Source organism: Campylobacter ureolyticus, assembly GCF_027277485.1.
In the GTDB taxonomy this organism is placed as follows: Bacteria; Campylobacterota; Campylobacteria; order Campylobacterales; family Campylobacteraceae; genus Campylobacter_B; species Campylobacter_B ureolyticus_B.
The window spans coordinates 1-114,205 of the sequence record NZ_JAPXGQ010000007.1; the positions used below are offsets into that span (position 1 = coordinate 1).

Annotated in this window: 133 protein-coding genes (1 of these 133 cut by a window edge); 32 read left to right on the plus strand and 101 right to left on the minus strand. The window is 28.9% G+C overall.

Translation table 11 applies throughout. The annotated features are described in order from the left end of the window. Nucleotides 1–295 precede the first annotated feature (295 nt). Nucleotides 296–853 carry a Fe-S-containing hydro-lyase gene (locus O6B72_RS04780; protein ID WP_258299223.1) on the minus strand — a complete coding sequence of 186 codons (558 nt, stop codon included), beginning with the start codon at nt 851–853 and terminating at the stop codon, nt 296–298. A 9-nt stretch (nt 854–862) separates the two neighbouring features. Next, the gene (locus tag O6B72_RS04785) at nt 863–1,708 is read right to left on the minus strand and encodes a fumarate hydratase (RefSeq protein ID WP_269492381.1); all 846 of its coding nucleotides are present in this window, start codon (nt 1,706–1,708) and stop codon (nt 863–865) included. Nucleotides 1,709–1,853: 145 nt separating this feature from the next. Here O6B72_RS04785 and O6B72_RS04790 point away from each other — a divergent pair, with 145 nt between their 5' ends. Further along, nucleotides 1,854–3,242, plus strand: coding sequence for an anaerobic C4-dicarboxylate transporter (locus O6B72_RS04790; RefSeq protein ID WP_269492383.1), 1,389 nt, complete (start codon nt 1,854–1,856; stop codon nt 3,240–3,242). Nucleotides 3,243–3,376: 134 nt separating this feature from the next. Here the strand turns inward: O6B72_RS04790 and O6B72_RS04795 are convergent, their stop codons facing one another. The 11 genes from O6B72_RS04795 to nspC form a co-directional block, all read right to left on the minus strand. Continuing rightward, entirely contained in the window at nt 3,377–5,035 is a 1,659-nt protein-coding gene (locus O6B72_RS04795) for a YdgA family protein (RefSeq protein ID WP_269492384.1), read from the minus strand. A gap of 75 nt (nt 5,036–5,110) precedes the next feature. After that, nucleotides 5,111–6,130 carry a selenide, water dikinase SelD gene (gene selD / locus O6B72_RS04800; RefSeq protein WP_101636907.1) on the minus strand — a complete coding sequence of 340 codons (1,020 nt, stop codon included), beginning with the start codon at nt 6,128–6,130 and terminating at the stop codon, nt 5,111–5,113. After that, a complete protein-coding gene (gene yedF, locus O6B72_RS04805; protein ID WP_024961516.1) occupies nt 6,127–6,723 on the minus strand; it encodes a sulfurtransferase-like selenium metabolism protein YedF in 597 nt (198 codons plus the stop codon). Before yedF ends, selD begins: the two co-directional genes overlap by 4 nt. A 73-nt stretch (nt 6,724–6,796) precedes the next feature. Continuing rightward, nucleotides 6,797–7,510 carry a winged helix-turn-helix domain-containing protein gene (locus O6B72_RS04810; RefSeq protein ID WP_156847738.1) on the minus strand — a complete coding sequence of 238 codons (714 nt, stop codon included), beginning with the start codon at nt 7,508–7,510 and terminating at the stop codon, nt 6,797–6,799. A gap of 6 nt (nt 7,511–7,516) precedes the next feature. Continuing rightward, nucleotides 7,517–8,305 (minus strand): formate dehydrogenase accessory sulfurtransferase FdhD, encoded by a 789-nt coding sequence (gene fdhD, locus O6B72_RS04815; protein ID WP_156847737.1) that lies wholly within the window; start codon nt 8,303–8,305, stop codon nt 7,517–7,519. Beyond that, nucleotides 8,306–9,268 (minus strand): formate dehydrogenase subunit gamma, encoded by a 963-nt coding sequence (locus tag O6B72_RS04820; RefSeq protein ID WP_269492386.1) that lies wholly within the window; start codon nt 9,266–9,268, stop codon nt 8,306–8,308. A 74-nt stretch (nt 9,269–9,342) separates the two neighbouring features. Next, on the minus strand, nt 9,343–9,951 hold the full coding sequence (gene fdh3B, locus O6B72_RS04825) for a formate dehydrogenase FDH3 subunit beta (protein ID WP_024961519.1): 609 nt from the start codon (nt 9,949–9,951) through the stop codon (nt 9,343–9,345). A 10-nt stretch (nt 9,952–9,961) separates the two neighbouring features. Further along, the gene (locus O6B72_RS04830) at nt 9,962–12,769 is read right to left on the minus strand and encodes a formate dehydrogenase subunit alpha (RefSeq protein WP_244078439.1); all 2,808 of its coding nucleotides are present in this window, start codon (nt 12,767–12,769) and stop codon (nt 9,962–9,964) included. A 13-nt stretch (nt 12,770–12,782) separates the two neighbouring features. Then, on the minus strand, nt 12,783–12,968 hold the full coding sequence (locus O6B72_RS04835) for a twin-arginine translocation signal domain-containing protein (RefSeq protein ID WP_269479627.1): 186 nt from the start codon (nt 12,966–12,968) through the stop codon (nt 12,783–12,785). Beyond that, entirely contained in the window at nt 12,958–13,659 is a 702-nt protein-coding gene (locus O6B72_RS04840) for a TorD/DmsD family molecular chaperone (RefSeq protein WP_269490070.1), read from the minus strand. The genes O6B72_RS04835 and O6B72_RS04840 overlap by 11 nt, the downstream gene beginning before the upstream one ends. A 323-nt stretch (nt 13,660–13,982) precedes the next feature. Beyond that, complete coding sequence (gene nspC, locus O6B72_RS04845) at nt 13,983–15,137, minus strand: carboxynorspermidine decarboxylase (RefSeq protein ID WP_269492388.1); 1,155 nt, start codon at nt 15,135–15,137, stop codon at nt 13,983–13,985. A 93-nt stretch (nt 15,138–15,230) separates the two neighbouring features. On the opposite strand from nspC, the gene O6B72_RS04850 reads away from it, so the two are divergent. The 4 genes from O6B72_RS04850 to O6B72_RS04865 are packed head-to-tail and all read left to right on the plus strand — an operon-like array spanning nt 15,231 to nt 17,738. Further along, a complete protein-coding gene (locus O6B72_RS04850) occupies nt 15,231–15,452 on the plus strand; it encodes a MoaD/ThiS family protein (RefSeq protein ID WP_114675158.1) in 222 nt (73 codons plus the stop codon). A 24-nt stretch (nt 15,453–15,476) separates the two neighbouring features. Then, nucleotides 15,477–15,923 carry a molybdopterin synthase catalytic subunit gene (locus tag O6B72_RS04855; protein ID WP_269492389.1) on the plus strand — a complete coding sequence of 149 codons (447 nt, stop codon included), beginning with the start codon at nt 15,477–15,479 and terminating at the stop codon, nt 15,921–15,923. 1 nt (nt 15,924) lies between these two features. Then, on the plus strand, nt 15,925–17,124 hold the full coding sequence (locus tag O6B72_RS04860; protein WP_269492391.1) for a molybdopterin molybdotransferase MoeA: 1,200 nt from the start codon (nt 15,925–15,927) through the stop codon (nt 17,122–17,124). Further along, the gene (locus O6B72_RS04865) at nt 17,124–17,738 is read left to right on the plus strand and encodes a CPBP family intramembrane glutamic endopeptidase (protein ID WP_114675155.1); all 615 of its coding nucleotides are present in this window, start codon (nt 17,124–17,126) and stop codon (nt 17,736–17,738) included. The genes O6B72_RS04860 and O6B72_RS04865 overlap by 1 nt, the downstream gene beginning before the upstream one ends. Before the next feature lie 36 nt (nt 17,739–17,774). Here the strand turns inward: O6B72_RS04865 and O6B72_RS04870 are convergent, their stop codons facing one another. Both O6B72_RS04870 and O6B72_RS04875 read right to left on the minus strand, forming a co-directional pair. Further along, nucleotides 17,775–18,923 carry an aminoacetone oxidase family FAD-binding enzyme gene (locus tag O6B72_RS04870; protein WP_269492392.1) on the minus strand — a complete coding sequence of 383 codons (1,149 nt, stop codon included), beginning with the start codon at nt 18,921–18,923 and terminating at the stop codon, nt 17,775–17,777. Next, nucleotides 18,913–19,884 (minus strand): tetratricopeptide repeat protein, encoded by a 972-nt coding sequence (locus O6B72_RS04875; RefSeq protein WP_269492394.1) that lies wholly within the window; start codon nt 19,882–19,884, stop codon nt 18,913–18,915. The genes O6B72_RS04870 and O6B72_RS04875 overlap by 11 nt, the downstream gene beginning before the upstream one ends. Nucleotides 19,885–19,980: 96 nt before the next feature. On the opposite strand from O6B72_RS04875, the gene O6B72_RS04880 reads away from it, so the two are divergent. Further along, complete coding sequence (locus tag O6B72_RS04880; RefSeq protein WP_024961530.1) at nt 19,981–20,166, plus strand: YgaP family membrane protein; 186 nt, start codon at nt 19,981–19,983, stop codon at nt 20,164–20,166. A 10-nt stretch (nt 20,167–20,176) separates the two neighbouring features. On the opposite strand, the gene crcB is transcribed toward O6B72_RS04880, so the two are convergent. The 3 genes from crcB to O6B72_RS04895 are packed head-to-tail and all read right to left on the minus strand — an operon-like array spanning nt 20,177 to nt 22,519. Next, the gene (gene crcB, locus O6B72_RS04885; RefSeq protein WP_258298674.1) at nt 20,177–20,533 is read right to left on the minus strand and encodes a fluoride efflux transporter CrcB; all 357 of its coding nucleotides are present in this window, start codon (nt 20,531–20,533) and stop codon (nt 20,177–20,179) included. A gap of 2 nt (nt 20,534–20,535) precedes the next feature. After that, a complete protein-coding gene (locus O6B72_RS04890; protein WP_269492395.1) occupies nt 20,536–21,210 on the minus strand; it encodes a lysophospholipid acyltransferase family protein in 675 nt (224 codons plus the stop codon). Between the two features lies 1 nt (nt 21,211). Next, nucleotides 21,212–22,519 carry an MFS transporter gene (locus tag O6B72_RS04895; protein WP_269492397.1) on the minus strand — a complete coding sequence of 436 codons (1,308 nt, stop codon included), beginning with the start codon at nt 22,517–22,519 and terminating at the stop codon, nt 21,212–21,214. A 103-nt stretch (nt 22,520–22,622) separates the two neighbouring features. Between O6B72_RS04895 and rdgB the strand changes: the two genes are divergently transcribed. The 15 genes from rdgB to O6B72_RS04970 all read left to right on the plus strand — a co-directional run bounded on the left by rdgB (nt 22,623) and on the right by O6B72_RS04970 (nt 33,604). After that, entirely contained in the window at nt 22,623–23,231 is a 609-nt protein-coding gene (gene rdgB, locus O6B72_RS04900) for an RdgB/HAM1 family non-canonical purine NTP pyrophosphatase (RefSeq protein ID WP_114675152.1), read from the plus strand. Between the two features lie 91 nt (nt 23,232–23,322). Continuing rightward, nucleotides 23,323–23,970 carry an amino acid ABC transporter permease gene (locus O6B72_RS04905; RefSeq protein WP_034907721.1) on the plus strand — a complete coding sequence of 216 codons (648 nt, stop codon included), beginning with the start codon at nt 23,323–23,325 and terminating at the stop codon, nt 23,968–23,970. Then, nucleotides 23,963–24,619 (plus strand): amino acid ABC transporter permease, encoded by a 657-nt coding sequence (locus O6B72_RS04910; protein ID WP_269492398.1) that lies wholly within the window; start codon nt 23,963–23,965, stop codon nt 24,617–24,619. The genes O6B72_RS04905 and O6B72_RS04910 overlap by 8 nt, the downstream gene beginning before the upstream one ends. Then, complete coding sequence (locus O6B72_RS04915; protein ID WP_269492399.1) at nt 24,619–24,918, plus strand: hypothetical protein; 300 nt, start codon at nt 24,619–24,621, stop codon at nt 24,916–24,918. The genes O6B72_RS04910 and O6B72_RS04915 overlap by 1 nt, the downstream gene beginning before the upstream one ends. A gap of 2 nt (nt 24,919–24,920) precedes the next feature. Continuing rightward, nucleotides 24,921–25,658, plus strand: a complete 738-nt coding sequence (locus tag O6B72_RS04920) for an amino acid ABC transporter ATP-binding protein (RefSeq protein WP_114675150.1) — start codon at nt 24,921–24,923, stop codon at nt 25,656–25,658. Next, on the plus strand, nt 25,659–26,198 hold the full coding sequence (locus O6B72_RS04925; RefSeq protein ID WP_269492400.1) for a hypothetical protein: 540 nt from the start codon (nt 25,659–25,661) through the stop codon (nt 26,196–26,198). A 132-nt stretch (nt 26,199–26,330) separates the two neighbouring features. After that, entirely contained in the window at nt 26,331–27,863 is a 1,533-nt protein-coding gene (locus O6B72_RS04930) for an ABC transporter substrate-binding protein (protein ID WP_269492401.1), read from the plus strand. Next, nucleotides 27,860–28,804, plus strand: a complete 945-nt coding sequence (locus O6B72_RS04935) for an ABC transporter permease (RefSeq protein ID WP_024961539.1) — start codon at nt 27,860–27,862, stop codon at nt 28,802–28,804. Before O6B72_RS04930 ends, O6B72_RS04935 begins: the two co-directional genes overlap by 4 nt. Then, nucleotides 28,794–29,573, plus strand: coding sequence for an ABC transporter permease (locus tag O6B72_RS04940; RefSeq protein ID WP_269492402.1), 780 nt, complete (start codon nt 28,794–28,796; stop codon nt 29,571–29,573). The genes O6B72_RS04935 and O6B72_RS04940 overlap by 11 nt, the downstream gene beginning before the upstream one ends. Then, nucleotides 29,570–30,241 carry an ATP-binding cassette domain-containing protein gene (locus O6B72_RS04945; protein WP_034965144.1) on the plus strand — a complete coding sequence of 224 codons (672 nt, stop codon included), beginning with the start codon at nt 29,570–29,572 and terminating at the stop codon, nt 30,239–30,241. The genes O6B72_RS04940 and O6B72_RS04945 overlap by 4 nt, the downstream gene beginning before the upstream one ends. Continuing rightward, nucleotides 30,234–30,938 carry an ATP-binding cassette domain-containing protein gene (locus O6B72_RS04950; protein ID WP_269492404.1) on the plus strand — a complete coding sequence of 235 codons (705 nt, stop codon included), beginning with the start codon at nt 30,234–30,236 and terminating at the stop codon, nt 30,936–30,938. Before O6B72_RS04945 ends, O6B72_RS04950 begins: the two co-directional genes overlap by 8 nt. 66 nt (nt 30,939–31,004) lie before the next feature. Then, on the plus strand, nt 31,005–31,667 hold the full coding sequence (locus O6B72_RS04955; protein WP_269488507.1) for a CsgG/HfaB family protein: 663 nt from the start codon (nt 31,005–31,007) through the stop codon (nt 31,665–31,667). After that, nucleotides 31,667–32,026 carry a DUF4810 domain-containing protein gene (locus O6B72_RS04960; RefSeq protein WP_269485704.1) on the plus strand — a complete coding sequence of 120 codons (360 nt, stop codon included), beginning with the start codon at nt 31,667–31,669 and terminating at the stop codon, nt 32,024–32,026. Before O6B72_RS04955 ends, O6B72_RS04960 begins: the two co-directional genes overlap by 1 nt. Beyond that, nucleotides 32,016–32,681, plus strand: a complete 666-nt coding sequence (locus O6B72_RS04965) for a DUF799 domain-containing protein (protein ID WP_269492405.1) — start codon at nt 32,016–32,018, stop codon at nt 32,679–32,681. The genes O6B72_RS04960 and O6B72_RS04965 overlap by 11 nt, the downstream gene beginning before the upstream one ends. A 125-nt stretch (nt 32,682–32,806) precedes the next feature. After that, the gene (locus O6B72_RS04970; protein ID WP_024961545.1) at nt 32,807–33,604 is read left to right on the plus strand and encodes a cysteine ABC transporter substrate-binding protein; all 798 of its coding nucleotides are present in this window, start codon (nt 32,807–32,809) and stop codon (nt 33,602–33,604) included. Nucleotides 33,605–33,644: 40 nt separating this feature from the next. Here O6B72_RS04970 and gltS read toward each other — a convergent pair whose 3' ends face one another. The 15 genes from gltS to yajC all read right to left on the minus strand — a co-directional run bounded on the left by gltS (nt 33,645) and on the right by yajC (nt 49,396). Continuing rightward, nucleotides 33,645–34,949, minus strand: a complete 1,305-nt coding sequence (gene gltS, locus O6B72_RS04975) for a sodium/glutamate symporter (protein WP_269492406.1) — start codon at nt 34,947–34,949, stop codon at nt 33,645–33,647. A gap of 184 nt (nt 34,950–35,133) precedes the next feature. Further along, nucleotides 35,134–35,976, minus strand: a complete 843-nt coding sequence (locus O6B72_RS04980; RefSeq protein ID WP_269492408.1) for a hypothetical protein — start codon at nt 35,974–35,976, stop codon at nt 35,134–35,136. A gap of 154 nt (nt 35,977–36,130) precedes the next feature. Next, the gene (locus O6B72_RS04985; protein WP_269492409.1) at nt 36,131–36,787 is read right to left on the minus strand and encodes a 3-methyladenine DNA glycosylase; all 657 of its coding nucleotides are present in this window, start codon (nt 36,785–36,787) and stop codon (nt 36,131–36,133) included. A 6-nt stretch (nt 36,788–36,793) separates the two neighbouring features. Further along, a complete protein-coding gene (locus O6B72_RS04990) occupies nt 36,794–37,543 on the minus strand; it encodes an ATP-binding protein (protein WP_269492461.1) in 750 nt (249 codons plus the stop codon). A gap of 58 nt (nt 37,544–37,601) precedes the next feature. Beyond that, nucleotides 37,602–38,015 carry a type II toxin-antitoxin system death-on-curing family toxin gene (locus O6B72_RS04995; protein WP_269492410.1) on the minus strand — a complete coding sequence of 138 codons (414 nt, stop codon included), beginning with the start codon at nt 38,013–38,015 and terminating at the stop codon, nt 37,602–37,604. Then, nucleotides 38,016–38,225, minus strand: a complete 210-nt coding sequence (locus tag O6B72_RS05000) for a hypothetical protein (protein ID WP_258298691.1) — start codon at nt 38,223–38,225, stop codon at nt 38,016–38,018. A gap of 15 nt (nt 38,226–38,240) precedes the next feature. Further along, nucleotides 38,241–41,201, minus strand: a complete 2,961-nt coding sequence (mfd, locus tag O6B72_RS05005; protein ID WP_269492411.1) for a transcription-repair coupling factor — start codon at nt 41,199–41,201, stop codon at nt 38,241–38,243. After that, entirely contained in the window at nt 41,202–42,020 is an 819-nt protein-coding gene (locus O6B72_RS05010; RefSeq protein WP_101636517.1) for a M23 family metallopeptidase, read from the minus strand. Further along, nucleotides 41,995–43,152, minus strand: a complete 1,158-nt coding sequence (locus O6B72_RS05015) for a Mur ligase family protein (protein WP_269492412.1) — start codon at nt 43,150–43,152, stop codon at nt 41,995–41,997. Before O6B72_RS05015 ends, O6B72_RS05010 begins: the two co-directional genes overlap by 26 nt. Before the next feature lie 16 nt (nt 43,153–43,168). Continuing rightward, on the minus strand, nt 43,169–43,717 hold the full coding sequence (gene lptE, locus O6B72_RS05020; RefSeq protein ID WP_269482719.1) for an LPS assembly lipoprotein LptE: 549 nt from the start codon (nt 43,715–43,717) through the stop codon (nt 43,169–43,171). Then, the gene (leuS, locus tag O6B72_RS05025) at nt 43,714–46,161 is read right to left on the minus strand and encodes a leucine--tRNA ligase (protein ID WP_269492413.1); all 2,448 of its coding nucleotides are present in this window, start codon (nt 46,159–46,161) and stop codon (nt 43,714–43,716) included. The genes lptE and leuS overlap by 4 nt, the downstream gene beginning before the upstream one ends. Before the next feature lie 8 nt (nt 46,162–46,169). After that, nucleotides 46,170–46,508 (minus strand): DUF6394 family protein, encoded by a 339-nt coding sequence (locus tag O6B72_RS05030; RefSeq protein ID WP_016645914.1) that lies wholly within the window; start codon nt 46,506–46,508, stop codon nt 46,170–46,172. A 9-nt stretch (nt 46,509–46,517) separates the two neighbouring features. Next, on the minus strand, nt 46,518–47,489 hold the full coding sequence (gene secF / locus O6B72_RS05035; protein ID WP_156847702.1) for a protein translocase subunit SecF: 972 nt from the start codon (nt 47,487–47,489) through the stop codon (nt 46,518–46,520). Beyond that, nucleotides 47,476–49,074: a protein translocase subunit SecD gene (gene secD, locus O6B72_RS05040; RefSeq protein ID WP_101636512.1), complete on the minus strand. Its 1,599-nt coding sequence runs from the start codon at nt 49,072–49,074 to the stop codon at nt 47,476–47,478. Before secD ends, secF begins: the two co-directional genes overlap by 14 nt. Continuing rightward, nucleotides 49,067–49,396, minus strand: coding sequence for a preprotein translocase subunit YajC (yajC, locus tag O6B72_RS05045; protein WP_101636511.1), 330 nt, complete (start codon nt 49,394–49,396; stop codon nt 49,067–49,069). The genes secD and yajC overlap by 8 nt, the downstream gene beginning before the upstream one ends. Nucleotides 49,397–49,407: 11 nt before the next feature. On the opposite strand from yajC, the gene O6B72_RS05050 reads away from it, so the two are divergent. Then, entirely contained in the window at nt 49,408–50,709 is a 1,302-nt protein-coding gene (locus O6B72_RS05050; protein ID WP_257876471.1) for an apolipoprotein N-acyltransferase, read from the plus strand. Here the strand turns inward: O6B72_RS05050 and O6B72_RS05055 are convergent. Further along, complete coding sequence (locus O6B72_RS05055) at nt 50,699–51,616, minus strand: DMT family transporter (RefSeq protein WP_101636509.1); 918 nt, start codon at nt 51,614–51,616, stop codon at nt 50,699–50,701. The two genes, O6B72_RS05050 and O6B72_RS05055, sit on opposite strands and share 11 nt — an antisense overlap. A gap of 131 nt (nt 51,617–51,747) precedes the next feature. On the opposite strand from O6B72_RS05055, the gene O6B72_RS05060 reads away from it, so the two are divergent. The 4 genes from O6B72_RS05060 (at nt 51,748) to acpS (ending at nt 54,807) form a co-directional block, all read left to right on the plus strand. Further along, on the plus strand, nt 51,748–52,125 hold the full coding sequence (locus tag O6B72_RS05060; RefSeq protein ID WP_101636508.1) for an ArsR/SmtB family transcription factor: 378 nt from the start codon (nt 51,748–51,750) through the stop codon (nt 52,123–52,125). Between the two features lie 17 nt (nt 52,126–52,142). Continuing rightward, entirely contained in the window at nt 52,143–52,358 is a 216-nt protein-coding gene (locus O6B72_RS05065; protein ID WP_101636507.1) for a heavy-metal-associated domain-containing protein, read from the plus strand. 1 nt (nt 52,359) lies between these two features. Continuing rightward, nucleotides 52,360–54,189: a heavy metal translocating P-type ATPase gene (locus O6B72_RS05070; RefSeq protein WP_180753794.1), complete on the plus strand. Its 1,830-nt coding sequence runs from the start codon at nt 52,360–52,362 to the stop codon at nt 54,187–54,189. 267 nt (nt 54,190–54,456) lie between these two features. Continuing rightward, the gene (gene acpS / locus O6B72_RS05075; RefSeq protein WP_101636506.1) at nt 54,457–54,807 is read left to right on the plus strand and encodes a holo-ACP synthase; all 351 of its coding nucleotides are present in this window, start codon (nt 54,457–54,459) and stop codon (nt 54,805–54,807) included. A gap of 9 nt (nt 54,808–54,816) precedes the next feature. On the opposite strand, the gene O6B72_RS05080 is transcribed toward acpS, so the two are convergent. The 38 genes from O6B72_RS05080 to pdxS form a co-directional block, all read right to left on the minus strand. Beyond that, complete coding sequence (locus O6B72_RS05080; protein WP_016645924.1) at nt 54,817–55,029, minus strand: hypothetical protein; 213 nt, start codon at nt 55,027–55,029, stop codon at nt 54,817–54,819. A gap of 98 nt (nt 55,030–55,127) precedes the next feature. Then, the gene (locus O6B72_RS05085; protein ID WP_219350593.1) at nt 55,128–55,394 is read right to left on the minus strand and encodes a flavodoxin; all 267 of its coding nucleotides are present in this window, start codon (nt 55,392–55,394) and stop codon (nt 55,128–55,130) included. Next, nucleotides 55,339–55,593: a flavodoxin gene (locus O6B72_RS05090; protein ID WP_219350592.1), complete on the minus strand. Its 255-nt coding sequence runs from the start codon at nt 55,591–55,593 to the stop codon at nt 55,339–55,341. Before O6B72_RS05090 ends, O6B72_RS05085 begins: the two co-directional genes overlap by 56 nt. Nucleotides 55,594–55,654: 61 nt before the next feature. Beyond that, on the minus strand, nt 55,655–55,888 hold the full coding sequence (locus O6B72_RS05095) for a hypothetical protein (protein ID WP_257876470.1): 234 nt from the start codon (nt 55,886–55,888) through the stop codon (nt 55,655–55,657). Continuing rightward, entirely contained in the window at nt 55,863–55,997 is a 135-nt protein-coding gene (locus O6B72_RS05100; RefSeq protein ID WP_257876469.1) for a hypothetical protein, read from the minus strand. The genes O6B72_RS05095 and O6B72_RS05100 overlap by 26 nt, the downstream gene beginning before the upstream one ends. Before the next feature lie 54 nt (nt 55,998–56,051). After that, nucleotides 56,052–58,145: a heavy metal translocating P-type ATPase gene (locus O6B72_RS05105; protein ID WP_180753793.1), complete on the minus strand. Its 2,094-nt coding sequence runs from the start codon at nt 58,143–58,145 to the stop codon at nt 56,052–56,054. After that, nucleotides 58,114–58,446 carry a hypothetical protein gene (locus O6B72_RS05110; protein WP_101636503.1) on the minus strand — a complete coding sequence of 111 codons (333 nt, stop codon included), beginning with the start codon at nt 58,444–58,446 and terminating at the stop codon, nt 58,114–58,116. Before O6B72_RS05110 ends, O6B72_RS05105 begins: the two co-directional genes overlap by 32 nt. Nucleotides 58,447–58,449: 3 nt before the next feature. After that, a complete protein-coding gene (locus O6B72_RS05115; RefSeq protein WP_101636502.1) occupies nt 58,450–58,740 on the minus strand; it encodes a hypothetical protein in 291 nt (96 codons plus the stop codon). A gap of 17 nt (nt 58,741–58,757) precedes the next feature. Then, nucleotides 58,758–59,099, minus strand: coding sequence for a hypothetical protein (locus O6B72_RS05120; protein WP_101636501.1), 342 nt, complete (start codon nt 59,097–59,099; stop codon nt 58,758–58,760). Nucleotides 59,100–59,118: 19 nt separating this feature from the next. Further along, nucleotides 59,119–59,757 (minus strand): ferritin family protein, encoded by a 639-nt coding sequence (locus O6B72_RS05125; protein WP_101636500.1) that lies wholly within the window; start codon nt 59,755–59,757, stop codon nt 59,119–59,121. Beyond that, nucleotides 59,754–60,092 carry a hypothetical protein gene (locus O6B72_RS05130; RefSeq protein ID WP_018712338.1) on the minus strand — a complete coding sequence of 113 codons (339 nt, stop codon included), beginning with the start codon at nt 60,090–60,092 and terminating at the stop codon, nt 59,754–59,756. Before O6B72_RS05130 ends, O6B72_RS05125 begins: the two co-directional genes overlap by 4 nt. Before the next feature lie 78 nt (nt 60,093–60,170). Then, a complete protein-coding gene (locus O6B72_RS05135; RefSeq protein WP_101636499.1) occupies nt 60,171–62,297 on the minus strand; it encodes a heavy metal translocating P-type ATPase in 2,127 nt (708 codons plus the stop codon). Beyond that, complete coding sequence (locus O6B72_RS05140) at nt 62,282–62,710, minus strand: Fur family transcriptional regulator (protein ID WP_101636498.1); 429 nt, start codon at nt 62,708–62,710, stop codon at nt 62,282–62,284. Before O6B72_RS05140 ends, O6B72_RS05135 begins: the two co-directional genes overlap by 16 nt. A 271-nt stretch (nt 62,711–62,981) precedes the next feature. Continuing rightward, the gene (locus O6B72_RS05145) at nt 62,982–63,962 is read right to left on the minus strand and encodes a putative transporter (protein WP_101636497.1); all 981 of its coding nucleotides are present in this window, start codon (nt 63,960–63,962) and stop codon (nt 62,982–62,984) included. Between the two features lie 66 nt (nt 63,963–64,028). Beyond that, complete coding sequence (locus O6B72_RS05150; protein WP_101636496.1) at nt 64,029–65,306, minus strand: hemolysin family protein; 1,278 nt, start codon at nt 65,304–65,306, stop codon at nt 64,029–64,031. 104 nt (nt 65,307–65,410) lie between these two features. Then, nucleotides 65,411–66,931 carry a BatD family protein gene (locus O6B72_RS05155; RefSeq protein WP_101636495.1) on the minus strand — a complete coding sequence of 507 codons (1,521 nt, stop codon included), beginning with the start codon at nt 66,929–66,931 and terminating at the stop codon, nt 65,411–65,413. Next, the gene (locus O6B72_RS05160; protein ID WP_101636494.1) at nt 66,915–67,925 is read right to left on the minus strand and encodes a tetratricopeptide repeat protein; all 1,011 of its coding nucleotides are present in this window, start codon (nt 67,923–67,925) and stop codon (nt 66,915–66,917) included. The genes O6B72_RS05155 and O6B72_RS05160 overlap by 17 nt, the downstream gene beginning before the upstream one ends. Then, complete coding sequence (locus O6B72_RS05165) at nt 67,922–68,866, minus strand: vWA domain-containing protein (RefSeq protein WP_269492415.1); 945 nt, start codon at nt 68,864–68,866, stop codon at nt 67,922–67,924. The genes O6B72_RS05160 and O6B72_RS05165 overlap by 4 nt, the downstream gene beginning before the upstream one ends. Further along, nucleotides 68,859–69,749 (minus strand): vWA domain-containing protein, encoded by an 891-nt coding sequence (locus O6B72_RS05170; protein ID WP_269488535.1) that lies wholly within the window; start codon nt 69,747–69,749, stop codon nt 68,859–68,861. The genes O6B72_RS05165 and O6B72_RS05170 overlap by 8 nt, the downstream gene beginning before the upstream one ends. After that, nucleotides 69,746–70,162: a hypothetical protein gene (locus tag O6B72_RS05175; RefSeq protein WP_050333879.1), complete on the minus strand. Its 417-nt coding sequence runs from the start codon at nt 70,160–70,162 to the stop codon at nt 69,746–69,748. Before O6B72_RS05175 ends, O6B72_RS05170 begins: the two co-directional genes overlap by 4 nt. A gap of 1 nt (nt 70,163) precedes the next feature. After that, on the minus strand, nt 70,164–70,988 hold the full coding sequence (locus O6B72_RS05180; protein ID WP_050333876.1) for a DUF58 domain-containing protein: 825 nt from the start codon (nt 70,986–70,988) through the stop codon (nt 70,164–70,166). A gap of 4 nt (nt 70,989–70,992) precedes the next feature. Next, a complete protein-coding gene (locus tag O6B72_RS05185; RefSeq protein ID WP_269492416.1) occupies nt 70,993–71,934 on the minus strand; it encodes an AAA family ATPase in 942 nt (313 codons plus the stop codon). An 82-nt stretch (nt 71,935–72,016) separates the two neighbouring features. Continuing rightward, nucleotides 72,017–72,349, minus strand: coding sequence for a cupin domain-containing protein (locus tag O6B72_RS05190; RefSeq protein ID WP_101636489.1), 333 nt, complete (start codon nt 72,347–72,349; stop codon nt 72,017–72,019). Nucleotides 72,350–72,448: 99 nt separating this feature from the next. Further along, the gene (rplS, locus tag O6B72_RS05195) at nt 72,449–72,805 is read right to left on the minus strand and encodes a 50S ribosomal protein L19 (protein ID WP_024961588.1); all 357 of its coding nucleotides are present in this window, start codon (nt 72,803–72,805) and stop codon (nt 72,449–72,451) included. Next, the gene (trmD, locus tag O6B72_RS05200) at nt 72,795–73,481 is read right to left on the minus strand and encodes a tRNA (guanosine(37)-N1)-methyltransferase TrmD (RefSeq protein ID WP_269492417.1); all 687 of its coding nucleotides are present in this window, start codon (nt 73,479–73,481) and stop codon (nt 72,795–72,797) included. The genes rplS and trmD overlap by 11 nt, the downstream gene beginning before the upstream one ends. Continuing rightward, a complete protein-coding gene (gene rimM, locus O6B72_RS05205; RefSeq protein WP_269492418.1) occupies nt 73,478–74,005 on the minus strand; it encodes a ribosome maturation factor RimM in 528 nt (175 codons plus the stop codon). Before rimM ends, trmD begins: the two co-directional genes overlap by 4 nt. A gap of 5 nt (nt 74,006–74,010) precedes the next feature. Continuing rightward, nucleotides 74,011–74,256, minus strand: coding sequence for a KH domain-containing protein (locus tag O6B72_RS05210; protein ID WP_101636486.1), 246 nt, complete (start codon nt 74,254–74,256; stop codon nt 74,011–74,013). Nucleotides 74,257–74,264: 8 nt separating this feature from the next. Further along, nucleotides 74,265–74,492: a 30S ribosomal protein S16 gene (gene rpsP / locus O6B72_RS05215; RefSeq protein ID WP_018712360.1), complete on the minus strand. Its 228-nt coding sequence runs from the start codon at nt 74,490–74,492 to the stop codon at nt 74,265–74,267. A gap of 79 nt (nt 74,493–74,571) precedes the next feature. Next, a complete protein-coding gene (ffh, locus tag O6B72_RS05220; RefSeq protein WP_101636485.1) occupies nt 74,572–75,909 on the minus strand; it encodes a signal recognition particle protein in 1,338 nt (445 codons plus the stop codon). Nucleotides 75,910–75,969: 60 nt separating this feature from the next. Next, the gene (locus O6B72_RS05225; RefSeq protein WP_269492419.1) at nt 75,970–76,743 is read right to left on the minus strand and encodes a pseudouridine synthase family protein; all 774 of its coding nucleotides are present in this window, start codon (nt 76,741–76,743) and stop codon (nt 75,970–75,972) included. Next, on the minus strand, nt 76,733–77,881 hold the full coding sequence (gene waaA, locus O6B72_RS05230) for a lipid IV(A) 3-deoxy-D-manno-octulosonic acid transferase (protein WP_269492420.1): 1,149 nt from the start codon (nt 77,879–77,881) through the stop codon (nt 76,733–76,735). Before waaA ends, O6B72_RS05225 begins: the two co-directional genes overlap by 11 nt. Then, a complete protein-coding gene (locus O6B72_RS05235; RefSeq protein ID WP_050333852.1) occupies nt 77,881–78,600 on the minus strand; it encodes a zinc ribbon domain-containing protein in 720 nt (239 codons plus the stop codon). Before O6B72_RS05235 ends, waaA begins: the two co-directional genes overlap by 1 nt. A gap of 11 nt (nt 78,601–78,611) precedes the next feature. Continuing rightward, a complete protein-coding gene (locus O6B72_RS05240) occupies nt 78,612–79,334 on the minus strand; it encodes a Nif3-like dinuclear metal center hexameric protein (protein ID WP_101636482.1) in 723 nt (240 codons plus the stop codon). Beyond that, nucleotides 79,321–80,223, minus strand: a complete 903-nt coding sequence (gene glyQ / locus O6B72_RS05245) for a glycine--tRNA ligase subunit alpha (RefSeq protein ID WP_269479560.1) — start codon at nt 80,221–80,223, stop codon at nt 79,321–79,323. Before glyQ ends, O6B72_RS05240 begins: the two co-directional genes overlap by 14 nt. Then, nucleotides 80,220–80,726, minus strand: coding sequence for a 5-(carboxyamino)imidazole ribonucleotide mutase (gene purE / locus O6B72_RS05250; protein WP_101636480.1), 507 nt, complete (start codon nt 80,724–80,726; stop codon nt 80,220–80,222). The genes glyQ and purE overlap by 4 nt, the downstream gene beginning before the upstream one ends. Nucleotides 80,727–80,744: 18 nt before the next feature. After that, entirely contained in the window at nt 80,745–82,001 is a 1,257-nt protein-coding gene (locus tag O6B72_RS05255) for a peptidase U32 family protein (RefSeq protein WP_269492421.1), read from the minus strand. Between the two features lie 68 nt (nt 82,002–82,069). Further along, a complete protein-coding gene (locus O6B72_RS05260) occupies nt 82,070–82,699 on the minus strand; it encodes a hypothetical protein (protein WP_269492423.1) in 630 nt (209 codons plus the stop codon). Between the two features lie 67 nt (nt 82,700–82,766). After that, entirely contained in the window at nt 82,767–83,648 is an 882-nt protein-coding gene (pdxS, locus tag O6B72_RS05265; protein WP_101636477.1) for a pyridoxal 5'-phosphate synthase lyase subunit PdxS, read from the minus strand. 103 nt (nt 83,649–83,751) lie between these two features. On the opposite strand from pdxS, the gene pdxR reads away from it, so the two are divergent. The 4 genes from pdxR (at nt 83,752) to O6B72_RS05285 (ending at nt 88,101) form a co-directional block, all read left to right on the plus strand. Continuing rightward, nucleotides 83,752–85,104, plus strand: a complete 1,353-nt coding sequence (gene pdxR, locus O6B72_RS05270; RefSeq protein WP_101636476.1) for a MocR-like pyridoxine biosynthesis transcription factor PdxR — start codon at nt 83,752–83,754, stop codon at nt 85,102–85,104. 107 nt (nt 85,105–85,211) lie between these two features. Further along, nucleotides 85,212–86,639, plus strand: a complete 1,428-nt coding sequence (gene glnA, locus O6B72_RS05275) for a type I glutamate--ammonia ligase (RefSeq protein ID WP_101636475.1) — start codon at nt 85,212–85,214, stop codon at nt 86,637–86,639. Nucleotides 86,640–86,688: 49 nt separating this feature from the next. Continuing rightward, on the plus strand, nt 86,689–87,276 hold the full coding sequence (bioD, locus tag O6B72_RS05280; protein ID WP_269492424.1) for a dethiobiotin synthase: 588 nt from the start codon (nt 86,689–86,691) through the stop codon (nt 87,274–87,276). A 63-nt stretch (nt 87,277–87,339) separates the two neighbouring features. Then, complete coding sequence (locus O6B72_RS05285; RefSeq protein ID WP_269492425.1) at nt 87,340–88,101, plus strand: replication initiation protein; 762 nt, start codon at nt 87,340–87,342, stop codon at nt 88,099–88,101. A 23-nt stretch (nt 88,102–88,124) separates the two neighbouring features. On the opposite strand, the gene O6B72_RS05290 is transcribed toward O6B72_RS05285, so the two are convergent. The 21 genes from O6B72_RS05290 to O6B72_RS05390 form a co-directional block, all read right to left on the minus strand. Beyond that, nucleotides 88,125–88,685, minus strand: a complete 561-nt coding sequence (locus O6B72_RS05290; protein WP_269492426.1) for a hypothetical protein — start codon at nt 88,683–88,685, stop codon at nt 88,125–88,127. A gap of 151 nt (nt 88,686–88,836) precedes the next feature. Further along, nucleotides 88,837–89,493, minus strand: a complete 657-nt coding sequence (locus O6B72_RS05295; RefSeq protein ID WP_024961629.1) for an AAA family ATPase — start codon at nt 89,491–89,493, stop codon at nt 88,837–88,839. 562 nt (nt 89,494–90,055) lie between these two features. Further along, on the minus strand, nt 90,056–90,304 hold the full coding sequence (locus tag O6B72_RS05300; protein WP_269492428.1) for a hypothetical protein: 249 nt from the start codon (nt 90,302–90,304) through the stop codon (nt 90,056–90,058). Nucleotides 90,305–90,435: 131 nt separating this feature from the next. Continuing rightward, nucleotides 90,436–91,440, minus strand: a complete 1,005-nt coding sequence (locus O6B72_RS05305; RefSeq protein ID WP_269492429.1) for an adenine-specific methyltransferase EcoRI family protein — start codon at nt 91,438–91,440, stop codon at nt 90,436–90,438. 15 nt (nt 91,441–91,455) lie between these two features. Beyond that, entirely contained in the window at nt 91,456–93,411 is a 1,956-nt protein-coding gene (locus tag O6B72_RS05310) for a type IA DNA topoisomerase (RefSeq protein WP_269492430.1), read from the minus strand. After that, complete coding sequence (locus O6B72_RS05315) at nt 93,411–93,776, minus strand: hypothetical protein (RefSeq protein ID WP_269492431.1); 366 nt, start codon at nt 93,774–93,776, stop codon at nt 93,411–93,413. The genes O6B72_RS05310 and O6B72_RS05315 overlap by 1 nt, the downstream gene beginning before the upstream one ends. 17 nt (nt 93,777–93,793) lie before the next feature. Beyond that, entirely contained in the window at nt 93,794–94,000 is a 207-nt protein-coding gene (locus O6B72_RS05320) for a hypothetical protein (protein WP_269492433.1), read from the minus strand. 21 nt (nt 94,001–94,021) lie between these two features. After that, nucleotides 94,022–95,197, minus strand: coding sequence for a type IV secretion system protein (locus tag O6B72_RS05325; protein ID WP_269492434.1), 1,176 nt, complete (start codon nt 95,195–95,197; stop codon nt 94,022–94,024). Nucleotides 95,198–95,199: 2 nt separating this feature from the next. Beyond that, entirely contained in the window at nt 95,200–95,481 is a 282-nt protein-coding gene (locus O6B72_RS05330) for a hypothetical protein (protein ID WP_269492435.1), read from the minus strand. 57 nt (nt 95,482–95,538) lie between these two features. After that, nucleotides 95,539–96,372, minus strand: coding sequence for an ArdC-like ssDNA-binding domain-containing protein (locus tag O6B72_RS05335; RefSeq protein WP_269492436.1), 834 nt, complete (start codon nt 96,370–96,372; stop codon nt 95,539–95,541). 41 nt (nt 96,373–96,413) lie between these two features. Continuing rightward, a complete protein-coding gene (locus O6B72_RS05340; protein WP_269492437.1) occupies nt 96,414–96,608 on the minus strand; it encodes a hypothetical protein in 195 nt (64 codons plus the stop codon). A 187-nt stretch (nt 96,609–96,795) separates the two neighbouring features. Continuing rightward, nucleotides 96,796–98,715: a type IV secretory system conjugative DNA transfer family protein gene (locus O6B72_RS05345; protein WP_269492438.1), complete on the minus strand. Its 1,920-nt coding sequence runs from the start codon at nt 98,713–98,715 to the stop codon at nt 96,796–96,798. Further along, nucleotides 98,696–99,112 (minus strand): plasmid mobilization relaxosome protein MobC, encoded by a 417-nt coding sequence (mobC, locus tag O6B72_RS05350; RefSeq protein WP_024962954.1) that lies wholly within the window; start codon nt 99,110–99,112, stop codon nt 98,696–98,698. The genes O6B72_RS05345 and mobC overlap by 20 nt, the downstream gene beginning before the upstream one ends. Then, nucleotides 99,109–100,053: an ATPase, T2SS/T4P/T4SS family gene (locus O6B72_RS05355; protein WP_269492440.1), complete on the minus strand. Its 945-nt coding sequence runs from the start codon at nt 100,051–100,053 to the stop codon at nt 99,109–99,111. Before O6B72_RS05355 ends, mobC begins: the two co-directional genes overlap by 4 nt. After that, nucleotides 100,046–100,258, minus strand: coding sequence for a hypothetical protein (locus O6B72_RS05360; protein ID WP_025803834.1), 213 nt, complete (start codon nt 100,256–100,258; stop codon nt 100,046–100,048). The genes O6B72_RS05355 and O6B72_RS05360 overlap by 8 nt, the downstream gene beginning before the upstream one ends. A 22-nt stretch (nt 100,259–100,280) precedes the next feature. Continuing rightward, on the minus strand, nt 100,281–101,411 hold the full coding sequence (locus O6B72_RS05365; protein ID WP_269492441.1) for a DNA type IV secretion system protein ComB10: 1,131 nt from the start codon (nt 101,409–101,411) through the stop codon (nt 100,281–100,283). Then, nucleotides 101,412–102,647 (minus strand): TrbG/VirB9 family P-type conjugative transfer protein, encoded by a 1,236-nt coding sequence (locus O6B72_RS05370; protein WP_269492442.1) that lies wholly within the window; start codon nt 102,645–102,647, stop codon nt 101,412–101,414. Beyond that, nucleotides 102,644–103,291 carry a VirB8 family type IV secretion system protein gene (locus O6B72_RS05375; RefSeq protein ID WP_269492444.1) on the minus strand — a complete coding sequence of 216 codons (648 nt, stop codon included), beginning with the start codon at nt 103,289–103,291 and terminating at the stop codon, nt 102,644–102,646. Before O6B72_RS05375 ends, O6B72_RS05370 begins: the two co-directional genes overlap by 4 nt. A gap of 138 nt (nt 103,292–103,429) precedes the next feature. Then, nucleotides 103,430–105,913 carry a VirB4 family type IV secretion/conjugal transfer ATPase gene (locus O6B72_RS05380; protein WP_269492445.1) on the minus strand — a complete coding sequence of 828 codons (2,484 nt, stop codon included), beginning with the start codon at nt 105,911–105,913 and terminating at the stop codon, nt 103,430–103,432. Nucleotides 105,914–105,921: 8 nt separating this feature from the next. Further along, complete coding sequence (locus tag O6B72_RS05385; RefSeq protein WP_269492446.1) at nt 105,922–106,164, minus strand: hypothetical protein; 243 nt, start codon at nt 106,162–106,164, stop codon at nt 105,922–105,924. Nucleotides 106,165–106,175: 11 nt separating this feature from the next. Next, nucleotides 106,176–106,493 carry a hypothetical protein gene (locus O6B72_RS05390; RefSeq protein WP_269492447.1) on the minus strand — a complete coding sequence of 106 codons (318 nt, stop codon included), beginning with the start codon at nt 106,491–106,493 and terminating at the stop codon, nt 106,176–106,178. A 615-nt stretch (nt 106,494–107,108) separates the two neighbouring features. Here O6B72_RS05390 and O6B72_RS05395 point away from each other — a divergent pair. Next, nucleotides 107,109–108,464: a relaxase/mobilization nuclease domain-containing protein gene (locus tag O6B72_RS05395; RefSeq protein ID WP_269492449.1), complete on the plus strand. Its 1,356-nt coding sequence runs from the start codon at nt 107,109–107,111 to the stop codon at nt 108,462–108,464. Further along, nucleotides 108,430–108,732, plus strand: a complete 303-nt coding sequence (locus O6B72_RS05400) for a hypothetical protein (RefSeq protein ID WP_269492450.1) — start codon at nt 108,430–108,432, stop codon at nt 108,730–108,732. Before O6B72_RS05395 ends, O6B72_RS05400 begins: the two co-directional genes overlap by 35 nt. 12 nt (nt 108,733–108,744) lie before the next feature. Here the strand turns inward: O6B72_RS05400 and O6B72_RS05405 are convergent, their stop codons facing one another. The 8 genes from O6B72_RS05405 to O6B72_RS05440 all read right to left on the minus strand — a co-directional run. Continuing rightward, the gene (locus O6B72_RS05405; RefSeq protein ID WP_269492452.1) at nt 108,745–109,302 is read right to left on the minus strand and encodes a HepT-like ribonuclease domain-containing protein; all 558 of its coding nucleotides are present in this window, start codon (nt 109,300–109,302) and stop codon (nt 108,745–108,747) included. Next, on the minus strand, nt 109,295–109,615 hold the full coding sequence (locus O6B72_RS05410; protein ID WP_269492453.1) for a nucleotidyltransferase family protein: 321 nt from the start codon (nt 109,613–109,615) through the stop codon (nt 109,295–109,297). Before O6B72_RS05410 ends, O6B72_RS05405 begins: the two co-directional genes overlap by 8 nt. Before the next feature lie 22 nt (nt 109,616–109,637). Beyond that, nucleotides 109,638–110,066, minus strand: a complete 429-nt coding sequence (locus O6B72_RS05415; protein ID WP_269492455.1) for a hypothetical protein — start codon at nt 110,064–110,066, stop codon at nt 109,638–109,640. A gap of 637 nt (nt 110,067–110,703) precedes the next feature. Next, nucleotides 110,704–110,985, minus strand: coding sequence for a hypothetical protein (locus O6B72_RS05420; RefSeq protein ID WP_269492456.1), 282 nt, complete (start codon nt 110,983–110,985; stop codon nt 110,704–110,706). A 121-nt stretch (nt 110,986–111,106) separates the two neighbouring features. Further along, the gene (locus O6B72_RS05425; protein ID WP_269492457.1) at nt 111,107–112,933 is read right to left on the minus strand and encodes a DUF3991 and toprim domain-containing protein; all 1,827 of its coding nucleotides are present in this window, start codon (nt 112,931–112,933) and stop codon (nt 111,107–111,109) included. A 3-nt stretch (nt 112,934–112,936) separates the two neighbouring features. Continuing rightward, entirely contained in the window at nt 112,937–113,290 is a 354-nt protein-coding gene (locus O6B72_RS05430) for a hypothetical protein (protein ID WP_065844265.1), read from the minus strand. Between the two features lies 1 nt (nt 113,291). After that, the gene (locus O6B72_RS05435) at nt 113,292–113,996 is read right to left on the minus strand and encodes a TrbM/KikA/MpfK family conjugal transfer protein (RefSeq protein ID WP_244079015.1); all 705 of its coding nucleotides are present in this window, start codon (nt 113,994–113,996) and stop codon (nt 113,292–113,294) included. Further along, nucleotides 113,993–114,205: the 3' portion of a hypothetical protein gene (locus O6B72_RS05440; protein ID WP_269492458.1), read on the minus strand. Its footprint extends 24 nt past the window's final position; only the last 213 of its 237 coding nucleotides appear in the window; the start codon falls outside the window, past its right edge; the stop codon is at nt 113,993–113,995. The genes O6B72_RS05435 and O6B72_RS05440 overlap by 4 nt, the downstream gene beginning before the upstream one ends.

Here is a 114,205-nt window from a genome sequence, read left to right on the forward strand (position 1 = left end):
AAGAACTGTTTAAACAACTCGTTTAAGAGGTCTTTCGTAAAACGGAAATGAAATTATACAAACATAAAGCTTAAAGTTTCATTAAAGTGGGAGAAAATGTTGGAAGAAATTTGGGGGAGATGAAAAAATAGAGTTAGAAATTATGGAAATTGATTAAAATCTATAAAATTGTTAAGTTCTGACCTTTTTTAAATTTGATTTTTGTAAAATAGTAGCATTAGTTTAAATAAAATAGATGTAGTTTTAAATTTTAAGCAAAGTTATAAATTTGGGCCAAATTTGACCCAAATTTGATTTAAATTTTCTTATATGGTGCTTGACCTGCTTTGTAAAAGTCATTTCCTTCACAGTCTATTGCAACAATTGCTGGAAAATCAACAACCTCAAGTCTTGCAATAGCTTCAGGACCTAAATCTTCATAGGCTAAAACTTCATATTTTTTAATACTTTTGCTTATCAACGCTCCAGTGCCACCAATTGCTACCATATAAACAACACAATTTTTTTTCATACTTTCGACTACTTCTTTGCTCCTATAGCCCTTTCCTATCATGGCATTTACACCAAGATCAAGTATTGTTGGAGTGTATTTATCCATTCTACCACTTGTTGTTGGACCAGCTGATCCTATAGCATCTCCTGGGCGTGCTGGAGATGGCCCTACATAATAAATGGTTTGATTTTTAAGATTTACAGGTAATTTTTCTCCATTTTTCAAAGCCTCGGTTAAAGCTTTATGTGCCGCATCTCTTGCTGCTATTATAGTACCAGTTATCAAAACCATATCTCCGGCTTTTAAAGTTTTTACGACATCTTTAGTTAGAGGTGAAGTTATTTTTTTAGCATCTGACATTTTATCTCCTTAAAATTCAAAATCAGCATGTCTTGCAGCGTGACAATTTATATTAATAGCTACTGGAAGTCCTGCTATGTGGGTTGGATACCACTCTACATTTACTTTAACAGCTGTTTTGGTTCCGCCAAGCCCTTGCGGTCCAACGCCTGTTTTGTTGGCTAACTCTAAAAGCTCATCTTCAAGCTTTGCATATCTTGAATCTTCATTTTTGCTATCCACATCTCTTGCAGCTGCATATTTTGCCATTAAGGCTGCCTTTTCCATAGTGCCACCAACTCCAACACCAATTACCAAAGGAGGACAGGCATTTGGTCCAGCAAGCTCAACAGCTTCTAAAAATACCTTTTTAACTCCTTCAAGTCCATCAGCTGGAACCAACATCTTTAACATGCTCTTATTTTCACTTCCAAAGCCTTTTGGTGCAAGCCTTACTTTAAAAATATCACCTTTTACAATTCTTGTGTGTATTACTGCAGGAGTATTATTTTTGGTATTTTTACGCTCATAGATTGGATCATTTACAACTGATTTTCTAAGATAATTTTCTGTATATCCCTTGGCAACACCTTCATTTATGGCATCTTCTATATAGCCACCTTCTATTCTTACATCTTGTCCAATCTCAACAAATACAACGCTCATTCCTGTATCTTGACACAATGGAATACCAGTTGTCTCAGCTATATCGGCATTTTCTAAAATTGTGCCTATTATACTCTTGCCAAGTGGTGATTTCTCATCTTCTTTTGCTTTTTTAAAAGCTTGTTTTAGGTCCGGTGTTACGACACAACAAGCCTGCTTGCAAAGTTTTGCAATGTTTTCTACTATATCTTTATAATGAATTATTTTCATATTTTTACCTTTTAAAAATTATAAATTCTGCTTATTATACATATATTTGTTTTAATAAAGGTTTAAGAAATTTGCAATATATAAACTTTTCTTAATAGTTCAATTAGTATAATTTTAAATTATTTCACTCTAAAAAGGAGTACTCATGGATTTTTTAATGAATCTAAGTGATAGCACTCAGTTTTTTATACAGCTTTTAATAGTTTTGATCTGTCTTTTCTATGGAGCTAAAAAAGGCGGAGTTGCTCTTGGTATGCTAGGAGGCATAGGACTTATAGTTTTAGTTTATGGTTTTGGGGTAGCCCCTGGAAAACCAGCAATTTCTGTAATGCTTACTATCTTAGCAGTTGTTGTTGCAAGCGCTACACTTCAAGCAAGTGGTGGTCTTGATGTTATGCTTCAAATAGCTGAAAGAATTCTTCGCAAAAATCCAAAATATGTAAGTATTTTGGCACCTTTTGTAACCTGCACATTGACTGTTCTTTGTGGAACGGGACATGTTGTTTATACAGTTTTGCCAATCATTTATGACATTGCTATTAAAAACGGCATTAGACCAGAAAGACCAATGGCTGCAAGCACTATCGCATGCCAAATGGGTATCATAGCAAGTCCAGTTTCTGTTGCTGTTGTAACTTTGACTGCTTTTATGCTTGACTCATCTCACCCACTAGCAAGTTTCGATGGCTATACAGACTTACTTAAAATAACAATTCCAGCAACCTACATAGGCGTTTTAGCTGTTGGTATATTTAGTATGTTTAGAGGAAAAGATCTTGATAAAGATCCAATTTTTCAAGAAAAGCTAAAAAATCCTGAATTTAAAAACTATGTCTATGGAGACAACGCTACACTTTTAGATCAAAAACTATCAAAAACAAAATGGATGGCAATGTGGATATTTTTAACCGCTATAGCTATAGTTGCGATAGTTGGATATTTTAGCGAGCTTCGCCCTGCCTTTACAAATGCAAAAGGTGTTTTAAAACCTATGAGCATGACCGATACTATTCAGATTTTTATGCTTCTTGCAGGTTCAGTTATCTTAATATTTTGTAAAGTTGATGCAAGCAAAATAAGCAAAAATGACATTTTTAGATCAGGCATGGTAGCAATGGTTGCAGTTTTTGGAATATCTTGGATGGCTGATACTATGTTTGCAAGTCATATGTCTATGTTGAAAGAAACCTTAGGAGCCGTAGTTATGGAGCATCCTTGGACATATGCAGTTATGCTTTTGTTAATTTCTAAATTTGTAAACTCACAAGCAGCTGCACTTAGTGCTTTTGTTCCACTTGCTATAAGTATAGATGTTCCACTTGGAGTTATAATAGCTTTTGCACCGGCTTGCTATGGATACTATATACTTCCAACTTATCCAAGCGATCTTGCAGCTATTCAGTTTGATAGAAGTGAAACTACTCATATTGGCAAATTTGTTATAAATCATAGCTTTATAATCCCAGGTCTGATTGGAGTTATCACATCTTCTATCTTTGGCTATATTTTTGCTAGCATGTTTGGATATCTGTAATTTTAATCCCCTAAATTTTGGGGGTTAAATAATATAGTAGTTTTGCTTATGCCGACAATCACAAAAACTCTATATTGATAACTATAAACCACTACAAAAGATAAACAAAACTTAAAAAACTTTTCTACGCAAGTTTAATAGAACTCATACCCGATTTCTTTAGTAAGATCATACTCTTTTATAAGCTCTTTTACCTCATCTAATTTATAAAAATCAATGCAAGTTTCATCATCTTTATCATCGCCTCTTGAAACTTCTAAAATACTATTATCTTTTGTAGAAATTTTTATACATTTCTTACCTTTAACTTTTAAAAATGCTTGTAAGTTTGAAATTTCATCAACTTTAACATTTGTCATATATGAAATTTCAACTGCAAATTTAGCCTGGGATGTATAAAAGGCAGCAATATCAAAAACTAAAGTTTTTAAATTTAAAACACTTTGCTTAAAGTCATCTTCATCTACTTCTAGCGAGCCAAGTGGAAAACCCAAAAAAAGCCCCATTAAACTAACATTGTCATTTACGATAATATCGAGTTTTGATTTATCATAAACAAAGTTAGTTACAAAACTATCTTTTTCATCTTTTAAAATTCCACTGGCCACGATAGCATCTTTAAACATCTCTTCTTTTGTCATTAAATCATCAAAAAATAGCTCAAAATATTTCTTAGATACTTTTAAATCGCCATTTAAAAAAGCATAATTTAAAATATTCAAAAGCTTGCTTTCATCAAAATTTTCAAGTCCAGCTTTTAAATTTAAATTAAAATTTTTACCGTCGCTATCATTAAAGCCGAAATTATTTACTGAAATTTTAGGATTTTGTGCTAAAAACTCAAGCCCAAATTTTTCTATTTCATCATCTCTTAATTTTGTAAAATCAGCTTTTAAAACCTCATCTATAAAACTTTTACCGATATTTTCAAGCGTGATGTTATATCCAAATTTATCAACTGGCAAACGCTCATCATTAAATTTTATCTGGATTCCATTTGCATTTAAAATAGAATTAAACTCAAATTTTTTAGTATTATTATCATTTATTTTATCTTCTTGAGATATGTTTGCTACAAAAAAATCAAAATCATCAAATTTTATTTTTAAATTTTTAATAGAACTATTTGAGTTTGAATTTGCTATGTGGGTTAGAATTTCATTTATATCAAATGGTTTATCATAGTTGTATTCAAAAAACAGTTCATCATAACTTGCATAAATTTCATCTGTATTAAGACTAGAGCCTTTTTGAGTAAGAGTTAAAGATTTTAAAAGATTTTTTTTAAAATTCATATTTAAAACAAACTCACTTGCATGAATTTTTCCATCATCATCTTTAAAATTTATCTCATTTAAAATAAATTTTCCATTATGCAAAGAGTTTTTATCACCTTTAAGTGTAAATTTCAAAAACTTTGTTGAATTAAAAAGTTTTTTAATTTCATCTTGATAACTAAGCGCTTCCATTGTCCCACTAGCTTCATATCCTTTGATTAAATTTAAAACTGAATTTTGAATATCAACTTTAATCCTTATAATAAAATCATCATCAAAGATATTTAAAAACTCTTTATTTAAAAACTCTTTTGTATAGTTTATATCACTTACAATATGTAAAATCCCTGCTTCTTTTGTATAAGAGTGCTTAACATCTAATTCTTTTGGCATATTCATGTTAAAGCTACTTATATATTCATTAGCTATTTTATCTGTTGTTTTTGAACTTACTATCCAAAAAACACCTGCCAAAACTAAAATTATAAATAAAATCGCTACTAATACTTTTTTCATAATATATCCTTTTTTTCGTAGCTTAATTATATTTTATTTTAAATAAAAAGCATATAAATTTAAAAATTTTATTAATTAAATATATATATCAAACTCTTTTTTAGGGACTGTTTCACCAATGATTTGAGAGTTTTCATAACCTGCGTTTTTTAAATTTGTTAAAGCTATCTTTGCATCTTTTTTACAAACTGCTATCAAAAGTCCACCACTTGTTTGTGGATCGCAAAGCACTATATCAGGCTTGATATTTGTAAATTTCTTGGCAAATTCTAAATTTCTATAAGCCCCACCAGGAATTAAACCTAAATTTGCACACTTTATGGCTTCGTTTAAAATAGGAATTTTATCTTTATAAAATGAAATGGAAATTTCATCGTTAAGCATTTCACTTGCATGTCCTAAAAGTCCAAAACCAGTAACATCGGTACAAGCATTTACTTTTAAGCCTTTTAGGGCATTTAGAGCATAAAAATTTAGCTGAGTCATGTGAAAAATACCCTCTTTTATCTCATCTAAATTTAACATATCGCCTTTAATTGCAGTGCTTAAAATACCCATTCCAAGAGGCTTAGTTAAGATTAGCAAATCTCCTATTTTAGAGGTATTGTTGCTCCAAAATTTATTTGGATGGACCTTGCCAGTAACACTTAAGCCATAATACATCTCAGGTGTCTCTATACTATGTCCACCAACAATCTCTGCACCGCATTCAATAACTTTGCTCTTTCCGCCAGCTAAAATTTCAGCTAAAATTTCACTTGAAAAATGACAACTATCAAAACCTACTATATTTAGTGCATTTAGTGGCTTTGCTCCCATAGCAAAAATATCACTTAAAGAATTCGCAGCTGCAATCTCGCCAAAAACAAATGGATCATCAACAACAGGCGTTATAAAATCAAGCGTTTGGACAATGGCTATATCATCTGTTAGTTTAAAAACACTCGCATCTTCATTATTCGTCGTATTTGATAGTAAAAACTTGCTTTTTTCCACTATGCCCTCTAAACTTTTGTTAAGACCCGCCGGGTCTATTTTAGCGGCTCAACCAGCAGCTTTTACAAATTTTGTCAAATTAAAATTTCTATATTTCAAAGCTTTATCACTTCAAATTCGCTTAACATTTGCATTACCTCATAGGCATTTGTAATCTCGCCGATGCTTAACTTATCAACTAATTTATAAGCCTCAAGACAACTTCCACAACTATAAATTTTAATTCCATTTTCTTCTAGTTTTTTAAGAACTTGATAGCTAACATGTGATCTATCTGTAGTCATAAAAACAGCATTATTTACACAAATTATAGCAACTGGCTTATTGTCTAAATTTAAAATAGCACCTAAAAATTTGCTTAATAAATTTTTACCAACCTCGCCACTTCCAGTTCTATCTTCGTTTAAAAATATAACTTTTTTTCTCTTTTGGGGTGAAATTTCACAGTTATAACCATCTGTTGATGTTGAAATTAGATTTTTTGTTTTTATAGTCTTTATCAAAGTTTCGCCATTTTTTTCACTTATTTCACAGCTAAGCTCATTTGTGTTTAAAAATCTTTTAATATTTTCTCTTGGAGGAATGCTATTTACTAAAATTTCTAAACTTTCACCTATTTTAAGACTTTCTAACGCCTCTTTTGTTTTTATTAAAGGAGCTGGACACTCTAAATTTTTACAATCAATTTTCATAATTTTTCCTTTTTATATAAAGTTTTCTTTGAACTCAAAGCTAAGGTTAATTATATCAAATCTTTGTTAAGTTTTATTTATTTAAAAAAAGCTCTTTAAATCTTTTATTAGAAAATTCCTCTATATCTGCTTGTAGTTGCTTATAAGCTTTCATAAGTTCATGAGCTTTTGGTTTTAGCGAAGTTCCTGCTCCTTTTCCACCACCTGGTTTTGTCTCAAAAAGCTCATTGTCAAAGTTTTTTTCTAAAATTTTCAGATGATTCCAACATTTTTTATAATTCATATCTAATAATTCTGCAGCTTTTTTTATGCTACCAGTTTGATCAATAACATCTAAAACCTCGGTTTTACCCTTACCAAACAGAAGCTCTCCATCACTATTTTCTATCCAAATTTTAGTTTTTACAACCACTTTTTTTCCTTTCTTTTCTTTAAAACAACCTAATTTACAATATTTAACATCTATTTTATGACTTTTTAAAACACCTCTTATAGCCTTAAATCCTTTTGTTTGTTTAGCTATATTTCTTGCTTCCATGCAGTTAATTCTATTTTTTTCATCTAAAAAAGGTTTGATTTTTAAGAAGATATCTATATCATCTTTTTGAGTATCATGTTTAAATTTACCAAATTGCCCAAGCTCACAATTAGAAATTTTTATACCCATTTCATCGGCTTTTTTTCCAACTTCTAATATATCAATATCTAGCTCTTTGGCTATTTTAAAAGCAGCTGCACAGCTTAACTTTTTATCTTCATTTGCTAATTTTAGAATAAACTCTTCCATAAATTTTTAAATTATCCTTTTTTCAAAACTATAAATATTCATAGAGTTTCCTCTTGCAAAACCACAAAGTGTAAGATCAAATTTTCTAGCCAACACTACTCCTAGATATGTGGCAGCAGTTCTAGAAACAAGAAGTGGGATTTTATGCATTATAGCCTTTGCAACCATTTCTGAACTTAATCTTCCACTTACCATTAAAAATGAATTTTCTAAATTTGCTTTATTTAAAATAGCTTTGCCAACGGCCTTATCTATAGTATTATGCTGAGCTATATCTTCACTTATATAAAACTCACTATCATTTATAAAAAGTTTTGCAGTATGAACACAGCCTGTTTTTTCATATAAATCGCACTCTGTATAAAAAGTACTCATTCTTGATAAAATTAAACTTGAACTAAAAACTGAAGAGTTTTTTATAGCCTCACCTTTCATATCCAAAAATGAATTTGCAGTTTTTGCACTCCCACAACCACTTATTATAGATGAGTTTTTTTGTAAATTTTCTATATTTGTATCATTTGGGTTTAAAATTTTAAATTTAATATTTGCTTCAAATTCGCTATCTTTATCAATTTTAATATCTAAAATTTCATTAATTGAATTTATTAAATTTTCACTTATTAAATACCCAATGGCCAAGGCTTTTTCATCAGTTGGTGTTGCCATTAATGAAATGACTTTTTTCTCATTTAAAAAAATATTAAGCCTAGCTTCTCTTACCAAGGTATCATCAAAATCAAACTTTTCAAAAGATTTAATTTTGATGATTTTAGTATTAGCAATAGGGTTCATTTATTTAACTGGCTTTAAATTTGTATATTCTTTTTCAAAAACAGAAGGTTTAATTTTGCCTTTTCTAAGAAGCTCTTGATACCAATAATGATGAAGTATATAAACTTCTTCTTCTTCTTTATATCCATTTATAATAGCATGGATTGAGCCTTTTATGCAAAATACTGCCATATAAATATGAACAAGCAAAAATACAGCACATGCTGCACCTAAAATATTATGGATGATAGCGCTTAATCTTAAAATATCTATTTGTGTCATTCCTAAAAACGCGCCATTTGCTACAGGAATTTGTGTATCTAAAAAATACATCAAAGCACCTGTTATAACCATAACAAATCCACCACCCATACAAACCCAAAACCAAGCTTTTTGTCCAAGATTAAATTTACCTGCTGGAATTGGTTTTTTATTCTTTGATAGATATCCACCTACCATAATCGCCCATCTAGCATCGTAAGTTGCAGGAAGCATTCTAAAAAGCCACTTAAAGAACATATATGGTAAAACTATAGCGAACAAAATAGTAGCTATTCCATGTAAATTTTTACATAATCTTACAAAAAATCCTCCACCAAATTCTTCTCCAAACATCATTATAATACCAGTTGGAACAAGGATAACCCAAGAAAGTGCCGCAACTGCATGAGTAAGCCTTTCTATAACATTAAAAGCATAAACCTTACCATGATCGTGTGAAAACGACTTTGGCCCTACAATGGTATAGTGCCCAACAAAAGCAACTAAAACAGCAATTATTGCAAATAAAGCTAAATTTGCAAAAAAACCACTACTTTGAAGCCAAACAAACCATTCGGCAAAGGGATGGTTGTAATAAGTGTCTATATTTTCAACCCTAGCTTTTCCCCAAACACTACTATTATATTGAATTGCTTTTTTAAATTCTTCATTATATGCGAAAAGCCCAGCAAAAGAGCAAAGCAAAATAAAAATTTTTCTCATCTTTATACCTTTTAAAAAACATTAGATTTGATTATACACCATAAATCTAAATTTTACTTTCTGTAAAAAACTAACTACTTCCAAGAATTTCCAGGATATTCATCCAATGTTCCTAAAAATCCAGTATTATAACCTCTAAGCTTAACTCTGTCGTTATAGATTTTATCAACAACTTTTTTATCTCCAACCAAAAGTGCTTTTGTAGAACACATAGCAGCACAAAGTGGAACTTTACCTTCTGCTATACGGTTTTGACCATATTTATGAAACTCATCATCACTATGGGTTTTTTCAGGTCCTCCAGCACACATAGTGCATTTATCCATAACACCTTTTGGTAAAAATTTAGTTTCATTCCTAGGAAATTGTGGTGCTCCATAAGGACATGCATATAAGCAATATCCACAAGCTATGCAAGTGTCTTTGTCATGCAAAACTATTCCATCATCTCTTATATAAAAACAATTTACTGGACAAACTTGTGCACAAGGAGCATCACTGCAGTGCATACAAGCAATTGAAACTGAATACTCCTTACCAACAACACCCTCATTAAAAGTATAAACCCTTCTTCTTCTTACATCAAGAGGTAGCTCATGCCCGCTATCGCACGCAACCGTGCAACCATGACAATCAATGCACCTATCCAAGTCACATAAAAATTTCATTCTTGTATTTGACATAAACTACTCCTTAGGCTTTTTCTATGCGGCATAGTCCGCCTTTTGTTTCAGGAATTTGACAAAATATATCGTATCCATAATTTGTAACTGTGTTAGCACTTTCACCTATTGCATATGGCCTTGTTCCAGTTGGGTAATTCTTAGACATATCAACTCCTTGCATTACACCAGTAAAGTGGAATGGCAAATGTACAGATACTTCATTTACCGCATAAGTAAATCTAGCTTTTACCTTTATCCAAGTCCCCTCTGGGCTAGAAATTTTCATCATATCACCATCTTTAATACCGTATTTTTTAGCCAAATTTGGATTTATATCACAAAACATTTCAGGCGTAAGTCTTGCTAAGAAATGACTTGCTCTATTTTCCATACCTGCACCGTTTAAATTTACAAGTCTTCCTGTAATTAAATTTATAGGAAACTCTTTACTATAGTCTTTAGCAAGTTGAACACTTTTATATTTAGTATCAACTCTATAATGATCTGTTTTATCCTCATAGCTTGGATATTTTTTAGCTAAATCATGTCTTCTTGAATGAAGTGGCTCTCTATGAATTGGAATCTCATCAGGAAAATTCCAAGCTCTTACTCTTGCTCTTGCATTTCCATAAGGCGAAATACCTTGTTCCATGCATTTTTCAGCAATTATATTGCTTGTATCAGTACTCCAAGAATTTCCCATTTTCTCTTTTTCTTCATCAGTTAATGTTATGCCTAAAATCTCTTCAATATTATCTTTTGTTATTTGAGGATAGCCTTTATTTATTGGTGAGCCAATAGGTCCATCTATAGCAAGTTGACTAATGCCGTTATGTTCCAAACCAAAATTATTTCTAAAGCCCATTCCACCATCCATTACAGGTTTACTTATATCATATAAATTTGGAGTTCCTGGATGTTTTGTAGTCCAGCATGGCCAAGGAAGTCCATAATATTCACCTTTGCACTCATCAAAGCCTTTTAATGTTTTTTTATCAAATTTCTCCCAATGAAGAGTGTGGTTTTTAAGCCTTTCAGGAGTCCAGCCAGTATATCCTATGCTTTTTAAACCATTAGTTAGTTCTCTTGTTGCATCTTCCGGCCATTCGAAATTTCCTTTTCCGTCGCCTAAAGATCTCACATACTCATCATAAAAACCGAGTTTTTTAGCAAGTTCAAATAAAAAATACTCATCAGGCTTACTTTCATACATTGGCTCAATTGCTTTAAATCTCCATTGACCACTTCTATTTGTAGCTACAACGGTGCCTGAACATTCATATTGAGTTGCAGCTGGAAGAATAAAAATATTATCTTTTTTATTTGTTATAACAGCAGCCTCATTTACAAAAGGATCAGTTATAACTAAAAGCTCTAAATTATCAAGTCCTTCTTGAACTTTTACTTGTTGAGCAGTTGATGTTATACCATTGCCCATTACAACAAGTGCTTTTAAACTAGTGTTTGCATTGTGAATTTTATCATTTCCATTTTTACCATTTAATACACCTGCCCACCACCTTGAAAGAGTAAAGCCACTTTTATGCATCATTTCTTTACTTACAAAGCGTGATACTAGCCACTCATAATCCACTTTCCAAACGTTTGCATAATGTCTCCAACTAGTTTCATTTAATGCATAATATCCTGGTAAATTTTCACTCAAACAACCTACATCGCTTGCGCCTTGAACATTATCATGTCCTCTTAAAATATTGCATCCACCACCTGATTTACCTGCATTTCCAAGAGCTAATTGTAAAATAGGAGCAAGTCTTGTGTTTGATGTACCTATTGTATGTTGCGTTAAACCCATAGCCCAAATAAGTGTTCCCGGGCGATTTTTAGCATAAACTTCTGTAATTTTTAATAAAGTTTCTTTTTTTACTCCAGTTACATCTTCAACAACTTCAGGAGTCCATTTTAAAGCCTCTTTTTCAATGCTTTCCATATCATAAACACGATTATTTATAAACTCTTTGTCTTGCCAACCGTTTTTAAATATTATGTGAAGCATTCCATATATAAAAGCTATATCTGTTCCTGGTCTAATTTGAGCAAAATAATCACTTTTTGCAGCTGTATGAGTATATCTAGGATCTATAGTTATCATAACAGCACCATTTTCTCTTGCTTTTAAAAAATGTCTAAAGCCAACAGGATGATTAACTGCTGGATTTGCTCCAAATATAATTATAGCTTTTGAAAAGGCTATATCATTAAGTGAGTTTGTCATAGCGCCATAACCCCAAGTATTCGCCACACCGGCGACTGTTGCACTATGTCAAATTCTAGCTTGATGATCTATATTGTTTGTTCCATACATTGCCGCAAATTTGCGGATATAATAAGCTTGCTCATTACTCATTTTGGCTGAGCCAATAAACATAGTTTGTTCTGGATTTTCATCCATATATTTTTTTAGTTGAGCACCAATATTTTCAATAGCTTCTTTATAAGTTATCCTTTTCCATTTTCCATTTTCTTTTACCATTGGATATTTAAGCCTAACTGATGATCTTGCCATATCAACCATGTCAGCACCTTTACAGCAGTGCCCACCAACGCTAAATGGATGATCCTCAGCAACTTCTTGCCTAATCCAAACACCATCTAAAACCTCAGCTATTATTCCACAACCTACTGAACAGGCTGTACAAACAGTTCTTACTTTTTTAGATCCAGGATATGGATTTGAAAGTTCATCACTTGTTGCTTCTCTAGTAGCTTTGGCTGAACTTAAAGTTGAAGCACCAGCTAAAGCGCCGGATAATGCTGCCATTTTTAAAAATGACCTTCGTCCAATTTTTGGACTTTGTATATCAACTTGCGACATTTTACCTCCTTATTTACTTTGAATTTTTATAAAAAATTTCCCAACTTTTGGTTTCTTGGTATAAAATTTCAGGTTTTTTACCACTATTATTTTTTATCTTTTTACTTGGCTCTCTAGCCTCTAAAGCGCCAACTGCGCCAACTCCAACAGCTGCACTAATAGCTGATTTTTTTAAAAAATCTCTTCTTTTAGAATCCATCTCTACTACCTCTACTTCTTTTCAACTTATTGACTTCTCGTCTTATTTTTTCAGATCTTGAAAGATTGTTTTTAACTTTTATCTCTTTATGTAAGATTGGCTTTGAAGTACCGTAAAAAATTCTTTCAAGCCCAACAAAACTCATAAGCAAATTTACAACATCTTTATAATAATTTGAACTTTTATGAATATAAATAGCACCTATAAACTCATCAATGAAAGGATTTAAAAATTTGGTAAAAATTTCTTTTGCATACTCTAAATAATTTTCATCTTCTGATTTTCCAAATTTTATAAACTCACTCATCAAAACAAATAAAAACCCAAAATTATCCTCATTTTCAATAAATTTAACGCCATCTTTTCTAAATTTGGTTTTAGCTAATATTTTTTTTATCTCTAAACAACTAAGTGAGCTTTCATATCCCTCATTATAATAGCTTACTGTAGTTCTTACAGGACTTGGAGGTGAGTGAAAAATATCATCATACTCAGTTATTAGAAGCTCTTCATCAAAATTTTCTGCCAAATTTTTAAGTGAAATTGCACTTTTTTCATCAATAGCATAATTTAAAAGCAAATTTAAAGCCTCTTTTACGCCTTCAAATCTATCGCTCTCATAACTAAAAACGAAAAATTTGGAAAATAACGAATAATAAAAAATTCTTGCATCCAAAATTTCATTTTCCATAAAAATTGCCTTTAAAAATATTTATTCATAAGTAACTTTATCAAAATTATTCTTTTTGTTTCATAAAAAATAAAATTAGATTTTAAAATTAAAATTAACTTAAATATGCTATTTTTGAATATTTCTTTTAATGTTTTTCTTTGATAGCTTATAAACTAGATATTTGTGGTTATATAATTATTCTTTTATCTGTTTTATTAAGTTTTTAAATTAATTTATAAAATTTATATTAAATTGATAAAAGCTATAATTTAAGTAAAATTTTATTTTTTTCTTAAAGGTAAAATAGCCAAATTTATATAAATTTGGCTATTTTTGTAAATTTAATTTCTACGACGATACTCCTCATATCCAAACTCTATTTTTTTTATAACATCTCCGTTTTCATCAACCAAAACCAAATCAGGTAGCTTTATGCCATTAAATGTTGTGTTTTTTACAATAGTGTAGTGAATTTGATCTTTAAATATAATCCTATCACCAACCTTTAAAGGTTTGTCAAATTTATAATCAGCATCTCCTTCTTCAAGCCCTACAATGTCTCCTGCTAGGCAGGTATTTCCACCAAATCTATACTCAAACTTAGCGCTTTTTTTCTCACCCACAACAGCTGGGCGATAAGGCATAAGCACGGTATCTGGCATGTGAGCTTCGGCTGAAGTATCCAAAATAGCGATATTTTTCTCATTTTCAACGATGTCTAAAACAGAACTTATCAAGTCCCCACACTCCCAGCCAACAGCCTCGCCTGGCTCTAAATAAACATCGACACCAAACTCATCTTTAAACTCTTTTATCAAATTTATAAGAAGTTTTATATCATAACCTTTTTTAGTTATGTGATGTCCACCGCCAAAATTTACCCATTTTACCCCATGGATAAATTCGCCAAAATCAGCTTTAAATTTATCCAAAACTTTTTTTAGACTTTGGCTGCTTTCTTCACAAAGTGCGTGAAAATGAAGTCCACTAATGCCATCAAGCAAACTCTTATCCTCTTTTAGAGCTTTTAGTAAATTTGCCTTTGTTGTTCCAAGGCGGCTAAATTTAGCACAAGGATTGTAGATATCTTTTGGCGAAAAAGAGCTTTCTGGATTTATCCTAAGTCCAAGTTCTATGCCTTTATCAAGCGCGATTTGTTTAAATTTTGAAATTTGATTTGGGCTGTTAAAGACAATGTGATTTGAAATTTGCATAATCTCATCAAAATCTTCATCTTTAAAAGCTGGTGAATAGGTGTGAATTTCGCCATTTTTTATAAACTCTTTTGCAAATTTAGCCTCATGTAGTCCGCTGCAAGTTGCTCCCCAAAGGTACTTATCAACATAGGGCATTGCTAAGCTAAATGCAAAACCTTTTAATGCACAAAGCACTTTTGCCCCACTCTCATCGCCAACACTTTTTAAGATTTCTAAATTGCTAATGAGCTTTGGGAGATAGCAGACATAAGCTGGTGTTTTGATATCGTTAATGTTCATTTTGTGCCTTTTGATTTTTAAAATTTTAAACTATTATATATGAATTTATTAACTTTTGATAAAATGAGTTTAAAAATTTAAAAAGGAAATTTAATGATAAGGGTTGAATTTTTAGGTCCTATAAAAAAAGATGATTTAGAGATTAAAGCTTCAAATTTAGCTGAGTTAAAAGAAATTTTAAACAAAGATGAAAGTTTAAAAAAGTGGCTTGAAATATCGGCAGTTGCCATAAATGATGAGATAATAAATAGCCTAGATAAAGAGCTTAAAAATGGAGATAAAGTATCGATTTTACCACCAGTTTGTGGTGGATAAAACTATAATGCTAAAAGGAATTTTATGAAAAAAATAGAAATTTATAAAGGTGGGCTTGATACAAACGCTCTTTATAAAAAATGGTACAATGAAATAAAAGATAAAAATTTAGGTGCTTTTATAACTTTTAGTGGAATTATTAGAGATGATGATGGTGTTGAAGCACTTAGCTTTGATATTTATGAAGCGCTTTTACAAAATTGGTTTGGCGATTGGCAAGAAAGATTAAAAAATGATGGCGTAAAACTCTTTTTTGCTCACTCTTTTGGTGATGTAAAAGTTGGCGAAAGCTCGTATTTTACAGCAGTAGCTTCAAAACAAAGAAAACTTGCTTTAAAACTTATTAATGATTTTGTTGAAGACTTTAAGGCAAATGCCCCTATTTGGAAATATGATGTTAAAAATAGTGAGCGAATTTATGCTAAAAATCGCTCTTTTAAATTAGTTGGCGCAGGACTTTTAAAGGAATAAAATGGAATTTATGGATTATGATAAAACTCTTGAAATTTTAAAAAAAAATATAATTCCTTGGAATAGAATAGAAAAAGTTACTATAACAAATGCTCTAAACCGCTATATTGCAACCGATATCATTGCAAAAGAAAACTATCCAAAATTTAAAACCTCAGCCATGGATGGATATGCAATCAAATTTGATGAAAATAATAAAAAATTTAAAATTCTAGGAAGCAATCCAGCTGGAAAATTTGAAATTTCTAGTCTAAAAGAAAATGAATGCATTAAAACATTTACAGGCTCATTAATGCCTGAAAATAGCGATACTTTAGTGCCTGTTGAAAATGTAAAGGTAGATGATGATTTTATAGAAATTTTAAAGCCAGTTAAAAAAGGTTTTGCCATTAGAAAAATTGGTGAAAGCTATAAAAAAGGTGAAGTTCTAATAAAAAAAGGTACAAAACTAAGCTATTCTGAAATAGCCCTTCTAGCAGAACTTGGCGAATTTCATATAAGTGTTTTTATAAAGCCAAAAGTCTGCGTTTTATCTAGTGGAAGCGAGATAAAAGATCTTGGCGAAATGATTGAAAATGATGCTCAAATTAGAAGCTCAAACCACATAGCAATCGCTTCAATGCTAAAATTAATGGGATGTGAGCCAATAATTTTACCACTTGTAAAAGATGAAGAAAATGCAGTAAAAAATGAAATTTTAAATTCACTTAATTTTTGTGATATTTTAATTACAACAGGTGGCGTTAGCATGGGAGATTTTGACTTTGTAAAAGAAGTTTTAAGCAAAAATTGTCAAATTTTAATAAATGGTGCAGCTATAAAGCCCGGACGCCATATTAAAATAGCTAAAACAGGCGATAAATATATATTTGCACTCCCTGGATTTCCATTTTCTGCAATGGTAATGTGCATTTTATATGTAAGAATTTTAATTGAAAGTTTTTTTAACGCATCAAAAAACCACTATATAAATGCAGTTTTAGATGAAGAATATATAAAAAAATCACCATTTTTAGAATTTAGCACATGTAATTTGAGCGTTGATGAAAACGGAGTTTTAAGAGTAAATTTAAAAGGCAAAAAAGATGGCTCAAGTGCAATTGTAAATAACTTAAATAATGAAGCTGCACTTTTAGTTATCCCAAAAGAGTTAAATGGATATAAAAAAGGTGATGTTGTAAAAGTTTTAAAGATGCTTTGATGAAACAAGTTTTTTTATATATTGAACTTTTAATAATATTTTTACTCATTCCAACTCTTTTTATGCTGCAAATTTTGCCAAAAAATTATATGTTTTTTGTCCTTTGGCTTGGGAGTTTATATGCACTTTATCATATAAAAAAAGCAAATTTAAATCTTTTTAAAGGTTTTAAATTTGATGAGTTTAAAGATATTTTTAAAAGATTTTTAATTTTATCAATTTTTTTAACTATTTTTACTTTTGCTTTCTCAAGAAATAGTTTTTTATTTCTACCAAAACAAAGAATAAATATCTGGATTTTAGTAATGCTGTTTTACCCCATTTTATCAGCATTTTTTCAAGAGATCATATTTAGGACATTTTTTACGTTAAGATATATTAATTTATTTAAAAATAAAAATTTATTTATTTTTATAAATGCTTTAATATTTGCTCTTGTGCATCTGCTTTATGGAAATTTAATAGCTGTTGTTTTTAGTTTTTTTGGTGGAATTTTATTTATAAAAACTTATTTAAAATCAAACTCAACCCTACTTTGCTGGGTAGAGCACTCTCTTTATGGAAATTTTATCTTCACAATAGGACTTGGGCACTACTTTTACAATGGATATTAAAATTTTAACCTATGTTAAAAACAGTTAAATAAAAACTTAATTTTTCAAGTAATTTGCCACAGCTTTTGCACAAGCAAATGCAAAATGGATATTAAATCCTCCTATCATTCCACCAACATCAAGAACTTCGCCTATAAAATAAAGATTTTTTACAAGCTTACTTTGGCAATTTTCATCTATAAAATCAGTTTTTATCCCACCTTTTGTTATCTCAGCTTTACTATATCCAAAATTTCCAGCAGGCGAGAACTCATAGTTTTGCAGTTTTTTTAAAGTTTGAAATTCCAAATCTAAGAGGTTAAAAAACTGTTTATCTTCTAAATTTGAATTTTTTAAAAACTCTTTAATAAAACTTTTTGGCAATGGTAAAATAGAAGTGATTTGTTTTTTTGAGTTTTTAAATTTATAAAAATCAAAATTTGGTAAAAAATTAATGCTTATTTTTCCTTTTTGCCAAAAAAGTGAAGCATTCATCATCAAAGGCCCACTAATGCCACGATGAGTAAAAAGCAAATCACCACTTAAAACTTTATTATTTTGAAGTATTGTTGCCTTAGCGCTAAAACAAACTCCGCTTATTTTTTTAAACCAAAACTCATCTTTTTGAACGCTAAAACCAACCAATGCTGGATTTAAAGTAGAGATTTCATGGTTGAATTTAGAAGCTATTTTATATCCTATATCACTAACTCCTAGATTTTGACAGCTTAATCCACCACTTGCTACTATTAAATTTTTACATTCAAAATTTCCATTATTTGTATAAATTTTAAAAATATCATCATTTTTTACAACATCAAAAACTTCGGTATTTAAATAAATTTTTGGATTTGTAATTTTACTTTTTAGATGATTTAAAACACTTTTTGAACCAGTTTTGCAAAAAAATTGCGAGTTTTTTACTTTTTCAAATTTTAAAGGTTTGAAAAATTCCAAAACTTCTAAATAGTTTAATTTTGAAATGATTTGATTTATAAAGTTTTTATCACCAAGATAATACTTTAATAAATCTTTTTTAAAAGAGATATTTTCATTTGTGATATTGCATTTTCCTCCACCACTTGCAAGAAGTTTTTTGCCAAGTGATGAATTTTTCTCTAAAATAGTTATGTTGGTGGAGTTTAAAAGCGCGGCTAAAAATAGCCCGCCTACTCCACCGCCAATTATAACAGTCTTATCTGACAATTGCTGGACTTGACTCTTCTTTAGTTCCAGGATTTGATTGAGTTCTATTTTGTTTTTTAAACTCTTCTATTGCTTGCGCTAGGCTATTAAGCATATTACAACCAGTTTCATTGCCAAGTTGGCAAGATTTTTGGTATAGATTTAAAGCAAGCTCGATATTTTGTTCAATTCCTATGCCGTTTTGAACCAAATATCCTAAATTTGAACAAGCATAGCCCTCATTATTTGCGCAAGCTAAATCATATAATTTAATTGCAGTTGCTGGATTTTGCTCAACACCAATACCATTTTGATAAAAAATAGCTAAATTATTGCAAGCTGTGTAGTTTTTTGCCTCACATGAATTTGCATAAAGCTCAGCAGCTAAATTTAAATTTTTTTCAACAACAACGCCATTTTGATAAAACACTGCTAAGTTATTACAACCTGTTGGATCCCCGTTATTGCAAGATTTTATAAAAGCATTTATTGATTTTACCAAGTCTTTTTCATCGCCTTGATAAATAATGCCCGCACGGTTACAAGCAAAAGTATTGTTTTGATCGCATGATTTATTATAATACTCTAAAGCTTTTTTTAGATTTTTATCAACTGATTCATAAAGATAACCGTTATTGTTACAAGCTAACGCAAGACCTTTATCGCAACCTTTTTGATAATACTCTTTTGCTTTATTAATATCTGGTTTATTTGCCGCACCAATTTGATAAATATATCCTAAGTGATTGCAAGCAAGTGGGTTATTAAGATTGCATGATTTATCAAAAAACATAATCGAAGAGTTTAAATCATAAGTTTTATCTTCCAAAAAGTGAACTCCTAAATCATAGCAACTTTTTTCTTTATTAAAAACACAATTGATCTTTTTAGTTAAAACATCCTTTGAATCCACAGAAGCAAATACCGCATAACCAAAAATGGCTAAAACCACAACAAATAAAACAATTATTATTTTTTTCAACTTAATGCCTTTAAAAATTATTATAACTTATCATTTTATATAAAATAAGCTTAAATTTGGCTATAATTTTTAAATTATTTATAAAAGGTGGGATTTGTGAATATTATAGATAGAGTTTTAAGAATAACTTTGGGGTTTTTGATTTTGCTAATTTTTGGACTCATAAATCCAACTTGGTGGTGTTTTTTAGGTTTGATACCGCTAATAAGCGGTGTTAGTGAATTGTGTCCGATTTATTTTTTACTTGGAAAATATAAAAAGACACAAAAAAGAAAAAAGTAGCTTAACTTTTTTAGCTAAATTTTAAGGCTAAATAACAAGCTCCAAAACAAAGCACTAAACTTAAACTTACATTTAAAAGACATAATCCATATTTGGCATTTTGAAGTAGGCTTATGTTTTCTACACTAAAAGTTGAAAAAGTAGTAAGCGCTCCTAAAAATCCAGCTATTAAAAAGCTTTTTAACTCTAAATTTAATCCCATTTTTGTAAAATATCCTATTAAAAATCCACCAAGCACATTTACTATCAATGTTGCATAGGGAAAATTTAATGACATAAATTTAAAGCAAAATGCACTAATTAAAAATCTTAAAATAGCACCTAAAAACCCACCACATCCTACTAAAAGCAAAAGTTTAAAGCTCATTTTTACATCTCATCATAAGTTTTTTGCATAACTTCATGCAAATTTTTATACCAGTTTTCATCTTGTGGCTTACTTAAGTCAATTATTTCAAGGCAATTTACTTTTATTTTTCCACTTCTTATCTTAACTTCTTTTACATCAAAATTATAAAGCGTATCTTTTAAAACAATTGGCTGAATTTTAAGGTTTAGTTTTTGGCTTAAAACTTTTGCGCCATCTTGAAATTTAAGCATTTTTTCGCCACGCCCTCTTGTTCCTTCTGGAAAAATAGCAATAACTCTATCACTTTTTAGGCGATCTTTTACATCTTTTATAAGAGAGACAATTGAGCGGCTATTTTTTCTATCTACTTCTATCATTTTTGGAGTTTTTAGAATTTTACCAAAAAATGGTAAATCTCCGATTTCTTTTTTTGCCACCCAAGCTAGGTTTTTAGGATAAATTTCTTCTAAAATGATAATATCAAGCATGCTTTTATGATTTAGTAAAATCATATCTACTTTTTCATCAAATTCGCCAATTTTTTCTATTTTATAGCCAATTACAAATCTTTGAATTTTTGCCCAAATTTTACGAATTTTATAGTTTTTTTTAGGAACTATATAAAATAAAATAACAACAACTGCTATACTTAAAAAACACCAAACAGCATAAATTACACCATTTATTTTAGCCATTTTACTCCTTTATATTAAGAGCTTTTTTAACATCATTTTCGCCTATAAATTTGTTATTAAACTTCACCACAATTTCAGAATTTTTTCTATAAGCCTCTATAAATCCAACTCTGTTTTCAAGACTACTTAAATCAAAATTTTCACTATTTTTTAGATAAATATTTTTAAAATTTGCTGGATTTGTAAGGCTTATTAAAAGTAAAAACCAAATTATACAAATTATTGCAATTATAGCAGCTAAATAGTGAATGCCAAGATTTTCCAGCATGACACCACCGCCAATTCCACCTACAAATGTTCCAAAATATCCAGCTGCGTTAAACACACCTAAAACCGCTCCTTTTTGGTCTGATTTTGCAAATTTTGATGCCGCACTTTGCATAATTGGCTCGTGCATATTAAAGCCTATGAAAAATAAAATAACCCCTATTATAAAAGGTGTTTTAGAATTAGCCACAACAAAACAAACATAAGAGAATATAAAAAATGAAATCCCTAAAAGTAAAATCATTTTTGAAAGCCCTCTTTTTTCACCCATAAATCCAGCCATTCCCATAGCAATAAAGCCAAAAACCATAGATATGCTATAAACTATCCAAAGATTTTTTTCCATAAATCCAAGTTTTGTAACAAGCACAATTGGAATTACAAAAAAAGTCATTGTTAAAAGCATTTTTTGTAAAAAATTTGTTAAATTCATCAAAGCTAAATCTTTTTGAACTAATATTTCAATTATAGAAACCTTTTTTTGAAGTGAAGAAATTTTTATCTCTTCTGGCACAGTTGTATAGAGTAAAATAATACAAATGAGCGTTAGAGCTGTGCTTATGTGAAATAAAACTCCTAGCCCATATCTTGCGCTTAAATAAGGTCCTAAAACCATCGAAAATCCAAAAGCAGTGCCAATCATCATGCCCATTATCGCCATTGCTTTGCCTCTTTTTTCTTCACTTGTAAAATCACTTATCATAGCAATAGCCACAGATCCAACTGCCCCACTTCCTTGTAAAAATCTACCAAAAATCATCCAATAAATATCATTTGTAAAACCACAAATAAGCGAACCTATAATAAAAATAACAAGCCCTAAACTCATAACATTTTTACGACCAAATTTATCAGACATAGCACCAAATGGAATTTGAAAAATCATCTGCATAAGCGCATAAATTCCTATCGCAACTCCAGCAAGCATTGTGTTTGAATTGTTTAAATTTGAAGCATAAAGTCCAAAAACTGGAAGTATTATAAAAAGTCCAAAAAACCTACTTCCAACAACAAATGATAGCGACAAAACAGTTTTTAACATATAATTTCCTTAAATTAAAAACGCCTATTTTATCATAACTCTTAAAATGAATTAAAAATTTAGATAAAATTAGAACTTATTTTTTTAAAAAAGGAATAAATTTATGAAAATAATCCTAGCAACGCACAATATGGACAAAGTAAAAGAGATAAAAGATTTTTTAAAAACTTATGAAATTTATGCTTTAAATGAAATTTTAACACCTTTTGAGATAGAAGAAACTGGAAAAACTTTTAAAGAAAACGCACTTATTAAGTCAAAGGCTATTTTTAATGCATTAGATAAAAAGCAAATTAATGATTTTATTACTTTAAGTGATGATAGTGGAATTTCATTGCCTGTTTTAGGTGGAAAACCAGGAATTTACTCAGCTAGATTTTCTGGCATTAACGCAACAGATCAAAGCAATAGAACAAAACTAATAAATGAATTAAATGCTTTAAATTTAAGCAAAACACCAGCATTTTACACAGCCTGTATTGCAATATCTTCAAAATTTGGAGATTATACAACTCATGGATTCATGCATGGATTTGCCATAAATGAAGAAAGAGGAAATAACGGTTTTGGGTATGACTTTATGTTTATTCCAAATGGATTTAATAAAACTGTTGGTGAAATTGACAAAGAAACAAAACTTAAAATTTCACATAGAAGCAGGGGTTTGGAGCTTATGAAACATATCTTAAAAGTGCTTGAAAAAAGATACTAAATTTAATTTATTTTTATTAAATTTAAGAAAATAAGGCTAAAATAGTCTAAATTATTTTTGTGATAAAACTATTAAGGATTAGATGGAATTTATGGATTTTGAGTTTATAAAAGAGTTTTCGCCGATGTTTGTTAAAGCGGCTATTTTAACGATAAAACTTGCATTTTTAGGTATATCAATAAGTATAATAATTGGACTTTTTATAGCATGGATAAAAGCCCATAAATTTAAACTTTTAAGTAGAATTTGCGATATTTATATAGAAATTTCAAGAAATACTCCACTTTTGATACAGCTTTTTTTCTTATATTTTGCTCTTCCAAAGCTTGGATTAAAACTTGATGGATTTGAGTGTGCGGTTATAGGTCTTTCTTTTTTAGGTGGAAGCTATATGGCTGAGAGTTTTAGACTTGGTTTTGAAGCAGTTGAAAAGGCCCAAGTTGAAGCAGGTTTAAGCTTAGGTCTATCTAAAAATCAAGTTATTTTTTATGTCATCTTACCACAAGCATTTAGGATAAGCCTAGCTTCAATTTCTGCAAATATAATATTTTTAATAAAAGAAACTTCGGTTGTTAGCGTTGTAGCGTTGGCTGATTTAGTATATGCTGCAAAAGATATTATGGGTATTTATTATATGACAAATGAGGCTTTATTTATGCTAGTTATTTCATATTTAATAATCATTTTGCCAATTTCACTAGCTCTTACACTTTTAGAAAAAAGGTTAAGCTATGTTTGATGTCATACTAAATGAAACAAATTTTTTACGTCTTATGGCTGGACTTTGGATTACAGTTAAAATTTCACTTATTTCTATCATAATATCACTCATTGGCGGACTTATTTTGGGTGTTTTAATGGGTTCAAAAAACAAATTTATCTATATAATACTAAAAATTTGTCTTGAAATAGTCCGCATCATGCCACAACTTGTTTGGCTTTTTATAGTTTATTTTGGGCTAAGTTCGATTTTTTCCTTTTCTGCCATAACAGCCTCAATCGTAGTTTTTAGCATTTGGGGTGTTTTTGAAATGATGGATTTAGTAAGAGGTGCGGTTTTAAGCATACCAAAACACACTTTTGAAAGCGCAGCAAGCCTAGGACTTAAAAAATTTCAAATTTATATTTATGTCATAATCCCACTAGCACTTAGACGCCTTATTCCAGGAGCTATAAACCTACTTAGCAGAATGATAAAAAGCACTTCAATAGTTGTTTTAATAGGCGTTGTAGAAGTCTTAAAAGTCTCTCAACAAATAATAGAGTTAAACTTACTTACAAATAACTATGCCCCTTTAATCGTATATGGATTTGTATTTTTCCTATATTTTGCGATATGTTATCCAGTATCAAAGCTATCAAAAATTCTAGAAAATAGGTGGAATTAATGTTTCAAGAAAAGATTGTTGAAAGCTCAATTAAAAACTTAGATGAAAATAAGCTTTTAAAAGCCTATGATGAGTTTATAACCGAATTTACAAAAGCCTTAAAACTTAAATTTAAAGATAAGCTTGATGAGCGAAATTTCAAAAACCAGTGGGAGAGAATTTTTATGCATGATAAAAATGAAATTTTAAATTTACAAAACAAAATTTCAAAACTTGATAAAAATGCTGATGATTTAGTTTATAAAATTTTTGATTTAAGTGATGATGAGATTAAATTTATAGAAAATGAAATGAGATAAAAATGGAAATTTTAAAACTTGATAATATAGATAAATACTACGGTGATAACCACGCATTAAAAGGCATTAGTTTTGGTGTAAATAAGGGCGAAGTTGTTGTTATTTTAGGACCTTCTGGATGTGGCAAAAGCACAACTTTAAGATGTATTAATGGACTTGAAGCCATACAAGGTGGCACGATGGAAATTTTAGGCACCAAAATAGATAAAAACTTTAATTTATGGCGAGAAATTCGTCAAAAAGTTGGAATGGTTTTTCAAAGTTATGAACTTTTTAATCATTTAAACGTTATGCAAAATATCATTTTAGGACCACTAAAAGTTCAAAAAAGAACCAAAGATGATGCAATGGATGAAGCAAGGTTTTGGCTTGAAAAAGTAGGACTTAAAGACAAAGAAAATGCCTATCCAAGAGAGCTTTCAGGCGGACAAAAACAAAGAATTGCAATCGTTAGAAGCCTTTGTATGAACCCTGAAATTATGCTTTTTGATGAAGTTACAGCAGCACTTGATCCTGAAATTGTTAGAGAAGTTTTAGATGTTATGCTAAATTTGGCAAAAGAGGGAAGAACTATGCTTATCGTAACACACGAAATGGCTTTTGCAAGAGCAGTAGCAGATAAAGTTATCTTTATGGATAAAGGTGAAATTGTTGAAATTTCAACACCAGAAGAGTTTTTTGTAAATCCAAAAACCGATCGTGCAAAGAAATTTTTAAATATGTTTGAGTTTAAAAAATAAATGGCAAAAAAAATGGTAGAAAATTTAAAAATCAACGCTTATTCTTATATTTTATTTTTTGCCGCAGCTGAAATTTTAAGGTTTTTTAGATATCTTGGCTTATTTGAGTTTTTAGATAATTCTTACACAATATTGACAATGCAAATCTCTGGTTTTGTTTTTATGCATAAAACTCTAAAATCATTCAGCTTTTTAAAAAACAATCTTATAAGAAATTTGAAAATTCTTATTTTTCTATACATCGCCTTTTCCATTATTGCAGCGATGGTTTTTATATCAGAACAACCAAACATTTGGCTTTGTGTTATTGTTATAATCTTGCCTTTTTTAGGTTTTTTTGTTTTTTATAAAATTTATGATGAAATTTCAAAAATAAGCTCTGTTTTAGACTTTAAATACTTCTCCATTTTTTACGCCATAATATCATTAACTGCCATCTTTATGGATAAAAACTACATTTTATTTATAATTTTAAAGGCAATTTTATTTTTATATCTTATTTTTGCGTGGAGTAAATTTTTTAAAACTATATCAGTTTAAATAACAAAACTAAATATAATTTTATTTAATAAAAAAAATAAAATTTATTTAAAAAAATTAATTTATGCTTTTTAATAATACTTTTACTTAATAAATATTATAATGTCAATATTTTTTTAAAAAGGATATGAAATGAAGCATATTTTTAAGCTTTTTTTACTAATATCTTTTGTTCTAAATTTCGCTTTAGCAAAAGATGTTTTAGTTGTTGGGATTGAAAACGAATCAAGCCGTTTAAATCCTTTATACGATGAGGATCACGATCCAGCTTTAAGTCTACTTTTTTCAGGTCTTACAAAACACGATGAAAATACAAAAGTAACTCCTGATCTTGCAAAAAGTTGGGAAGTAAGCAAAGATGGACTAACTTATACATTTAATCTAAGAGATGATGCTTACTGGCATGATGGAGTTAAATTTACCGCCGAAGATGTTAAATTTACAATAGAAAGTGCAAAAGATAAAAAACTAAATGCACCTGCTATTTCAAACTATGAAATGGTAAAAGATGTTGAAATTTTGGGTGATTATAAGATAAAAGTTACACTTGATACACCTTTTCCACCATTTTTAGATGCACTAAGCTTTGGTATGCTTCCTAAGCACTTGCTAGAAGGCAAAGATATAGCAACTTATCAATTTAACGATAATCCTATCGGAACAGGACCTTATAAATTTGTAAATTGGAAAAAAGGCGAAAGCATAGAATTTGTAGCAAATGATAAATTCTATAAAGGCACTCCAAAAATTAAAAAAGTATTTTTAAAAGTAGTTCCTGATGCAAATGTTAGATTAATACAACTTAAAAGTGGTGAGCTTGATGCGGGATTGATTGATTTTAGCGGTGTTGAAATGGCTAAAAATAGCAAAAATTTAAATATCTTAAAGTTTAAAAGTGCTGACTATAGAGCTTTAATGTTTAATTACAATAATGAAATTTTAAAAGATAGAGATGTTAGAGTTGCGCTAAATTACTTTATAGATAAAAATGATATGGTAAAAACTTTGCTTCACACTCACGGAAGCGTAGCAAACAACCCTATTGAAAATTTTATAAAAAGTGATAAAGTTTATGAGTTTAACCCTAAAAAAGGTGATGAAATTTTAACAAAAGCTGGTTGGAAAAAGAACAAAAAAGGCATTTATGAAAAAGATGGCAAAACTTTAAGTTTTGAAATTTACAGCTTTAATTCAGACCCTTTAAGAGTTGCTATGTCAAAAGTTATAAGCTCTGAACTAAACAAATACGGCGTTGATGCAAAAGCTTTTGCAAAGCCAAAAACTGCATTTAAAATAAGCAAAGTTGATAGCTTTTTAATTGGCTGGGGAAGTCCGTTTGATCCTGATTTTCACACATATAGAATTTTTGGTGGCTTTGCAGACAGCGATATAAATGAAAACGGCTGGAACTATAGTCACTACAAAGATGCAAAAGTAGATGAAGCTCTTAAAAAAGCAAGAAGCACTCAAAACTTAGAGAAAAGAAAAGCTTATTATAAAGAGTTTTTAGATGCACTTTATGAAAATCCTCCTTATATTTTTATCGCATATCTAGACTACAATCTAGCATATAATAAAAATTTAACTGGCATAAAAACACAAATTTTAGGCCACCATGGTGCAGGATTTTTATGGAATTTAGAAGAGTGGAACTTTAAAAATTGATAAGTTTAATCTTAAAAAAAGCAGCCTATAGCATTGGGCTGCTTTTTATTTTATCATTTTTAGTTTTTTCACTGCTTTATTTTTTACCAGGCGATGTAACAAGTGCGATGTTTTCACGTCCTGAAGCTATGTCGCAAGCTATGAAAAATCAAATTTTAGCAAATTTAGGGCTAGATAAAAGTCTTATTACGCAGTATGTTTCTTGGCTTAAAAATGCTTTAAATTTAAACTTTGGAAAAAGTTTTGTAAGTGGTGAAGATATCTATGAAATGTTTAAAACAAGGCTTGTTAATAGCATAATTTTATTAATTTTTGCATCATTTTTTATATTTGTATTTTCGCTTATTTTAGGACTAATAAGCGCTGTTTTTAAAAATAAATTTATCGATACTTTTATAAATTTAACAACTTTTTCTTTAATGTGTATGCCAAATTTTTGGTTAGGTCTAATATTTATCTATGTTTTTAGTATAGCTTTAGGTCTTCTTCCAAGCTCAGGAGCTAATTATCTTGGCGTTAGTGGAATTAGCCTAAAACATGTTATTTTACCTATTTTTGCGATTGTTTTACCACATCTTGCTACAAGTGTTAAATTTATAAGAGATATTATAATTTCAAATTTAAACACAGATTTTATCCAAACTCTTTATGCAAGAGGGATAAAAAATATTCAAATTTACCGTCTTGCACTGTTTAGCTCAATGGGTGATATTGTGCGCTATTTTGGGACTATGATTGGTGGCGTTTTTGCAGGAAGTTATGTCATAGAAAGTGTGTTTTCATATCCTGGCATTGGAGAATTAGCACTTAAATCAATAATAGCAAAAGACTATCCTGTAGTACTCGCAGCTATTTTACTAAGTGCTATTTTTGTAATTTTGGCAAATTTAGCGGCTGAAATTATAGCAATTTTAATTGATAAGAGAAACTATGCGAAATAAAATCATACTCTTTATTACTATAATTTTAGTAATTTTAGCTGTTTTTTCAAGCTTTATAGCGCCTTTTAATCCAAATTTAAGTGATTTTTCTAACACAAATTTAGCGCCTAATTCAACTCATTTTTTTGGAAGTGATTTTTTAGGGCGAGATATTTTCTCAAGAACACTTTATGGACTTAAAAACTCACTTATAATAGGAACAATTGCCGGATTTATCGCAACAATAATTGCATTTTTATACGCTTCACTTAGTCTTATAAAACCTTTACAAAATAGCTTACAAAGCGGAATTGATGCGTTTTTAAGCATACCAAATATTTTATTTATTCTAACTTTTGCCTCAATTACTGGAGGCGGGATTATAAGTATAATTTTAGTAATTTCACTTTTTTCATGGATGAGTTCAGCAAAAGTTTTTATAGGTCGCATAAACTTAATTTACCAATCACCATTTATAATCCAATCAATGAGCCTTGGAGCTAGTAAATTTAAGGTTTTATTTTATGAAGTATTGCCAAATTTAAAGGGACTTTTTTTATCACTTTTTGCCATAAACTCAGCTCATGCGATTTCACACGAAGCCACACTTAGTTTTTTTGGAATGGCTGGGGATTTGAATATGATAAGTTTGGGACTAATGATAAATGAAAGCACAAATGCTCTTTTTATGGGAGCTTGGTGGGTTGCATTTTTTCCTGGATTTATGCTATTTTTACTAATTTTTTGCATAGTTTCCATAACGCCAGATGACAAAGGCATAAAGATATGATTGAAATTTCAAATTTAAATCTTTTTTATAAAAAAGTGCAAATTTTAAAAAATATTGATTTTGCAATGCAAAAAAATGGCTGTGTTTGTATAATGGGCGAAAGTGGAGCTGGAAAGTCAATGTTTGCAAAAAGTTTTATAAAACTCTTTGATGATGAATTTAAGCTAAGTGCAGATAAATTTAGTGTCTTTCAAAACGATATTTTATCTTTAGATGGCGAAAAACTAAGAGAGTTTAGAAGTAAAATTTGCGCTCTTGTATTTCAAAATGCAAAGGCAAGTTTTCATCCACTTTTAAATGTTGGAGATAATTTTTTTCTATATCTTAAAGACCGCATAAGTGAGCCCAAAAAAGAGGCTTTTGAAGCTCTTGAAAAACTTTTATTTGATGATTTAAATTTGCTTTGGCATAAATTTCCGTATGAATTAAGTGGGGGCGAGGCAAGTAGAGTGCAAATTGCCATAGCACTTTGTCTAAAACCAAAAGTTTTGATTTGTGATGAGATAACAGCAAGCCTTGATGCGCAAAATCAAAAAAGCATAGTAAAAATCATAAACTCCCTTAAAGATGAACTTCAAATTTTATTTATAACTCATCAAAAAAATGTGGCAAATGCAGTAGCAGATGAGTTTTATACGATGCAAAATGGAGTTTTAAAAAATGCTTGAAGTTAAAAATGTTGATAAATTTTATGATTTTAAAGAACATATAAACAAAAAAACAGAAAAAATTCAAGTCTTATATGATATAAATTTCAGCCTTGAAAATGGAGATAATCTAGCAATTTTAGGCGTTAGTGGAAGTGGAAAAAGTACATTAGCAAATTTGCTAAGCGCAGTAGAAAAGCCAACAAATGGCGAAATACTCTTAAATGGAGAAAGTAGAAATTTAAATAAAAAAATTTCACTCATCATGCAAACTCAAAAACTTTGCCTAAATCCAACACTAAGGATAAAAACAGGCATAAATTTACTAAAAAAATACTTGCATTTAAAATTTACTGGTAGTGATGTAAAAAATTTGTTTGGAACTTTAAATTTAAATCAAGAAATATTACAAAAATTTCCTCACGAAATTAGCGGTGGCGAGGCAAGTAGAATAGGCATTTTAAAAGCTCTTTTGATTAAATCTGATATTTTAATTTGTGATGAAATAACAGCTGGACTTGATGAGGAAAACAAAAACTCAGTCTTAAATGTTTTAAAAAAATTAAAACAAAGCATTATTTTTATAACTCATGATTTAGAAGCTGCAAAAGAAATTTCAAAAAATGTCCTTATTTTAGAAAAAGGAAAGAGAGTATTTTTTGGCAAATTTAGCAAACTTCAAAATAGTGAAATTTTAGATAAATTTAGCCAAGATTAAGAAATTTTAAAGCTGTAATAAGTCAAAAAAAGATAAAATGAAATTAAATTTTAACAAGGAGAATAGATGAAAAATTTAATTTTTACAGCTCTTATTGGAGTTGTTTTTTTGTGTGGATGTGCAAGTGAAAGCCAAAGAGCAATAAATGTTCCAAAAGTTGCCATCGCAAATACAAATTATAGCGGCGAAAAAGTTTCTGTTTCTATAGGCAGGTTTTCAAACCAAAGCTCTTATAATAATGGAGTTTTTAGCGATGGTGAAGATAGACTTGGCAACCAAGCTCAAACTATCCTAATAACTAGTTTGCAGCAAACTGGTAGATTTGCGGTTTTGGATAGAACAAATTTAAGAGCGATGAAAGAAGAAAGCGCAATTAGCAAAAAAGCTCAAAACTTAAAAGGCGCAAGATATGTAATAACAGGCGATGTTGTTGAGTTTGGTAGAAAAACTCATGGTGATCATCAGCTATTTGGGATTTTGGGTAGAGGAAAAACACAAGTTGCCTACTCAAAAGTAAATCTAAATGTCGTTGATGTAAGCACTTCAGAAGTTGTTTTTTCAGCTCAAGGTGCAGGAGAGTTTGAACTATCAAATAGAGAAGTTATCGGCTTTGGCGGAACTGCTGGATATGACTCAACACTAAATGGAAAAGTTTTAAGCCTATCGATTAACGAAGCTGTAAATAACCTTGCAAGTGCGATAGATAGTGGCGAATGGAAAATAAAATAATGAAAAAATATATTTTTCTTGTTTTGATGGCTGTCTTTTTTGTAGGTTGTGCAACAAAAAATCAAAGCATTTATTACTGGGATGGAACTTATGCAAAGTCTGTTTATGAATATACAAAGCAAGATGGTGATATAAACGAACAAATTGCAAATTTAGAAAAATTGATTCAAAAATCATATGAAAAAAATAAGCCTATTGCACCAGGAATTTATGCTCATCTTGGGCTTTTATACTCAAATTTGGGAAATTACGGTAAATTTATTAGTTACCTTGATAAAGAAGCACAGCTTTATCCTGAGTCAAAAACTTACATCGAGTTTTTGAAAAAATCAAACAAAGGTAAAAAAGATGAAAAATAGCATTTTTATAACTTTGATATTATCTTTTATGTTTGTAGGTTGTGCTAGAAAGCCTGAAATTTATGACTACTCGGCATTTTTGGAGTCAAAACCAAAATCAATTTTAGTTGTAATGCCAACAAATGAATCAGTTGATATAAAAGCTTCTCCTGCTATGCTTGCAAATGCAACTATGCCTTTGGCTGAGGCTGGGTATTATGTATTTCCTGTGGCTTTAGTAAATGATACTTTTAAATTTAATGGTGTTTATGATGCAAATGATATTAAAAACATTCCCTTAAACAAGCTTCAAGAGATCTTTGGCGCTGATAGTGTGCTTTATATAAATATCACAAAATATGGCACAAGCTATGCTATTTTAAATAGCCAAACCACAGTTGAAGCAGATGTAAAATTGGTTGATTTAAAAACTGGAAAAACTCTTTGGGATAAAAAAACATTAGTAAGTAATAATTCAGCTAATTCAAATCAAGGACTTATTGGAATGCTTATAACTGCAGCAATTGATCAAATAGCAAATACAATAGCTGATAGTGGATATGATATGTCAGTAATTGCTTCAAATTCAGTTTTTGCAACTGATTGTCATGACTGCATACTAAAAGGACCTCGCTCACCAAGTTATGCGCAAGATAAACAGCTAACTCAAAATTAAAACCATAGTGGTGAATTTCTAAAAATTTACCACTATTTTTATTAAAAATTAAAAATTTTATTTATAATTTATAAAATATTTAATCTATAATCAAATACTATCATAAATTTTTTAAAGGAGATAATATGAAATTTTTAAAACTATTTTTAGGTATATTTTTTGCATTAAATTTAGTAAATGCAGCTTCGCTTGATGAGATAAAAGAGCGTGGAAGTATTAAAATAGGTGTTTTTGGCGATAAACCTCCATTTGGCTATATTGATGAAAATGGTAAAAATCAAGGCTTTGATGTAGCTTTAGCAAAAGAGATGTCAAAAGCACTTTTTGGTGATGAAAATAAAGTAGAATATACAGTTGTTGAAGCTGCAAGTAGGGTTGATTTTTTAAGAGCTAATAAAGTTGATGTAATTTTAGCCAATTTCACCCAAACAAAAGATAGAGCAAGAGTTGTTGACTTTGCAAAACCATATATGAAAGTAAGTATCGGTGTTGCTAGTAAAAATGGCGTTATAAAAAGTGTTGATGATTTAAAAGGAAAAACTTTAATTTTAAACAAAGGAACAACTGCGGATATTTATTTTACAAAAAACTATAAAGATTTAAAAACTATGAAATTCGATCAAAACACTGAAACTTTTGCAGCCTTGCTTGATGGTCGTGGAGAAGCTTTAGCTCATGATAATACACTTTTATTTGCATGGGTTAAAAACAATCCTGAGTTTAAAGTAGGTATCGAAAGTATTGGCGAACACGATGTTATAGCTCCAGCTGTGAAAAAAGGAAATAAAGAGTTATTAGAGTGGATAAATGAACTCATTACAAAACTAAATAGTGAGAAATTCTTTCATAAAGCCTATGATGAAACTATAAAGCCTATTTATGGTGATAGTATAAATCCAGCCTCTGTTTTGGTTGAAGATTAAAAAAACTTAACCCCTTAAAAAAGGGGTTAAAATAAAAACATTAAGCAAACATCGGTAAAAATAAAAATAACTTAATAGTTAAAGCATTTACAATATCTACAAAAAATCCTCCCATTATAGGAACTACAATAAATGCAATTCTTGATGGTCCAAAGTTATAAGTTACTGCTTGAAGATTTGCCACTGCTGTTGGTGTTGCGCCCATACCAAAACCACAATGTCCAGCAACTAAACAAGCAGCATCATAATCTCTTCCACAAATTCCAAATGTTACATATCTAACATAAATTGCTATAACAACAGTTTGAATGGCAAGTAAAACAATCAAAGGAATAGCAAGTTTTGTAAGCTCAACTAAATTTAAAGTCATTATTGCCATTGCTAGGAATAAGCCTAAACTAACATTTCCTATAACGCCTATTTCTCTATCAAAAACTTGATGAATGTTTGCATAACTTAGTGTATTTCTTATAATAATTCCCGAAAACAAACACCAAACAAAAGTAGGTAAAGTTATAAGAGAGCCTTTTGTAAGAGCAGAAATTGTAGTTCCTATAAACATAGCAAGAGCAAAAAGCCCTAAACTTTGCACAAATGATCCAGCGGTTATAAGTCTTTCTACTTGTGGTTCTGCAAAAACCTCATCGCTAGTATCGTGTTCAACTTCAACTTCGCTTGATTTAAGGTTATATTTTCTTATAATGTTTTGTGCTATTGGACCACCTAAAAGACCACCTGCGATAAGTCCATAAGTAGCACTTGCCATAGCAACTTCTTTTGCAGCTATAAAATTATATGGAGCATTGCTAAATACATCTCCCCACGCAGCACCTGTTCCATGCCCTCCACTTAGAGTAATCGATCCAGCAAGAAGTCCTAGTAAAGGATTTTCTCCCATCACTGTCATAACACTTACACCAATGATATTTTGAACGAATAAAAACAGACAAACTGAAATTCCAAATAAAACTAAAAGTTTTCCACCTTTTTTTAGACTTGCAATATCAGCACCAAGACCAACAGATGTAAAAAACATAAGCATAAGTGGATCTTTAATGCTTTCTTGAAAGCCAATTTTTACATTAAATAAAATTTGAGTTAAAAACAAAACGATAGCTATGATAAGACCACCAGTTACTGGAATAGGAATACTATATTTATCTAAAAATTGAACTCTTCTAGTAATGATAGCTCCTAGATAAAGCACTGCACAAACAGATATCAAAGTAGCATAAAAATCTAAATTTACGCGGTAGAAAATATCGCTACCAGCTATTTTTTTAATAATTTCTAAAAAAGCAAAATTTGCTTTAAAAACACCATCTGAAATTTGAGTAAATTCCATACAAATCCTTTTTGTTAAGATTTGTGAAATTTAGCATATTTTTCTTTATTTGAAGCTTTATTTTCTATATAAAGTTGCAAATTTATATAAAATTTATGTAAAACATAGCAAATCTGCCATTTAAATTTAAAAATTTTGAAATGTTTTTAAATTTGCTAATCCAATAAACTTTTATTGAAATTTTTTAAATGATAATTTCGCCCATAAAAAAGCATCTTAAATGTATATAAGAATCAATTTGTGGTGGGGTCTTTTCACTCCAGTTTTCTTGCGTAATCACAATCTCAAATTCATAAAAGTCATCAAATCCACGCATGCAATCAATGGTACAAACATATGCAAATTTATCACAAAAATCAAGTTTTAATTTTCTAATAGAGCTGATTTTTCCACAAACTTCATACTCATCAATATCACCTCCGCTGTTATCAAGTGGTAAAAATGCACTCATGCTACCAGTGTGCCAAGTCATAGCTTCTCCAACTTTTTTATCAAAAGCCTCGGCATATTTTTCATTTACGATAGTTTCTATCTTCTTATCTTTTAAAAACGAAGCTTTATAAGAAACGCCGTAAATTCTGGCTTGAAATTTTGTATTTGACTTATAAAACTCTCTATTTTCTAAAAAACTTGTATCATAAAATGTAATTTCATTGATATCTAAATCAAAACAAATTTGAGCGTCTACTCCGCTTTCCCAAACATTTACTTCGCTAATTTCCCCCCTGTAATTTAGTCCAATTTCATTAAAAAATGGATGAAGTGAAGCTAAAATATTTCGATTTTCGTTTTTTACTAAAATTGTAATTAATCCACAATTTGAGTTCATTTTTGGATAGATTAAACTTGCTCCATCATTAAATAAATTTTCACTAAAATATTTGTTTTTAAAATTTTGTTTAATGACAGAATTATTTATAAGCTCACCTAATATTTCAGGGTTTTTTTCTAAATCAACATCCACAATCTCAAGTCTTGAGCCTAAAAAATGTTCTCTTTGACTAAGCTTAAAAAACTCCTCATTCATTATAAATCCTTTAAATTTTAAAATCTTTTTTAAACCTATTAAAATGTTATGCTTTTATCAAAAAATGCAAATTTAATCACAAAAATAATTTAAATAAAATGTAGAAAATTTCCATATTTATGACTTCATAATATATTGATATTTTTATCTTGTTTTATATTAATTTTGCAAGTAAATTTTTAGCATGTTCTGAAAATTTATAGCCTTTAATATGTTCTTTTCCAAACTCGACAAAAAGCCCATGATATGCACAATATAACTCATTTAAACTTTTAAAATCATACTTTTTACTAAGCATATCAAAATCCACCCCACAAAGCCATTCTTGAGCTTCAAGATAACTTTCAAACTCATAGTTTAAAAAATTAAATATTTTTATCGTGTAGTTATCAACAACCATCTCATCACGCTCGCACGCGTAACATAAAATCGCACTACAACTCTCAGCTCCAATGCCTTTTTGAGAAATTAACCACTCTTTATCAACACTGTCTTTAAAATTTTCAAAGTCACCAAATTCCAAACTAATAGCACTTAATAAATTTTTAAGTCTTTTGGTTTTTACATTATTAAAGCCACTTGGTTTTATCAAATTTGCCAAAGTTTCATCATCTAAGCTTAAAATTCCCTCTATACTCAAAACGCGCTTATTTTTTAAGTTTAAAAGTGAGCTTTCAACATTTTGCCACTTTGTATTTTGGGTTAAAACTGCTCCAATTACTACCTCAAAAGTACCATAATTAGGCCACCAAAAGTGATTTTTCAAATTTATTTCATTATATAAAAGCTCAAATAACTCATTACTACTCATCTAATCTCACTTTTTACTATTTTTAAACTCATCTTTAAAAGTTAAATAAAACTGTTTTGCAACTCTTCCACTTCTACTTGCTCTAAGCATTGCAAATTGTTTAGCTTTTAAATGAAGTTCGCTAATATCGCCTTTAAAACACTTAAAATAACTATCGACTATGTCTAAATACTCATTAAATCCACCTTCGTAAAAGCTTATTTGAAGTCCAAATCTTTGAGCTAGTGAAAGCCTTTCATTAACAGCTTCTTTTTCGTGAATTTCGTTACTCATATTTTCATTTACCAAGTGTCTTCTATTTGAAGTGGCATAAATCAAGACATTTTTTGGCGGAAGTTCAATACTTCCTTCTAATACAGGCTTTAAAAATTTATAACTAAAATCACCATCTTCAAAACTCAAATCATCAATGTATATTATAAATTTGTACTCACTAATTTCTCTAATTTCATCTAAAATATCTATCAAGCTTTCTAAATCATGCTTTGAAACTTCAATTACTCTTAAGTTTTGATTAAAAAACATAGTAAAAACAGCCTTACAAAGACTGCTTTTTCCACAACCCATATCTCCCCATAAAAGCGCGTGATTCACACCTTTATTATCTAAGAAATTTTTAGTATTTTTTATAATTTCATCTTTTTGCCTATCAAGCCCAACAAGCAAATCAATATCTACAAAATCTATATCACTAACTTTTTTTAAAGCGTTTCTACTCTTTCTAAAAATAGCGGCTTTGGTTGTTGCCCACTCTATATTTTTTGAAATTTGAAAATTTTCATTATTAAAATTTGAAGTTTTAGAATTTGAATTATTAAAGCTTTTCAAAACCTGTGCCTTTTAAAATTTCAATTAAAATTTGAGTTAAATCATCTTTCGTTATTTTATTTTTATCTATTTTTATAGAAACATTTTCCATTTTTGTATAAAAATTTTGTATTAAAAACTCATTATTTGCAATATCGCTTTTATTGATAAGCATAAAAGCCATTCCAGCATAAATTGCAACTGCTTTATTGCCATTATAAAATGGATGGAATTTTATAATAGAATAAATTAAATGAGCCAATTTATCATAAAAAGTTAAATAATATTCATTATTTGTTATGTGTTCAAGTGCTGCTTCAAGGTAGTTTGCTTGAGTTTTATTATAGCCTTTTAGGCCATTAATCTCATCCATTATATCATCGTGCAAACTTATAACTTGTTTTATATCTAAATAATTCATTTAATCTAGCCTTTTAAAAATTTCTAAATTTTTGGGATTTTGTAAAGTTTTTCTCATAAAAACTCTTAATTCCTCAAATCTATTTTCACTAAATTTATGTTCATTAAGCCATTCCAAATAAAGCTTTTTAACTTTTTCAACTATTTCTAGGTCAAAAGAACTTAGTGAGCTTAGAAAATCCTCATCATTTAAGGCATAATTTATACGCATTTTATCTCCTTAAAATTATTTAGTTTTATCAAGTTTTCTTAAATATATTAAAATTGCTTCTAAGATATCATCATCATCTTTACTATTTGATTTTATAACAACTTTTGAATCATCGAGTTTTGTTAAAGTTATATTCATCTCATAGTTTGAAATTTGCTTAAAACCATGTTTTATAGCTAAAATTTTTATTATCATAAGCCAAAAAAACTGTTTAGAAAACTTATCTATTTTACCAAATCTATCCTCAACTTCAGCTTTTATATCATAAATTTCGCTCTCATCTTGAGCCTTACTTAATCTTTTATATAAATCAAGCCTTAGCCTATCTTCTTTTATAAACTCTGAGTTCAAAAAAGCATTTATACTAAGCTTTATGTCAACATTTGTAAGTGTGTTTGATTTTTTATTTAAAAGTGCATTTATCTCATCTTCAAGCATTCTTAAATATAAACTATATCCAATAGCTTCAATATGTCCACTTTGGGCTTCTCCAACTAAATTTCCTCCACCTCTGATTTCTAAATCATGATAAGCTAAAACCGAACCACTTCCTAAAAATGAATTACTTTCAAGCGCAACAAGGCGCTTTAATGAGTCTTTACTTAAGGCATTTTTATCTTCTATTAAAAAGTAACAATACCCTTGTATACTGCTTCTTCCAACCCGTCCTCGAAGTTGATGAAGATCTGCCATGCCAAATTTATTTGCATTATTTACTATCATTGTATTCGCATTTGGCATATGAATACCACTCTCTACGATACTTGTACAAAGCATTAAATCATACTCTTTATTTATAAATTTTTCTATTTCATTTTCTGTTGTTTTTTGTTCAATTTTTGAGTGCAAAACTAAAATTTTTAAATTTGGCAAGATTTCTAAAAGTTCATTTTTTACCTTATTAATTGAAGCGATATGATTATGAACATAAAAAATTTGCCCACCTCTTCTAAGCTCTCTCAAGATCGCCTCTTTTATAATTTTCTCATCAAATTCTTTAACAATAGTTCTAACATCTAATCTATCATCTGGTGGAGTTAGTAAGGTGCTATAGCTTTTAATGGAGCTTAATGCCATATTTAAACTTCTTGGAATTGGAGTTGCACTCATGCTTAAAAGATGGGAATTATTAGAAAGTTCTTTTAATTTTTCTTTTTGTTTTACTCCAAATTTATGCTCTTCATCTATGATTATAAGTCCTAAATTTGAAGCTTTTAAATTTAAAAGTGCGTGTGTTCCTATACAAATCAAAGGCTTTCCATCATTTAAAGCCTTTTTCAAGGCATTTTTACTTGCAGTACTTGTAAATCTATCACACTTATAAACATCTATATTAAACCCATTAAATCTCTCTTTTAAGGTTTGATAGTGCTGTGATGATAGAAGTGTAGTTGGCACAAAAAATAGAACTTGAAAACCATTTTTAATAGTTAAAAATGAAGCATTCATTGCAACTTCAGTTTTTCCAAAACCAACATCTCCGCTTATTAGCCTATCCATAACTTTACCACTTTGAAAATCTTTTATAATGCTATCAATTGCACTTTGTTGATCTTTTGTATAGACAAAACCGGCTTTACTTGTAAATTCTGAATACTCTTGTAAAATTAAAGGGTTATTTAAAGAAATAACTTTTCCTTTTATAAGTTCTCTTTTTGCAGCTAAAGCTATGATTTTAGAAGCTATTTCAAAAAGCTTAACTCTAACACGTTCTTTAATTTTTGCAAAACTTCCTTTTCCAAGCTTATCTAAAATAGCAGCGCCCGAGTCTGCGATATAACGATCAATTAAATTTAAATTTTCAACAGGAAGCAAAAGCTTATCATCATTTTGATACAAGATAGAAACAAACTCTTTTGTAGCTCCCATAACAGTGACTTTTTCAAGTCCTGCAAATTTGCCTATTCCATGGTTTTCATGCACGACAAAATCGCCAATTTTAAGTTCATCAATTACAATACTTGCTTTTCTTGTTCTTTTTTTAGATGCTTTTTTATTTAGAGAAATTATTATCTCATCTTTGCTTATTAAATTTAGGATTAAATCACTTTTTATAAGTTCTACATTATCGCTATTTTTAAGGTCAAAACTCTCAAATATCGCCTGGCTTGAAGCTAGTATTTTAATATGTTTTTCTTTATGAAATTCCAAAAGTTCATTTGAAAAAGTAATATCTAGGTCTTTATAAATTTTAGCTTTTGGCAAAACTTCTAAATTTTTAGGTATATTTAAACTCTCAAGCTCACTTTCTTTAAAGTCTTTTATGCTAATAAAACTGAAATTTTCTAAATAATTTATAAAGCTATCAATTGACCAAAATCCCAAAGAGTTCATATCATCAATCAAAGAATTGTTTTGCAAAGATTTGATCTTTTGACTCATCTTATCAAACTCATCTTTATTTAAATTCGCAATAAATGGCGAAATTTCTAAGCTTTCAAGTTCAAATTTATCACTTATTTGAGTGATTAGATCAAACTTTCTAATACTTTCAACCTCATCAATATCAAGTAAAATCCTAAAAGGCTCATCGCTATTTATAGGAAAAACATCTATAATCTCACCTCTAAAACTGATCTCTCCTTGCATTTGAACAATATCTACAACTTCATATCCAAGTCTTGAAATTTCATCTTTAAATTCATTTTGTTCTATTCTCTCACCAAAATTTATAAAAATTGATTTTAAATGAGACTTTGCAGGAAGGGGATTTAAAATTGTTTTAATAGGCGTTATTATAACTTTTTTCTTTGCTTTGCTTTTATAAAAGCTATTAAGCTCTTTGCTTATACCTATAAGCTCACCATAAAAAGATCTTAAATCGTCACCTTTTACAGCTCTAAAATCAGGCAAAATAAAACTTTCATACCCTGCAAATTTAGTAGCTTGAGAACATTTGAATGCCTCTTTGTCATCTTCACATATTAAAATATCTTTGTGGTTATTTAAAAAATACTCATAAACTTCGCTTTGCATTTAAAACTCCGAAATAGCTCTTAAAATCCCCTGCCAAGGAACTTTTCTCTCATCATAAAAAATATTATTAAATTTAATAAAACTAAGCGGATCAAGAGAGTGATCTAAAAATCTAACTTCATAGTGAAGATGTGGACCACTGCTAAGTCCTGTATTTCCACTATATCCTATAAGCTCACCTTTTCTTACCCACTGACCTACTTTGACAACATCTTTATCAAACATATGCGCATACCTTGTTTCAAAACCATAATTATGAGTTATGATGACTAAATATCCATATCCAGTATTTGATAGTGCGGCGTATTTTACAAAGCCATCGGCAGTGGCATAAATTGGTGTTTTAAGCTCAGCTCTTAAATCTATGCCATGATGAAATCTTGAAATTTTACTTATAGGATGAACTCTTTGTCCATAGCTTGAAGTTATGCCTTTATTTATGATTGGAAAGCTATTTGGAACTGATTTTATAAATTTGCTTTCCAAATTTTCAGCAACTGAAATATTTTTTGGTTTTTGCTCTTTTAAAGAGGTTTTACTTAAAGCAAGTGCAAGTTCTAAGTTATTTGGCTCTTCAGTTTGCTCACTATTTTTTTGAGAGTTTAACTCATTTTCTAAAATTTCATTTTGTGATTTTAAATTTATTAATTCATCTCTTACACTATTTTTTGAAAAAATTAAAAATATAGTCGTTAAAATTAAAACTAAAAAAATAGCAAAATTTAGAATAAGTATTAGCTTTAAATTTCTAAAAAAATTTGATGAGAACTCGTATTTCTTATTACCATTTTTATCAGTTATACTTATGTAAGTGTTCACAAAATTCCTCTACAAGCATAAATGATCCAAATAATAAATAATTTTCATCTTTTTTTAGACTTTGAAAATCAAGACATTTTATACCTAAATCATCACAGGTTTTTTTAATATATGGTGTGGCAAGCTCTCTATAGCTACTTTTATAATCATAAATTTGCACTTCCTTAATAATTGGTTTTAGGGTTTTTAATACGCTTTTATAATCTTTGTCTAAAAATGCATTATAAATAAGAGTAAATTTTTGATTCTTTAACTCTTTTAGTAAATTCTGTGCTGCAAGCTCATTATGACCAACATCAATTAATAAATTTTCATCAACCCTTTCAAGCCTGCCTTTTAAATTAAGTTTTTTTAGATTTTTCAAATCAGGATTTAAATTTAAAGCTTTTGCACCAGCTAATGCAAGACTTAAATTTGAAATTTGAAAATTTGCAAGAGCGTGTTTTTTGATATAGTTTTTAATTTCAGTTTTTTCAAGATTGGTTAAATTTTGACTTGCAAAACTTAAATTTGAATCTTTTTGCAAAGCTATATCTTTGGCAATTTTAACTGATATTTCATTCATATCATCATTTAAAATAGCTGTTTTTGCCATGCTTATTAGCTTTGTATGGCTTATCTTTTCTATACTATTACCTAAAATTTCCATATGATCAAGTCCAATAGGTGTGAAAAGAGATAAGCTCTTATCAAAACAATTTGTAGCATCAAATTCAGCACCCATACCTGCTTCAAATACCCAGTAATCGCAATCTTCAAATAAAATTGCAGCCAATAATGTGGCATATTCAAAATAAGAAAGTGAGTTTTTAAACTCATCACTTAATAAATTTTGTAGTTTATTATGAGCTACATTAAGCTCATCATCACTTACAATATCACCATTTTTATAAAATCTTTCATTAAATTTAAAAATATGTGGACTTGTATAGTGTCCTACTTTTAAGCCAAGGCTTTCTATTAAAAGTGTTAAAAATCTACCGGTTGAACCTTTACCATTTGTTCCAACTATATGAACAATTGGCTTTAAAGTAATTTTGGCTCTTATATTATTAAAAGCTCTTGGCATTCTTTCATAATCTATTTTTTTATAAAAAATTGGTTTATTTTTAAGATATGTTTCTAAACTCATTTAGTATTTTTTTAACCTACTTTTGAATATTTTCATGATTTTCATTTTTTAAGCCCTCTATTGATAAAGCCGCTATAAACTCATCAAAAGCTTGCAAAGAAGCATTTTGTATGGCACTATATCTTTCTTGATCACTTATAACTGAGCTTGTATCTCTTACACTTTTTAAAAGCTTTGTAACTCTAAAATCATGATCGCCAGCTCCTTTTAAATTTATAACCCTTCCATCTTTTAACTTAGTTTTAAAATTAAGACTTAAATTTGCTCTATAACTTGTAACATAGCCATATTGATCATAAGTTAGGGCTGAAAAATTAAGAGAGCTTATAGAAACTTCTATATAGCTTTGAGCTACATTTCTTGAGGCCAATTTTTTATGCAATCTATAAACAACACCTTCTCTAACAGCATCTTTTATAGCAACTGTATTTTGCGGATCTGTCTTGCTCATAATAGCATCTACAAAAATACTATCTCCTAAAATATCAGAAGTTATTTTAGAAACTGGCTTGTAACCACATCCAACCATAAAAAATAAAGCTAAAAAAAGTGCTATTTTTTTCATTTTATCACCAAATTTACTAACTTTTCTTTTACATAAATTTCTTTTATAATGGTTTTATTTTCAAGCCATTTAGCGACTTTTTCTTTGGCTAAGCTTATGATTTCATCTTGGCTTAGGTTTTTATCGACCTCTATTTCAGCTCTTCTTTTTCCATTTACTGTAACTGCCAAATTTAATGTATCTTTTACAAAAACCTCATCTAAAATTTCTATTTTAGAAAAATTCTTCCTATTAAATAACTCATCACTTAACTCATTTGCAATATGCGGCACAATAGGTTCAAGTAAATTTAAAATTATCCAAAATCCTTCTGTTAAAACATCTTGATTGTTTTGCGAATTTAAAGCATTTAGCGCTTCCATCGCGGCTGCTATTAGGGTATTAAAAGCAAAACTTTTTGTATAAACTTCATTTGCCCTACTTAGTGCCTCGTAAACTTTTAATCTTGCATATTTTTCCTCTTTATTTAAAGAAGCATGATTGATTTTTGGAATTTCGTTAGTTTTATAAGCATTTACGCTTCTATCATAAAGTCTATTTAAAAACTTATAGGCTCCCTCAACAGCGCTATCATTCCATTCAAGTTCTTTTGCAGGCGGAGCAGCAAATAAAATAAACATTCTTGCAGTATCGGCACCATATTTTTTGATTATTTCATCAGGATCAACTGTGTTTCCTTTGCTTTTACTCATTTTAGCACCATCTTTTAAAACCATACCTTGTGTTAAAAGATTAGAAAATGGCTCGCTATCTCTTAAATAACCCAAATCCCTTAAAGCTTTTTGAAAAAATCTTGCATATAAAAGGTGTAAAATCGCATGCTCAATTCCTCCGATATACTCATCTACATTCATCCAATAATTTACACTTTTTTCATCAAAAGCTGAGCTCTGCCAAGTTTTTTCATCGCTTGCAAATCTAGCAAAATACCAACTACTTTCAAAAAAAGTATCCAAAGTATCACTTTCTCTAACTGCTTCTTTATGGCATTTTGGACAACTACATCTTTTCCAAGTAGGATGTTTATCAAGTGGATTTCCCTCACCTGTTATTTTTATATCTTCTGGCAAGGTTACTGGTAAATTCTCCAAAGCTTCTGGAACAAGACCACAAGTTTTACAATGAATCATTGGAATTGGTGCGCCCCAATATCTTTGGCGACTAACCCCCCAATCACGAAGTTTAAAATTTTCAACCTTCTTGCCAATTCCTAAATTTTCAAATTTAGCTATAATTTTTTCTCTTGCGTCCTTGCTTTTTAGTCCTGTAAACTCATCAGAATTAACTAAAATTCCATCATCAACAAAGGCTTTTGAACTATCGTATTTACCATCTTGTGGTTTAATGCTTTGTTTAATGGCAAGGTTAAATTTACTTGCAAACTCATAATCTCTTTCATCATGAGCAGGAACTGCCATAACAGCGCCATCTCCATAATCAGCCAAAACGAAATTTGCAAGCCAGACAGGAATTTTTTCATTAGTTAGTGGATGGATAACATATAAATTTAAAAATACTCCATCTTTATCGCTTTCTTGTCTTTGTCTTGGGCTTTGTTTTAAAATGGATTTTATCTTTTTAGTTGTTTCTTCATCAAGTAATTTTTTATTTAAAAGCTTTTCAACTACTTTATGTTCAGGTGCAACTGCGGTATAACTTACTCCATAAATTGTATCGGCTCTTGTTGTAAAGACTTTAAATCCAGGAATTCCATCAAGTAAATTCTTACTCTCTTCATCGAATTTTAAGAAAAATTCTAACCCCACACTTTTACCAATCCAATTTTCTTGCATTGTGATAACTTGAGGTGGCCATTTTCCCTCTAATTTTTTTAAATCATTTAAAAGCTCGTCCGCATAATCAGTAATTTTTAGATAATATCCTGGCATATTTTTTTGTATTACTTCATGCCCACAACGCCAACATTTTCCATCTTCAACTTGCTCATTTGCCAAAACTGTTTTATCATTTTCACACCAATTTACAACGGCATTTTTCCTATAAACAAGGCCTTTTTCATACATTTTTATAAAAAACTCTTGCTCCCACTTCGTATAAAGCGGGTCTGAAGTTGCCAAAAGTCTTTTTTTAGAAAAACTTAATCCTAAACTGTCAAGTTCTTTTATCATATAATCAATATTTTCATAAGTCCAAACTCTTGGGTGAATATTATGCTTAATGGCGGCATTTTCAGCTGGCATTCCAAAACTGTCAAAACCTATTGGGTGTAAAACATTAAAGCCTTGATTTCTATAATACCTTGCCATAGCATCACCAATAGTATAGTTTCTAACATGCCCCATGTGAATTTTTCCACTTGGATATGGAAACATACTTAAAATATATTTTTTTGGCAAAGAATAATCATCTTTTGGCTCAAACTCACCGTTTTTTAACCAAATTTCTTGCCATTTTTTCTCTATTTCTTTAGCTTCATAAGCCATTTTTTCTCCTAAAATTCATCTTTATATTTTGCTGCTTCTATAATAGTTAAAACTATTGAAAAAAGATTTGCAAGACCTGCGCCTATAACTAATGAATAAATAAGATTCATATTTGGATTTACAATATAAATTATAAAAGCTGGAATTAAATGCAAATCTGCAACCACAGAAGCTGCAAAAAGCTCTGTGGAAAGTAGATTTCTAACACCTATTTTTAAAAGAGTTGAAATTAAATTTATACTTGCAGCGACAAATAAAGCAACTCCGCTATGCATGTATAAATACCCTGCAATTGTGGTAAAACTCATCAAAGTAAAAAATACATGAACAACTCGTCCCCAATTCATTCTAACTCCTTAAAGTGTGCCTTTTTCATACATTGCACGCATTTTTTCTTTTTCTTTTTTTCTTTTTTGTTTTTCGGCTAAAAATGCACGATATCCTTTTACGCTAAATTTAAAGAAAATTAAAGCCTGACTTGCGATGAAAACTGAGCTATAAGTTCCAAAAATAACTCCTACCATAACAATAGAAGCAAAATCATTTATCATATCTCCACCAAATAAAAATAGCACAACAACACTTATTAATGTGGTAAATGATGTTAAAACAGTTCTTGATAAAGTTCTTGAAACTGACTCGTTAATAACTCCATTTATGGACTCTTCTTTACTTTCTTGTATGCCCTCTCTAATCCTATCAAAAATAATAATAGTATCATTTAAAGAATAACCAATTATAGTTAAAATTGCAGCTAAAGTGTCTAAATTTACATCTATTTTCATTAAAGAGATAAAACCAAGAACAACTAAAATATCATGCACTTCAGAAAGAACTGCAGCAAGAGCAAATCTCCACTCAAATCTTGCACCAAGATAAATAAGTATGGCAATAAGTGAGATAATAACCGCCATTAAGCCACCTTTTTTTAGTTCACTTCCAACTTTTGGCCCAACAACATCAACTCTTCTTATCTCAAAATTTCCAGTATCTTTTAAAATTTTACTAATACTAGCACTTACATCATTTCCAAGTGATTCATTAGATCCTGAGTATCTTATAGTAATTTCTTCACTGCTTCCAAACTCAGTTACACTTGCACCTTTTAACTCATTTACTTGATTTAATTTATGCCTAATATCCTCAATTGGAGCTTTACTATCATATTTTATTTGAATTAAAGTTCCACCTGAAAAATCTATTCCGAATTTTAACCCTTGAGTTCCTAGTAAAAAAATAGATCCTAACATCAAAATCAAAGAAATTGCAAAAAATAGGTGCCTAACACCCATAAAATTATAAATTTTATCTTTATCAAATATTTGCATTTTCAGCCTTTCTAACTTTGTAACCAAACCAAAGTTTTGTATTTTTGCTTCTTTCCATCTTATCTGCTAGTAAATCAAAAATTCCATGTGTTCCTAAAATTGCTGTTATCATAGAAGCTATTATACCTATACTCATAGTAACGGCAAAGCCTTTAACCGGACCTGTTCCATAAGCATAAAGCACAGCTGAAGTTATCAAAGTAGTTAAGTTTGAGTCGATGATAGCACTCATTGCTTTATGATAGCCTTTTTCAATGCTATTTTTTATGCTATTTCCATGCCTAAGCATCTCTCTAATTCTTTCATTAATGATAACGTTTGCATCAACTGCCATACCAACGGTTAAAATTATACCGGCCATTCCAGGAAGAGTTAAGGTAGCTCCAAAAAGTGCCATTATCGCAACTAAAAATAAAATATTTACAACTAATGCAATATTTGCTACAACTCCAGCAAGACCATAATAAAGCACCATAAATACCACTATTAAAATAGATGCTAGAGCTAAAGCAAAACTACTTTGTTTTATACTATCAGCACCAAGGCTTGGCCCAATAGTTCTTTCTTCACCCATTGTAACAGGAGCTAAAAGAGCCCCACTTCTTAATGCAATTGCAACATCTCTTGCTTCTTCCATGGTAAATCCACCACTTATTTGGCCACTTCCACCACCTATTCTTTCATTTATTCTAGGTGCAGAATATACCTTATCATCCAAAACAATAGCAAGTCTTTTTCCTACATTGCTTCCTGTAAAATCACCAAATATTGCAGCACCTTCAGAGTTAAGTGTGAAATTTATAACTGGTTGATTTGCTTGATCAAATCCAACTCTTGCATCAACAAGCATTGAACCATCTAAAACTGGAAGTTGCTTTACAACATATTTTTGTTCAGAATTTTTAGCATCGTTTAATATAATATCACCAAAACTTGCGGCTTGAGCCTTAGTTAAAAGATGAGCTCTATCTTGTCTTTTATCATCAAGTGCCATAAGTTGTAAATGAGCTGAAGTTGCTATTAAGTCTTTTGCACGTTGCTTATCTTCATTGCTCTTAACTCCTGGAATTTCAACTAAAATATCTTCTTTTCCCTGTCTTGCAACTGTTGGCTCACTTAAACCAAACTGATCTATTCTGTTTCTTATAGTCTCAACAGCTTGATCAATAGCGTATTCTTTTGTTGAAATAACTTCATTTTCAGTTAAAGAAACATTATAAATTTGACCATTTTTTTGGATATTAAGCCCTGTTATTTTATTTAAAATGGCATCAAATTTATTCATCTCATCTTTATCTAAAACTTCAAACTCAAAGTAATTGCTTTCAATTTTTAAGTCACTATATAAAAGATCTTCTTTACCTGCTGAATAGCTTAAACTCGATGCTACGGATTTAATCTTAGAACTTATTGCTTCATCTAAATCAACATTTAAAAGCATATGAAGTCCACCCTGTAAATCAAGTCCTAAGTTTATTTTTGGCATTTTGTCAATTTGCAAAAAAGAAGGAATTGAAAAAATAACAGAAAATACAAAAGTTATTATTAAAACAATAAATCTATATGTAACTTTTCCACTACGCATTTTTTGTCTTTTCTTGTTTTTTAGAGTCTTTCTCTACTTTTGGTGCCTCTTCTAATCTTTCTATTTTTCTTGCTACGCTTGTTCTTGCGATCTCAACAATTGTGCTATCATTAAGCGAAACTTTGATAAAATCATCACCTGGTTGTATAACCGTACATTTAAGACCACCAGAGGTTACTATTTTATCGCCTTTTTGAAGTCCTGCAAGCATTAAAGCATGAGCTTTTGCTTGTTTTTGCTGTGGCCTAATAAGTAAAAAATAAAAAATAAGACCAAAGATTATGAAAGGAAAAAATGTCCCTAAAACGCTTCCTTGTTCCATGTAAATCCTTTATGAAAAATTTAATAAAGCGTTATTTTACCACAAATGAAATTATAAAAGGCTTTGTTATATCTGTTTTTATCTCAAATTTTATATTTTTAGGCTTTTTGTCTGAAAATTTTGGTGGAATTTTTGATAATTTGTTTTTAGAATTTATCTCGCCATTTATCGCAATATATGCCTTTTATAAGTTATTTAATTGTAATAAAATTGTATTTTTTTTTACAGGATTTTTTATAGGAATTTTATGGTTTTATTGGATTAGTTTTTCTTTAAAATTTTATGGACTCAGATTTTTAATACCTTTAGAAATTTTGTTTATAGCTTTTGTATATGGAATTTTGTTTTTAATATGTGGCTGGCTTAATAATAAATTTTATAAAATGGTAATGCTACTTTTAATAAGTTATTTTTATCCATTTAACTTTAATTGGCTAAATTTGGAATTAATTTTAATGCCTGGTATTTTTGAGCCAAATATTCGCGGTTTAGCTTTCATATTTTTAGGAATTGTCGCTCTTTATGAGATAAAAAATCAATTTAAAAAAGCTTTTATTTTTATAGTTTGTCTTTGCCTTTCTCTTCAAATTTTTGAGAATTACAGCTATGATTTTGGCTTTAAAACTAAGCTTGTAAATACAACTATCTCACAAGATATAAAATGGCTAAATGAGTATAAAAATCCACAAATTAATGCAGTTTTAAAAGAAATTGATGAAGCAATTGATAATAATTTTGAGTTTATTATCTTTCCTGAAAATGCTATTGTGGCTTATTTAAATTTAGAGAAAAATTTAGAAAAAGAGCTAAAAGAAAAATCTTTTAAAATTTCTATTTTAACCGGAGCTTTAGCTTTTGAAAATAATCAAATTTACAACTCAGCTTTTTTATTTCAGAATGGAAAAATATCGCGTTTTGATAAGTATATTTTAGTTCCTTTTGGAGAAGAAATTCCTTTACCAAATTTTTTAAAAAATATTTTTAATAAAGTTTTTTTTAACGGTGCAGAGGATTTTACAAAGGCAAAAAATTTAAGCTTTTATGAAATTAATGGTGCGAAAATAACAAATGCCATTTGTTACGAAGCTACTCGCCCCGAAATTTATAAAAACTCACCAAATTTTGTAGTTGCCATCTCAAATAATGGCTGGTTTGTGCCATCAACTGAGCCTTTTTTACAAAAAACATTAATAAAATATTTTGCCACAAAATATAACACAACAGTTTATCACAGTGTAAATGGTAGTAAAAGTGAGATTATAAAACCAAAAACTATGTGGATAAAAAGAGTTTTAAAAAGTCTTAATCTTTAATTTTTTTCTCATAATTTGCAAAAATAACACTTATTAAAATAATTAAAACTCCTATAATTTGAGTTAAATTTACATTTTGATTTAAAAAAACATAGGCAAAAAATATAGCTGATGGAAGCTCAACTGAAGTTATTATCTCTCCAATTCCTGGGCGCAATTTTTTCATATAATATGAAAATGTAACAAGTGGGACAATAAGAGAAAAAAATGCAGCCAAAAGACTAAATATAAAACTTTTTTCAAGCATTTTTAAATCTAAATTTTTTAAATCTGAGTTAAAACCAAAAATATTTAAAATAATAAATATAATAAAAATTGTTAAAAATGCCCCAAAGCACATAAATTTTGCCTTTATAATAGGATCTAAGCTTAAGGCTAAATTTTTAGTAAATTGGATAGTAAAAGCATAAGTTATGGCTGAAAGCAAAGCCAAAAAAGCCCCAAGATATGAAAATTTAATATTTTGATTTAATAAATCAGTTGCTAAAATGGTGCCAAAAATTATGCAAGCTACAACACAAATTTGATAAAGTGATGGCATTGTTTTATTTACAAAACAAGCTATTAAAATAGAAATCCAAACTGATTGCATAAGCAAAACAGCACTCACAGCAACACTTGTATGAATGAGAGAAATCATATAAAATGTATTTGTTAAGGCAATACTACTTCCACTTATAATTACCTTTAATTTTGTAATTTTTAAAATTTTATGATTATTGGCTAGAATTTTTACAAGCACAAAAAACATAATAAATCCTAAAAGAAACATACCGCAAAGCAAAACTCCACTTGTTACGCCATTTTTAAAAGCAGTATTGTATATGGTTGCGGGAATACCATAGCTTATGGCACCAATTGTTACAAAAAATGGAGCTAAATTTAAACCTTTATTATTTATTTTCATTTCAAACTATTTCACTTTTTTATATTTTTAAAATTAATGATGCTAAATTTATCAAAATTTAAGAATAAATTCAATACAATTCTACGTATGAACATATATTCATATATCAATTTGATTAATAGGAGTTTGTAATGGATAAAAAAGAAAAAATTTTAGAAGATGACCAAGAAATTTGCGAAAGTGTAGTTATACACAAAGAAGTGGTTGAAAATACAAAAACAAAAATGCCAGATGATACTTCGCTTAATGAATTGGCTGATTTTTTTAAAATTTTTGGAGACAGTACAAGAGTTAGAATTTTATGGGCTTTAAGCCTAAATCAAATGTGTGTTTGCGATATAGCTGCACTTTTAAATATGAGTCAATCAAGTATTTCTCATCAGCTTCGAGTATTGAAACAAAACAAATTTGTAAAAAACAGACGCGATGGAAAAGTTGTTTATTACTCACTTTTAGATGAGCATATTAGCTATATTTTAAAACAGGGTTTAACTCATATAAGCGAGTAAATATTAAAGGATAAAAAATGAAAAAATTTAATTTAAAAAATTTGGATTGCGCAAATTGCGCGGCAAAAATAGAAGAAAATGTTGCCAAAATTGATGGCGTAAATAGTGTAAGTGTTAATTTCTTTACCACTACTATGAAAATTGATTTTGATGAAAATAAAAGTGAAGAAATCATTGAAAATATAAGAAAAATTATTAAAAAATTAGAGCCTGACACTGTTTTAGAGGTGTAAAATGAATAAGGAATTATTAAAAGATATCAAAGAAATTTTAATCTCTATTGGCTTTGTAGTATTATCTATTATCGTTTCTAATGCTGAGCTTAAAACGGCTTTTTTATTGTTTGCTTACATGATAGTAAGTATTCAAATTTTTATAAAAGCCTATAAGAGTTTAAAAAATGGTGGATTTTTAGATGAGAATTTTTTAATGGCAATAGCCTCAATAGGAGCGTTTTTAATAGGCGAACAAATAGAAGCGGTTGCTATTATTTTATTTTATAAGATCGGTGTTGCGTTTGAAGATTACTCAATAAATAGATCAAGAAAATCAATAAAAGAAGCTATGAGTATTGCTCCAGATTACGCAAATTTAAAAACAGAAAATGGCGTAAAAAAAGTAAATCCAGAAGATGTTAAAATAGATGATATCATCGTAGTAAAACCTGGAGAAAAAGTTCCACTTGATGGTGTTATAATAACTGGAAGCTCAACTCTTGATACATCAGCACTAACTGGTGAATCACTTCCTCTTGAAGTTGAAAAAGGAACTAAAATATTAAGTGGAAGTGTAAATATAAATGGACTTTTGGAAGTTAAAGTAACAAGTGAATTTCAAACCTCAACAGTCAGTAAAATTCTAGAACTCGTTGAAGATGCGACCGCTAAAAAATCAAGTCATGAAAAATTTATCACAAAATTTGCTAAAATTTACACGCCTATTGTCGTAGGTTTAGCTTTTTTTATAGCTTTTATAGTTCCTATATTTGCAGGAGATTTTAAAGAGTGGGTTTATAAGGCTTTAATATTTTTAGTTGTATCTTGCCCGTGCGCACTGGTAGTTTCTGTGCCACTTAGCTTTTTTGGAGGAATTGGCGGAGCTAGTAAAAAAGGAATTTTAGTTAAAGGAAGTAATTATTTACAAATTCTAGCAAAAGTTAAAAGCTTTGTTTTTGATAAAACCGGAACTTTAACTAAGGGAGAATTTGCTTTAAAAAATATTGTAAATGAAAGCTTTATATCAAAAGATGAAATTTTAAAACTTGCAGCTTATGCGCAAGCATACAGCACGCATCCAATAGGCATTTCAATAGTAAAAGCTTATAATAAAAAAATAGATGAAACATCTATAACAAAACTTGAAGAAGTTCCAGGAAATGGAATAAATGCTACAATTTTTGGTAAAAATATAAAAATAGGAAGTAAAAAATTTTTAAGCGAATTTGAACTTCCAAACTTAAAAGAAACTGCTTCATTTATCGCAGTTGATGGAAAATTTGTAGGATATTTGACATTTGAAGATGAATTAAGAAATGACTCGTTTGAACTTATAAAATGGCTTAAAGATAATAATATAAAAACTGCTATGCTAACCGGTGATAGACTTGAAGTAGCACTTAATATAAATGAAAAACTTAAAATTGATGAAGTTTATGCAGAGCTTCTTCCAGCCGATAAACTTACAAATTTAGAAAAAATTATAAATGAAAATTCAAAAAACGGCACAGTTGCATATATAGGCGATGGGATAAATGATGCTCCGGTTTTAGCAAGAGCGGATGTTGGAATTTCTATGCTTGGAACAGATGCGGCTATGGAGGCAAGCGATATAGTCTTAATGGATAATAACATTTCAAAAATAAAAACTGCAATTAAAATTTCTAAAAAAACGATAAATATCGCTTATCAAAATATAGTCTTTGCAATTGGCATTAAAGTTTTAGTTATGGTGCTTGCCATATTTGGATTTGCAAATATTTGGATGGCGATATTTGCTGATGTTGGAGTTACAATTTTGGCAATACTTAACTCATTTAGAACTTTTTATTACGCTAAAAAACTTTAAAAATTTAGCATTATTTGGAGTTATGGAGTTTTTTAGAATTTTTTAAATGAGAAATTTTCATGATGGCGAGGTAACTTATACGCTTGATCTACAAGGTGGGGCGTACCCTCTGCCACCAGTATTTAATCACTGTTATCAAAAAGTGGTAAAAATTCTAAACATATCTTTAAGGATTTAAAAAATTATTATCAATACAGATAAATATAAATTTAGTAAATTTCAAGTTAAATTTAGAGATAATAAAACCATATTTACAAAAGGGAAAAAATGCTTGGAGTTGATATAGTAAGCATAAAAAGAATTTCAAATTTAAAAGAAAAATATGGATTAAAATTTTTAAAAAGAGTTTTAAATGATAATGAAATAAGCCTAGTAAAAAGTGATGAAACCTTAGCAGGTTTTTTTGCCGCAAAAGAAGCTGTTTCAAAAGCTCTTGGTGTTGGGATTGGAAATGAATTTTCGTTTTTAGATATTGAAATTTATAAAAGTGATAAAAATGCTCCTCTTATAAAATTTAAAGATGAGATAAAAACAAAATTTAAAATAAAAAATTCAAATCTTAGCATAAGCCACGATGGAGGTTTTGCCATCGCAGCTGTTATGATAGAAACTCAATAAATCGCTTTTTTATCTTGGCAAATCAAGAGCTAAAATTCTTTTTTTATCAATTGGTCCAAACTGCGTTACATACTCATAAGCTTCCTCGTAATCATCATCCATATAGCTTGCAACATTGCTCATAAGTTCGTATAATTCCTCATCGTCCATATTATCAAAGTTTTTATATTCTTCCAAAATTTCTAAAAGATAAGCTTCGAGTTCTAACTCATCATAAGTCATAAACATTCTCCTAAAAATAAAATTTCGCAACTATATCAAAAAAACATTAATTTTGCAAGAGATTTTAAGCGATTTTGATAAATTTATTTTTTTATTTATTAAGTGAGTTTTTTTACCCATTTTTCAAGCTCGTTTTGACTGATATTTACATCAAATCTAACGCCATTTTTTAAAACTCCACCCTTGCAAGAGTTTAAAAGTGCTAAATTTGTATCACCATACGAACTGCTTCCAGAAGTTACAAATGGGATTATGATTTTATCATTAAAATCATATTTTTCTAAAAAAGAATTTATAATAACTGGGGCTTTATACCACCAAATCGGAAATCCTAAAAAAAATAGTATCGAATTTAGAAATGTCAATTTCACCCAAAATTTCAGGGCGTAAATTTTCTCTCATTTCGGTATTTGCCCTGCATTTGTCATCCCACCAATCCAGATCTTTGTCTATGTAAGGCACTTTTGGTTTTATTTCATAAATTTCACCATTTGTTATTTTACTAATTTTTTTAGCTAATTTTGCAGTATTTCCAGTTGCACTAAAATAAACTATTAATGTCATTTTGTCTCCTTTAATTTAACTACAAATGCGGTTAAATTAACTAAATTATAGCCAAAATAGGTTATTTATCTTTTTTTGCAGGAGTTTTATTATCATAAAGCGAGTTGTGGTAAAATGCAAATCCAACCATTAAAGCTCCGGAAATAACATGTAAATTTTTAGAAAATCTACTTCTTAATGAAAATGCACTTAACACAGTAAGCCCCATTGAAACACTAAGACCAATTTTAGCAAGCTCTTTCTTGCTAACATCGTCTAAAAAAGGTTTTTTAATTTCTGTTTTTGTTTTTTTCAAGCTCTCGTCTTCTTTTTCTATCAAATTTTGTTTTTGCTTTTGAGATTGTATCATAAGTCATCACCGTTGTCGCAGTAAATAAAACTGCATTTAGTATAAAAAATGGCATTTAATTTCCTTGTAATGATAATAAATGTCATTATATCATACTAAAGCTGTTTTATTACTGAATTTTCACACCCTTCATTGAATTTAAAAGAAGTCCTATCGTCGTTCCATTATGTAAAACCGCTGTTGAAATAGGACTTAATTTTCCTAAAGTTGCACCTAAAAGTATCACTGAGTTTATTAAAACTGTGGCATTAAAATTTCTATCAACTAGTTTTAAAGTTTCATTTGCCAACTCTTTTAGTTGAGCAACTGCATAAATATCATCTTTTAAAAGACTAATATCAGCAACTGCCCTTGCTATGTCAGCACCTCTTTTCATGCTTATTCCAATATTTGCTTTTGTTAAAGATGGTGCATCATTTATCCCATCACCACAAAATACAACTTTTTTACCTTCTTTTACAAGAGTATCTATAACTTCTGCTTTTGAAGTTGGAAGCATATTTGCATATATTTTATCAATACCTAATAAATTTGCAACTTCTTTTGCTTTTGTTTCAATATCTCCTGTTAGCATAATCACTTCTTTAACGCCAAGTTCTTTTAACTTTTTAATAGTTTTTTTAGCATTTGAGCGAATTTCATCTTTCATAACAATAATTCCTAGAAGCTTTTTATCATAGCCAATATATAAAAGTGCATTTCCATCTTTTAGCTCATTTCTTATCTTTGTATCGTGCGCTTTAAATGAAATATTTTCATCATCTTCTAAAAAATGTCTATTTCCAATAACTACTTCTTTGCCATGAAAATGTGTTTTAAGCCCATGTGCCACAATAAACTCAACCTCTCCATGATGCATATGCTTAAATCCTTTTTTCTCTGCCGCACTTACAACAGCTTCTGCAATTGGATGAAAATAGTGCTCTTCAGCACTTGCTGCAAGATTTAAAATATCATCTTTTTTCCAGTCTTTATCAAAACTTATAATGTCAATAACTTCTAAAATTCCTCTTGTAATGGTTCCTGTTTTGTCAAAAACAAAAGTATCTGCACTAGCTAGTTCTTCTAATGATTTAGCACCTTTTATAAGCATACCGTTATTTCCAGCTTTACTTATGCTTGATTTAAAAGCTACTGGAGTAGCAAGCTTTAAAGCACATGAATAATCAGCTTGTAAAACCGAAGCTACACTTGTCATATTTCTATTTATAAAGTATGATAATCCAGCCAAACTTAAAGTTATAGGCACCAACTTATCGGCTAGTTTTGTGGCTTTTTGAGCTACATTAGATTTTTCATTTAGTGAATTTTGTATGTAGTGGCGAATTCTTTCAGTACTTGTATCTTTTCCAGCAAGCTCAGTCCAAATTTTAATTTTACCATCTTCAACAACAGTTCCACTCATAACTCTATCACCATGTTTTTTAGCAATAGCTTCTGCTTCACCTGTCATAGAGGCTTCATTTACACTTGCATTTCCTTCTAATACATACCCATCTATTGCAATACTCTCACCACTTCCAACTACTACAATATCTCCAACTTTAATATCTTCTGTTTTTGTCTTAACAAGAGTTTTTTTACCATTTTTATTAACCTCAACCCAAGCTTCTTTGATAGCTGGTTTTGCTAAAGCCTTAATTAAATCATCGCTTTTATGAGTTGTGCTTTCTTCAATATATTCGCCGATATTTAACATCAAATTTGTGCTATTTGCAGCTAATAAATCTTTTCTAGAAAGCGAAATTCCAACTGCCATTGCCTCTAAAACTTTTGAAGTAAGACCACTTTTTAAAAGCTCACTTAATCCATCTTTTAAAAGTGGATATGAGGCAAACAAGCTTATTAAAGTGTTTATATCTTTGTTTCTAATAATAGGCATAAGTCCAAGTGAAATTAAAGATTTTATAATCTCAGCTTTACTTATATCATCACTTTCATTTTCTAAAACTGGAATTTCAAGTTTTGAAATTTCACCTAGTAATTTATCTAAGTCTATATTTTCAAAATTTACAGTTACACTTTTTATAGTTTTATTAACTCTTGCATTTGTAACATTATCAAGTTTTAATATGGCATCTTCATAAGCTTTGATATCAGAATTTAAACTTAGCTCAGGCTGTAAAAATCTAACTCGGTTTTTACTTTTATGAAAAATTTTAAACTCTATATTATTGTCCTGCTTCAATTTCTGCTTTTGCATCTTCAAATCTCTCTTTAAGCTCTTCTTTTCCTGCTTCAAAAAGTTTACCCATTCTTACAATTGATTTAAAAATTGCCTGTTGTGCATTTTCATTAGTTAAAACATAAGCAGCTATTGCTCCAACTACTGCACCTTGCAAAAAATTTGCAGAACTAAAATTTGGAAGTAAATTTCCTAAAATTCCTGAATTTGATTGATTTGAAGTTGCATTTAAGCCTATTTTTTCGCCTGAGTTTATAGTAGCATCTTTAAACTCATTTTTTACTTCAACTTTTGCTTCTTTTATATATGGATTTGTCATTTTTCATTCTCCTGTTTTTAATATATTTTCAATCGCCAAAATAAGTCCAATTCCTAACGCCATATCAAAAGCGGCATTTAAATACTGTTTTTGAACAATTTTATTTGATGCGCTTATTGATAATGATGTAGCGATACCGCCTTCAATAGCAAATTTGCTTATATTTTTAACCTTATCTTTTGAACTTGACTGCTTATTACTATAAAACTCAAGTGCAGTTGCAGTCATACCGCCAAAAAGTGCCCCACTTATAAAATGATCAGCTGGAAGCCTGCTAGTTGATGTTTTAAACATTAGTTATATTCCTTTGCTTACTTATTTGAAGTCTTAGTGTTTTGAACTTTTTCTTTTAAATTATCTACTTCTTTTGAGATAGTATCTTTTGTTTTATTTACAGCTTTTTTAACGCTTTCTTTTACTTTTTCACCCTCTTTTATAACATCATCTTTTGCTTTCTCGCAATCTTTGATAACGCTATCTTTTACTTCCTCGCAATCACATTTACTATCACAAACTTTATCTTTTAAATCGCTTGCAAACTCTTTTGTTTTTTGAGCTTTTTCTAAGATAGTATTTTTTATCTTACTTTTATTGTTATAAGCGACTATTAACCCTGCTCCTACTGCAATACCTGCTACAAATGGAAGTGCCATTTTTCTCTCCTTTAAAAAGTTATTCTTCATGACTATTGTTGTTTTTATCTAAAAGTTGATTTAGCAAAACACCGCCCAAAGCTCCTATGAACGCTCCTCCAATAAATGATATATTTGGATTTTGAAGCAAATTTAAAGCTTCATTTGCAGTCATTTTGCCATCCTTTAATTTTTCTAATGCCTCACTAAATTCCCTTGCATAATTAAAGGCGTTTGTGTCTTTATTTATATGCTTATCTTCTTTAAAATTTTGTTCACCATCTTCAAAAGTTTCTAAATTTAATAAATTTTGCAAAGCCTTTTTATACTCGTTTGTAGAGGTTGCCCAAATTCTAAAATAAAGATCTTTTAAAGCTTCATTATTTTCATTTGATGCAAGTTCGTTATATAAATTTTCACTTTCGATCTCATAAGATAATGCTTTAAAAATAGCATCATTTTTATCATTTATGTTATTTAAATTTTCAAAGCTTATCTCTTTTAAAAAATCATTATTTTTACCATTTTGTAAATTTGCAGATTTTAAAAACTCACTTCCTGTTTTTTTAACATTTAAAATTTCAGTAAAAACAGGCTCATTAAATTTTAAAGCAAACTCCTCATACATTTTTATGCCTTGCTCTTCGTGAATTATGGCATCATTTAACTCTTTTTTCACGCTGCATCCTTTAATAATTGATTAAATTTATTAGCTGCGATATCTAAATCTTTTCCATTTAAAACATTATCCCAAAAACTCTTTGGAATAATATCTTTATCATATTCTATTGTTAAAGATGCAACTGTTTTATTTAGTTTTATATTTTTAATGCCTGCAAAGTTTTCAATGCTTGATTTAAAACTCTCGCTAAAATTTGCAATCTCATCTTTACTAAAATTTTCCAACTCCTTCTTAATGGAAGGATTTATTCTAACTCTTAACCTACCATTTATATGGTGGATTAAAGAGCAGTATGACATAATTTTAAGTATCATTTCAGATGTTATTTTCAATTACTTCCTCCTATTATTTTTAGAATATTATCATATTTTTTATTTTAAACCAAACTTAAAATCACTTAAAAATCATTATCAAATTTTGACTTTGCTTGAATTGTATAAAATAGCCCCAGTATGAGCTAAGTGTATAAGCCCTGCAGCTGCTGGCGTAATAATGCCAAACATCGCCAAAATAGAGCCTAATATATTTGTTAAAGTTCCTATTTTATAGTTTTGATTTGCCTTTTTTAAAGCCAAATTGCTTAAATCAAAAAGCTTTATTATATCTTTTGGATCAGAATTTGTTATAGCGATATTTGATACTTCTATAGCAGCCTCACTTCCACCACTTGCAAAAGAAACACTAATATCTGCTCTACTCATAGCCAAAGTGTCATTTACGCCATCTCCTATCATTAAAGTAACGCCTTTTTTTGAAAAAGAATTTACTAAATTAGCTTTTTCATCAGGCATTAAATTTGGATAAACAGCATCAAATTCAAACTCTTTTGCAAATTCATTTACCACAAGTTCATCATCTCCGGTTAATAAGACTATTTTTTTAACATCTCTTTTTTTAAGCTCTAATATAGCTTCTTTGCTTCCATCTCTTATCTCGTGCGATATAGACAAGCATCCAACAAATTTAGAGTTTTTAGCTAAAAATATAATTGTTGCATGCTCATTGTTTTTCAAAAAATTACTATTATACGGGAGTCTTATCGAGTTATCGACCATAAATTTTTTATTTCCAAGCAGATATTTATTATCATTAAACTCACCCATAACTCCAAGTCCAACAACACTGCAACTATTTGAGCTTGAAATTGGCTTAAAACCTAAATTTTGACAATATCTACTCACTGCTTTTGCAATTGGATGAGTATTTTTATACTCTAAATTTGACAATACTTGAAAAAACTCATCCTCATCAAGTTTTGTTACATGGCTTAATACAACTGGAGTATTTGTAGTTAGTGTGCCTGTTTTATCAAAACAAACTATATCTGCTTTGCTCATTTTTTCTAAATGCTCACCACCTTTAATCAAAATTCCATTCTTTGCTGCACTTGCAATAGCTGAACTAACAGCAGAACTTGCTGCTAAAATAGTAGCGCATGGACAACTCATAATAATCATTACACTAAAAGCATTAGTAAAAGAACCTGTTAAAAATAGCGTCGCAACCGTCATAAATGAACCAAGTTTTAAAACTTTTTTAGCAAGCCTATCAGCCTCAATTTCACTTGTAGATTTTAAGCTTAAATACTTCTCAACATCATTAATTACACGCGAAATATAAGTTTCGTTTCCAACGGCATTTACTTTTATGTGAATTTTTCCATCATTTAAGGTTGTATTTGCAAAAACACTACTTCCAATTTTTTTATAAATAGCTTGACTATAGCCATTTATAATGCTTTCATCAACATATCCCTCACCATATACAACCTCACCATCAACACAAATTTTTTCTCCATTCACACAAACTACGATATCGCCTTTTTTAACATCTTCTAAATTCGTTTGTATTTCGATATCGCCATTTAAAACATATACTTGCTTAACATCCATTTTTATCAAATTTTTAATTGCAATGCGAGATTTTTGCGCGGTATATTCTTCAAATAATCTAGAAGCCCTTAATATATAAATAACTTCAAAAGCAGCTGCTATCTCACCACCAAAAATAGCTAAAAGTAAAGAAAATGCCATGAAAGTTTCAAGGCTAAATTTTTTATTCAAAATATCATTTTTGGCCTCATTTAAAAGTGGCAGTGCTGCAACTACACTAAGACTTCCAAGTGCAATATTTGAAATGGCTGAAAAAGGGGTTGCTAAAATATGTTCTTTTACAAAAACAACTACCGCAACCACACTTAAACCAACTATTTCATAAACTTTTCTTCTCCAAGTTTTTTTAGAGTGAGTTTTTTTACAAACCAAACACTCACTACAAGTTTTAAGTGAATTTTCAATCTTTTGTTTTGGTAAATTTGAAGAAATTTTAAAATACTCATAGAGTAAATCAAGTATATCGTTTAAAGAAATTTCCAAGGAATTAAATTTTATTATAAGCGAATTGCAAGCCAAATTAAATCTTAAATCTATAACTTTATCTTCTAAAATTTGATTTATAAAGTCCTCATTTTTATTTGTAAAAAGATCTGATTTAAGTCTAACTCTATCTTTTAAATTTGATTTTATGACAATTGACATTTTTTGCAAACTCCTTGTAAAATTAATATCCTACCTTCTATGTTAAACTCATATATTTTACCCAAATTTTGCTCTAAATCTGAAAAACTCTCATCAATAAATTCAACTATTTTTCCACACTTTATGCAAACTAAATGATCATGTCTTAAACCATTTTCAAGCTCATAGTAAATAACATTTTTTAAATTTATAGATTTTATTAGATTTTTTTCTTCAAGTAAATTTATTATATGATAGATAGTACTTATACTAACACTATTTTTTTCTTGTTTTTCATAAATTTCTTTTATCATTTTAGCGCTTAAATGTTTGTTGTAAAAAAGAATTTTTACAATTGCAGATCGTATAGGAAAATCTTTATTATCAGGAAAAATCATATTTAAAAATTTAGTAAAAACTCCATCATTAACCATATTTCACCTTATTTAAACACATATAAACTATAAATAAATTGTTTTATTTTAGTTTATACGGTTTTTTAGTTGTGTTTTTTAGTTGGGCAATCTTTTCTCCGTTATCATTATAAAAACATTTTAATAGTCGAAATCATTGTTTATATTTGGCTTTCATTATATCTTTTAAGGACTTAAAAAAATATAAATAATTGATAAATGTTAATGATAATTTTTATTAAAATGATATTTTTAGCAAGCCTGAGTTTTATTTTAAAAAATAGCTATAAACTTATGAAAATTTCACGCTTTTATAGTTTATGTTTTCTTCAAACTCACTAAGTCTTTTATGAATGCTTCTTAATTCTGTTATGGTTGTCCAGTTATCTATAAACACGCTAAAACTTTCCCTAACTTGTGAAAAAGCATTGCTTACTTGAACTAAAATTCCAAGTGTAATAAGGCCTGTAAAAAGCCCTGCTCCCATTATCATATACGGAACTATTACCATAAATTGGGAAAATGAAATAAGCCATATATTAAAATAACCATAATGTAAAAAAAGTTTATAATAGTTTTTTTGCAAAGCCCTAAAAAGTCCTCTTGCAACTGTTTCATTGGCATAATTTAGCTTATCATCTTCTGCATAAACAAGCTCTTTTCTAAAAGCAGCTTCTGCTTTTTGATTATTATATTCAAGTCCTGGAAGTTTTATACCAACAAACCATGATATAACCAGTCCTCCAAGACTTATGCTAAGAGCTACCCAAACAAGACTTCCTGGGATTTCTTTTAAATATGGAAGTGGAACTTTATCACTTAAAGCCCATAAAATAGGCGTAAATGCGATTAATGTCATAAAAGCCCTTACAACCCTAACGCCTAAATCTTCTACAATTTTAGCAAATCTATAAATATCTTCTTGCATTCTTTGGGAACTTCCCTCGATATCTTTATGACACTCTTTCCATTGGTGAATATATGAAAAAGTTATCGCTTCCCTCCATCTAAAAGCCCAATGACTAGCAAAAAAAGATGTAATTGTGTAAGTAATGACATAAGGCATTGCAATATATAAAAATCGCCAAATTTCTTTCCAAAAATCATTAATATTATAATCTTTTATATTTTGCAACATATCATAAAAGTCTTTATACCAATTATTTATTGCAACATTTAGCTGAGTTTGTAAAACCAAAGAACAAAGTATAAACACAACTCCGCCATAGGCCCAAAGACGCCATTTTTTATCGCAAAAAAAAGATCTAAACATTTATCTCCCAAAATTAGATGAAATTGTAAAATAAATTTGAAATTCTAAATCAAATTTATAAATTTATTATAAATTACTTATTTTTGTTATTTTTAATTTTGAAATAGCCGTTTTATCCATAGCTAAAACTTCGTAAGTGCAGTTTTTATCACTTACTTTATCTCCAACTACAGGGAGTTTTCCAATTAGATTAAAGGCGTATCCACCAATTGTATTTTCCTCTATATCATCGTCAAACTTAACCCCCATAATGTCTTCAACATCCTCAATATAGCTTCTTCCTATAAACTCATAGCTATCATCATTTAACTTTTTAAAAGTTGTAACATTATCATCATGCTCATCTATAATATCGCCTAAAATTTCTTCAATTATATCTTCCATGGTAATAAGTCCAGATGTTCCACCATACTCATCAATTACAAGTGCTGCAGAAATTCTTTCTTTATTCATCATCGGCAAAATTTTAGCAATTGAAGTATTTTCTGAAACAATTATAATTTTTCTAACTATTTTATTAAAATCTTTTTCTTTGTTTTGTAAAATCAAATCTCTTATATGTATCATTCCTAAAACATTATCTTTACTTCCATCAATGTATGGAAATCTTGTAAAGCCGGAATTTACAACGATTTTAAAATTCTCTTCAAAGCTAAGTTGTTTATTTAGACAAATCATATCTTTTCTTGGAGTCATAACTTCTTTTGCAACTGTATCACCAAAATCAACCGCATTTTGAATAATATCATTCTCAAATGAGTCTAGCACTCCTACTTTTAGGCTTTCTCCTGCAATGATCTTAATCTCTTCTTCTGAATGAGCTATTTCATTTTCACTTGCAGGTTTTATGCCAATTATATTTAAAATAGTTTTAGCCAAAATATCAAAAATTTTTATAAAAGGTAAAAATAAAAGCCAAAATGCATGAAGTGGTTTTGCTACAAAAAGTACAATTTTTTCAGTTTTTGCTATAGCTATAGACTTTGGCACAAGCTCACCTAGAACAACATGAAAAAGCGTAATAAAAGTAAATGAAATTCCAACTGCAATTGTGTGAAGCGCTATATCATTTACACTAAAAAACTCTTTTATAGGAGATTCTATAAGTCTTACAACAGCAGGCTCTCCAATCCAACCAAGTGCAAGTGAACTTAGTGTAATTCCGAGTTGAGTGGCGCTTAAATAAGTATCAAGGGAATTTGTGATTTTTAAAGCAAGTTTTGCATTTGGAACATTTTCATGAATAAGCTCTTCAAGCTTACTTTTTCTAACTTTAACAATTGAAAACTCAGAGAGTACAAAAAAAGCATTTAAAAATATAAAAATAAATGCTAAAAATAGCATAAAAGTGGAATGATCCGTATCCAAAATGGTTTTCCTTTAATTTTAAAATGTGAAATTATACCTAAAATTTGAGTTATTTTAGGTAAATTTCTTTTTTGCAAATTTTAAATGTTTAAAAAATATTCTATAATTTTTCTTTTATCTATTTCATTTGAAGCATTTTTATATAAATTTTCTTCAAGCAAAGCCAAAATTTCATCTATAAATTTAGAAGTTTTAATATATGGTAGAAGTAAATCAAATAACTCTTTATCGCTCTTTGCAGCTTTTAGCTTTTCTATGATTGGTTTTTGTTTTTTTTCTATTTTGAGGTTAATTTTTGGAAATAAAATCATAGAAACAATGCCTAATATAAATCCTAAAATAAAAGTTAAAATTAAATATTTTTTACTAGTTTTAGTATTTAAATTTGATAAATTTTCATTTTTTATTACGTTTAAATGATCACTTTTTAGATCATCTGAAACTAAAATTTTAGGTAAGTTTTGAGCTTGAGATAAATTTTGCAAATTTGAGTTTAAAACTTTTATTTTTATCTCTTGTGAAGAGATTGTTTTTGTAGAGTTTAAGTCTTTATCAAAATAACTAAAATTTATAGCTGGAATTGTAAAATTTCTATCGCCTACTATAGCAAATTTTTGTAAAAACTCACCACCATATAAACCATTATTTAAGTAATTTTTAATCTCTGGATTATTTGGATAAATCAATGCATTATCTATCTTTAAATAAAACTTTTTTATATCTTCTATGTTTCCATCGCCATTAATTTTTAGTGTTAAATTAACTGGCTCATTTGCATTTACTTTTGTTTTATCAACAGTTGCATCAATGCTAAATTTACCAAAATTTTGAACATTGCCAGGAAGAGGCAAAACTTCTAAATTTAAAGAATTTGAAATAGTATCTTTCCACTTTATATTTGCGTTGCCAAAAAATGAGCTAAAAAATGGATCGCTAAATTGATCTTTTTGTATATTTCCAAAATAAGCTTTTAATGGAGATATTTCATAACTTCCAGCTTGTTGTGGAAAAAGTAAAAAAGATATTGTTTGCGTTATATAGCCATTTTCGCTGCTGTTTTTTACATCATTTAACTGTTTTACTAAAAAATGCTCTATCTTTGGAAACTCATAATCAAATTTATCAAATTTTACATCTGCTCTTATCTTAAAAACAACATCAAGCTTTAAATGATCACCCAAAATAAGCTTATTTTTATTAGTTTTTAGCTCAACCATAAACTCATCACCAGTTTTATTTGGAGTTTGCTTTACAACTTCTAAATTTGCAGGTTCTGTTTTATAAAGTTTTCCATCAACTAAAACTTCAAAGCTTGGAATTTCAATACTTTTTAAAGGCTTAAAAGCATAAATTTTAGAAACAGTTTTGCTTTTAGCTCCGTTTATAATGCTAATATTTTGCGAACTTGAAGTTCCTAAAATAACATATCCACCAACCTCATCAATATCTGGAAATTTAACCTTATTTCCATCGGCAACTATGCTAAATTGCGCTAAATTTCCTTCATAAACAACTGGTGTATCAAGAGTTAAGTTAGCTTTTGAAAAAGCCAAATTTATAAATAGTGTAAAAATTAAAAATACTCTACCAAGGTTTAACATTTTTATCCTCACTTTTATGATTTTTTTCACCTATAGGCATTAAAAAAGTTCCGATATTTCTATACTCTAAAGCTTTTTGCCATTTTGCTTCTTCCATATCGCTGATTGGTTTTATATCTGCTGGAATTTCATCTATTTTATCATCTTTTTTATTTTCAACTTGCTTACCAACATTTTGGTTTTCTTTATTTTCATCTTCTCTTTGCTGATCTTTTTTTTGCTCATTTGTAATACTTTTTTGCGCTATATTACTGTTTTCGTTTTGTCTGTTTTCTTGGCTTTCATTACTTTGTTCATTTTCTTGTTTGTTTTTATTTTCTTCTTTATTATTGTTTTGCTCAATTTCTTGATTGTTTTTATCTTCTTGGTTTTCATTTGATTTATTATCGTTTTGCTTGTCGTTTTGTTGCTCGTTTTTTTCACTATTTTGTTTATCACTGTTTTGCTGATTTTTGTTTTGCTCGTTTTCATCTTTGGAATTTTGACTGTCTTGTTCGCTATTATTATCACTGTTTTGGTTACTATTTTGATTTTTATCTTGATTTTGTTCGTTATTGCTATCACTACTATTTTGGTTATTTTGGGTTTTGTTTTGATCTTGTATTTTTTCAACAAGTTCTAAATTAAACCTTGTGTCATTATCATCTTTTATCTCTAAAGCTTTTTTAAAAGACAAAATAGATTTGTTAAAATCGTGTAAATTTGCATACGTGTTGCCTAAATTATGCAATCTCTCAAAACTTAAATTATCATCTTTTGCATCTTTAAAATTTTGCAAAGACTCACTAAAATTTCCATCTTTATAGTTTGACACACCTTCATTATATTTTGCTTTTGGTAAATTTAGCTTTTTATAGTTTTTGGCAGCTGTTTTATAATCTGCTAAATTAAAACTCTCTTTTGCTTTTGAAATGGTAGAAAACTCAGGATATTTAAAAAATAAAATTAATGCAATTCCTAAAATTGATAAAATAAAACCTATATAATATCTCACGCTTTTCTCCTAAAAGGCAAGGAAAAATTTACCATAAAAAATAAAACTATCGCCAAACAAAGAGGATAATAAAAAAGCTCTTTTTGATCTTTTATCATTTCATCTTTTGTTTCATTATTGCTAAATTTTGAACTTATTAATGAGTTTAAAGCTTTCATATCATCGTTATTTAGTGAGCTTTGCATATACGCACCACCTGTTTTTAAAGCTAAATCTTTAATGTTTTGATTTGCTTTTAAAAGCACAACATCATTATTTGGTGCTTTAAAAAGTCCGCCTTTATTTGTTGCTGTTAGATAAACAAACACGCTTATTTTATTTTCTTTAGCAAATTTAATTTCTTTACTAAATTCCTCATTATCCCCACCATCGCTAAATAAAACCAAAATTTTATTTTTCTCATCTTTAAAAAGAGTATCAACTGATCTTAAAAGCGAGTAAATATCTGTTCCTTGTAAATTTAAATTTGAAAAATTTAAATTTGAAATAAGATATTTTAATGAGCTAAAATCACTTGTTAAAGGCGATATCATAAAAGCTTCATTGCTAAACCCAACAACTCCTAAACGCTTATCCATCGCATTATCCAAAAAACTATAAATTTTATTTTTAGCAAATTCAAAACGGCTTGGAAAAAGATCATCAACTCTCATTGAATTTGATATATCAAGTGCTATAACTGCGTTTATATAGCTTTGTTTTATTTTTATTTCGCCATTTGTAATAACTGGCCTAGCAAGAGAAATAATGCCAAAAATAAGGCTAAAAATCAAAATATAAGCTCTTAATCTTTTTGAAAAGCCACTTTTTTTAATATAAATTTCTTTCATTACTTCTTTTGAAAAAATTGCCTTTAATCTTCTACTTTTTCTAACTAAAAAAATAAATATAAATGGGATTATTAACAAATATAAAACTTCTAAATATAAAAACTCAAACATTTATTTTCCTATTGTCATATAAAAATAAAACTACCATTAAAAAAAGTCCAAAACCTAAAAAGTAAAAATAAAAATATGTCTTTTTAATAAATTTTTGTGATTCTATCTCGCTTTTTTCAAGCTTATCTATCTCATCATAAATTTGTTTTAGTCCACTGCTTGAGCTTGATGAGTAATACTTTCCACCTGTTTCTTGTGCGATATATCTTAAAACATCTGGATTGAAATCTCCAACTCTTCCAACACCAACCGTATAGACTTTGATATTATATTTTTGAGCTGTTTTTATAGCTACATCAAGTGGAATTGTTCCTGCGTTATCAATACCATCAGTTGGTAAAATTATAATTTTATTTTTAGAATTACTATCTTTAAATAAATTTGAAGTTAAAAAAAGTCCTTCATAAAGTGCGGTTTTGTTTAATCCAACCATACCAAGCTTTATCTTTTCAAGCAGTCTTTTTATACTTGTTTTATCATAAGTCAAAGGAATAGCTGTGTAAGCAAAATCAGCAAAAACATTTAAAGCCAAGGCATCATCTTTTCTTTTATCTATAAAATCATTTAATATATCCTTAACAATTTCAAATTTATTTCCCTCACTCATAGAACCACTTGCATCAAGCATTAAAGCTATTTCATATCCTTGTGAGTTTGATGATTTTATCTCATCTTTTTTTATAGGACTTGCAAGAGCTGTGCTTAATGATAAAATTAAAAGAAATTTTAAAATTTCTTTTAAAATAGTTCTATTTTTTGTCGCATTTTTAAGCATTTTTATGTTTGAGAAATAAAAGGCTTCTTTTTTTTGCTTGCAAAATTTTAAAAAAATAAGATAAATAAAAGGAATTAAAAAAGCCCATAAATTTTCAAACTCAATCATTTTATGTCCTTAGGCTTTAAACTTTTAATCAAAGTTAAAATTTCACTTTTTAAATTTTTATCAAGAGTTGGAGTATTTTTTTTATATTTATAAATTTCAAGTTTTTTATTGATTTCATTAAATTTATCTTTGTTATTTTCATCTAAAAAATATGGAAAGTTTTGACTAAATTTATAAATACTTTCTTTTTCATTTTTAAAATCAATACTTTTTAGCTCATTAAATGCCAACTCTTTTTTAGATATTTTTTTAATTTTTTTATATCTTGGCATAAAAATTATTTTAAAAAGACAAAAAATGGCGATTAAAAATAAAATTAAAATTAAAAAAATCCACGGATATAAAAAGCTTAAATCAATTTCGCTAATACCTTTAATATCTTTTAACTCTTTTAAAAGATCAAATTCTTGCATTTTAACGCCTTGCTATTTGTATGAGCTTTGAAAGTGGCTCATCATTTGTATAAATTTTGCCAAAAGAAACTTTGTTTTGTAAAAAATGTTCTTTTAATTTTTCATCATGTGTTTTTAAAAGTTTTTTATATCTTTTAATGGAAATTTCATCTAAATTTGCTTCAAATTTATCTCCATCAAATGGGCTTATCAAATCAACATCATTTAAAGTTGTCAAATTTTCTTCAAAAAAATCTCTTAAAACAACCGCATAAACATCATTTTGATATGATATTTCACTTAAATCAATCTCTTCTAAAAAATCACTTATTAAAAAAACAGCAGCTTTTCTTTTAATGACACTATTTAAAAACTCACTCAATTTTTTAAAATCAATCTCCTTTTTAAAAGTATTTAGATTTAAAATATCTTTTGTTATTTCATAGATTTCATTTTCATCACTAACTGGCTCATAAAAAAGCTCAGGTTTATTACTAAAAACAACTGGAAAAAGCAAATTTTTACCCATAGTTGCCGCAAGAGATAAAAGTGCAAAAATCTCTGCTGCAAGATCTAGTTTAAGCCTACTTGAGCCAAATTTTAAACTACTACTTAAGGCCAAAACTACAACAACATTCATCTGTTTTGTTTCATTAAAAACATTTGCTTTTAACTCACCACTTTTTGCACTAGCTTTATAGTTAATACGCCTTAAATCCTCATTTTCATACTCTTTAATCTCTCTAAAATCAAGCCCATCACCTTTTATCAAGCTTTCATAAAGACCAAAGTTTGAGTTAAAGACATTTTTTTTGGCTTTTATAAAAATTTCTTTTGCACGATTCATTTATTTATGGTGCCTTTATAGTGTTTAGGATTTTTTCTATTATAATATCTGGCGTTATATCTTTTGCTTTTGCTTTATAATTTAATATTATTCTATGTCTTAAAACACCTTTTAAAACAACTGCAATATCAAGTGGAGTTACATAGTCTTTACCGTTTATCATCGCATACGCTGCACTTGATTTATATAAATCAATACTTGCTCTTGGGCTTGCACCAAATTCCAAAAATTCACCAATTTGAGATAAACCATATTCACTAGGTTTTCTTGTAGCAAAAATAAGTTTTATCATATATTTTTTAACTTCCTCATCAAAATGAATTTTTTTAAGTTCATTTTTTAAATTTAAAATTTCATCCTTTGAGGCAACTTGATTTATGCTTTCAAAACCTTTTACAACAACTCTATTTACTATTTCAAGCTCTTCATCATAAGTGTTATAACCAACTAAAATTTTCATTAAAAATCTATCAAGCTGAGCTTCAGGAAGCTTATAAGCACCTTCTTGTTCAATTGGGTTCTGTGTAGCCATAACCAAAAAAGGTTCATCAAGCTTAAATGAATTATCGCCAATTGTAATTTGTTTTTCTTGCATAACTTCTAAAAGTGCAGATTGAACTTTTGAAGGAGCTCTATTTATTTCATCAGCAAGAAGTAAGTTCGTAAAAGCGGGTCCTTTTTTAAGATAAAACTCGCCAGTTTTTACATTGTAAACCTCAGTTCCTATAATATCACTTGGAAGAAGATCAGGTGTAAATTGAACTCTTTTAAACGCTATACCAAGACTTTTTGCCAATGCATTTATAGCCGTTGTTTTTGCTAAACCTGGAACTCCCTCAACCAAAATATGACCGTTTGAAATAAGACCTATAAGTAAAGCGTTAATAAGCTCATCTTGTCCAACAACCACCTTGCTTACTTCTTTTTTTATATCTTGCAAGATCATAATCCACCTTATATTATTTTTTAGTGAAATTATAATGATTATTGATTAATGATTTTTATATATTTTTAAAATATGATAAAATTTATTTATTTAAAACTTCTTTAACTCTTGAAAAAGTATCATTTAAAGATAGACTCAGTCTTATTATGCTATCTTCGTTAGCTTTTAACGAGTGCTTAACCATAGAACCAAGAGCTATCATATCAAGCTCGTTTAAAATAACCTTTTCGTTGTATACACAAAACTCAACACTGCCTTTTAAAACGTGAATTTTTATAGGATTTGGAGCAAAATGCTCCTTCATAAAGCTGTTTTTTGCCATACTAAGACAAATTTCTTTTGAAAATTTATCTTCATATAAAAGCTTAGCATTAACACCATTAAATTCAGTTTTGTTAAATTTATAAATCTGCATTACAATATCCTTTTTTAAATTTATAGGATATTATAACTTTTATTTTGTTGTAGTTGTTGATTTAAGTCAATAAAAGAGTTACAACTCTTTTATTTTTGATTATTTTCTAAGCTCTTTAATTTTTGCAGCTTTACCTCTTCTATCTCTTAAATAGAATAGTTTTGCTCTTCTAACTTTTCCATGTCTTAAAACTTTTATCTCTTCAAGGTTTTCACCATAAAGTGGAAAAACTCTCTCAACGCCAATATTGTTTGCGCCAATTTTACGAATTATAAAAGTTTGGCCTGTTCCAGTTCCTCTTTTAGCTATACAAACACCTTCAAAATTTTGAATTCTTGTTTTTTCACCTTCAGTAATTCTTATAGCAACTCTTAAAGTATCGCCCGCACGGAATTCAGGAATACTTCTTTTAGAAATTTGAGCTTCTTCAAAAGCTTGTATATATTTATTTCTCATGATTGTCCTTTAAGTCAGGGCGAAAATAGTTTGTCTTTAATCTCGCCATTTGATTTTTTAAAGCTGATATTTTACCGTGATTTCCCTTTAAAAACTCTGAAGGCACAGATAAATTTTTAAAAATATTTGGTTTTGTAAAAGATGGTGCCTCTAAAAGTGAATTTTCAAAACTTTCAACTTCAAGTGAATTGGCATTTCCTAAAACTCCATTTATGTTTCTACAAATCGCATCACACATACAAAGAGCTCCAAGTTCTCCGCCTGTCATAATAAAATCTCCGATGCAAAATACCTCATTTACATATTTTTCTATAACTCTTTCATCTATACCTTCATAACGCCCACAAATAAAAGTAATATTATCTTTTTTTGAAAGTCTTTTTGCATCTTTTTGAGTAAATTTTTTACCAACTGGAGTTAAGTAAATTATATGAGTATTTGGATTTTTGTTTTTTATATTTAAAATTGCATCACTTAGTGGCTGAATACCAATCAAAAGTCCAGCTCCACCACCTATCATATAATCATCAACTTTTTTATGTTTATCTTTACTAAAATTTCTTGGATTTATAAAATTAACTTCAAAAATATTTTTATCCAAGGCTCTTTTTAATATAGAATCATCAAAATAATGCTTTATAAGATTTTCAAAAAGAGTTATAAAGTTAAATTTCATGACTCTTTTAAAATAAGTTTTGCATTTTTTGTAAAAATTTGTTTTGTTTGGATTGAAATTTTATCTAAATATTCATCAATGTATGGAACAAAAAAACTTTTTACAAACCCTTGACTAACCAATTTTGCATCAGTTTCTATCTCAAATAAAAAATTTGCTCCTACTTCTAAAATATCCACAACTATTCCTAAGATTTCACCGTTTTCTACAACTTCAAGACCTATTATATCAAAGTAGAAATACTCATCTTTTTTTAACTTACAATTTTTCCTAGTAGCTTCAATGCTTTGATAAAGAAATTTATTTACCAAATTTGAAGCAAGCTCTATACTTTCATAATCTTTAAAAATTACTTGTGAACTAGAACTATTATAAGACAGAATTTCAAGTATTGTGCCATCACTTAAAAAAAATTTAGCATTTTTTTTGAATTGTGAGACAAAATCGCTCTTATTATGTAGTTTTAAAGCCCCTCTTAGTCCTATAGTTTTACCAATTTTGGCGACTGTAAGAAGCTCACTCATAAAAACTACTCTTCTAGGGCTTTTACACTAAATTTATAAGAAACTGAATCTTTGGCTTTATAGCCAAGAACAACAGTTCTTATAGCGTTTATCATTTTACCATCTTTGCCTATTAGTTTCCCAGTATCAGTTTTATCTGCATAAATGATAATTTCATAAAAATTATCATCGATTTTTATTTTTTCTATTTTTATTTTTTCTGGATACTCACATATAAGTAAAGCATATTGTCTGATAAATTCTTCAACCATTTCAGACTCTATTTGGTTATTCTCTCTACACGCTCACTAAGTTTTGCTCCAACGCTTTTCCAATACTGCAATCTTTCAGCATCAAATTTAACAACTTCTGGATTTGCCATAGGATCATAATAGCCAATACTTTCTATATATCCACCATCTCTTCTTTTTCTACTATCTGTTACAACTATACGATAAAATGGTCTTTTTTTACGACCTATTTTTGTTAGTCTTACAACTGTTGCCATATTTTTTCTCCTTGTTAATTTTAATATAAGCTTTATTATAAATAAAAAGCCTTATTCATAATAAAACTTTCCGAGAAGATTATCCCGGAAATTTCTGTCCGCCTTGCATTAAAGATGCCATCCCACGAATGCCACCTTTGTTTGTGAGTTTTTTAGCAAGCTTTGAAGCGTTTGCAAATTGTTTTATAAATTTATTAACTTCCATTTGTGTTAGGCCAGCTCCTGCAGCAATTCTTCTTTTTCTTGAATTATTTAACAAATCTGGATTTTCTCTTTCTTTTGGCGTCATAGAACCAATCATAGCTTTTATATGAACTATTTCTTTGGAATTTTCTAAATCCATATCGCCTATTTTTTCAGCTAAATTTCCCATTCCTGGCAACATTCCAATTAAACTTTTCATATTTCCAAGTTTTTTAACACTTTCAAGCTGACTTACGAAGTCATTAAATGTAAATTTCCCTTTTTTAATTTTTTTGGTTATATCTTTTACATCTTTTTCATTAAAAACAGCACTTGTTTTTTCAACCAAAGTAGCAAGATCGCCTTCTCCCATTATTCTTCCGACAATTCTATCAGGTATAAAGCCTTCTATATCAACTACTTTTTCACCTGTTCCAACAAATCTTAAAGGAACTCCAATTTGATGAGCTATACCAATAGCTACCCCACCCTTTGTATCAGCATCAAATTTACTTAAAATAACCCCTGTTATTCCAAGCTCTTTATTAAATGTATCAGCTGTCCTAACTCCATCTTGCCCACTCATGGCATCTGCTACATAAAAAATTTCATCCGGATTTAGGGCGTTTTTAACATCTTTTAACTCACTCATTAAAGCTTCATCTATTGCAAGTCTTCCTGCAGTATCTACAAAAAGCACATCATAAAGCTCTTTTTTAGCTTTTTGCAAAGCCTCTTTTGCAACTTTAACAGGGTCTTTTTCATTTTCTATATAAAAAAGATCTATTTCATTTGCCTCGCAAAGTTGTTTTAACTGTTCAACTGCAGCAAGTCTTTGTAAGTCTGCAGCAGCTATTAATACTTTTTTATTTTTTTGTTTTAGGCTATTTGCAAGTTTGACAGTTGATGTTGTTTTACCACCACCTTGAAGTCCGCTCATAAGAACAACTGTTGGTGGCTTGCTTGAATAAACAAATCCTTGATTTCCAGGAGCTGTTAAAATATCTGTTAAATTCTTTTTAATTGAATCTAGAAATTGCTTTTGCCCAATGCCATTTTCTTTTAAATCATCTTCTATCATAGCAACAAAATCTTTTGTCACTTTATGGTGAACATCTGATTTTAAAAGTGCTTTTCTAAGCGTTACAAGAGCATTTTTAAGTGCCTTTTCATCATCGACAATTCTAAGCTTATTCACAGCTGATCTAAGTGATTCACCTATTTGTACAAACACATCTAACCTTTTAAAATATAATCAAAGGGCTTATTTTACAATAAACTTTCTTAAATTTGCTTAAAATTTCATATCTTTTGAAATCTCAAAACCAAACTCGTTAAAACTATGATCTGGTGGAGCTATAAAAGAATATCCTAAAATTTCAGTTTTATATGAGTGCAAAAAAAGTCTTTTTGAACTTAATCTTGCATACTTTTCATCGCCAATTACAGCATGATCATAAGCAGCCAAATGTACTCTTATTTGGTGTGTTCTACCTGTTTTAATTTCTATTTTAACAAGTGATTTTTTACCACTTACCATAAATGGATAAACTGTAGTAAGAGCGGTTTTTCCATTATCTGATATCTTAGAAAATGCTCCATTTCTACCTTTTGAATTATTATTTTTTATAGTTAAAATTTTATCATTGATATCTATTTTCTCACTAACAACGCCATTTACAATCGCAATATATGTTTTTTTTACATTTAAATTTTTAAACTCTTGTATGGCTTTTTGTCTAAATTCCTCATTTTTAGATAAGAGCATAACACCACTTGTTTCTTTATCGAGCCTATTAATAAGTGGAAATTTATATTTTTTTTCAATATCTAAGCTATTTATAAACTCAGGTTTATTTATAGCTAAAATATTTTCATCTTCAAAAATAATAGTTGGTTTTTTTAATTTTATTACTTTAAATTTTGCACTTGTATTAATTAACCCTCTTGCTAAAATTATTTTTTTGCCACTTAAATAAACTAAACCGCTATCAATCAAGTTCTTAGCTTCATTGTTTGAGATATTTTCTTGCAAAGCTAAAAGTTTATATGCTTTTTCAACAGCCATTTTGTTCCTTTATTTTTATTTTTATCAAATTTTCTATGCTTTGTAAATCGGCTTTATTTTTAATCATTGTTTTACTCAATTTTGAACTTAATAACTCATTTAAATTTGACAAATCACTAAAATTTACACCATCAACTAGCTCAAACAAGGCCTTTTGGTTATGATAAAAATAACCATTTATTAAAGGCTTATTAAATTGAGCTATTTCTATTGGATTATGTCCGCCGATACCGTCTATAAAGCTTCCTCCAAGTATAACAATATCACTTATTTTATAAAAATTTATAACTTCGTTCATTGTATCAAGCAATATAATATTTGATTTAAAACCTAAATTTTGTGAAAATTTTTCAAATTTTAGATTAAATTTGCTAGCAAAATCTTCACAAATTTTAGCTACTTTATAAAATCTTTCAGGATGCCTTGGCGCGATTATAAATTTTTGATTTTTATTTGGCGTTATATTATTTAAAATAAGTTCTTCCTCGCCATCATGAGTACTTGCAATGGTTACTAAAAACTCACTAAATTTTGGATAGTCTTTGTTTACTGGTTTAAAATTTGCACTTTTTATATTTCCAACAACTTCTATGTTTTTTGCTCCCAAATTTAAAAGCCTAGTTTTATCAAGTTGACTTTGAGCTAATACTAAATCAATATATTTAAAAATTTCTTTATAATAGAATTTAAATTTTTCATATCTTTTATATGATCTATCACTAATTCTTGCGTTTAAAAGTATCACATAAGAACCATTTTTTTTAGCAGTTTTTACTAAATTCAACCAAAGCTCAGCCTCAAAAACAACTAAAACTTTACTTTTTGTAAGCCAAAAAGGTATAAAACATTCAAATGGTAAAAACCTTGTATTTTCATTTAGGCTTTTTGCTTTTTCAAAACCAGTTGCTGTCGTCGTTGTAAATGAAAAGCTTTTAAATTTTAAAGCTAAAATCTCAAGTGCTGAAATTTCTCCAAAACTGCAAGCGTGAAAATGTACATCAGCTTTTTTTAGTGGAGGATTTTTATATAAAAAAAATCTTGCAGGAAGGCTTTTTTTATACTTTTTTTTAAATGAAAAAATAAATACAAAAGGAATTAAAAAAAGCCAAACAAAAAAAGAAAATAAGTTATAAAACACTATTTTTCTTCGTCATTAAAATCTTTATAAAGTATTCTTCCACAATTTGGACAAGTTACAATTTCATCAGATCTTATAACGTTGCTATAAGTTTTATCATTTATATGCATAAAGCAACCGTAACATGCTTGTTTTTTAACTTTTGCAACAGCTGTATTTCCTGCCCATTTTCTAATTTTCTCATAAAAAGAGATAATTTTTTGATCCATTTTTTTTACAAGCTTGTCTTTTTCGAGATAAAATTTTTCTCTTTGGCTTTCTATGTTTTTTAACTCGTCTTCTGTACTTTTTTGAATATTTTCAAACTCATCTTTTAGTGTTTTTTCTTTGTCTAAAAGCTCATTTTGGTTTGATTTTTTATTTTCCATCAAATTTTCGAGTCTTTCTATCTCATCATTTGCGGAACTTAACTGATCTTTTGTAAGCTCTTCTTCAAGCTGAAGTGATTTTAATTCTCTTTCTGTTTTTATGGCAGAATGTTTTTTGCTTCCTGCTTTTAGTTGTGAATTTAAATCTTTTATATGATTATCAGTTTTTTCTATCTCATCAGCTAAATCTTTTATCTCTTTATTTGATTCTTCAACTTCTTTTTGAACTTCTGCAATTTCGTTTTGTTTATCATTAAGCTCTTTTTGGATAGCTGCGATTTTTGGTGAAAAACCATCAATATTTTTATCGAAATTTGATAGCTGTATTAATTGTTCTAAATTTTTGTTCATAAATTTTCCTCTTAAATGTATAAAAATGGATTAATTGAATTTGTTATTATAATATTTAAATTGTATTTTTGCAAATTTTTAGCTAAAGACTGGCCAAAATAGGCCTCACTTTCAAAGTGGTTTATATCAATTAAAGATATTCTATTTTCTAAGCTTTCAAGTGCACTATGGTATTTTAAATCTCCAGTTAAAAAACAATCTGATTTAAAACTTCCCAGTAAATCAGCTCCACTCCCAGTACAAAGCGTAGCTATTTTTATAAACTCGCTTGCCTTTACAACTCTTAAATTTGAAATTTTAAGTTTTTGTTTTATCTCTTTAGCAAACTCATCGAAAATTTTATTAACTTCAAAAAATACTAAAAAATCACGAATTTCAGTGATTTTATAACCTAAAATTTCACTTGCTACAAATTGATTTAAAACAAATTTATCAAAATTTGTGTGCATTGAAATAAGTTTTATATCTTTTTTAATAATTTCATAAATTAAATTTGATGGATAAACACTAGGATTTAGACTTTTTAGGCCTTTAAAAATTAAAGGATGGTGAGTTATAACAAGTGAGTTTTTTTCTATTTTTTGAATCAAATTTGAATCTAAATCAATACTTGCATAAATTTTATCGAACTCATCGTCCATATTTCCCAAAAGTAGTCCTGAGTTATCCCAACTTTCTTGGGCCTCAAAAGGTGCAATTTCATCTAAAATTTTATAAATTTCAGCTATTTTCATCTATAAAATACTCACTAAATTTTTCTTTTAAGATAGGATCATCCTTACTTGCATAAACTACGGCGCATCCTTTTGCTAAATATCTTATTTTAAGAATAAAATCTTGTCTTTGAGTAACACTTATCGCACCTCTTGCATCAAGTAAATTAAATATATGTGATGCAAGCATACAGTAATCATATGCAGGAAGAGATAATTCTTTTTTTAGAACTTTCAAACACTCATTATATGCGTTTTCAAAAGATTTAAAAAGCATATCTGTATCAGCTACTTCAAAACTATATTTACTAAACTCATACTCGCTTCTTTTATGAACATCTCCATAAGTTATTACATCACCTTTAAATTCATTCCAAACTATGTCAAAAACATTTTCTTTATTTTGTAAATACATAGCAAGTCGTTCTAAACCATAGGTTATCTCACCACTTATAGGCTCACAAGCTATTCCTCCAACTTGTTGAAAATAAGTAAATTGAGTTACCTCCATACCATCAAGCCAAACTTCCCAACCAAGTCCCCAAGCTCCAAGAGTTGGGCTCTCCCAATTGTCTTCAACAAATCTTATGTCATGATTTTTAAGATTAAAACCAATGGCTTCCAAGCTTTTTAAATAAAGCTCTTGAATATTACTAGGGCTTGGTTTTAAAATAACTTGAAATTGATAATACGCACCTAATCTATTTGGGTTTTCACCATATCTTCCATCTGCAGGACGTCTAGATGGTGCCACATAAGCTGCTCGCCAAGGCTTTTTGCCAAGACTTCTTAAAAAAGTTGCGTGATGAAAAGTTCCTGCTCCTGCAGGAATATCGTAAGGTTGAACTATCACACAACCTTGAGTTTGCCAAAAATCTTGCAAAGTTAAAATTATTTTTGAAAATGTCATTTATCTTCCTTCAAGATAATTTCAATTTTACTTGAATCTTCACAAACTTTTTTTGCCATATTTGCTCTATCATTTTTAATTTTTAAAGCAAGCTCCTCATTGTTTAAAGACAAAATTTGACTTGCAAAATAAGCTGCATTTTTCGCACCTGCTTTACCAACTGCAAAAGTAGCAACTGGAATACCTCCTGGCATTTGAACAGTTGAATAAAGAGAATCAACCCCACCCAAAGCTCCGCCACCTGCTGGAACTCCTAAAACTGGTTTTGTTGTAAGTGATGCAACCACACCTGCTAGATGAGCTGCCATTCCTGCAATACAGATAAAAGCTTCACAACCTTTATTTTGTGCTGCTACAACATAATCATGCGTTCTTTGAGGACTTCTATGAGCAGAACTTACTATCATTTCGTATTTCACACCAAAGCTTTCAAGCACCTTAACTGCTTCATTTGCAATGTCTAAATCACTTCCACTTCCCATTATAATAGATATAAATTTCATTTAATTTCCTTTCTTTTACTATATTTCTTTTCTTAAAAAACTGAAATTAGGTAATTTTGTTGGCGAAATTATTTGATTTAAATTCCCGCTGTGAATTTCATCAAATTCTTTGTTGTTTTTCGCTTTTAAAACTTTAAATTCAAGCCAAAATTTACCATATTTTTCATAAATTTTCCCTATTTCGTTCTCAATTACTTCAATTTTACTATCTTTTGGAACCAAAATTTCATAAGGCGTATTTTTAGAAATTTTATATTTAACATCAAAAAACTCACCATCTAAAGCAATTGCACAAACTTGATGAGTACCTTCCTCCAAAGTTGAGTTAAAATTTTGTGTATCTTTTCTCTCAAATGGACGACTTACTAAATATCCATCTGTAAAACCACGATTTTTTAAAGTATGAAGTTCTTTTTGATAAATTTCAGCATTAAATTTTCCACTAAGTGCATCATCAATTGCCATTCTATAAGCATTTGTTGCACATGCAGCATAATACTGAGATTTTGTTCTTCCCTCGATTTTAAAACTATCAACAGCACCACTTTGCATAATTTTTTCAACGTAAGAACTTAAATTCAGATCTTTTGAGTTCATTATATAAGTACCATTCTTATCCTCATTTAACTTGAATAACGCACCACTTTCATCATTTTTAGCATAAATTTCATAATTAAACCTACAATCATTTGCACAACTTCCACGGTTACTAAATCTACCACTTTGTAAAGCTGAAATCAAACATCTTCCACTATAAGCAAAACACATAGAACCATGAATAAAAATTTCAATATCTAAATTTGGCACTTTTTCTTTTATTGAAATTACATCTTTTAGTCCTATTTCTCGAGCTACAACTACTCTTTTTACACCCATATCATAATAAATTTGAGCATCCATATAATTCATAACATTTGCTTGTGTTGAAAGATGAATTTCAGTATCTGGAGATATTTTTTTAGCTAAGCTTATAATGCTTGGACTTGCGATTATGAAGGCATCAACGCCTAAATCCTTCAAAAACTCAATATGGGTTTTAAACTTATCAAGCTGAGCATTAAATGGAAATCCATTTATAGTGGCGTAGAATTTTTTACCCATTTTGTGCGTAAATTCAACGCCCTCCCTAAAAGTCTCTTTACTAAATTCTTTTGCACTTCTTTGCCTTAGGGAAAAAGCTCCTACACTTGCATACACAGCATCAGCTCCATAACTTAGTGCAATTTTAAGTTTTTCTAAATTCCCAGCAGGTGATAAAAGCTCAGGTTTTTTCAAAATATTTCCTTTTTTAAAAATCCAAATTTTGCATTATATAAAAAATTATTTTAAAAGGTGCTTTGAAGCTAAAATTTAAATCTATCAATGAATTTTTTTTTCTTAGTAGGCTTATTTTTGATTTTTTCTTTTTCTAGGATAAGTTTTTCTATTTCAGATTTTTTTACACCGTTTAACAAAAGATTTTTAATATTTTGCATTTGTTTTTGACTAAATTCTTTTTTTGCATAAAAACTAACTTTTTCATAGCTTAATCCATGATTAAAACCATCTCTTATTTCGGCCATTCTTAAATTTCCAAACTCACTTTTTGCAAATAAATTTATTTTTTTTAAAGAGAGTTTATCTTTAAACCCCTCTTTTATCTCACTCATCTGATGCCAACCAAATTTAGTTTTATCAATTAGTGGATAAATTTCATCAAGGTTAAAATTTGATAATATAGCTTTTCTTAAAATATACATTTGGTTTGAGTTGTACTCATTTTTAGCATATTTGCAAATCTCATCAAAACTAAGAGAGTTTTCAAAACCTTTTCTGATCTCAGCCATTTGATGAGAGTTAAATTTTGTTTTTGCATAAAATTCTATCTTATCAAAACTAAGAGAGTTTTCAAATCCGAGCTCAACTTCTCTTAGCTGATGAGTATTAAATTTATACTCATCTTTGCATTTTTGTAAAAAATCATCTTTTTGCATTTAAAAGCCCTTTTGTAGAATAGTTAAATTATATCTCACAAAGCTTTTAAAATAGATTAAAAATTAATTATATTCCTCTATTTGCCATTATGATTTTTATCTCATCTTCATTTATGCCAACCATTGCTTCGCCCAAATCTTCACTAACTTCTGCAATAATATCAGGATTATCGTAATTTTTTGCTGCTTTTACGATAGCTTTTGCTCTTTTTTCAGGATTTCCTGACTTAAAAATTCCACTTCCTACAAAAACACCTTGTGCACCTAAAACTCTCATTAAAGCTGCATCTGCTGGTGTTGCAACGCCACCTGCACTAAAATTTGCAACTGGAAGTGAGCTATTTTCATGCACATATAAAAGCATTTCATAGCTAACTCCTAAGTTTTTTGCCTCATTAAAAAGCTCATCTTTATTTAAATTTGAAATGCGTCTTATATCACTCATTATTGATCTCATATGTGTTACTGCTTGAACCACATCTCCGGTTCCAGCTTCTCCTTTTGTTCTTATCATCATCGCACCTTCGCTAATTCTCCTAAGTGCTTCACCTAAATTTCTAGCACCGCAAACAAAAGGTGTTTTAAACTCACGCTTATTTACATGATATACATTATCAGCCGGGCTTAAAACTTCACTCTCATCTATAAAATCAATCCCTATACTTTCCAATATTCTTGCTTCAACGATATGACCAATTCTACATTTTGCCATAACTGGAATTTTAACTGCATTCATGATGCTTTTTATCATTTTTGGATCACTCATTCTTGAGACACCACCAGCTGCTCTAATATCTGCTGGAACTCTTTCAAGTGCCATAACTGCAACAGCACCACTTGCTTCTGCTATTTTAGCTTGATCTGGTGTTACAACATCCATTATAACTCCACCCATAAATGACTTAGTTGCATTTTCAGAATTTTTTAAAAATTCACAAAAATTTGACATATTTTCTCCTTATAGTTTTTAAAACTTGCAAATTATAAAAAAAATCTGGTATTATTTCAATAGTCATTTTAATAAAATTTAATAATATCAGTTTAAGGTAGAAATGCTTACTTACAATATAGAAAAAAATTCGAAAAAACCGCTTTATTTACAACTTTATGAAAATATTAAAAATGATATCTTGAACTTAAAGATAAAAGACAAGCTTCCATCAAAAAGATCGCTTGCAAACCACCTCAATATAAGTGTAATAACTGTAGAAAATGCTTATAATCAACTTATTATGGAAGGATTTATATACTCAGTTCCTAAAAAAGGGTATTATGCAAACAAGGGCATTCAAAAACAGATAAAACCAGTTGTTCAAAAACAAAATTTTAATGAAAATAGTAAATTTTTAAAAGAAAAAAATCTTTTAAATTTAAGCTTTTCAACAAACAGTGAGCTAGCTTTTCCACTATCAACTTGGAAAAAGCTTTTAAGAGAGGTTCTATCAAAAAATAGTGATGAAATTTATGAAAAAGTTCCATTTAATGGCACCCTAAAACTAAGACTTGCTATAAAAAAACACTTATATGAATATCATAATTTAATTTGTGATGAAAATAATATCATAATAGGTGCTGGTTCGCAACACCTTTATACTTTAATTTCACAACTTTTAGATAAAGATTTAATATATGCCTTAGAAAATCCAAGTGATACAAAAATAGGAAAAATATACAAGAGTTTAGGTGTAAAATGCGAGTTTATAGACATTGATAAATCAGGTATGAGCTATGAAAAGCTTTTAAAAAGTAGTGCAAATATAGTGCATATTTCTCCATCATCACATTTTCCAACTGGAATTTTAATGAAAGCAAAAAGAAGAAGTGAACTCCTTAAATGGACTAGCTCAAAAGAAAATAGATATATTATAGAAGATGAATATATGGGAGAAATTAGACAAAAAATAGTTCCAACTTTAAAAAGCTTAAATCATGAAAAAGTTATATTTTTAAATACTTTTTCAAAAACATTGCTTCCAACTTTAAGGGTTAGCTATATGGTTCTCCCATCGAATTTAACTTTAAAATTTAAAAAAAACTTATCATTTTATTCATCGGCCGTACCAATTTTTGAACAACTTACTTTAGCCAAATTTATAAATGATGGATATTTTGAAAGATTTTTAAATAAATTAAAAAGACAAAATTTAATAAAAAAAGAAGGTTTTTTAAACAAATTTAAAGAGATAAAAATAAACAATTTAAATGTAATTTTTAATGAAACACATGCTTTTATAAAATCAAATTTAACTGATAATAAAGTAAAACAACTTGCTTATAAAAATAATTTTTTTATAAATACAATGAGTGATTTTTACTATAAAAACGCACCTAAAAATAGTTCTTTCTTGATTGATTATAACTGCAATATGGAAAATGTTAAAAAATTCTTAAATATGATCTTATAAAAAACATTTGGAATTTAAAAGAAATAAAACACTAATTTTATAAAATTTTATAAAAAAATAACTCTAAATATGTTAAAATAATTAATTTATTCCAAAGGAGAAAAAATATGGGTAAATTTGTAAAAAATAAAGATGAATTTTTTAAATTTTGTGATGAAAATGAAGTCGCATTTGTAGATTTTAGATTTACAGACTTAAAAGGAACTTGGCACCATATTTCATATAATTATAAAAGATTGCCTAAAGATTTCGATGAAGGGCTTCCATTTGATGCAAGTTCAATTGAGGCTTGGCAACCAATCCATAAATCAGATATGATTTTAAAGCCAGATTTAGAAACTGCTTTTTTAGATCCATTCACTGCTGATGTTACAATCATTGTAATTTGCGATGTATATGATATTTACAAAGGCAAAATGTATGAAAAATGCCCAAGATCCATAGCAAAAAGAGCAGAAACTTTTTTAAAAGAAAGTGGCATTGGTGATGCTTGCTATTTTGGACCTGAAAATGAATTTTTTGTTTTTGATGATGTGAAAATAGTAGACTCTATGAATTGCGCAATGTTCAATGTAGATAGCGAAGAAGGTGAATGGAATAGCGCTAAAGAATATAAAGATTCTTATAATACAGGCCATCGCCCAGGACCAAAAGGCGGATATTTCCCAGTTCAGCCAATTGACAGCATGGTTGATTTAAGAGCTGAAATGGTGCAAGTTTTAGAGCAAATTGGATTAGAAACTTTTGTATGTCACCATGAAGCTGCTCAAGCTCAAGGTGAAATAGGTGTTAAGTTTGGCTCTTTAGTTGAGGCTGCTGATAATGTTCAAAAATATAAATATGTTGTAAAAATGGTAGCCCACTTAAACGGAAAAACTGCAACTTTCATGCCAAAGCCACTTTATGGAGATAACGGAAGTGGTATGCATGTGCATCAAAGTATTTGGAAAAATGGAAAAAATCTCTTTTATGAAAAAGGAAAATATGGAAATTTAAGTGATTTGGCAAAATATTATATAGGTGGAGTTTTAAAACATGCTAGAAGCCTTTCAGCCCTTACAAATCCAAGCATTAACTCATATAAAAGATTAATCCCTGGTTTTGAGGCACCAAATATCTTAACATATTCTTGTCAAAACCGCTCAGCCTCAATTAGAATTCCTTATGGGGCTGGTGAAAATAGTACAAGAGTTGAGATGAGATTTCCAGATTCATCAGCTTGCCCATATTTAGCCTTTGCTGCGCTTTTAATGGCAGGAATTGATGGGATAAAACACAAATATGAACCAGTTGGTCCAATGGATATAAACTTGTTTGAACTTCATCTTGATGAGATTAGAGAAAAAGGAATAGAACAATTCCCTCATACACTAAGAGGAAGCTTGGAATCTTTAATAAGAGATAATGAGTTTTTAAAACCTGTTATGTGTGATGAATTTATACAAACATATCAGAGATTTAAATTTGAAACTCAAGTCTGGCCTTATGAAGCGAGACCTACTCCATTTGAGTTTAAAACTACCTATTCTTGCTAATTATCTTTTAAAAATTTAAGGGGAAATTTCCCCTTTTTTAAGGAATAAAATGAATTTTTTTGTTACTGCAACAAATACAGATGTTGGTAAAACTTTCGTAACTTCTTCGCTTTTAAAAGCTTTTTTAGACGAAAATTTAAGCACTATTGCCATAAAACCAATTCAAAGTGGATGCACACAAGATACTTTAACAGATGCTATGGTCTATACAAAAATTTCAAGTAAAAATAACTTTACCCCGAGATACTCTTTAAAATTTCCATCATCACCAGAGTATGCTGCAAAAAAAGAAAATATAAAAATAGATTTTAATGAAATTTTAAAATACTGCAATGATTTTTTACAAAATTATGAAAATGTACTTATTGAAGGAGCTGGAGGGCTTTTTGTTCCACTTAATGAAAAAAGCTACATTATAGACCTTATACAGGCTTTAAATTTGCCTGTTGTTTTAGTTTGCAAAAATGAACTTGGTGTTATAAATCAAATTCTTTTAAGCATAGAAGCTTTGGAAAATAGAGGTTTGAAACTCGATTTAATAGTGTTAAATTTTAGTGACTTAAACGATGAGATAAGTCTTTCAAATTTAGAATATTTAAGCTTCAATACACTTAAAGTATCTTATACTAGCACATAAAAAATAAAAACTGCGAGGTATATGATGTGTGATTTTTCTTTCTATTTAGAGAAAGGTGTTTTTGTGCTTGAAGCTATAAAAAAGGTTAATAAATCAAATGGTACTTTTGTTTGTCAAAACAAGATGAATTCTATATTATTTCCTGTAAATTTTACTGCTAGAGATTATGATGTTTTCTTTACGATATGCTGGTATGCAAAGCAAAAAGGATATGTTGAGAATAGAGGTCATATTGAGATGCCATACTCAGAAATTGCAAGGTTTTATGAGTCAAACATAAATAAAACAAGATTTAATGATGAGATTAAAAAATTTCGCGAGAAAGTAATTGGCGAAAAAGGAACCGCTATCTATAAAAGAATGAGATACGATACTGATAACGATGAAATTACTACTGTCGGCGTGTTTTTTATTGAGATTGAGTTATTCAGAAATAAACAAATTTTAAGATTTAAATTAAATCCTATTGCTCTTGATATACTGTTTAGTATTCTCCAATTTATGAAAATAAATATGTATGATTTTGTTGCGATTAGAAGTAAATTTGCAAAAACACTTTATCGTCTTTTAATTCAATATGACAACAAAAGGGCTGATAAAGATGGATTTAAGTGTGTTAAATTTAACAGAACAGAATTTGAAAATCTAATGGCTGTACCTGATAACTATGCTTCTACTGATATGGATTCTAGGGTTATTGAACCAGCAATTAATGAGCTTGATGAAAATTATTTTAAAAAACTAATTTTTGAGAAAGAATTTTCTAAAAATAATAGCAGAAAGATAACTGGCTATTCATTTAAATTTCTATTAAAAGAGGCTTGATAAAACGGCTTAAATGTGCCGTTTTATCCTTTGATTCTCATTGCTATATATTCATCTAGTTCTAGATCATAATTCATTGCTTCTGCCTTGAATTGCATAAGCTCATCAAATGTAAAAATATCTTTCAATTCATAGGTTGCTTTTATTTTAATTTCCGAATATAGTATTCTACTTATATTTAAATTATATGCCCTTTCTTCAATAATTTTTTTATTTATCTTGTTTGTTTTTAAGCCAATAATTCTATTATTTTCTTTTTCAAAAGTAGGCTCTGGTGCCTCCGATAAACCCATTTTAAATTTAACAAAATTATACATATTCATATTATACCATTTGGACTGCTCATAAATAAAAGGTAATATTTCTTCTTTGATGTGTGGTATTTCCGTCATTAATGATTGTTCAATAAATTTTGTTAAAGACATTAAGGGGTATTTTAGCCTTATTTTATCTCCAAGCTCTCTTGATAATCTTACTTGAATAAAAACATCTTTTTTTTGTTTTTTTGGCTCTCTCTGTGTTTCTGCTCCATCTATAAATTCATCTAAATTTTCAGTTGAATTTGTAGTTTTTTTAAAGTTCATTTCTATCCCTTTTTATAATATATTCTATTTTTATATTGTTCATTTTTTCTTTTTTAAATTTTAATGTTTGGTATATTTTTTAGTTTTTCTGCATTTTTATTTTTTTTAATTTTTTCTTTTTCTTCTTCTTTAGCATTCATTTAAAATCCTTTTAAAAATTACACTGCAATAGTTCATCGCATAAACTTTTAATTTCGTTTTCTGCTTTATTGCCGTCTTTTATCTCTACTACTCCAAGACCTAGCTGTGTGGCTACCTTATATCGTTCTCGCTCATATATGATAGTTTGTGCTAGTTTTATATAGTCTTGTTCTATTTCTTCTATAAAGCTTTTTAAGCTTTCTATTTTTTTATATAGGAATGGATTTGTGGAGGCTCTATTAATTACAATATAGGCTATTAGTTTCTCATTTTGCTCTTTTGCCATTTTTATCACATTAACCATTTTATCTAATACGCTTACATCGAATTGGCTTGGAATTGTTGGAATTATAACCATATCACTTAGTGCGATAGCTATTCTCATTTCTCTACTATCTCGTCCGCCTGTGTCAATGATGAGATCTTTATCTCCAGTGTAATTTTGTAAGAACTCTTTTAAATTTTCACCATATTTATATGTAAAATCAAAGATCTTTGGATGATTTTCTTCATTTCTTATATTTAAAAATGTAGCTATAGATTTTTGTGGGTCTGTGTCTATTAGTAATGGTAATTCGTTTTTAGATATGCTTTGACTTATAGCCATATTTAAAGCAAGAGTGCTTTTTCCACTTCCGCCTTTTTCATTACAGATTGATACTATCATTTTTTATTTCCTTGCATTAACTTTTGCAAAATTATACTATATTTTAGATAAAAGTTAGTTTAAAAATAGTTCTATATTAGTATTATAAAACAGTTTTTTAAAAGTTCTATATTAGTATTATAAAGTAGTTTTTTTATAGCTTGTAAATCAGTTAAATAGTAGTTTATAATAAATTTTAACTTTAATCTTTAAACTTCTACTCATTGCTTACTTTTGATTTTAAGTATTTGATTGTTATTATAAACCAATAGGGACATTTTGTAATTTTTTAAATTTATCAAATCAGTAGTAAAGCACGATAAAAAGGGAATAAAAGCTCATTTATTAAAACTTAATTATATCTTAAAGCTAAAAAACCGATCGTTTTATACAACAATCATTTTATCTTCTGTTTCTTTCTCCCTTTTTTAAATTTTATATACTTAAATTTACTATTAAATCTTGTATTTTTTATTAAAATCAGTTTATTATTAGTGTATAGTAAGTTTTAATTTTGAGTTTTTTTATTAGTCTGTAATAAGTTTATTTATGAGTTTATTTAAAGTTAAAATATAGTTTGTTATCAGTTGTTTTGTGATATTATATACCTAATTTTTATTATAAAATACAGCATTGCGTTAAAAACTGTATAGCATAATATAGCAAGTCCTATATGTAGTGGACTTGCATTTATTATTTTTTCTATTCCACTTGGTGCTTTTAAAAAATAAAGTATAATATTAAGTCCTGCTCCTACTATGTGTATTATTAAAAACACCCATAAAAACTGTTTTAATGGGCTATTAAATAGATCTGTTTTACTCTCTTTCATTATTTTTTTCCTTTAAAATTTTTTCTATATGTTTATCTAAAACATACCCCATAAAATAACCTAACGCAAATCCAATAAGTGCTAAATAATCCATTTTTTCTTTATTCTGTCTTTCATTTTTATTTTTTTCCTTAAATTTGATTTTTTAGTATGGCTCTTGGCTTTAAACCATTTTTTCTTTGAATTATAATCCTGGTAAACATCTCTTGCCCATTTAAAACAGCTGATCTTGTATTGTTTTCTTTATAATCCCATTTTACTAGCTCAGGGTATAAATCTTTTATTTCAAAATCACACCCTAATATATTAAATTGAGCTGGATTGTGTCTTAAAAAAAATGTAAGAGGTACGCCTATTACTCCATAGTAATCAATTGGTATGTTTTTATAATTTGTTACTTCTATAATTTTGTAATTGTCGTATTCAGGATACTTATGCTCATTGTATCTATATTTTTTAGTTAGTTTTATCGGCTCTAAGTGTTTAATACTCTTTAAATTTGTAAACCAGCTTATATTGGAAAATCTTTTTTTTGTGCCATTTGGTCGTGTAAAAATTTGTACTTGATTATTTCCTAGCCAAATTTTACCTTGCTTATATAATTCAAATATCTTTTTATATGTTATTGAATATGTTCCACCCACAATTAAAAATTGCTTATTTTCTTCTATGGCTATTTCTATGATGTCTCTAAAAAGTGAAAATGGTGGATTTGTGACTATAATATCTGCTTGTTTGATTAGTTCTTTTACTTCACTGCTTCTAAAATCCCCACGCCCTTGCAACTCTGTCTCTGTTGTTTTATTTTCAGTGACTTCTATTTTTGTTCCTTTTGCTTTTGGATCATTTAAATTAAAAGTTGTAGTTATTAACTTTTTCAATTCTAGTTTCTTAAAATTTGTATTAAAATAACGATAAAAGTTACTTCTATATCCATCATTGCAAGGGCATATTATAATTTTATTTTTAAAGTATTCGCCGTAGTCTTCCATCTCTTTTTTTATTTCGTGGTAACTTGTATAAAACTCATCATCTACTTCAAATTTTGCTTTCATAAAGTAGATGTTTGGCTTTTTTTCTTTGCCATCCATCCAATTTTTGTTATTTTTGTTTTGAAAATCTAAAATTTGATTCATTTCTGCTCTTTTTTATTACTTTTTCTTTATATATTTATCTATAAATTTAGAGCACTTTTTTACATTTTTTTCTACATCTTTTGGGAGCTCAACATTATTACTTTGTGCCAACTTTTTTGCTAATGCAAGTTGTTTCTCGCTTGGTGGACGAATATCCTTATCTTTATTTTTTTCTATAAAATCAGAACATACTTTCCAACTCTTTTCTATATCTTTTGGCAGTTCTATGTTTAAATTTGTAGCTAGGTTTTTAGCCCATTCTAGTTGCTTTTGGCTTGGTGGTTTAGTTTCTCCACTGCTTGGTTCTTCAAACCCCATTTTTTCATGTAGTGGCTTTATAAAATCTAAATATCCAACTTTTCCATCGCTTATTTCATCTAGCACACTTTCCATTTGTTTTGTAAATTCACTTTGAGATACCCACTCATCATCACTCATGATGGTCTGCATAAAATTTATACCTTTATTTGTTGCCACTATATTTGCATTTTTTCCCTTTTTTTGAATTTCTATATAATCTCTTCTTAGTAAAATCGGTAAAAATGTAGCATATGTACTAGGTCTTCCGATACCTGCTTTTTCTAAAAGGGAAATAAAATTGCTTTCTTTATATCGTTGTGGTGCTTGTTTTTTAACTTCTCCAAGCTCAAAGCCTACTATTTCTAATTCATCGCCTTGCTTTAAATTTAAGGCTATTTCTAGTGTTTCCTTGTCTTTATCTTCATCATCTTCTATTTCTTCTTTTAAAGCCCCTTTAAAGCCTTTATAAATGCATTTACTTGATTTTGTTTTAAAACTTATAGTTTTTATGCTTATATCGTAGGTAGTATTTTCATTAATTGCATTTTTTGCTTGGCTTTGTATCGAATTTAGATAAATTAACTCATATAACGCTTTTTCATCATCACTCACATTTTCTTTTACTGTTATTTCATTAATTTCACTATACTCATGCACATGCGATATTCTTATAGCTTCGTGAGCTTCAGCTTGGCTTTGAGCCCCTGCTTTATATTCCCTTTTTTCATACCACTCTTGATCTTTAAATTTAGCATTTACTTCATTTATAAATTCATCAGATATTGTATTGCTATCTGTTCTATGATATGTAATTAATCCTTTTTCAAATAATTTTTGAGCTAGTCCCATTGTTTTATCAGAACTAAAACCTAATTTTTTATTTGCTAATTCTTGTAATTGGCTTGTCCTTAGCGGTGCTGGTGGCTTTATTTGGCTCTGTTTTGTGTCTATTTGATACACTTTTGCAGTACTTGTGTTTAATTCTTTTATTTTTGCTTCTGCTTCTTCTTTGTCTGGAAAGACATTATCATTTACTGCTATGAATTCCACACCATCTTTTGTTTTTAGTTTTGCTTTGATTTTATAGCTTATTTGCTTTGAAGCTGGGTTTGCTTCAAATTCTTTAATTTCTAACTCTCTTTTAACTATCAAAGCAAGTGCTGGAGTTTGAACTCTTCCTACACTAATATTTTTGTCATTTAGTTTGTTTATGTATTTTGGACTCATTATAAACCCAACAAGCTTATCGCCAACTGCTCTTGCCTTAAAGCTATCAAATTCTTTTAAATTTGAGTTTGCAAATGGTACAGCTTTATCAAGTCCTTTTTTAATTCCACTTTCTGTTATCTCATGAAATTCTGCCCTTTTAATACTTTTTGCTATGTTTTTAATAACTTCATAAACCATATAGCCTATGCCATATCCCTCTCTATCAGGGTCTGTTGCAATTATTACATCTTTACCTTTGCAGTCATTAAAAACTACATTCATTCTGCTTTTTACACTGCTATCTTTAAATTCAAAAACTGGCTCATAGCTTTGATAGTCTTTTACTATCTCTTTTGTTAAAGTTTTAAAATGTCCTTTTGTGGCATATACCTTTGCACCTGTAATTTTTGCTATTTTATCGCACTTATTTGGACTTTCGATTATAATTATTGTGTTTTGCATCATATATCCTTTTGAACTATTTCTTTAAAATTTATTTCGTATTTTGGAACACCATATTCATCTAAACAAAAACCTTTGATAGTATTACAAACTCCAATAATTAAATTTTTATCAAATTTATTGCTTCCTAGCCACCTTTTATTACCAGCTCTACCAGCTCTTTTCTCGCCTTTATATTCTGCAAAAAATTCATTTTTAGGATTAGCTAATTCATCGAAGCTTTTTTTATTTTCTTTTAAATTAAAAGGCTTTTGGCTCATTTTAATATTATATTGTTTGCATAAATCTATTAAATCACTTAAGCTAGTAATTTCATACTTTTTTAATATTTCTTTATTCTCTTTAATTGTAATTGTAAATTTCATTTTTGCTCCTTTTAAATTTATTTGTAATTGCTTAAAAATGTTGATAAAAATATGTAAAAATGTCTTATATTAATTTCACTATTTTCTATTTTTTTACCTTTTATATTTGCATTTAACAATTCATAATATAAAATTAAAAAATCATCAAAACTCTTTTTATTAGAGAACTTTATTTCAAATTCTTTCGTATTTATACTAATGCTTCCATATTCACTGCTTGTCATTTTTGCTCCTTTGTTATTAAATTATGGTGTAGCGTATCCACCCCTAAATGTTTTATAAACTTTTCCTATATCTTTTCCTACATTGACACCTGCATCAATTCCTGTTTTTCCTATTTGCCCTAAAGTTCTTCCACCAGTTGCTCTACCAAAGCTACTCAATGCTCCAAGGAAGAAACTTCCACCACTTGCTTTTCCAACCATTCCACCAAGTACTGTTTTTCCAGCTATTCCACCAGCTACTGCTCCTGCTGTAACCCCACCACTTCCACTTTCCATTTGTGTTCCAAGAACTGCATTGATCCAGCTTGGTATTCTTTTTAATATAAATATTGCAGTTAGACAAGTAATCCCACCTGTAATTAAATACTCATATTGCTTTAAAAATAGTTCTGCAATATTACTTTCAAATTTTTCTAAATTAGTTATTGGATTCATTGCTAAATTTAAAGCAATAAATGCAAGTGGTGCAATAAATGCATATGATAAATAAAGCTTATACCAACTCCACAGATATGGTCTAAATCTCGTAAATATTAAAAATGGAATAACCAAAGGAAGTGTTGACATTATCAAAAATGCTGTAAATTTACTAAAAAATATAACTATTGTAATTCCAATTAAAAGAATAAAAAATATTATATAAAATATCCAAAACGGTATCATTAAAAATGCTGTTACTACACCTGCTATTAAATAATCGGCTGGGCTATTAATTTTAAAAATACCAAAATCCCAAGCAGAATCTTTCAAGTATTCTGATGTTCCATAATCCCACATCATAGTTCTTAATTTATCTACTCTATTCATGGACTCTGTTACTATCTCTCCAAAGTCTTGACTTTGATAAATTGAACTAACTACTGCAGTTACAATATTTTCAGGAATTGTTAAAAGATATAAAATCCCAGTATATGCATTAAATGAACTAAGTGATGCATAAATTATACAAAGCGATATTGTGTATTTTATTGCACCAAATGTCTCTTCTCTTGTTGGGTAACCGTGCTTAAGTTTATCTAGTAGCCACCATATTATAATTAATATAATTATCGTTGTAACTCCAGATGAATATACTATGCCGTGAGCCCCTTGATAAAATTTATCAAATAACCCCATTACATTTTCTTGCATAACATTTTGGGTTTTATTTATCCAATTGCTGTCGGTAAGTAGCTCTTTTGATACTTCATTTGCCATTTTTATGCCCTTGTTATATCTTTTTTATACACTTTTGTTGATACTAGTGTTTTTCCATTACTCAATGGCTCTATATTTTTTACTCTTTTAATTTCTATCTTTTTATCATTTTTTATAATTATTTCTGTTGTTATTTCTTCTTTAAAATGAGGACTTTTCATTTCTACTACATATTCTTCTGTATGCTGATCATCTAACATATCAGCATGATTTTTGCTTGTTAGTTTGTTTTTATAGACCTTATTATCATCAAGTCCTAAAAAATTTAAAAATTCGCTTAGCATTTTTCCCCTTTTAAATTTGGGGCTTTCGCCCCACCTATCCTAAGTTTCATACTTGCCTTATCTTTCCATGCCTTTATCTTGCTTTTTAGCCCTTATTTTTGGCTTTTCTTTTGACATGTCTAGTTGTGCTGGATTGTAGTAATCAATGCCTTTATTTTGTGCTATGGTTAAGTGATTTAGTTGTTTTTCTAAATTTCCACTTATTCCTAGGTTTTTACCATAATCAATTTTGACTTCATATAACTGAGTTTTGGCCTGTTCTCTGTATTTTTGGATTGTACTTAAATCTCTTTCTTTGATTTTTGTTTTATCCAAATCATCAAACTGGCTTACATGATAAAGAGTTTTGGTTTCTAGTCTTGGCTTTATTGGAATTTTTTCCTTTACTGTATACTCTATTGGCTTACCAGTTTGTTTGCTAATTACTTCGTTTCCATCTTTATCTTTTACAAATGCTTTTATTTCTTTACCATTCTTGTCAAGTTTTGGCTTCATTTCATAATCAGCAATATATAGCATTTTAACACCTTCAACTCTTGCATCTTTGCCATTTTTGGTCTTTTGAACTTCTCCAGTTTGTTCGTTAACTTTGTACTTTAATGTTCCACCCATCATGTTACCTTGTTCCATAGTTACAAACTGAGCTTTTTCATATCCCTTTATTGCCATTTCAGCTCTTAAAAGCATACTGGTCTCTCTTGAATATGTTTTGCCTGTTGAGGCGTTGTAAGGAATTGTGTTGTCAACTTCTTCTTTGGTCATATTCTTTTGCCAATCAGCTTTTCCAGTTTTATGTGCTTCAAATAGCTTATATTTTGCATATTTATCAAAACTCTCTTTTTTCTCAGCATTGCTCATTTCTTCCCAGCTTTTTCTTTTTGCATTTGCCATTTTATTTCCTTTACATCTGTTATTTACTCATAACTTTTGGGCTATGAGTCTGTGTTGGGTTCGTTTTCATCAAAATCTTCTAAGCTTTGATTGGATTTATTTAAATAATCCCACTCTTGGCTCTCTTCATCGCTGATTTCAAACTCACCATCTTCGCTTGTTTCAAATTGTTCGGCAAGATGTTTTTCATACTCTTTGTATGCTTTTTCTTGCTCCAGCTTTTCTTTATAAGTCATCTCTTACTCCTTAGGATAGATTTTAGAGTTTTTAGGCTCTAATCTAAATTTTAAATTTTGTATTAAAACTTAGATTAGAGTAATTATTTGCCTTTTTTATCCCTTTTTTAGCTTCTTTTATAACTTCATCTAAGCTAAAGCCTTTTTTAGCATTGCTTCGTAAGGTGTGGCTATATAAATTCGCATATTAATCCTTTTCTACTTTAATTTTTAAAGCTTTTAGTAGCTCGTCTCTTTGCACTTTTTTTTCATCTGCTTGGGTTGGCTTATTTTCTATTACTTCTTTATTTTGTGAGCTTATGGTTTCTTTTTCTGTTTCTTCTTTTTTGGTTGATTCATTTTTGGTTTCTTCTTCTTGCGACTCTTCTTGATCTGTTTGGACTACTTTTATCCCATCAGCTCCACTCCATTGTTTTATTAAAAACCAATAAGGAACTTTAGCTTTTATTGGTAGTTTAAAAAAGCCTTTTACCAGTATTAGAATGTCATTGCTATCTTGATTTTTTAAGTCCTGGGATGTAACTAGCTTTTTACCTTCTTTACTTTTTGAAATGCTACTTTTAAATAGATCCATATTGCCTTGCGATTTGCTAATTTTTATATTTGTATAATCGCCTATTAGCTCACTCGTATCTTTTGCATCTTTATCGCTATTCATATTAAAAATAACTTGATAGCCACTATTGTTTTTTACGATGTTCATATCATCTTCGCCGTAGTATTTTTTGATTTGTTCATAGCTTTGAGTTACAAATACTGGAAGCAGTCCATAGCTTCTACATAGTGCAGGGGCTTCTAGTAAAAATGGCATTTTTCCAAATCTTACAAATTCATCTAAAAAACAATATATGAATTTATTAGGATCTTTGTTTTCTTGTCCACTCATTAATTTTTTAAATAGTGTTTCTATAAAAATTCTAATTAATGGAGCTAAGATTTCCATATCTTCTGTTTGAACTACAACATACATTGAAAGCCTTTTTTCTCTTAAATCTTCAAAAGCAAAACTCATCATACTTGTTGCACTTGCTACTTGTGGATTACTAAAAACTTTCATAAATGTATCATAAGTTGATTTGATACTTGCAAACTCATTTTCTGCAGCTTTTGAGTAAGCTCTTGCTTGATTTCTTGTGGTTTCATCTATGCTTTCATCAAAACTAGTTTGTTTTAGCCAAATTTTAAAAGTATCTACATCATAATCTCTTTCTCTTGGTTTGTCGGGGTCATCTTCATCTATTTCTTTCATGGCTTCTTCGCCAAACTTTTCGTCAAGATAATCAAAATAATCAGCTTTTGGAGCTTGTGCGAGTTGTGCTAGTGTGGTGTGTTTATTTTTTTGCATAAAATATTCGGCAAAGAATACAAACATAGTTTTTGCAGATACTATCCAGTGATCATTTTCTTGCCCTTTTTCCCCTATAAAAATTGTAGAAGCTATCTGTTCTGCTAGTTTTTTCATATGGATGTATTGCATATCTTTTACAATTGAGTTGTCAAATGGATTAAAAAATAATGTATTATCCCAACTAAAGGGGGAGAAAAGCTGAATTTCATTATTGAAGTATTTTTGTCTATATCCAGCTGTTTTTTCATATAACTCACCTTTAATATCAAGTACCAAGCATGAATTTTCAACACTTAATAAATTTGGAATAATCATACCTGCAGTTTTACCTGAACCAGGAGGTGCGACTACTAGTGTTGATAGAGGCTGGGTTGCTCTTATAAATTTAGGATTTTCACTTTTTATATCCATACATCCAAGCACTAGCCCTTTATTGTAGTTTATTTTCATTTTTTCGAAATCGCTTGGTGTGGCAAATCTAGCAGAGCCGTAGTTTTCATTATCTGTTAAATATGGCATCATCCACCATATCACACATAGTAAAAATGGTGCTATTAACATTAAGAGTGCGACATATGCTTTTAATTTAAGCATTGGCTCTCCAATATTATTTAAAATTTTAAGGGCTACTATTGGAACATATTTTAGGTCAGGATTAAAAATAATTTTAACCATAGCTAAATATACAACTATTCCCATAATGATTGATGTAATAAAAATGACTATCCACTTTTTAGTGCTAAATTTCTGCTCGTCCATCTTCTTCCCTTTCTTCTACTTTACTTGGGGTTTTTGTATGCTCTACATTAATTTCAATTTTTAGCGTTTTTACTTTCTCACTTAATTCTTCAATTTTTTCAATGAGTTCTACTATACTTTTTTCTAGGTCTGTTTTTGCTTCTTCGTGCCTTATTATGTTTGCGTTTAAGTGGTAGGCTATTTGGTTTATGTTTGTTCCAATGTGGGTAAATTCTTTTAAATATCCACTTATTATTTTGTTATTTGCCTCTATCTCTTTTAAATTCTCTATATATTTGTAAGTTTGGAGTAATTTTCTAACGACTGCGGATCTGCTTTGATTTCGCTCTTTTGCTAATCTTCTTAAAATTCTATCATCAGCTTGGGTTAGATATATAGCATGTCTTGTTCTTATCATGCATTAATCCTTTCTAAATCCTGTTTTAAATTTAGAATGTCAGTTACTACTCTTGTATTTTTAACTCTAGCTATTTGTATAATGTAATCTATTGCAGTTTCTATTAGGCTATCAATCATTTTATTATCTACGCTTGATAATCCACCGCCTAGTATTATGTTTGTTTTTATAGCTTTTATTGCATCTCTTGGGCTATTTGCATGTAGAGTGCTTAAATTTCCAGCGTGTCCTGTGTTATTTACTCTTAAAAATGAAAAAGTGTTTCTAATGTCAATTTCTCCTAAGAATAATCTATCAGGTCTTAATCTCATAGCGTTGTCTATTGCTATTTGATAGCTATAAATTTCATTTGCTATTTTTGGAACTGCGAGTTGGGTTTTGTTTATGTTTTCTACTTTTAATTCTTGACTGTCTTCAATTGTTACTACTCTTTCATTTGGATCAATTTCACACATAAGTGAGTTTAAAAAGCTTGTTTTTCCACTTCCTGTTCCACCACTTAAAAGTACATTTTTCTTTTGTCTAATTAGCTCTTTTATCTTTTCATAATCCCAACCATCTTTTTTTACTTTATCACTTAGAATAAAACTTTCTAATTTAAAATTTTCTTTACTTGGTATTCTTATACATATTGCTATTTCGCTATTAAATAGGCTTGATTTGTGTTGGGCTTGAACTCTATATCTTAGAAATGGATTTGGAAGCTCACATGAGAGATGGCAATGTGTTTCATCAAATCTTTGATTTCTCCTTGTTGCAAGTTCTACTAGGAAATTATTTAGAAATTTTAAATTAAGTTTTGGATCATTTACTATTTCCCAGTGGTCACCATAGTCTATATTTATTTCGCAAGGCTTATTAAAAATAAGCTCATTTGCCTTTAAATTTAGATATGGCTTTAATACTCCTAATATATTATTAAGGATTACACTCTCACTCATTCGATTGCTCTTTTTCTTGGATTGGTTCTGTTAGTTTTTCTTTTTCAATAATTAAATTTTCAAGTTTAGTTTTTTCTTTGTTGTATGTTGTTTCTGCCTTTTTTGTAGCTTTTAGCTGGGTTGCTATTTTGCTTAGAACCTTGTCGTATGCTTTTTTGTTTTCTATTTCTTTTTCTATTTTGTTTTGTAAATCTTCAAATTGCATTTCTATTTCCTTTTGTTTTTTATTACTCTTCAAAGTATTTCATCAATACTTCTCCATTTTTTGGTTTGCTAAACCACATATGATTTGTTGGCACTAAAAATATCCTACTACCACTTTGGATTTCAATTGTTGGTTTTATTTTGCTTTGTTGTTGTATCATATCTTGGACTACTGTTCCTATATCGCTTCTTGAGTCTGAGTATATCTCTTGTGTATAAGAACTACCACCCTTATCAACCTTTGAAGCAATTACTAAAAGCAGTGCGTTTGTAAGTGTTGAAATCGTATAAGGTATGCCATATCTCTCCCAGTATTTATTGTTTACTGCTCCTACTGCTCCTGCCATTCCCATATTATCTGCTATTAGTGCGTCTGTTAGTAAAATATTTATACCTTGTGGCGTAATTATCTCTCTCCATCTAATTTCTAGTCTTTCGTGTCCTATTTCTGTATTGTTTTCATAGAAACCTATAGCCTTACTTCCACGAGGTATCAATACAGCTCTACCCATAGTTGCATATATGTCTTGCTCTATTTGAGCAGTTACTATTCCACTTAAATCACTACTTATAGCTGTTGTTAAAATTGCAGGTATCATTCGTCCAGCTCTTATTGTTCTATATAGTTTATGTTCATTTGTGCTTATATCTATGCTTTGCTGATTGGAAAAGCCATCTACTCCATACCTAGAAGATGCTTGATCTGCATTTTTGATTTCATTGTTTCTATTGGCTAAAATTTGAGCTCTTAGTAGTCTTCTCATCTTATTTTCGTATGCAGTTTGGCTATCTATTTGCATAGATTGTTTTAAATTTGCTTGTTTTTCTATTAGCTCTTCTTCTTTTTCTTTAGCTCTTTGTACCATTTGCTCTTGTTCGTTTGCTATTTGTTCTACTGATTTTGGGGCTTGTGGTAATTCATCTGCTTTTTGTTTTAAAATTTCGGTTAAATCTTGGCTTTCTTGGTTTGGCTTTCTCTTTCCAGCCTTATAAATATAATCATCAACTGGAAATTTTGAATTTTCAAAAAGATGGTTTAAATCTTTTTCATTTTGTAAATTTCTTATTTGCTCATCACTTAGCTCTTCTGCAAAAAGGGGAAGAGATAACAAGATAAAAATGCTAAAAAACAGCCAATTTTTTCCCTTTTTCATTTAAAATCCCCTTAGTTTTTTAATAGTTTCTTTTTGTTTTTCTTTGTTTGGTGTTAAAAAATTATCGTTTTTATTTTGGTTTGCTCTATTTAGGTTTTTTCTTATTTCTTTGCGATCTTTCTCTATTTTTGTTTCCTTTCGCCCTACACACACATAACTTTTTCCACTTTTAATAGTAAATCTAGGGCTTACTGTTTCAGCTACTATATAGTCTCCTATTACCCTTGTTTCTACTGGACTATCTTGATTATCTATAACTGCAAAAATTGCAGGAATTTGAGGCATTTCGTCTTTTGGGTATTTAAAATATGTAAATTTTTTATCATCAAAAATTTCAGCTGATAATAGCCACTCATTCTCTTTTTCGGCTTTTTGTACATATCCGCTATAAATATCGCTTTTTTTGATTTTAAGTTCTGCTATTCCATCTTTTATGATTTTATACTCATTACTTTCTTTTTCTATTTTTGCTTGTTTTATTCTTCTTGTCTCTTCATCTTGTACATATATTACAAAACTTGGATCATTTGAATTTCTATAATCTGTTGAAAACAGATAAAATGTATGTATTTTTCCATCTCTTGTAAAAATTGTAAGACTTGTATCAATACCTATTAATTGTGGAATTATAGCTATTGCATCTTCCTTATTTGGCACAATTTCTGCTTTAAAGCCTGTTTTATCTCCAAGTATGTAGTTTTCTATTGGACTTTCAAATATAATCGTTGTTGCCATTGCGTGGCGTGTTCTTATTTTATGTGTTTTATTTTTTATATAGTTGATTGTAGTTGTGTTTTCATATCCGCTATATTTTTTTGAGTGGAATTTCTTTTGTAGTGCTTTTAAGTCTTGAGTTCTTATTGCACTTTGCATAATCTCTAGCTCATCCTTGCTATACTCTCTAGGTGGGGTTGCTACTGAGTTTTCAAAACCTATATACTCTTCTTTTGGAAATTGTGAGTTTTCTTTTAAATTTGTTATTTGAGGATGTTCTTCTTTGCCGAATAATCCTAAAGGATTAACACCCATACTTGTTTGAACATTTTTATTTATGTCTTTTGTTTTATCATTAAAGATATCTTCTCCCATTCTTGTTTGTGTGTTTTTTTGCTCATCTACAAGCTCTTGGGTTTGTTTCATGATGGCTTTAACTTCATTGATTTGTTCTTGACTTAGCCCTTGAGCGTTTAAATTTAAGGCTATAAGTGTTATGAATGATAATTTGACTATTCTCATTTTTTACTCTCTTCTATTATTTGTGTAACTTTATATTGACTGACTTTGAAGCCTGTTGGATTTTGCATATTGTCCTTAAAATTTCCACTTTGATTTTCAAAGTCATACTCTATTGCACTTCTATACTTCATATATGTCTTTTCAGTTTCTGATGGATTTGTGATTATTGCTTGAAAGTCAACCGTTGCTATTGTTTGGCTTAAGAGCGTTACATTAATAATTTGAATATCCCTATAATAGTTTTTTGTGGTATAAATTGAACTTGGATCGGCTACTAGTGTTTGAAATGCTTCCCATACCTGTCTACTGCTTTGAACTCTTATTTCGTTGTATCTTTCTATATCATCAATTCTATTTATCATCTCCCTATTTTTTACATATCCAGCAAGAATGCTTTTTAATAGCTGTTCATCACTTCTTACATTTAAATTTGTATCACTCATTGTTACAAACCTAGAGTCTGCTTCACTAAATTTTAAAAGCACAGGCTTTGTCTCTTTTAGTGGTGTTAATAGTGCTATGGCAATTGATAGGCTTACACTCACTACTGATAGAGCAATTATGATGTAAAACATATATGCTTTTATATTTCGCTCCATTTTAAAAATAAAATTTGGGTCTACTTTTTTATCATCAAATGCCATTTTTAATCCTATTTTGAAAAATCACAATAAGCACAAGGGCTTATCTTTTCTATCTTGCTTGGCTTATCAGCACATCCACTCATAAGTAACATTAAAAACGCCATAATAACTACAACTCTACCCATTCTTTACCCCTTTTTAACTTGATTGTTCTAAGTATATTTTTCGCCAGTGTTTTGGACTTTCTTCTTTAAGCTTTCTTATTAAAATTACATTATTTTTACTTGATGAAAATGCTTTTATATACTTACCAAGTCTTGATAAATCTATATTTAGTTTTGCACTTTCGTTTCTTAATTTCATATTTAAAAGAACTTCTCTTGAATTTGAGCTACTTTCATTTAAAAATTTAATCTCTGTTGGTGCTAGTCCTAGCATATTTTGCATTTCAGCTTGTGCTTCTGCATTATTTGTTGGAAAAATAATAAAATTTGCAATGTTATCTAGAAAAGACGAGCCATTATCAATTTGATTAAATAGGCTTAAGCTTTGAAAACCCATGCACATTACTCCGCCTATTTTTCTAACTTCTAGTATGCTTTCAAGTATTTTTTCTCTCATTGTCTCATCTTGCAAATAATCTTTTAATTCATCAATAAAGCAAAAAAATCCCTTATCGCTGTTTTTGGCTTGATTTTTAAGCTTGTGAAATATATAAATCGCTGTTAGGGCTGATATTTTTTTATTGGTTAGTATTCCGTCCATGTTTAAGACTGATAGCTGTTTGGTAAAATTTAGAGCATCTTCTTTATTGTCAAATATTGAGTCCTTATAACTATCAAATCTTGTTTTTAGTCTCGATTTTCCATCACCATCAACTGGAAGTGAGTCAATAAAATCGCTAAGAGTTAGGATTTGATCTGATTCTTTCATTTCATATAGTCTATCTACTGTGCTATTTATATCTTTTTTTTCATCATGTTCATCAGGTTTAATTTCAGCCATAAATTTAAGCCATGTTTTTAAAAATTCTCTGTTTTCATTAGTGTCTGGAAGCGTAAATGGGTTTAATTTAAAGCTTTCACTCTCGCTATCATGGTACTCTCCATCCATATAGTTTGTAAAATTATTCATACCACGAAGCTTATCCATCGCAAATATATTTATTGGATACTTAAACAAATTCATCATTAAAAACTCAGCTAGTGTTGTTTTTCCCTTTCCAGTTCCCCCCATTATCATTGTATGTCCTGCTGGTTTGTCTCCGTCTGGCTGAAAGTGAAAATTGAATAAAAATGGCGTTCCATTGATATGTTTAAATGTAGTTACTGCTTCATCTCCCCAATCATTTTTGTTAAAACCTGTTACTTCATTTTCAAAATTTGCGATTGTAGATAAATTGCTTATATTTAAAGTCTTTTTTCTTGCGTTTAAATTTCCCCTACTAGGAAAAAAACTAAAATATAAAGCCTTTTGATTGATAGTTTCTCTTACGACATTTAATCCTTGATTTTCAAGTATGTTTTTTAGTTCATTAGTTTTAGCTTCTAATTCTTTTAAATCATCAGCTAAAGAGTACACAGAAAAACTTGTTTGAACAAGGTTTTCTCTATCTGCTTGAACTAGTTCCATTAACTCATCAAGTTCTGCTTTTACTAAGTCAACCGAGAATGTTTTTGTATCTTTTATTTTTTTAATTGCTTTTCTTTTTTCATAGGCTTTTAAATAAATCATTGCCATAAATTCATTATTGCTCTTGATTAAATTTGTTGTAATTAGTGATTTTAATTGTTCTGTTTCATATGCCTTTACACTTATAAATCTTCCATATTTTACGGAACCATCATTTCTATAAAATTTTATATAATCTTTTTTAAATTCCACATATGAGCTTATATAGCAATCTGTAATTAATTCGTTTGTATATTTTAAATTTGTATCTTTTGCGTTTGAGTATGTAGCATAAAAATTTAAAATTTCATCAGCGCTCATTTGGCGTGGGCTATAAATTGATAAATAATTATTTATATTTAAAAGTGTTTCATTTAATAGCTCCATTTTTTGCTTTAAATTTACACTCTCGCTACTTTCACCACTTTCTTCAACAGTCATCTTTGTTTTAAAGCTTTCAAGTACTCCTGTTATATTTTTCGTAATCGTTGAGATAATTAAAAAATATCTGATGGAATAAATATCTTGATCTCTTTCCCATTTTTCTATTATCTCTTTTGCATATGGATTTATGTCTCTATCTTTTATCTTTTCTATGTATTTTTTATCTTTTTTAATTATTAGATTTATCTCTACATCGTTTTTTAGTGTTGTAAAAAACATAACACGATTAAGCAGATAATCGGTCTCATCATCTAAGCTTATCCCTGCATAACTTGTTCCCTTTAACTCTACAGCTATAGTTGCGTTGCCATCTTTTGTGATTATTACATCATCGCCATATTTACAAGCAATATTATTTTCTTTTGCAAGTGTATAAATTTCAGGCTCTTTAAGCATTATTAGCTTATCCGCTTTTTTATTTAAAATATTTATTTTTAATAAATTTTCATCTGATTTTTTGAGACTATTTTTTACATCAGATTCACTACTATTTATTTCTTTTAATATCTTTTCTTTTTGTTTTTTGTTTTTCCAGTCTTTTATTACATCAATTATTCCACGAGCCATGACTTAACCTATGCGTAAAATTTATTTTGTGGTATTTTCATTTTTGAGCCGATTATCTCATAGATATCTTCATCAAAAAATTCTAAAATAAAAAAGAAGCAATAAGCAATTGCTACAGCAACTAATGAATATAAAATAAGAACAAACCAAGCTATAAACCCAAATATTATTAAAATAAATAAGCTTGTAGTTGTTAGTCCTGCTATTTTTGTTTTTTTAGTTAGATCCATATAGCAATTAGTTACTATCATTTTTTATTCTTCTACATTGCAGCTGCAGATAATCCATAAACAATACCAATAATCACTAATGCACCAAACAAAAGCTTTGCATGATTTTTTATAGCTTCAATGTTAAAAAATGCAGTTAATAGCATAATTATTATCCAAAGAACACCGAAGACAATTGATACAGTATTTACTATACTTGCCAAACTACTACCAGCTTCTGTGATTTGTTCGTTTGCGGAAGTTGTTATGGTTTTTAAAATATTTGTACCACTACCACCTGTTGGAGCACTAAAAAGAAGTACAGGAGAGCAAACTAAAAACCAGTATAATTTTTTAATTATTTTTAACATTTTTTTCCTTTGAATTAAATTTCAATTAGCACTATATCAAATTCATTAAAGGGACATTTTGTAATTTGAATTTTTAAAAGTATGATTTAATCGCTGTTTTAAAGATTGCTTTTATTTTTATTTAAGATTTTATTTACTTTTAATTTTTTTGATTTAATTAGTTTATCGGCATTTGCTTGAATTTTTTTAAAAATTTTTCTTTTACAAAATGTCCTGATGTATTTTTTTCATATTTTTTTTATTTTTTCTTACTTTTTTTGTTTTACTTAATTTTAATTTTTTACTCATATTTTTGTTTTTTCATATTTTTTTAATTTTTAATAGCTCTTTAAAATTTTTACAAATATTATTTTTATTTTTTAATTTTTTTTAAAAAATACTTTGATTACTTAAAAAATAAAAAGCACAACTTTTTATTTTATTTTTGAAATTTGCTAAAATTTCAAAAATCAGCTATAAATGCCTATTTTTAGGCGTTTATGCTAAAAAGCGACATACAAAGGGGGTTATCCTGCCTTACTTCTGCTTTTATTTTTCTTTAACTTTTTCTACGCTAACATTTTTGACAAATAAATTTTTATTTCAAATTTTTATTTTTATTTTCCGGAGAATTTTTTGAGTAGTATTGATTGGAATAAATATTTTGATGAGTTAAAAGCTATAAGAGCTGGTCGGACTAAATTTATAAAATCTGAACATAAAAATGTTTCTTTTGGAAGCGGTAGAGGGTTTTCTAGAACTCATATTAATTTTTCAAAAAATAAATTTTCTAAACAATCTGTCGTTAAAATGATTTCAAATTTACCACAAACTTCTATTAAAAGATGCATTGATTATGCTCTTAAAAATTCACTTGATGGATACGCCATAAATGAAAAAGGGGAGAGAGTAAGCTCTGATGAAGTTATGGCTGATTGGAAGAAAGATTTTGGAAAAAATCAAAACTCAAAAGATGCATGGCATTTAATGTTTTCTATAAAAGAGTCTTGTAGTGATGAACAAACTTTAAAGGCTTTACAAGATAGCGTTAAAAATGTGCTTGGAACAAATTTTGCAGGTCATAAGTACGCTTTTGTTTTACACACTCATCAAAACAATCCACATGTGCATGTTATTTTAAATAAAAGAAATCAATTTACAAATAAAAAAATTCACTTTAATTCAAAAAGCGAGATTAGAGATTTTTTTGATGATGCTAGGACTAATTTTGCCTATGCTTTATCTGCTCGTGGATTAAATTATGAAAATAAAAATTTCTTACAAAAAGATTTAAAGCGTGAGTTTAACAATATAAAATCAAATATTAATCTTGAAGTTGATGACTATACCGCAAAAGATAAATTACAAGATTATTATTTTAAAATGGAGGATAAAAATAAAGAAAAATATAAAGCCACATCTAGCCGTATTGAAGCTATGAATGATGAACTTGAAAAACTTAAAAAAGCCAATAAAGAGCTTTTAAATTTATTTTTACAATACTCTAAAAAAAGAAATAAAAAAGCCTTTAAACTTGCTAAGGAACTTAAAGCCAGTAATAAAGAGATTAGAGATAAACAAAATAAAATTTTAGCTGAGATTAAAAAAATAAATAAATTATCATTTGAGGCTACTAGGCTTAATGATATGAAGTTAGAAAATTATAAAGACAGATCAAATGCTCTTACTTTACTTGAAAATTTTAACCGTAATTACAACCAGCTCCATCCTAAAAATAAAGGTGCTAGTAAAGCTGATTTTGAAAATTCTAAAAAAGTTAAAAGAGCTATTGCTGTGCTTCGTAATAAAAAAGATGATGATGCTAAAAAATACTTTGATGATAGCTTGATTATTACTCGTATGTTAGGCTCCAATGAAAGCCTTTTTAAACTTGGTAAAAAGCTTGAAATTTTGGATAAAAATTTATATATTTTAGAGCATTCAGAACTTGGAGAAAATGAAAAAAAAGAATTTAAAAAAAAGGCTCAATGATAATAAAGAATTTATCACTAATGTGTGCGAGAAGAGGTTTGAATACACTGCCAAAAGGCTTTTAAAAAGTGAAAAATTAAAAGGGGATGAGTTTTTACTTAAGGAGTATTTTCATGGCGTAAAACTGCTTAATAAAGAGCCCAATGAAATGCTTTTAAAAATCAAAAAAGAAGCTGATTTACAGGCTAAATTTAGCCATGACATAAAAAGAGATAAATCAAAAATTAAAAGTAGAACTGAAACCAAGCGAGATATTGGAAGGGAGTAGTTTTTTCCCTTTTTATCTTTGATTTTCTTTTGAATTTTCCTTAATAATGTTTTTTATTTTATCGCTATACGGCTTATCTAGTTCAATTTTATACTCTTGCAGTTTTTCATACTCTTTTTTAATATTTTTTATAAGATCTGTTTTTGCTTGTGGCATTAAAATATCTTGTTTTTTAGTAAAATAATCAATATTTTTCTCTAAATTTTTACATAGCTCTTTTTTTGTTTCTTTTAAAACTTCTTGTATGCTTTCTTTGAGTTTAGGTAAATCTTTGCGTATCGTTTCTTCTACAATTTCGTTTTGTATATTATCATAATCATGGGAAGATATGTTTCTCATATCTCTTACTCCCCTTAATTCGACTTTGTCAAATTTACTTAAAACTTTATATTCTTGGTCTTTTTCTAGCTTTTTAAATTGTTGATGAATTACATCAAAATGTTTCATTATTGCTGGTTTTAGTATTGACTCATCTTCTAGGGCTTTTGTGACTCCATTAATGCTACAAATTTGCTCTATTGCTTCTATTTTTTCTATTGCTGTTTCTAGTCTGCGAATAGCCTTAGACATAAATTGCTCCTTTTACTATTTTATTTTCTTTCATTTTTTGCTCTGAATAAAAATCACAAATATCAACAGATTTATGAAATCTCTTTGATATTTGCTTTCTTAAGTTATTTAAATAATCAAGTGCTTTAAAAGCGTTTAATCTTTCTAAAAACTCCTTTTTGTCTGCTAAGATAACTATATCTATGTCTGAGTTTTCATCGGCATAATCCTTAGCGTAACTTCCAAATAAGCCAATTTCTTTGATGCCATCTTTTTGAAGGTATGGTTTTAGCTCTGATAGATATTTTAATATAGCATCCTTTGTTAAAATCATCTTTTTTATCCTATATTTAAAATTATTTTCCGTTTGGCACTACTATTATATGATCAGGATCACATTCAAATTTTCCATATTTTGAACATTTTATTTCATATGCAGAACCCACTTTGTTATTGTTTTTATCTACTACAACAACGACAAGATTTTGATCGTTTATTAACCTGCCTTGTTGTTTCCACGCTGTAAATTTTCCAAACGCATCTTCAGACGTATAGTTTTTCCAATTTTCGCCATTAAACAATGTTTCTGCATGGTAAAATTCAAAGTTTTTGTTTGTAATTTTTTCTTTTAATTTATTAATCATAGCATCATAATTTTCTTGCTTTATGGTTGGATTTGTATTTTCTAATTTAACAAATCCATTGCTAACTTCTCCTTCTCCATTACATCCTAATAAAACAAATCCTATTAAGACCATTGAACTTAAAATTTTAAGTTTATTCATCACTCTTTTCCTTTTTTAAATTTTAAAATTATAGCACATCTTATTTGGATATCAATATAATTTTATTTTTAACTTTTGCAAAATTATACTATATTTTAGATAAAAGTTAGTTTAAAAATAGTTCTATATTAGTATTATAAAACAGTTTTTTAAAAGTTCTATATTAGTATTATAAAGTAGTTTTTTTATAGCTTGTAAATCAGTTAAATAGTAGTTTATAATAAATTTTAACTTTAATCTTTAAACTTCTACTCATTGCTTACTTTTGATTTTAAGTATTTGATTGTTATTATAAACCAATAGGGACATTTTGTAATTTTTTAAATTTATCAAATCAGTAGTAAAGCACGATAAAAAGGGAATAAAAGCTCATTTATTAAAACTTAATTATATCTTAAAGCTAAAAAACCGATCGTTTTATACAACAATCATTTTATCTTCTGTTTCTTTCTCCCTTTTTTAAATTTTATATACTTAAATTTACTATTAAATCTTGTATTTTTTATTAAAATCAGTTTATTATTAGTGTATAGTAAGTTTTAATTTTGAGTTTTTTTATTAGTCTGTAATAAGTTTATTTATGAGTTTATTTAAAGTTAAAATATAGTTTGTTATCAGTTGTTTTGTGAATCAAATATCAGTAATTTTTCTCGTTTTCTTCCCCTTTTTTATTTTTATGTATTTCTCTTTTTTCTATCTCTTCATATAATGGAATTAGTATTTCTTCTGTTATGCCCTTAAATTCAAATCCTATTGTGTGTAAATAATAAGCCATAAGCTCAAGTGATTTTTTTAAATATTCTAGCTCTTTTGTTTCTATGTTTTTGAGTTCTGCTTGGTCTAATGGAAGGGGTGATTCTTTTATGAGCTCCGTCATGATCTCATATGCTCGTTCAAATTTATTATAACTTTTATCCATTAAGTTTCCTTTTTTTCTTTTCTTAATTTATTCTTTAAAATTGTTGTATTTTGGCTAATTTTTAGCTATAATATGAACGCACAAAAACCAATAGCGTTGGGATTTTCCTAACGCTCTTATTTTATATTCTTCTTGAATATTCGTTACTTATTTTGTTTTCTAAAAGTTTTAATCTTTTAAAGCAATCTCTCATACCTGCTAAGGGTTGTATTTTTGGTGCAATATCTTTAAATTTAGGAATGTTATATCCAAACAATTCTTTTACTCTTTCATGTTTGGCTTGTGGCTCTAAAAACTCGTACTTTTTTGATAAGTACTCAACCTTTTTACTAAAATCATTTAATGGCTTTGTAAGGCTTTCTTTACTGATTTCATTGGCTCTTAGCCCTAATGTTTTGCCTATCACTAAATCATCGCTAAAATCCTTTAAAATCGCTTTGTCAGTGGTGGCTCTAGGGATTATTTCTTTTGCTATCACATCAAATTCTTTCCCTTTTTTGTCATTATCAAAGCCTAGTATGATATTCGCATTTACTGCTTTTTCATTTAAAAATTTAAATACTTCTTTTTGACTACTTGTTATTTGACCATTTGTTGAGCACAATAAAGTTTCTTTTAAATTTAAGCCTTTTAATTCGCAGTATGATAAAGTATCTATCATACTCTCACAAATAACTATATTTTTAAAATCTTTTAAATTTTTTTGCGAATCATTGGCTTTTAAAATTTCTAATCCTTTACTTCCATTACAAAGCTGTTTAATCGGCTTATCATATAGTTTTCCTTGTGTATCTTGTGTTAAAGGCTTTGATAGGTAGCTTATGCTTCCTGCTTGTATTAAAAGCTGAATTTCGCTATCTTTGTATGAATAATTTTTACATATATAACTTGGAACTACTGCGTTGCCGTATTTGTTATCTTGCTTTAAATCATTAAATTCTTTTAAAATTTCAGGACTTATTTTTCTTGCTGTAGTTAAAAATGAATTTTCTGTTATTTGTTCTAAATTTTTATAGTTTTCTATTGCTTTTCTACTGCTTTGAGATATAGTTGTTATTGACTCTACACTACTTTTCAACTTATTTATATCTATATTTTCACTACTTAGTAGATCATTTGCTCTTATGCCACGATTTTTTGTAAAATTATATATATTTCCCCTGTCGCTGTCATCGTTGGGATTAAAGTACAGATAATGCCCATTTGATTGTCTTGATATTATGATTGTATCATCTTGATCGTTTGTAAGTGTTTTATAATTACGACTACTTTTATTTCTTTTTTCGTAGTATCCATTTTTTATTAAAATTTCATCTAGTGGTAGCTCTATTAAATTTTGTTTGTTTGGTTGTATTTCCACCTTATTGCTATTTATTTCTTTACTTTTTACTTCTTCTTTTTTTATGCTATTTAATTCTTTTTCAACTAACGGTATATATTTGTCAATATTTTTTATAAAATTATCTACTTCTTTTGTAAAATTTTTATAATTTATTTTATCCATTTCGTTTTTGTGAAATGTTAAATTTTTAAGTGTTATTGCTTCATCATCCCCCTGTCTTTGTGAGCCAATTTTTCCATCTTCAAATTTATATTTTGAAGAAAGGGGAAGTATATTAATTGTTAGTTCATCTTTGTCTTTGCTTACTTCTAAACTGCACATATTTTTATACAGAGCTAACTGCAGGTTTTTAACACCATCTGCTTTAGTAATAGCGTTTAAGGTCTCTTTAAATGCATTTTCTGCTTTATTTTCATTAACATTTTTGTATATGTATTGTGGAAATTTGTTTATAGCTTCCCAGCCCCTTGTCGTATTGTAAATATTTGAATAAAATATCCCTATATAATCTTTAATTGCTTCTTTTTGGGATTTGGATTTTTTTGCACTGATTTCTTTTAAGGTCTTAATTTGTCCTTTGAGTTTTTCTTCCCTTTCTTTTTGCATTTTTTATTCCTTGTTGATTACTTCCCAAGCCTTTGCGTAAATTGTATCCCACACATAGATTATATATAACACTTCATCATTTTTATATTTTTCTATAAGTTCATCAATTTCTTTAAATTTGCCATTAAAAATATCAGTAAATTTTTCATTGCTATAGTGTGCTTTATAATAAGTTACAGCTCCACCGTGCATTTTAAAATTATCAAAATTTTCTAAAACTATGGGTTCAAATTTATCAGCTTTAGATTTTTCTATAATGTCTAAAGTATCTATAACTTTATACTCAGCTAAAAAATCAGATAAATCGTCTATTATCTCTTTCTCTACTTCAATAATTACTGGAGGATACATGCTCATCTTAATCCCTATTTATCCAACAATCCTTTTTAATTCCATCAAATTTGTAGAAACTATTACAAAAATTCATATTTTTATTTCTTCTACAAAATTTACTATTGTTAGCATATGAGCTTATATTCGTAGCTCCTTTTGATTTTAGCCTTTTAAATTCATCTTCTGATATTTTTATGTTTATTTTTCCGCCATTCCACTCATTCTCGCTATACCATCTTGTAGTTCCACAAGTATTTACTGGTCGGATATTTGTATATGAGTGTGCGATCAATGCTTCGCATCCTGTTGGCATTTTTGTTGCTGGTCTATACTCATACTCTACACATCTGCAACGCCTTTCGCCACAACTTTCTTTTACGCATTTTGTTTCAGGATGATTGTTAATATAATCTGCTGTGCATTTTCTAGCGTCTACATTTGGAAGTACATTGTCTCTTAAATCAGCAAAGACTGGATCTTTTTCATCAGCTCCATCTACTGGGCAGAGTCTTAAAAAATTTCTCCTGGCATTTACAGTGTCGCTCCATTTTTTGTGTTTTATACTAAAATATTTATTAATGCTTGGACTACATTCTCCTGGTCTTGTGCCACTACTTAAACATAAAATTGCTTCACAAGCAAGTTTTGTGTCTCCTGTTAACATATCCCCAGCACTTAGGCTACTTGCTAAAATTAAAGCTGAAGCTATAGTTAAAATTTGTTTTTTCATTCTTGTTCCTTTAAGTAAATTATTCTATCTTCTATCTTGCTATTTATTTCTTTTAATGTTTGAGATAACATATCTGTAAATTGGTACATATTACCACGATAAATGTTTTGATTATATGCTTCATTGACTCCATTCATTTTTAAATTTAAAATAGAATTATTTAAGTCTTTAATGGCAATGATTATCTCATCTAACTTTTTTTCTATATT

What these genes read in the sequence shown, in the direction of transcription:
- O6B72_RS04780 (WP_258299223.1), bottom strand. Translation starts at nt 853, where the DNA reads ATGTCAGATGCTAAAAAAATAACTTCACCTCTAACTAAAGATGTCGTA.
- O6B72_RS04785 (WP_269492381.1), bottom strand. Translation starts at nt 1,708, where the DNA reads ATGAAAATAATTCATTATAAAGATATAGTAGAAAACATTGCAAAACTT.
- O6B72_RS04790 (WP_269492383.1), top strand. Translation starts at nt 1,854, where the DNA reads ATGGATTTTTTAATGAATCTAAGTGATAGCACTCAGTTTTTTATACAG.
- O6B72_RS04795 (WP_269492384.1), bottom strand. Translation starts at nt 5,035, where the DNA reads ATGAAAAAAGTATTAGTAGCGATTTTATTTATAATTTTAGTTTTGGCA.
- yedF (WP_024961516.1), bottom strand. Translation starts at nt 6,723, where the DNA reads ATGAAAATTGATTGTAAAAATTTAGAGTGTCCAGCTCCTTTAATAAAA.
- O6B72_RS04810 (WP_156847738.1), bottom strand. Translation starts at nt 7,510, where the DNA reads ATGGAAGAGTTTATTCTAAAATTAGCAAATGAAGATAAAAAGTTAAGC.
- fdhD (WP_156847737.1), bottom strand. Translation starts at nt 8,305, where the DNA reads ATGAACCCTATTGCTAATACTAAAATCATCAAAATTAAATCTTTTGAA.
- O6B72_RS04820 (WP_269492386.1), bottom strand. Translation starts at nt 9,268, where the DNA reads ATGAGAAAAATTTTTATTTTGCTTTGCTCTTTTGCTGGGCTTTTCGCA.
- fdh3B (WP_024961519.1), bottom strand. Translation starts at nt 9,951, where the DNA reads ATGTCAAATACAAGAATGAAATTTTTATGTGACTTGGATAGGTGCATT.
- O6B72_RS04835 (WP_269479627.1), bottom strand. Translation starts at nt 12,968, where the DNA reads ATGGATTCTAAAAGAAGAGATTTTTTAAAAAAATCAGCTATTAGTGCA.
- O6B72_RS04840 (WP_269490070.1), bottom strand. Translation starts at nt 13,659, where the DNA reads ATGGAAAATGAAATTTTGGATGCAAGAATTTTTTATTATTCGTTATTT.
- nspC (WP_269492388.1), bottom strand. Translation starts at nt 15,137, where the DNA reads ATGAACATTAACGATATCAAAACACCAGCTTATGTCTGCTATCTCCCA.
- O6B72_RS04850 (WP_114675158.1), top strand. Translation starts at nt 15,231, where the DNA reads ATGATAAGGGTTGAATTTTTAGGTCCTATAAAAAAAGATGATTTAGAG.
- O6B72_RS04855 (WP_269492389.1), top strand. Translation starts at nt 15,477, where the DNA reads ATGAAAAAAATAGAAATTTATAAAGGTGGGCTTGATACAAACGCTCTT.
- O6B72_RS04860 (WP_269492391.1), top strand. Translation starts at nt 15,925, where the DNA reads ATGGAATTTATGGATTATGATAAAACTCTTGAAATTTTAAAAAAAAAT.
- O6B72_RS04865 (WP_114675155.1), top strand. Translation starts at nt 17,124, where the DNA reads ATGAAACAAGTTTTTTTATATATTGAACTTTTAATAATATTTTTACTC.
- crcB (WP_258298674.1), bottom strand. Translation starts at nt 20,533, where the DNA reads ATGAGCTTTAAACTTTTGCTTTTAGTAGGATGTGGTGGGTTTTTAGGT.
- O6B72_RS04890 (WP_269492395.1), bottom strand. Translation starts at nt 21,210, where the DNA reads ATGGCTAAAATAAATGGTGTAATTTATGCTGTTTGGTGTTTTTTAAGT.
- O6B72_RS04895 (WP_269492397.1), bottom strand. Translation starts at nt 22,519, where the DNA reads ATGTTAAAAACTGTTTTGTCGCTATCATTTGTTGTTGGAAGTAGGTTT.
- rdgB (WP_114675152.1), top strand. Translation starts at nt 22,623, where the DNA reads ATGAAAATAATCCTAGCAACGCACAATATGGACAAAGTAAAAGAGATA.
- O6B72_RS04905 (WP_034907721.1), top strand. Translation starts at nt 23,323, where the DNA reads ATGGATTTTGAGTTTATAAAAGAGTTTTCGCCGATGTTTGTTAAAGCG.
- O6B72_RS04910 (WP_269492398.1), top strand. Translation starts at nt 23,963, where the DNA reads ATGTTTGATGTCATACTAAATGAAACAAATTTTTTACGTCTTATGGCT.
- O6B72_RS04915 (WP_269492399.1), top strand. Translation starts at nt 24,619, where the DNA reads ATGTTTCAAGAAAAGATTGTTGAAAGCTCAATTAAAAACTTAGATGAA.
- O6B72_RS04920 (WP_114675150.1), top strand. Translation starts at nt 24,921, where the DNA reads ATGGAAATTTTAAAACTTGATAATATAGATAAATACTACGGTGATAAC.
- O6B72_RS04925 (WP_269492400.1), top strand. Translation starts at nt 25,659, where the DNA reads ATGGCAAAAAAAATGGTAGAAAATTTAAAAATCAACGCTTATTCTTAT.
- O6B72_RS04930 (WP_269492401.1), top strand. Translation starts at nt 26,331, where the DNA reads ATGAAGCATATTTTTAAGCTTTTTTTACTAATATCTTTTGTTCTAAAT.
- O6B72_RS04940 (WP_269492402.1), top strand. Translation starts at nt 28,794, where the DNA reads ATGCGAAATAAAATCATACTCTTTATTACTATAATTTTAGTAATTTTA.
- O6B72_RS04945 (WP_034965144.1), top strand. Translation starts at nt 29,570, where the DNA reads ATGATTGAAATTTCAAATTTAAATCTTTTTTATAAAAAAGTGCAAATT.
- O6B72_RS04950 (WP_269492404.1), top strand. Translation starts at nt 30,234, where the DNA reads ATGCTTGAAGTTAAAAATGTTGATAAATTTTATGATTTTAAAGAACAT.
- O6B72_RS04955 (WP_269488507.1), top strand. Translation starts at nt 31,005, where the DNA reads ATGAAAAATTTAATTTTTACAGCTCTTATTGGAGTTGTTTTTTTGTGT.
- O6B72_RS04960 (WP_269485704.1), top strand. Translation starts at nt 31,667, where the DNA reads ATGAAAAAATATATTTTTCTTGTTTTGATGGCTGTCTTTTTTGTAGGT.
- O6B72_RS04965 (WP_269492405.1), top strand. Translation starts at nt 32,016, where the DNA reads ATGAAAAATAGCATTTTTATAACTTTGATATTATCTTTTATGTTTGTA.
- O6B72_RS04970 (WP_024961545.1), top strand. Translation starts at nt 32,807, where the DNA reads ATGAAATTTTTAAAACTATTTTTAGGTATATTTTTTGCATTAAATTTA.
- gltS (WP_269492406.1), bottom strand. Translation starts at nt 34,949, where the DNA reads ATGGAATTTACTCAAATTTCAGATGGTGTTTTTAAAGCAAATTTTGCT.
- O6B72_RS04980 (WP_269492408.1), bottom strand. Translation starts at nt 35,976, where the DNA reads ATGAATGAGGAGTTTTTTAAGCTTAGTCAAAGAGAACATTTTTTAGGC.
- O6B72_RS04985 (WP_269492409.1), bottom strand. Translation starts at nt 36,787, where the DNA reads ATGAGTAGTAATGAGTTATTTGAGCTTTTATATAATGAAATAAATTTG.
- O6B72_RS04995 (WP_269492410.1), bottom strand. Translation starts at nt 38,015, where the DNA reads ATGAATTATTTAGATATAAAACAAGTTATAAGTTTGCACGATGATATA.
- O6B72_RS05000 (WP_258298691.1), bottom strand. Translation starts at nt 38,225, where the DNA reads ATGCGTATAAATTATGCCTTAAATGATGAGGATTTTCTAAGCTCACTA.
- mfd (WP_269492411.1), bottom strand. Translation starts at nt 41,201, where the DNA reads ATGCAAAGCGAAGTTTATGAGTATTTTTTAAATAACCACAAAGATATT.
- O6B72_RS05015 (WP_269492412.1), bottom strand. Translation starts at nt 43,152, where the DNA reads ATGAGTTTAGAAACATATCTTAAAAATAAACCAATTTTTTATAAAAAA.
- lptE (WP_269482719.1), bottom strand. Translation starts at nt 43,717, where the DNA reads ATGAAAAAAATAGCACTTTTTTTAGCTTTATTTTTTATGGTTGGATGT.
- leuS (WP_269492413.1), bottom strand. Translation starts at nt 46,161, where the DNA reads ATGGCTTATGAAGCTAAAGAAATAGAGAAAAAATGGCAAGAAATTTGG.
- O6B72_RS05030 (WP_016645914.1), bottom strand. Translation starts at nt 46,508, where the DNA reads ATGAATTGGGGACGAGTTGTTCATGTATTTTTTACTTTGATGAGTTTT.
- secF (WP_156847702.1), bottom strand. Translation starts at nt 47,489, where the DNA reads ATGCAAATATTTGATAAAGATAAAATTTATAATTTTATGGGTGTTAGG.
- secD (WP_101636512.1), bottom strand. Translation starts at nt 49,074, where the DNA reads ATGCGTAGTGGAAAAGTTACATATAGATTTATTGTTTTAATAATAACT.
- yajC (WP_101636511.1), bottom strand. Translation starts at nt 49,396, where the DNA reads ATGGAACAAGGAAGCGTTTTAGGGACATTTTTTCCTTTCATAATCTTT.
- O6B72_RS05050 (WP_257876471.1), top strand. Translation starts at nt 49,408, where the DNA reads ATGAAAAATTTAATAAAGCGTTATTTTACCACAAATGAAATTATAAAA.
- O6B72_RS05055 (WP_101636509.1), bottom strand. Translation starts at nt 51,616, where the DNA reads ATGAAAATAAATAATAAAGGTTTAAATTTAGCTCCATTTTTTGTAACA.
- O6B72_RS05060 (WP_101636508.1), top strand. Translation starts at nt 51,748, where the DNA reads ATGGATAAAAAAGAAAAAATTTTAGAAGATGACCAAGAAATTTGCGAA.
- O6B72_RS05065 (WP_101636507.1), top strand. Translation starts at nt 52,143, where the DNA reads ATGAAAAAATTTAATTTAAAAAATTTGGATTGCGCAAATTGCGCGGCA.
- O6B72_RS05070 (WP_180753794.1), top strand. Translation starts at nt 52,360, where the DNA reads ATGAATAAGGAATTATTAAAAGATATCAAAGAAATTTTAATCTCTATT.
- acpS (WP_101636506.1), top strand. Translation starts at nt 54,457, where the DNA reads ATGCTTGGAGTTGATATAGTAAGCATAAAAAGAATTTCAAATTTAAAA.
- O6B72_RS05080 (WP_016645924.1), bottom strand. Translation starts at nt 55,029, where the DNA reads ATGACTTATGATGAGTTAGAACTCGAAGCTTATCTTTTAGAAATTTTG.
- O6B72_RS05090 (WP_219350592.1), bottom strand. Translation starts at nt 55,593, where the DNA reads ATGACATTAATAGTTTATTTTAGTGCAACTGGAAATACTGCAAAATTA.
- O6B72_RS05100 (WP_257876469.1), bottom strand. Translation starts at nt 55,997, where the DNA reads ATGCCATTTTTTATACTAAATGCAGTTTTATTTACTGCGACAACGGTG.
- O6B72_RS05105 (WP_180753793.1), bottom strand. Translation starts at nt 58,145, where the DNA reads ATGCAAAAGCAGAAATTGAAGCAGGACAATAATATAGAGTTTAAAATT.
- O6B72_RS05110 (WP_101636503.1), bottom strand. Translation starts at nt 58,446, where the DNA reads ATGACAAATCCATATATAAAAGAAGCAAAAGTTGAAGTAAAAAATGAG.
- O6B72_RS05115 (WP_101636502.1), bottom strand. Translation starts at nt 58,740, where the DNA reads ATGTTTAAAACATCAACTAGCAGGCTTCCAGCTGATCATTTTATAAGT.
- O6B72_RS05120 (WP_101636501.1), bottom strand. Translation starts at nt 59,099, where the DNA reads ATGGCACTTCCATTTGTAGCAGGTATTGCAGTAGGAGCAGGGTTAATA.
- O6B72_RS05135 (WP_101636499.1), bottom strand. Translation starts at nt 62,297, where the DNA reads ATGTCAATTGTCATAAAATCAAATTTAAAAGATAGAGTTAGACTTAAA.
- O6B72_RS05140 (WP_101636498.1), bottom strand. Translation starts at nt 62,710, where the DNA reads ATGGTTAATGATGGAGTTTTTACTAAATTTTTAAATATGATTTTTCCT.
- O6B72_RS05145 (WP_101636497.1), bottom strand. Translation starts at nt 63,962, where the DNA reads ATGTTTAGATCTTTTTTTTGCGATAAAAAATGGCGTCTTTGGGCCTAT.
- O6B72_RS05150 (WP_101636496.1), bottom strand. Translation starts at nt 65,306, where the DNA reads ATGCTATTTTTAGCATTTATTTTTATATTTTTAAATGCTTTTTTTGTA.
- O6B72_RS05155 (WP_101636495.1), bottom strand. Translation starts at nt 66,931, where the DNA reads ATGTTAAACCTTGGTAGAGTATTTTTAATTTTTACACTATTTATAAAT.
- O6B72_RS05165 (WP_269492415.1), bottom strand. Translation starts at nt 68,866, where the DNA reads ATGTTTGAGTTTTTATATTTAGAAGTTTTATATTTGTTAATAATCCCA.
- O6B72_RS05170 (WP_269488535.1), bottom strand. Translation starts at nt 69,749, where the DNA reads ATGATTGAGTTTGAAAATTTATGGGCTTTTTTAATTCCTTTTATTTAT.
- O6B72_RS05175 (WP_050333879.1), bottom strand. Translation starts at nt 70,162, where the DNA reads ATGCAAGAATTTGATCTTTTAAAAGAGTTAAAAGATATTAAAGGTATT.
- O6B72_RS05180 (WP_050333876.1), bottom strand. Translation starts at nt 70,988, where the DNA reads ATGAATCGTGCAAAAGAAATTTTTATAAAAGCCAAAAAAAATGTCTTT.
- O6B72_RS05185 (WP_269492416.1), bottom strand. Translation starts at nt 71,934, where the DNA reads ATGATCTTGCAAGATATAAAAAAAGAAGTAAGCAAGGTGGTTGTTGGA.
- O6B72_RS05190 (WP_101636489.1), bottom strand. Translation starts at nt 72,349, where the DNA reads ATGCAGATTTATAAATTTAACAAAACTGAATTTAATGGTGTTAATGCT.
- rplS (WP_024961588.1), bottom strand. Translation starts at nt 72,805, where the DNA reads ATGAGAAATAAATATATACAAGCTTTTGAAGAAGCTCAAATTTCTAAA.
- trmD (WP_269492417.1), bottom strand. Translation starts at nt 73,481, where the DNA reads ATGAAATTTAACTTTATAACTCTTTTTGAAAATCTTATAAAGCATTAT.
- rimM (WP_269492418.1), bottom strand. Translation starts at nt 74,005, where the DNA reads ATGAGTGAGCTTCTTACAGTCGCCAAAATTGGTAAAACTATAGGACTA.
- O6B72_RS05210 (WP_101636486.1), bottom strand. Translation starts at nt 74,256, where the DNA reads ATGGTTGAAGAATTTATCAGACAATATGCTTTACTTATATGTGAGTAT.
- rpsP (WP_018712360.1), bottom strand. Translation starts at nt 74,492, where the DNA reads ATGGCAACAGTTGTAAGACTAACAAAAATAGGTCGTAAAAAAAGACCA.
- O6B72_RS05225 (WP_269492419.1), bottom strand. Translation starts at nt 76,743, where the DNA reads ATGGCTGTTGAAAAAGCATATAAACTTTTAGCTTTGCAAGAAAATATC.
- O6B72_RS05235 (WP_050333852.1), bottom strand. Translation starts at nt 78,600, where the DNA reads ATGAACAAAAATTTAGAACAATTAATACAGCTATCAAATTTCGATAAA.
- O6B72_RS05240 (WP_101636482.1), bottom strand. Translation starts at nt 79,334, where the DNA reads ATGAAAATAGCTGAAATTTATAAAATTTTAGATGAAATTGCACCTTTT.
- glyQ (WP_269479560.1), bottom strand. Translation starts at nt 80,223, where the DNA reads ATGACATTTTCAAAAATAATTTTAACTTTGCAAGATTTTTGGCAAACT.
- purE (WP_101636480.1), bottom strand. Translation starts at nt 80,726, where the DNA reads ATGAAATTTATATCTATTATAATGGGAAGTGGAAGTGATTTAGACATT.
- O6B72_RS05260 (WP_269492423.1), bottom strand. Translation starts at nt 82,699, where the DNA reads ATGCAAAAAGATGATTTTTTACAAAAATGCAAAGATGAGTATAAATTT.
- pdxS (WP_101636477.1), bottom strand. Translation starts at nt 83,648, where the DNA reads ATGTCAAATTTTTGTGAATTTTTAAAAAATTCTGAAAATGCAACTAAG.
- pdxR (WP_101636476.1), top strand. Translation starts at nt 83,752, where the DNA reads ATGCTTACTTACAATATAGAAAAAAATTCGAAAAAACCGCTTTATTTA.
- glnA (WP_101636475.1), top strand. Translation starts at nt 85,212, where the DNA reads ATGGGTAAATTTGTAAAAAATAAAGATGAATTTTTTAAATTTTGTGAT.
- bioD (WP_269492424.1), top strand. Translation starts at nt 86,689, where the DNA reads ATGAATTTTTTTGTTACTGCAACAAATACAGATGTTGGTAAAACTTTC.
- O6B72_RS05290 (WP_269492426.1), bottom strand. Translation starts at nt 88,685, where the DNA reads ATGAACTTTAAAAAAACTACAAATTCAACTGAAAATTTAGATGAATTT.
- O6B72_RS05295 (WP_024961629.1), bottom strand. Translation starts at nt 89,493, where the DNA reads ATGATAGTATCAATCTGTAATGAAAAAGGCGGAAGTGGAAAAAGCACT.
- O6B72_RS05300 (WP_269492428.1), bottom strand. Translation starts at nt 90,304, where the DNA reads ATGAAAGAGAGTAAAACAGATCTATTTAATAGCCCATTAAAACAGTTT.
- O6B72_RS05305 (WP_269492429.1), bottom strand. Translation starts at nt 91,440, where the DNA reads ATGAATCAAATTTTAGATTTTCAAAACAAAAATAACAAAAATTGGATG.
- O6B72_RS05310 (WP_269492430.1), bottom strand. Translation starts at nt 93,411, where the DNA reads ATGCAAAACACAATAATTATAATCGAAAGTCCAAATAAGTGCGATAAA.
- O6B72_RS05315 (WP_269492431.1), bottom strand. Translation starts at nt 93,776, where the DNA reads ATGAAATTTACAATTACAATTAAAGAGAATAAAGAAATATTAAAAAAG.
- O6B72_RS05320 (WP_269492433.1), bottom strand. Translation starts at nt 94,000, where the DNA reads ATGACAAGCAGTGAATATGGAAGCATTAGTATAAATACGAAAGAATTT.
- O6B72_RS05325 (WP_269492434.1), bottom strand. Translation starts at nt 95,197, where the DNA reads ATGGCAAATGAAGTATCAAAAGAGCTACTTACCGACAGCAATTGGATA.
- O6B72_RS05330 (WP_269492435.1), bottom strand. Translation starts at nt 95,481, where the DNA reads ATGCTAAGCGAATTTTTAAATTTTTTAGGACTTGATGATAATAAGGTC.
- O6B72_RS05335 (WP_269492436.1), bottom strand. Translation starts at nt 96,372, where the DNA reads ATGGCAAATGCAAAAAGAAAAAGCTGGGAAGAAATGAGCAATGCTGAG.
- O6B72_RS05340 (WP_269492437.1), bottom strand. Translation starts at nt 96,608, where the DNA reads ATGACTTATAAAGAAAAGCTGGAGCAAGAAAAAGCATACAAAGAGTAT.
- O6B72_RS05345 (WP_269492438.1), bottom strand. Translation starts at nt 98,715, where the DNA reads ATGGACGAGCAGAAATTTAGCACTAAAAAGTGGATAGTCATTTTTATT.
- mobC (WP_024962954.1), bottom strand. Translation starts at nt 99,112, where the DNA reads ATGATAAGAACAAGACATGCTATATATCTAACCCAAGCTGATGATAGA.
- O6B72_RS05355 (WP_269492440.1), bottom strand. Translation starts at nt 100,053, where the DNA reads ATGAGTGAGAGTGTAATCCTTAATAATATATTAGGAGTATTAAAGCCA.
- O6B72_RS05360 (WP_025803834.1), bottom strand. Translation starts at nt 100,258, where the DNA reads ATGCAATTTGAAGATTTACAAAACAAAATAGAAAAAGAAATAGAAAAC.
- O6B72_RS05365 (WP_269492441.1), bottom strand. Translation starts at nt 101,411, where the DNA reads ATGAAAAAGGGAAAAAATTGGCTGTTTTTTAGCATTTTTATCTTGTTA.
- O6B72_RS05370 (WP_269492442.1), bottom strand. Translation starts at nt 102,647, where the DNA reads ATGAGAATAGTCAAATTATCATTCATAACACTTATAGCCTTAAATTTA.
- O6B72_RS05375 (WP_269492444.1), bottom strand. Translation starts at nt 103,291, where the DNA reads ATGGCATTTGATGATAAAAAAGTAGACCCAAATTTTATTTTTAAAATG.
- O6B72_RS05380 (WP_269492445.1), bottom strand. Translation starts at nt 105,913, where the DNA reads ATGGCTCGTGGAATAATTGATGTAATAAAAGACTGGAAAAACAAAAAA.
- O6B72_RS05385 (WP_269492446.1), bottom strand. Translation starts at nt 106,164, where the DNA reads ATGATAGTAACTAATTGCTATATGGATCTAACTAAAAAAACAAAAATA.
- O6B72_RS05390 (WP_269492447.1), bottom strand. Translation starts at nt 106,493, where the DNA reads ATGTTAAAAATAATTAAAAAATTATACTGGTTTTTAGTTTGCTCTCCT.
- O6B72_RS05400 (WP_269492450.1), top strand. Translation starts at nt 108,430, where the DNA reads ATGAAAAAAAAGAATTTAAAAAAAAGGCTCAATGATAATAAAGAATTT.
- O6B72_RS05405 (WP_269492452.1), bottom strand. Translation starts at nt 109,302, where the DNA reads ATGTCTAAGGCTATTCGCAGACTAGAAACAGCAATAGAAAAAATAGAA.
- O6B72_RS05410 (WP_269492453.1), bottom strand. Translation starts at nt 109,615, where the DNA reads ATGATTTTAACAAAGGATGCTATATTAAAATATCTATCAGAGCTAAAA.
- O6B72_RS05415 (WP_269492455.1), bottom strand. Translation starts at nt 110,066, where the DNA reads ATGAATAAACTTAAAATTTTAAGTTCAATGGTCTTAATAGGATTTGTT.
- O6B72_RS05420 (WP_269492456.1), bottom strand. Translation starts at nt 110,985, where the DNA reads ATGGATAAAAGTTATAATAAATTTGAACGAGCATATGAGATCATGACG.
- O6B72_RS05425 (WP_269492457.1), bottom strand. Translation starts at nt 112,933, where the DNA reads ATGCAAAAAGAAAGGGAAGAAAAACTCAAAGGACAAATTAAGACCTTA.
- O6B72_RS05430 (WP_065844265.1), bottom strand. Translation starts at nt 113,290, where the DNA reads ATGAGCATGTATCCTCCAGTAATTATTGAAGTAGAGAAAGAGATAATA.
- O6B72_RS05435 (WP_244079015.1), bottom strand. Translation starts at nt 113,996, where the DNA reads ATGAAAAAACAAATTTTAACTATAGCTTCAGCTTTAATTTTAGCAAGT.